Genomic DNA, 114,536 nt, shown 5'->3' on the forward strand with positions numbered 1-114,536 from the left:
CACGTTGGATACAATGTGCATGACATGCGAGTAGCGCTCAATTTCCATAAACGAATCGCATTTCACCGAACCGAACTCTGAGACGCGTCCGATATCATTACGTCCGAGGTCAACAAGCATCAGATGCTCGGCACGCTCTTTCTCATCCGCAAGCAGCTCAAGCTCGAGCGCCTTATCCTCTTCCACTGTTTTGCCGCGGGGCCGTGTGCCTGCGATCGGACGCGTCTCCACCCGGTCACCATCAACCTTAACCAGTGCTTCAGGCGACGTACCGACAATAACTTCCTCGCCCATTTTCAGATAGTACATATAAGGGGAAGGGTTCATCGTACGGAGTACCCTGTACACATGCAGCGGGTCGATATCCGTCTCGATGCTGAAGCGTTGGGACAATACCACTTGAAAAATATCTCCCGCCCGAATATACTTTTTCGCCTGCTCAATGTTCGAAATAAACTGCTCCTTCGTTACATTCGATTGAATATCACCCAGCTCATGATCGACTTGGATGGATGCTCCTGCTGTAACCGGTATCGACACCGGCTGCTGCAGTCTTACAATTGTTGCTTCGATCTTGGCAACCGCCGCTTCATAATATTTCGCAATATCAGCGTCCGTTGCACCTTCCTTGATATGAACGTTGCCGACAATTTGCAGCTGCTGCTTAAAATGATCGAATACGATAACTTGGTCGCAAAACATAAATTGCAAGTCGTTCATATTCAAATCATCTACTCTGTGGGCAGGAAGCTTCTCGTAATACTGCAGCAGATCATAACCAAAAAATCCGATTGCTCCACCTGTAAAGGGAGGCAGTTCCGGGTGTGAAGGACTGCGGAATGAACGCAAATGGGCTTTAAGAAGCTCAATCGGTTTATCGTTAAGAGTATGCTTCTGACCGTTATGCTCCATTACCATTTCACCATTTTTGCCGTAAAGCATCATAAAGGGATCCGTTCCGATGAATGAGTAACGTGCCCATTTTGCTCCACCCTCGACGCTTTCCAGCAGGAAGGCATGTTTCTCCTTCGCAAAGTGCTGAAACAATCGGATTGGCGTTTCCGTATCAGCCATCATATAACGAACGATCGGTATTAAATTGTATTGACCGGCAAGACGTGTGACCTGCTGCAGCTCATTTGACATTCCGAACAACCTCCCTGTGTACTAAACATTGAAACAAAGTAAAACAAAAAAAGCTCCTGCCTGAGCAGGAGCGTTGGTTTAGATGATGACGAAAGTGTGTAAGCGGAAAAAGATACATTTGCGGATACGGTGAAACAGCACTAGTACCATCCTATTCGCATGCGCAATAGACGGTAAAGCTCTTTCCATAATCCCGTAACGGCAACTGCCTTTACTCTGCTTCTCTCAACTAGTCTCGACTCATCTCTACTCAGCTCAAAACCTGCTCTGCTACTCTCACTTACGCTATTCAATATACAACACCGAACGGCTGCGCGTCAACATGGGATGAACCCTACGAAGTAAGTTTTGTGATGCAAAACGTTTGGGCTTAGGCCTTAGACAGATCCGGGCGGAGCGCCTGCGCGCCGCTTAAATAAACGTGACGGATTTCGGCTTGGCTTTTGTCCGTGTTTATTAAAACCATCAAACGGATGCATCGCTCCAAGCTGCCTTTCACCGGTACCTCAAGCGCGCACATAAGCGGGACAAGCTCCCAGCCTTGCATTTGACGGATCGCCCGCGCTGGAAAGGTCTCATCTAAATCGCTCGTAACGGTCACGAACACACTGCAAATGTCGTCAGGCACAATTTGATTGTCTGCTACAATCCCGTTTAACAACTCAACCGTAGCGTTTAAAATGGGCTGTTCCTCATTGACATCAACGGTAATCGCTCCGCGAATTCCTCTTACACTCATCGCTGCCCGCCCTCCTGTTTCAATTGCTCCACAATTTCCCGTACCCACGCTACCTGAACATCGGGTTTAATTTCGACTTTGCCGATAGCGGTTGGAACAACGAATACCATCGTGCCCTCTGTGAACTTCTTATCATGCATCATCGCTTCCATGACGGCATCGACATCAAAGTGCTCCGGTAACCTTACAGGCAGACCGCAGGCCGCGAGCACTCGCTTCGTTACTGTATATACCTCTTCAGGAGCGCCGTAGCGCAGACCAAGCTTTGCAGATCCGATCATTCCGATTGAAATGGCTTCGCCATGAAGCAGCTCATTATAGCCGGCAACCGCTTCTAATGCATGCCCGATCGTATGACCTAGGTTCAAAATGGCCCTCAAATCGTTCTCGCGCTCATCCTGCGACACAACGGCCGCTTTCACGCTGCAGCCCTTATACAAAGCGTAACCAAGCGCATCCGGATCAAGAGCGAGCAGCTTCTCCGCATGCTCTTCACACCAATCCACGAACGTCTCGTCCCAGATCAATCCGTGCTTAACGACCTCGGACAGTCCAGCCTTTACCTCTCTAGGAGGAAGCGTTTGAAGGAGATGTAAATCGTATAAGACCATTTCCGGCTGATGGAAAGCTCCGATAATATTTTTGGCCAACGGATGGTTAACTGCAACTTTTCCGCCGACGCTGCTGTCATGCGCGAGTATCGTTGTAGGAACTTGAACAAACTTAATGCCTCGCATGTAGGAGGCTGCTACATATCCGGCCAAATCGCCGACAACGCCGCCGCCAAGCGCTACAATCGTAGATTTGCGGTCAAGGCCTTCCTGGAGCGCCTTCGTAACGAGCGACTCAAGCATAGAAAGCGACTTTGAGCTTTCACCTGAAGGAACAACGGCACTAACCGTTTTGAAGCCCGCACCTGCGAGCTCCGATTCAAGCGCTTGTAAGTGCAGCCCGGCCACATGAGAGTCCGTAATAATCATCAAGGGAGATTTCGTGCTAATACCGTGCTTTAAAAAATAGGAAGAGGCCTCCTTCAAGAGACCCTCTCCGATATAAATAGGATAAGAGCGTTCGCCTAATTCGACAGTGAGCTCACGCATTCTTAGTACCTTCCTAGCTGATCAAGATAGTTATTTAGATTAGCGCGAATTTCTTCTATGGAGTCTCCCCCGAATTTCTCAAGAAATGCCTTCGCCACTTCCCAAGCGACTACATGCTCCATCACGACGCTCGCTGCAGGAACCGCACAGCTGTCGGAGCGTTCTACTTGAGCGGTGAACGGCTCCTTCGTATCGATATCGACGCTCCGGAGCGGCTTGTAAAGCGTTGGAATCGGCTTCATTACGCCGCGCACAACAATTTGCTCGCCATTTGTCATACCGCCCTCGAAGCCGCCGAGACGGTTCGTTGCACGGTGATACCCGCGCTCCGCATTGTACATAATTTCGTCATGTACCTGTGAGCCGCGAAGCTTAGCGGCCTCAAATCCGATTCCGATTTCACAGCCCTTGAACGCGTTAATGGACACGACCGCTTGCGCAATTCGTCCATCCAGCTTGCGATCCCACTGCACGTGGCTGCCAAGGCCAATCGGCACACCTTCGATAATGCATTCGACGATTCCGCCGATCGAGTCGCCTTCCGCTTTAATTTGGTCGATATAATCCGTCATCTTCTGCTCGGTTTCCTTGTCTACGACACGAACGGACGACTCCTCCGTCAGGCGGATCAATTCATCAACAGGAAGCTGGTTGGCAGGCGCTTCAATTTCACCGATACGGATAACTTGTCCCGCAACTTTAATGCCGAATTCAGCAAGCAATTGGCGCGCAACCGCTCCGACAGCCACACGTGCTGCCGTTTCGCGGGCGCTGGAACGCTCCAAAACGTTCCGCAAATCCTTCAGATCATATTTCAATCCGCCGTTAAGATCGGCGTGACCGGGACGCGGACGGTGAACCCGGCGCTTCTCTTCGTCGCCGCCTTCAATCGGCTCAATATTCATAACGGAGGTCCAATGCTTCCAGTCGTTATTTTCAACGACAAGCGCTACAGGAGCACCAGTCGTTTTACCATGGCGCACTCCTCCGACGATGTTAGCGGTGTCCTTCTCAATTTGCATACGACGGCCCCGGCCGTGACCTTTCTGGCGGCGATGCAGTTGAAAGTTCAATTCCTCGAAATCAATTGTTAAATTACTGGGTAGTCCTTCAATAATAGCTGTCAATTGGGGACCATGGGTTTCCCCCGCTGTCAAATACCTTAAACTCAACCAAAGCTCCTCCTTCAAAGCAAGCCTGTAAGCGCCCGCTAGGTTTTACTGCCCGAAACATCTTTGCTCATTATAGTACAGCGCTTCCTGTTTGACAAGAATTTGCACGGCCCGTCAAGACTTCTTAAAGGTCAAAAAAAGAGGCTGGTTGGTTTGTCTTCTGAAGAAGACAAACCAATCAGCCTCAACACCTTGCGCCTTTTTAACTGTTAACTGAGCGTTTCTTGCGCAGCGCAGTTCCATCGTTTATAAGCTGCGGGTCATTAACGAGTCTTAACATTTGCCCGCTATCGACCCCAATGATTTGCGCACATTCTTGAATCGAAATAAAACCGCGCCTATATGCGGCTATTACTTTACGCTTATCCATTTCACGCTTCATCCTCCAAGTCATCCGGTTATGACTAGTATAGGAGAAGATGGAAATCGGTATACATCCTGCTTACACAAGGCGGTAAAAGAAAGTATCAGCCGTTTCAAATCCGTATTGTGCCGGCGAGAATATTTGTTCGGTGCTGCCGACGAACAACAGCCCTCCCGGCTTCAATGCTTTTGCAAACTTGTGATACAACAGATGCTTTGCCTCTTCAGTAAAATAGATCATGACATTGCGGCACACAATTAAGTCGAACGAGCCATCAAATGGGTCATGCAGCAAATTCTGCTGCTTGAATTGAATAAATTGCTTAAGCTGCTCCGATATGAGAAAAGCCCCATCCGCTTGCTTAAAATATTTTTGCCGGCATATCGCGGGTACATCACGCAGCGAGCGCTCCAAATAGCTGCCTTCCATCGCCTTCTGCAGTACGTTTGAATCAAGATCCGACGCGAGCAGCGTTGACCGATGCAGCGCCCCCAGCTCCGACAATATCATAGCGAGCGTATATGGCTCCTCACCGGTAGAGCAAGCTGCACTCCACACCTTAAGACGGCCCGACGATTGCAGCATCTCAGGAAAAAAACGATTCTGCAGCACTTCCCACCGGGATGGGTTACGCCAAAACTCGGAAACGTTAATCGTCATGCGATCCAGAAACTCATTCAGCAAGCTGCGGTTCTGTTCAATAGCCTTCCAATATAGCTCAAAAGTCTGAAATCCGTGCTTCATTCGCAAGGTTGTAAGCCTGCGTTTCATTTGAGCTTCTTTGTATTGCGATAAATCGATGTCGGTCTTTTGCTTAATCCGAACTATAAATTGTGCAAAATCATGATCCTCAAGCATAGGTGCCTCCATCGTTAACGGGTGTAAGCGTTAAATCCACCGTTGAATTGTATGTTCATAGTTGACAAGCTCCGATGGAGAGAAAAATATGCCGATTTCTCTTTCCGCGTTGGCTGCTGAATCAGATCCATGAATTAAGTTAAAATTCGTATGTACGGCAAAATCGGAACGGATTGTACCCGGAAGCGCATCTAACGCATCCGTCTTGCCGATAAGAGCCCGAGACAATGCGATTACATTATCGCCTTGCCATACCATAGCGAACACAGGTCCGGAGGCAATGAACTCAAGCAGCGGTTCATAAAATACCTTACCCTTATGCTCCGCATAATGTGTTTCGGCAAGCTCGCGGCTCACGACCATAAATTTAGCTGCTGTCAGCTGCAATCCCTTTCGCTCAAACCTCGATACGATCTCTCCTATCAATCCACGCTGTACGCCATCCGGTTTAATCATCAGAAACGTTCTTTCCATCATCAATCATTCCTTTCATAATCGTATTATTAATAATTACGCTTCCCGACGAAATGCGCGATATCAAACAAGTTCTTTTTCGCTGTCACATTCGGTAATCCCTCTAATGCATGCAGAGCTTTTTTTATATACCGGTTCGCGAGCTCGTCAGCCATGTCTCCGCCATCGCTTTTGCGAATCATTTCAATCGCCCGCCCAGCATCCTTCTGTCCGCCATTCTCCCGGATCAATTCAATTTCATTCAGCAATGATGGCCTTATTTGCGGATCCTGAAGCGCCAGAAGAACCGGCAATGTAATATTGCCCTGCCGCATATCCGAGCCGGGCGGCTTGCCAATCTGCTTCTCCGTACCATAAAGATCCAGCAAATCATCGCGAATCTGAAAGGCCATGCCTACGTTATAGCCAAAGCGGTATAACCGGTTGGCCGTCGTACGATCAGTATTTGCTGCCACGGCGCCGAGCTGGCAGCTAATCGCAATCAAAAGTGCTGTTTTTCGCCGAATGCGAAGCAAATATTGGCGTACGGATTGCTTCGTGTTGAAGAAATCTCTAATTTGCTCCATCTCGCCAATACACATCTGAACAAGCGCATTAGATAAAATCTGATGGATTTGCGGATTCGGCAGCTGAGCCGCAATCGATAATGCCTTGCCATGGATATAATCACCGGTATACATGGCGATACGGTTATCCCACTTCGATTTTACAGTAAGCTGGCCGCGACGCGTATCGGCATCGTCAATGACGTCATCGTGTACCAGTGATGCCATATGTATAAGTTCAAGAGGAACGGCAATCCGCTTCATTACATCAAGCCGGTAGTCACCGAATTTACCCGCTAACAATACAAATACGGGTCTTATCCGTTTCCCGCCTGCTTTGAGCAAATGCAAAGAAGCCTCACTTAGAAGCACATGGTCATCAGACACGCTGCGCTCAAGCTCAAGCTCAATTTGATTTAGATCGCCTTTCATCTTTGCATACAAGTCTAGTAGTTTCATTCTTTCACCTATTGGGCAGATTGGTCTTCAAAAAATGTAAGCTCCACGTCATGTGAAAGCAGCCCCAGCTGCTTCGCATAACGGAAATATAACCTAAGTCCTTCTTGCAGCTTGCTCCCAAAATCATATTGAAGTGAATGAAAGTACCTATCCCAGTACTTCGAATCTCCACCAAGCTGCTTACAGGCGATAGTGATCAGTGGTTCGAGATGAGTTTTATTATACTGTTTGCTCGCAATAAGTGCCTCGTATACAGCTTGAATCGCTTCTGGCGCTGCATCAGCTACTTGCTTACGTGCTGCGACAACCGCATAAGTCATCCCTAGACCTGTCCACTCATTCCATAATCGCCCTAAATCTATGACATGCAGGCCATGATTTTTCCAAGAAGCTTGAATGGCGGGATCACCGATAATGAGCGCCGCATCTGTCGTTTCAAGCATGCTGTCTAGCACCGGTTCTGCTGAAACATACTCCGGTGTACACTCAAAACGCATCATCATAATCATCTTCAACAAATTAATGGAGGTAGCTGACGTCGTAGTGACGGCAATACGCTCAGGACGTTTTCGCTCAATCGGTTCCTTTAAAAATAATAATATAGAATTAACGTCTCCAACGGAGCCAACCGACAATTGCGGAAGCAATACATAATCATTCGCATTCTGCCCGTAAGAGAATGAAGAAATCGCTGACACATCTAGCTCACCGTTGTGCAGCATCCGGTTTAATACAGAAGGTACCCGCGATATGACCTCGTAGCTATTAATGCTGGCATGCTCTTCAAATTGATGAAAAAGCGGCCATGCATTGGCGTAATCAATTCTTCCGATGGTGATCGGGCGCTTAATGCCCATTCTTTTCATCTCCCCATCTTCTGTATAAATCATGATCAATTCCCATATTGTCCATCACTTTACCGACAAGGAAATCAACCATTTCGTCCATCGATTGCGGTTTATAATAAAATGCAGGCATAGCCGGGATCATCCGTACACCTAAGCGGGACAACGTCAGCATATTTTCCAAATGGATGGCATGAAGCGGCGTCTCCCTTGGTACAAGCAGCAGTTGACGGTTCTCCTTCAGCATCACATCTGCCGCTCTAGTCATCAAATCATCGGAAATGCCGTGCGCGATAGACGCAAGCGTCCCCATCGAGCACGGCATAATAACCATTCCTTGGACGCGGAACGAACCGCTTGCAATAGCTGCACCTATATCCGCATTCGGATGATAAGTAAGAGCGCCGCCCTGCAGCGCTTCGGCGAAGCGCTGCTCGAGGGCAGCCGTCCGGCGTGTCGTTTCCCAGCCAAGCTCCTCCTTCAATACGCGCCATCCTGCTTCCGTAACCACAAGATGAACTTGAAAGCTCTGTCGCAGCAGCTCCTCTATAAGGCGGATACCATATATGGAACCACTCGCACCAGTAATGCCTACGACCCAGCGATTTGACCATTTCGTTTCGTTAATGTCCTTCCGCTCTCCTACCATCGGTGAATTACCAGCAAGTCAACGATCGTAAATATAAACAAAACTACACTAAGCGTACCGTTCATTCCAAAAAATGCCGTTTGCACGCGTGACAAATCGTTCGGGCGGACGAGCCAGTGCTGGTAAAACAACAAAGCTACCGAGATGAGCGTACCCAGCAAGTACATCCAGCTTAATTCCGTCAGCCAAAACAGCGTTATAAAGCCAATTGCTGTAACGATGTGTAGCAAACGCGCGATCCACAGCGCTCCTGCAATTCCGAAGCGGGCCGGAATGGAATGTAAACCAGCTTTGCGGTCAAATTCGAAATCCTGCGTTGCGTATATAATATCAAAGCCGGCGATCCACAAGGCGACCGTAATGTACAATAACCATGCGGCAGCATCAAAGCCGCCAGTAACCGCTACCCAGCCGCCTAGGGGCGATAATGCAATCGTAAAGCCCAAAACAATATGGCAGAGCCAAGTAAAACGCTTCGTATAGGAGTAGAGCACAAGCAATACGACAGCGATCGGCATTAGCTTAAGCGCGATCGGCGCCAGATTAGCGCTAGCTACAAACAACAATACGAAGGATACGATAATAAAAAGCAACACTTCTGCCGACTTAAGCAAGCCAGCTGGAAGCGCTCGTTTCTCAGTGCGGGGATTACGAAGATCAATCGCTTTATCGATAAGGCGATTCAAACTCATTGCTGCGCTCCGAGCGCCGAACATGGCAAGCGTGATCCAACCAATCTCTTCCCATGAAGGGAGACGCTGCTCCAATACTACAGCGCCCAAAATCGCGCCCATAAATGCAAAAGGCAAAGCAAATATCGTATGCTCGAATTTAATCATTTCTAAGATGATGCCAATTTTGCGAATCATTGCTGTCCCTTCTCCTTTGTCCCCATATGCAGCGCCGCAACTCCGCCGGTAAGAGGATACGCAATCACTTGCTGTAAGCCAGCTTGTTCGAACAATCGAACAAGCTCTAATCGACCGGGAAACGTCTTAAGCGACTCGGGAAGCCACTTATATTCCTCAAAGCGTTTGGCGACTAGCTTGCCGATCAACGGTAATATACGCTCGAAATATAAATTATACATAGCTTTAAAAGGCTGCCAGGTTGGCTTCGAAACTTCCAGGCAAACCACTTTGCCGCCCGGTTTAACAACCCGTCTCATTTCCTGAAGCACCTGTAAGTAATCCGGAACGTTGCGAAGGCCAAAGCCGATCGTGACATAATCGAACGAATTGTCTTCAAACGGCAAGCTCATGGCGTTGCCTTGCACTAATGTAATTTGACCGTTTAAGCCAAGATTGCCTACTTTAACCGCACCCACATCAAGCATGTTTTGGCTAAAATCCAATCCGATCACTTTACCTGTTACGCTTGCGTTCGCTAGTGCTATGGTCCAATCACAAGTGCCGCAGCAAAGATCCAGTGCCGTCTCTCCAGGAGCAACGTTCATCTTCTTCATCGTAAACTTGCGCCATGCTTTGTGTCTGCGGAAGCTGATTAAATCGTTCATGAAATCGTATTTCGGCGCTATGCGTTCAAATACGCCATGCACATGGCTTTTGGAGTTCGTTTCCATCGTTCAAGTCACCTCGTCTTGTTGAGCGCAGGCGTGTATCCGGTCAGCTTATTTAACAGAGCATCGACAATTTGAGTCAATTCACCGAAAAGCTTGTCCGATTCCAGCTTGCCTGCGATAGCTTTCACCGCATCAGCTGAATGCTCCAGCTTAGCCGTTAGCAGATTGCGTACGTTATATTTTTCCACCAAGCCCGTAATGAAAGCAGGTTCATTTAAGCTCTGCGACAGCTGCTGACGCTCTTCATCAGTACCCTCTTGCATGACATGCCAGTAAGCCCAGCTCTTGTCGAACCGGAAGGGGCTTTCGCTGCGCTTAATCTCTTCAAGCACAACCTCACAACGGCTTACACAGCCGAGCACCTCCGACCAGACGCGTGACAAAGCCCCCTCCAATACGCCAGAGAACAGCTGGAACAATTCGCTACGCACTTGGACGGTAAAGCTCAAATATTCTTCCGCGGTCACTTTAAGCTGTCTCATCCGGACATAAAGATTCACCTTAAGCCGGTTAACCTCGCATACGGCGCCGCTTATTTTGGATACCATATCAATTTGACCGGCTTGTGAAAGCATTTGATAAAATCTTGCGCTAAAGTAATCGCCTGCAAGCACCTTGAGTTGTCTTGAACGCATCTCGCGCTCCGGCATCGGTTCCGAATCCGTATCGATTAAATCATGTGTATCCATGCCTAGCTGCACAAGAGATATGACAAGCGTATACAGCTCACTGTGCTTCGTTAATGATTGCTGGTGATTAAGAAAAGCATAAAGTAACCGAAGCCGGGAATCCGAAATTTCCGGCAGCTCCGTATGCCTTTGAATCATGTCATAGTCGACGTATTTTTGAGCTATTTCAGGTATACGGTAAGGTTTCATGGGGTAAGCCTCCGAACAGAGAAGCGCACATCGCCGCTCAATAATCTAAACTATTATAGCACAATTTATTTTAAAGAGCATACGATTCAAATGAGTGTTCAACATTTTGCAACAAACATCCTCTTACATTTGCGAAACCGAAGTAGGCTTTACAGTAAATCCCGATACCGGGCCAAACCTTTCCTCCCATGCAGACGTGAAGCTTACTCTTAACCTTTTTCGCCATACCTCGTCATGAACCGGATCAGCATGAGCAAGCGCGTCCATCTCAAAAATGAGCCAGCTGTCTGTTTTCCTTACGTCAACAGCTGCTAACAGCGCTGTGCCATCCGGGCGGTCCTCCACGATTCGTATAAGCACCCGCTTTACGTTTTCCAATTGCAAAAAAGATAAGCGGAGCAGCTTCTCCACATCCGCGAACCATGCGGACGGACGGCCTGCGCCAGTTTTCACTCTCATATCGACGGATAACACTGCGTTGCTCCACTCGGCTTTATCCAAGCGCTCATTGAGCTGGATGCCAACAAGCACGTCGACGAGGTTGCTGTTCGTAAGCCTGACGGCCGGGGTAGAGCGAAATACGGCTACTTCGCTCCGATTGGGCAGATTTTGTGAAGTCAGATGAGGCAGCCAAGTCAATAATAAAGTAACTGCAAGTACAGTCAAACAAGCTGTTAACAGCGGTTTACCTATATGCACCCGGGGCACCTCCAAGTACTAATCATCAAGCCTGAACCTATAAAAAGCAGGCAGCGAATAAATAACTCATACACTCATTGTACGAGCACTGATGGATGATTATTCGGAGAGCAGCAGGGAATAAAAAAAAGCAGGCTTCGCCTGCTTCAATCTTTGTGCTACTGGTCGGTTTCCATCGTTCCGTATTTCGTCATCACTACTGCTTTACCGCGAATTTTGATCGCTGAGGTATGATCAGTAAATTGACAGATTAAAATTTCGTTTTTGTCCAGCTTTTCCGTATGATGAAATTTCGTATCTTGTCCGCGTGTCAAACCGATGACTTGAACGCCCTGATCCTTTGCTTTTACAACAATATATTCGCCATGAGTAGGCTCCATCGTTATCCCTCCGCATCCGCTATTCCAAACTATCCATGTGAATTATAGTGGAAGTCGAACATTTGTGCAATCTATTGCTTAGCTCTTCGAAACAAAAGACGCTCGAACATGGTTCCGTTCGAGCGTCTCCTGCACCGATATACTTAATTGGATACGAGGTCCTTAAGTGATTTCCCTGGTTTAAAAGCAGGCATCTTGCTTGCTGCGATATCGATTTCTTCACCAGTTTGCGGGTTACGGCCTTTACGGGCTTGACGCTCGCGCACTTCGAAGTTACCAAATCCAACCAATTGCACTTTGTCTCCGCCTTGAAGGGCATCGGAAATGGCATCAAAAACGGCATCAACCGCTTTCGTTGCATCTTTCTTCGACAGATCAGTCAATTCAGCTACTTTAGCAATCAAATCTGTTTTGTTCATTGTTTCACCTCCTCAAAGTTTTGTGAAGCAAAACTAGCTTCGTAAGCATAAGCTTGAAGGCAAATGAAGTCTCATCTTATCCCTCTTATTAACCGAAAACTTCAAAAATATACCTTTGGACCGAACAAACCTATAGTAATACAGCCGATTGGCAATTTCAAGTGTTAACCTGTAAATCTCCGAAACAAAAAACCGCTCCCGATTTTGTTGGAAGCGGCTTATTTGTAAATCACTGCAACTTATCTACAAAATAATGGCAATCAGACCGCCGGAGCCTTCGTTAATAATGCGTCCCAGCGTCTCCTGGAGCTTGTAGCGGGCGTTGTCCGGCATCATGGCAATTTTGCCTTGAATACCTTCCCGAACGATGGAATGCAAGGAACGTCCGAATATATCAGACTCCCAAATTTTAATTGGGTCATTCTCAAAGTCTTGCATTAAGTATCGGACCAGCTCTTCGCTTTGCTTCTCCGTGCCGATAATCGGAGCAAATTCAGACTCTACATCGACGCGGATCATATGGATGGATGGTGCTGTCGCTTTCAGCCTAACTCCGAAGCGCGAACCTTGACGGATCAATTCCGGCTCGTCGAGCGCCATTTCCGCAAGCGTTGGTGCGGCGATACCGTAACCGGTCGTTTTGACCATTTCAAGCGCTTCTGCGAAGCGGTCATATTCCCGTTTGGCGTGTGAGAACTCCTGCATAAGCTGCAGCAAGTGATCTTTGCCTCGGATCTCTACACCGACAACCTCCATCAGGATGCGGTCATAAAGCTCATCAGGCGCGTACAAATCGATTTCGGCGACGCCCTGCCCCATATTCATGCCGCTTAGTCCAGCGCGGGCAATGAAATCGTACTCCATAAACTGAGTTACGACGCGGTCAACGTCCCGTAATCGGCGGATATCTTTCACCGTATCACGCACCGAGCTTTCATAGTTGCTTCGCAGCCAGTGATTGTCGTTCAGCACCATAACCCAGCTCGGCAAGTTCACATTCACTTCGTGGACAGGGAACTCGTAGAGTACTTCGCGCAGAACGGAAATGACTTCTTCCTCGCCCATCGTAGCCACACTGAGCGTCATTACCGGAATATCGTATTTCGCTTGCAGCTCATTGCGCAGTTGCAGCGCTTCTTCACTCTTCGGACGTGTTGAGTTAATAATAAGCACAAAAGGTTTACCGACTTCCTTCAGCTCATTAATGACGCGCTCTTCGGCTACGACATAGGAGCTGCGGGGTATTTCGGCGATCGAACCGTCCGTCGTGACGACAACACCTAAAGTCGAATGCTCTTGGATGACTTTACGCGTTCCGATCTCAGCCGCTTCTTGGAATGGAATCGGCTCATCGAACCAAGGTGTTGTAATCATGCGGGGACCGTTTTCGTCCTCATAGCCTTTTGCGCCTTCTACAGCGTATCCGACGCAGTCGACCAATCTCACGTTTACCTCAAGTCCATCGGTAACCTTGAGCTGAACCGCTTGATTAGGAACAAATTTAGGCTCTGTTGTCATAATCGTCTTTCCTGCGGCGCTTTGAGGGAGTTCGTCCACGGCTCTCACACGGTCTGATTCGTTAGCAATGTTCGGAAGTACGACCGTCTCCATAAACCGTTTTATAAACGTTGATTTGCCCGTCCGGACCGCTCCGACAACCCCGAGGTAAATATCCCCGCCGGTACGTTCGGCTATGTCCTTGAAAATGTCCACTTTCTCCACTGAATATCCCCTCCCAATTGATTTTCCGGTTCGCCGCCATCCACCGGTCAATAGGGCAGGCCAGCGACGCAACTCGTACATGCTTTTTGGACTAGTAACATCTTATGTTCCGAGTCTCCGATTATGACGATTCCTTCTACGAAATCTTTTTTTGCTTTCGTCAACCAACATCCTTCCAAGATTGAGTTATATGAGTAAAAGGACACAACTATGACGATTACAAGCAAAAAAATCCTCTCCCTGGACATTCTACAAGGAGAGGATTTTCAGTTTTGGTAACATAAATTTTGATAAAAAACCGAGGTTGTCCTAAGGTTGGACCGCTTGCGGCTCATTATCGACCCATCTGTACGTCGGCGCTTTAACGGGTACGAAATCCGACCCGTCAACGAGTAAGGTACGTATATCTAACTGGGCATCGAAATTAGTTTTGCCGCTTTTTTGTACAAACTGCATAATATCGATTCCGTAATCAGAGTAGACGACCCCGTTCTCATCCACTATGGCTTGAATGGTTTGCCCCGAAAATACGCTGCGAATCGCCGGCGCCGTCCGATTCAAGCTTTTGTAATCAATTTGATAAAAGCCGGGGTACATTTGCTCCCCCTTTGGAAGCTCGCCCTTATTTTGTATATAGGCAGTTACCCAGCTTTGTATATCATTAATTTTCTGAAAAGTAACGATATCCAGCAGTTTTATACGAGGCGACGTTTCTTCGTCAATAACTAGAAAATAATAATTTCCTCCGTTCTCAAATGCAGAAGATGGAATATCGCTTAAATAGCCTGTCCGCTGCAGCTTAGCAAAATCCACATAAAACTTTTCATAAACGGGCGTATCTGCGGTAGCATTTTTTATAGGCAGCATAGCTGTATCGTTTTTGTATTGATCGACGGCTGCCTGTACGTTTCGTACCGCTTCCTTTGGAGCTGCTTGATTTTGCTTAAGCTCATCCTTCGGATATAAGCAGCCTGACAATGTAAATAGCGCAAAAAACAACGCAAGCACAGCCCCCGCTATACGTGTACGACGGTGCAGCGCTTGTTTGTTAAATCGGTTCATCTGTATACCTCCCAAAAGGTTTGTGAAGCAAACCTGCTTCGAAAGCATATGCTTAGGTTTGTGAAGCAAACCTGCTTCGTAAGCCTATGCTTACCATAAATCGTCATCTTGCTCCGCCTGTCTGGCGAGCTGCCTTTCTACGGCAGCTCGAAGCGGATCTAAAGGCACTTCTACATCCACCTTACCCGCTACCCTTGCCTGACAGGCAAGCCTTATATGACATCCGTCTAACCCGGACAGCTTCCTGCGCTCATTGTCGGCTATCGGCTGAAGTTCGCTTTCAGGCCGCACGGTGACCTTGCACATGAAACAAGCCGCCTTCCCCCCGCAGCGCGTACGAATCGGTATGTTGGCGCGTCTAGCGGCGTCCAGCAGCGTAGTTCCCGGCTTTACCTTAACCGTTCGACCAGAAGGCCAGAACGTAACCTCACTGTTCATCGCAAGACACCTGCCTCTCGTTCATTAATCAATCGGTGAATTCTGCATTTCACAGCTTCGGTAAAAGCATTGCCTAATTCTATCGCCTGGAGTGCTCCCGCATGTATTTCGGGAGCTTCTGCGAACGCTTGAACGATAAGCTGGACACGGTCTGAACGTCCGCGAAGCATGTTAAAGCAAAGCTCGTGCGCAAGCGGAGTAACATAGACGCTCTGAGATTCACCGCCGAGTTTTATTCGATCACCGTACGGGATAAGAAGCTCGCGAACCGCGGTTTCGTAACGGCAGCCGGAAGCTTTCACTTGGAATCCGGCAACCAGCTCCACCTGCACGTTTTGAATATGAAAATGACATAGCCTAGAGCGATACATGCCGGTTACACTTACCGTTGGTTCGTCTACAGCGAATTCCTTAAGTGACTGAAAAATAGAATGCATGTATTCATCGTCGCAGTAAATATCTAAATCGCGAGGTGCGGCAGATAACGGAATTCCCCGGAGCATTAAGCCGGCGCTGCCGCCGACAATCCATTTTGATTGGCTGGATTCCGTGGCTTGTATAACAGTAGCCAGCGTTTTTTGGATGTGTTTCATTTCTGTCATCGCCGGCACTTCCTTTTTCTAAAAATACGGTTTATTCACTGCAGCTATATGCCCACTGCCTGCTTTTACAACGGCCTGGCAACCTAGACGGAAGCCTTCTTCGAACTCCTCCGGTTCCAGACGGTCCCATTCCTCGTCTGTAATGCCTTCAAGCTGGTCACCGCCCTCCGTTATTAAGCAACGGCATCTTGCGCAAGTACCGCGTGCACACGAGAAGCTCCAATCAACGTTATGCTTCAAAGCAAGATCCAGCAGCGATAACCCGGCCTCTGCTTCTACAACAGCCGTTTTCGTTTTACCCTTTAATTCGATCATCTTGAAATCATATCTCCCTTTCTGCATGCCGATTAGACTGGTGTATGTACCTCAAAACTAAATAATTGCAATTAATCCACAAATGAAGCCTATTATTAAAACCAAGAAGGCGATGAGCGATAAAATAAACTTCACGACGCCTTTCGTTTTTAAGCGTGCAAACGTAATTAATGCGGCTGCCACCGCCATCATGCCGATGCCGAATAGCGAGACCCACATTTTTGTCATTGCATCCATAGTAATACCATTCCCCTAATCTTTATCATAATGAGTTCCAACTCATTATAACATCGGACAAAAAAAAGGACAAAAGCCGACAGGGCACTGCACCGAATGCTGAAATTCGGTGCAATTCCTCGCTTTTGCCGCTATGCTCTATTTCTTCATCATCATTTTCATTAACGTCTCCATATTGGTCGTGCTCATACCGCTAGCTTTAACAGCCTTCACGATATCATTGACCGTCGAATCCGCAACCTTTACCTTAGCCATTTCCGATACTTGCTTTATCAGCTTGCGCAGCTCAGCTTCGTCCTGCATTGTTTCAGCAGTTACCCCGCTTGCGAGTTTTTTGACCGAATTTTCGGAAATGCCTTTGCCGGTTTTTTTGTTTATCGCATTAAGAACGTCTTTAGAAAAATCTTTCGACATATCAACACCTCCTGGATGCGCATAAAATATGCTCCATGCATCATATGAGGAGGGTACATGTTTGGTGTAGGCGCTATACTTAGCCGATTTCTTCGATTTCGTGCGTGCGCAGACGACCCATTAGATGCTCGACAGCCGTTCTTGGCGCTTTATTCGCAAACAACACTTCATAAAGCTGAAAGGTGATAGGCATTTCTACATCGTACTGCTTCGCGAGCTCAAAGGCCGCTCGCGTTGTCCGGACGCCTTCAACAACCATTCCCATGCGGCTTAACACCTCTTCAAGCGGCGTTCCGTCAGCTAGCATATAGCCAGCGCGCCAATTGCGGCTGTGCTTGCTCGTACAGGTAACGACGAGATCACCCACGCCGGCGAGGCCGGCAAACGTGAGCGGATTCGCCCCCATAGCGGTCCCCAGTCTTCCAATCTCAGCTAAACCGCGTGTCAATAAAGCCGCTTTCGCATTGTCTCCAAAGTTTAAACCGTCCGTCAAACCGGCGCCGAGTGCAATGATGTTTTTGATTGCGCCTGCAACCTCAACACCGACGACATCCGGATTGGTATAGACACGGAAATCCGTATTCATAAGAGCATCCTGAGCCTGCTCTGCCGCTTGCAGATTAGCTGAAGCAACGACAACCGTTGTCGGCTGCTTCCGAATGACCTCTTCAGCATGACTAGGACCCGATAATACGACAAGCTGCTCGAGCGGGCGTTCAAGCTCCTCGGAAAGCACGGTAGTCATCCGTTTTAAGGTATCCGTTTCAAACCCTTTTGTTGCATGTACGACAAGCGTATCTGGCGATAAGTAAGGCGCTGCTTGCTTTGCGACCTCCCGCATCGCGCCAGAAGGCGCAACGAACAATGCAAGCTCCGCCTCTTGCAGCGCTTGCTTCAAATCAGTAGTAGCCCGTATTGTATCCGGAAGCTTTACTCCGGGCAGGAACTTGCTGTTTTCGCGACTGCGATTAATGCCTTCCGCTTGCTCTTCGCTTCGCGTCCAAAGCAATACCTCATAACCATTATTCGCGAGCACTGAAGCAAGAGCCGTTCCCCAGCTTCCAGCTACCAATACTGCCGCCCGACGCATTGTGGATTGATTCGTGTTTGTCATACGGCACTCACTATCCTTTCTTTGCGCCAAGCTTGTTTTCCGTTCCTTGGAGCAGCTTTACAATATTCGTTCGATGCCGTACGAATGCAAATATACAAATCAGAAGGCTTGCGCACAACAAAGGCACCGAGAAATAAAAGATTGAAATAAATAATGGCGTCAAAGCAGCAAACAATAGCGAGCCTAGAGATACATATCTCGTGAACGCAATAGTAACGATAGCAACGATGCCGGCGCAAAGCGCAGGAACAAAAGCGAGCGTAGCAATAACGCCGACTGTTGTCGCAATACCTTTGCCTCCTTTGAATCGAAACCAAATGGGCCAATTATGTCCCACTATTGCAGCGAGTCCGCATAGGACCGGAATCCAATCATTTTGTCCTAAGCCGTGTCCAATCCATACTGCAGCGACACCCTTCGCAATATCGAGAAAAAACACGAGTAGGCCCGGCCCTTTGCCGAGCACTCTCAATGTATTCGTGGCACCTGCATTACCGCTGCCGTGCTGGCGTATATCAATTCCCTTCACATACTTCGCAATAACGATACTGAATGAAACTGAACCTAACAAATAGCTTAAAGCAACCGCGATTACTCCATATAACAAGCTACTTCTCCCCTAATCTTCTTCGGACTTCCGACGTGAGTATATTCGTATTGGCGTCCCTTCAAAATCAAACGCTGCACGAATTTTGTTTTCCAAATATCGTTCATACGAGAAATGCATAATTTCCGGATCATTCACAAACACAACGATCGTCGGCGGCTTTGTAGCCACTTGTGTAACATAGTTAATACGCAGACGTTTCCCTTTATCGGCAGGCGGCGGATTGATCGCAACCGCATCGGAAATAACGTCGTTCAGCAGATGTGTTTGAATACGCATAGCATGCTGTTCTGATACATGATTAACAACAGGCAGCAGCTTTTGTAAGCGCTGTTTCGTTAATGCGGATAAATAGACGATCGGCGCGTAGGACATGAACAAGAAATGATCGCGAATATTTTGGGAAAAATGCTGCATCGTTTTCTCGTCTTTCTCAACCACATCCCATTTGTTTACAACAAAGACTGATGCCTTTCCCGCTTCGTGTGCATAGCCTGCAATATGCTTGTCCTGTTCAATGATGCCCTCTTCTCCGTTAATGAGCACAAGAACGACATCTGCGCGCTCGATTGCTTTCATTGCCCGCATAACGCTGTACTTTTCAGTAGACTCGTACACTTTACCGCGCTTGCGCATACCGGCCGTATCAATCAGCACATATCGTTGACCGTCACGCTCGAACGGCGTATCAATCGCATCCCTAGTCGTACCAGCGACATTACTGACAATAACACGGTCCTCCCCGAGCAAAGCGTTTACGAGCGAAGATTTGCCGACATTCGGACGTCCGATTAAAGCAACGCGAATAACGTCTTCATCGTAACCATCATCCGTTAGCTCAGGCAATAGCACAGACGCAGCATCCAGCAGATCGCCAATGCCAAGACCATGTGCACCGGAAATGGCGATGGGTTCGCCGAAGCCAAGTCCATAAAACTCATATACCTCTTCCATACGTCCCAAATTATCTACTTTATTGACTGCCACAACGACAGGCTTGCGGGAACGGAACAACATCTGAGCGACTTCGTCATCCGCATGTGTCAATCCGGTTTTCGCATCGACCATAAAAATAATGACATCCGCTTCTTCAATTGCCAGTTCAGCCTGCATGCGGACAGATTTCATGATCTCATCTTCACCATCGATTTCAATACCGCCTGTATCAATAATGCTGAAAGGTTTTCCATTCCATTCTCCGGTGCCATAAATCCGGTCACGGGTAATACCCGGTTTATCCTCAACAATTGCTAGCCGGTCACCGATGATCCGATTAAAAATAGTGGATTTACCCACATTCGGTCGCCCGACGATAGCGATAACGGGTCTTGCCATAGTTAGTTTTCCACTCCTTCAAAAATACTCACGATAACCATCATAGCAAAAAAGTACGTACTTGGCTAACTTTTCATATTATCGGTGATTGACCAGTATAATAGTCCCATTCTTTAAATCATGTGCGCTTGCATCTAAAATTTTCTCAAGAAGGAATGAGGTTTGTTCCATCTTTTCCTCATTCTCAACGATAAAAATCGGCGCTCCTCCTCCTATCGAATCGGCCTTGGTCGAAACGACTGCGACGATCTTAGCCATGTCCACCCGCTCCTTTCTTATTCACGGACGCTTCCGTTGGCATACGGACAGCCGATTCTAAAATAGGCACCCGTAAAATAACTTCACGCCCTTTGCTTGCGTCGAGCTCCTGCGGCAGAAAAAATACGGCCAATCTTCCGTCTCTCATATCTAGTTTAGCCATTGGAATGAGCGCTGGCTCGCCATCGTCACGGTAAACGCCCAATATGGTTGCCAAATCGTACAAAATGGCTTGCCGTTGTCCGAGATTACTTATTGTAACTTTCCCGTTCGAGTTGTATGGAGTTAAAATAAACCCCATTCCCCGTTCAGCGATAATGTCCTGATTGCCTTTCAAGCCGACATTCATAATATATATATTTCCGACAAATAAATCAGGACCGTCAACACGAACGTCAGCTTGCTCCACACGGGCAATATGGGAAATTGATTTTCCTGACTTGAGCTTCTCAACAAGCAGCAGTGATAACCCTCCGGCAACAATACCGATCCATACATTCAATAGAATGGCGAATAAACTCGTTATTAATGCTGTCATTATAACCAAATAATTTCGGCCTTCAAAAACCATGGCTATTCCTTCAATATAGGTCGAGCCTCGTCCTACAAGCTCCAGGCTGTCTATTTTGGTCAACGTATCACGCTCCATTTTCCTAACGTCGCGAAACTGCTGCGCTGCTAACGTAAGGAAAGTAATAGCCGTATAGTCTTTATTAAATAGTGCCGGAACAGCAACAGCACCAAGAGCAGCAGCAATTACTCCTAAAGAAATATGAATGATGCGTCCGTGGGGATAGGTTGGATATTGTCTATAGTCCGTTCGCAGCATCAGTAACCGTGAAACGATACCGAGAACAATCCCTAGCAGCACACCGATCAAAACCTTATTTTGCACAAGAAACTGCTGCATTACGATGACCGTCCTCCTTTCATATGCCAAAGCACGACACTTAACTTTGATAAGCCCCTTCGAATCGCTTTTAGTATCAAACTAAATAACCGTGCGGTTGCAACTGCAATCCAAAAGCTGTCCCACCAGGACAATGAGCCTATGAAAACCGCATAAGTACCCGCCTGAAGCACCGTATTGAGCGTCTCGCCGAGTACGGCTCCCCAAATGATCATACTTAATTGATGTTTGGTCTGAGCTGTAAAGGCACCGCAAAGCAGCCCTGCAGTTATGGGCGCATCCCATAATGGATCGATCCAATAAAATACAGGGTCAAAGCTGTAGATTTTGCGGACACATCCCCAAATGACTGCAATCATTAATGCACATAATGCTAAATATCCTTTATAGCTCCAATCCTCCGAACCTTTAAATGTCAATAAACTTGCAAGCAGCAATAAGCAAACACTTACATGCAGTTTTATTTGTGTGTATTCAGGCAACGGTGTCCACCAAATGGAGAAGGGCATTATGGCGATAATCAAAATTCCTACAAGCACCATCGTTCGCCGGCTAATATCAGGAGCTAAATACGGCTTCCATCCCGTGGCGATTAGTATTAGCATCATGATCATGATTAATAAGGACATATATCCGGGATTCACGCAAATCACCTCTTGTACCCCCTATTATGCGCCAAAAAAAAGGAGCTATTCCTGCGATTAATCGCGGGAATAGCTCCACCCTGGTACAATTACTTTGAAAAGGAGACCGATTGGCTTCTTATTTCAGGTTTTTAAGCTTATCGCCGAAACGCTCTGCCAGTGAGTAGCTCATGCTTTCACTGCTCAAGCTTACGTTCGGGTTGTCGATTTTTTCAATCTTAGGAGCACGCGGTGCTCTCTCAGTTCTAGCGCTCGGAGCAGCTTGCTCAGGCGCTTCTTCTGTTTCTTTAATGCTCAGGCTGACACGCTTCTCGGCAGGGTTGAAGTCAAGTACTTTCGCTTGTACTTCTTGACCCTCTTGAAGCACCTCGTTAGGAGTTGCAATGTGACGGTGAGCGATTTGGGAAATATGAACTAGGCCTTCTACGCCTGGAGCGATTTCAACAAAAGCTCCGAAAGGAACGATACGTCGAACCGTACCTGTCACGATATCGCCAATTGAGAATTGACCGCCTGCAGTTTCCCAAGGACCTGGTTGCGCAGCTTTTAAGCTAAGGCTGATTTTGCCTGCTGCCGGGTCAACTTTAAGTACTTTTACGCGAACGGCTTGACCTTCAGAAACAACATCCTTAGGATGTGCAACATGCTGCCAGGAAAGCTCGGATACGTGGACAAGTCCATCGATGCCGCCGATATCAACGAATGCGCCAAATGGAGTCAAACGTTGTACCGTTCCATCCAGCTCTTGACCAGCTTGGAGCGAAGCCATCACTTGTTGTTTGCTTTGCTCGAACTCAGCATCCAGTACTTCCTTCTGGGAAAGAATGACTTTGTTGTTCTCGCGGTCAATTTCTTTAACCTTCACGCGAAGCGTGCGGCCTTTGTAATCGCTGAAATCTTCAACAAAATGACGCTCTACCATCGAAGCCGGAATGAATCCGCGTACGCCGACATCAGCTACGAGACCGCCTTTAACGACGTCAGCAACAGCAACTTCAAAAACTTCGCCGCTCTCATAACGTTGTTGCAACACATCCCATGCTTTTTCGCTGTCTACCTGGCGCTTCGAAAGGACTAGCTTTTCTTTCTCATCGTCAATGCTAACGACTTTAAGCTCTACTTCTTGACCGATTTGAACGGCATCCGTCGCGTTTTCAATCTGCAATGCGGAAAGCTCCCGAATCGGAATGACACCGTCATATTTATATCCAAGGCTTACATAAGCTTGGTTATCTTCGATTTTGACGATCGTACCTTTAACGGAATCGCCTTTTTTCAAAGACACGAAATTATCCAAAGCGTCTTGGCTTACTTCTTCCGCCGCGGATTGTTGCACATTAATTTCTTCTGACATTGAAATAACCTCCTCAATTCATACCCCAACTTTATTTAAATCCGCTAGCGCCTAAAGCGAAAGCAGCATTTAAAACATTAATTAACGATGGCTTGCAGCTAGCTCGCGAATGCGAGTCATAATGGCTTCTGTTACTTTTTCCAGCATATCTGGCGATGATTCTTCAATTAGTGCGGTAAGATCGATTGGCTTGCCATAACAAACGGTTATTTTGCTAAAAGGTCTATACTTGCCGATTATAGCAACAGGAACGATCGCTGCGCCGCTTCTCACTGCTATCATCGCAGCGCCCTTCTTAGCCGCTCCTGATTGATTGTTGCGCGAGCCCTCCGGGAAAATACCCAATACGTTGCCTTCCTTAAGCAGCGAAATAGCCGACTTTATGGCGTCCTTGCTCACTCCTCCGCGCTTGACCGGAAAAGCACCAAACGAAAGGATAAGCTGCCCAAATACGGGAACCTTGAACAATTCCTCTTTGGCCATAAAATGTACTTTCCGCCTCACCTTGACCCCTACTGTAGGCGGATCAAAATTGCTTAAATGATTTGAAGCAAGTATAACCGGACCAGTGGCAGGAATATTTTCCGTGCCTCTTGCCTCCAGTCGGAACAAAAGCGTGTAAATAACACGCAGAAGAAACCGGAAAATAAGATATAACATAGTTTACTTCGCCTCCGCCAATTTGGTTCGGCTTAATTTCACAATTGCGTCAATTACTTCATCAATTGTCATGCCGGTGCTGTCCATTACGACAGCATCAGAAGCGCATATCAGCGGCGATATTTCACGCTGCTCGTCCAGACGATCTCGTTCTGCAATCTCCGATTCCAATTGCTCGAGCGTAATTGTCTGGTTATCAGCCATTTCCCGGTGACGACGAAGCGCCCGTTCCTTAACGGATGCGGTTAGAAAAATTTTCAACTCCGCATTCGGCAGCACATGAGAACCGATATCCCGGCCATCCATTACAACGCCCTTGCGGGCGGCAAGATGTCTTTGCATAACTCCAAGTACTTCTCTAACCGTTTCATTAGCTGCAACATGAGATACTTGAAGCGTTACCTCGCGTGAACGAATAAGCGCTGTCACATTATCACCATTTACATATACGGACTGTCCATGCTCTCCCGGCTCAAGATCAATCTTTAAGGATCTTGCCAATTCAGCAAGCTTGACCGGTTCATCGGCCGAAATTCCTGCACGCTGAGCGCATAGTGTAACAGCACGATACATGGCTCCAGTATCTATGTACACATATCCAAGCTGTTCGGCAACTTTTCGCGCAACCGTGCTCTTGCCCGCGCCTGCCGGCCCGTCAATTGCAATGTTCATTCGGTCGCTGTCACCTTCGTGATGCATCACGTACGGTCAACCTCCTTTAATAGAGATGGCTGGCCGAATGCATACACAAATGCGACGCAAACCTCTCAAGAAAAAAGCAGGCTTTGCCTGCGAACGTGAAAATTATACCACAATATAAAATCAGATGCAAAAGCCGAGCGTCAATTCAAGCGGGTTCCTTCCCACCGATCTACGCCCGTCAGCCAATGCCGTACGACATTATTTTGCAGCGCCGCTTGCGAACAAACAAGCAGAATAAGCAGCGTAATAATGATTTTTCGCAGTACAGTACTGACTTCTTCTGTCAGTTGAAGCAGCTGCTTGCGGCTTCTTTTTTTGGTAAACGGCTTGCGTATCATATGGAGATCTCCCTTCCTCTTTCTGGGTAGTTTTCCATAGATATCACAACGTTATTCACCGATTGCGATATTCGAGCTGCTTTTCAAAACAATACCGTATAACTTTTTGCCGTTCCGCATCAATAATGCTGGCATATTTAATCATAGCCTGCTTACGTCCAGACTCCAGTTCTACGACCCGTACAATTTCCCCTTTAAAGAAAGCATGATCGATAGTCCCGTTTCGGAACGGGACAAGGAGCCAGCATTCTAAGGTCTGTTCTGCTGCGAGAGGCCAGTTCGCATCGCATACTAACGAAATTCCGCCCCCGCCAACATCATCGGTTTTGCAAACAAACCGAACTTGATTAGACATTTTGACTGCAATTTCAAGCTCGGCCGGCACCCGAAGGAAGCTGCGGCGCTGCACCTTTGTAATACGGTCCGGTTCAGGCTTAACAATTTTTATTAATTTAACCCCATCTTCTTTAAAACCTAGCACATGTGAATCAAAATAATTTTTTATTCCATCCTCTGACACAAAAAAAACAGAGAGCTCATCGCCTAGAAACAATCGTTTATAACGACCGGTCTTCTCGCTGATTGGTATCTCTATAAGTAAACCGTCCTCCTGCTCATCGGCAATTCTGGACTTGTATTCAATAGCTGCTTCCTCTTCATCTGAAGAAGCTATTTGATAATGCAGCATCTGGTTCACTTTCGGCAACAAATTGGCTCCCCTCCCATTTACTTGACATTATAACACGTCGATTTGAGGGGAGCCATATCGTTATTTGTCAGTTGCCGCCTTAGAATCATGCGGAGACATTTCTTCTATTGATTCTTCCAGTCCCGTTTCGGAATTTATATATACCCGGTAAAGCCCGCCGTTAATCTGACCGGTATATTCGTAACAAAGAACTTCCTCACCCATTTCATTGTCGATAAGCGCTAATTGCTCACTTTGCACTTTCAATTCCGGATTTAACGCTTTTCGCGCTTCAGCCTTCGAGATGATCGGACTAGGAAGCTTCCGTTTGTGATGCTCGTAAACATAATCATTCGCTTGTAAGCCGACAGGTTCACCATTGTCCAGTGCTACTTTAACCGTCAGCTTATCCGGGTAGATGAGCACCCCGCTCTGCACACTAACATACGTAAAGGTTCCTGTATTATTGAACAAATCGTAGCTTACAACCTTCATCCCTGTAAATCCGTGCTTATCCAAGAAGGAATCCGAGGCAGCCTTCGCCTTATCGAGGTCCACCTTCTTCTCCCCAATGTCCCGAGGATTCATAAAGTAAATAAGCTTTCCACCCTTTTGAGTGAAATCCATTTGAATCTTTTTGTCCTTTTTCCCGTCGTTTACAGTTGCAGAATAAGAAGCGTATTCCGTTCCTTTCCCGTTCTCCGCAACTTGAATGTCGGCTTCCGGCGCATTTGTAAATTTAGCTGCCAGTTTCTTAATATCTTCCGGAGTAACCATGTTTCCGCTAAGCATTTTCATTGTACGCTTTTGGTACATACTGCTAACCGATGGTCCCCAGTTGATTTCCGGATATTCGCTTACTTTTTTGTCCACTATTTTGAAGCCGTCAATAATGGTATTGTCATTATTAGATTGTTCGGAAGCAAGCGCAATCTCAACGTCCATCCAGCGTAAATTATTAGCAAGCACTTCTTTCTGCATGCCGATTAAATCCTTTGAGATTTCTTCCGATTTCGCATAAAGAGTTTTCATCGTATTGAATTCGTCTTTAGAAAGCGGCTGCTTCGTCAAGTCGCGTACTGCAGTTTTGTAAGCAAAGTTTGCGATACGAGACAAAAAGTCCTCCGCTTTATTGAAGGGCAGCAGCGTAAGCGGCAGCTGATTGATTTCATTTTGCGCCTGACTCGTTAAACGCCATACATTAACCAATCCTTTGCGGTGGTAGCTTTGAGACGTGGAGTTTACCGCGAGCGTATTGCCTAGTTGCTGATGCAGCTGCTCGACATGATAAGTTAAGTCGTGAAACGCACGCTGGTACTGATTCTCGGCCTTTATCAATATCGAGTTTTTCTCTTGATGCTCCTGGTATCCCCAGTAGATCGCACCGAGAAAAAGGAGGGACATTACGGGAAACAGTATTGAGCTAAGTCGACGGTACATAACACAAAAGCTCCTTTCTTGTGCAAAACCTGGTTTTAGTTTGGTTTGCCCAAGGGAGCTTTATGCATCCTATTATTTAATTCAAGTTACATTAGCCGAAATTAGCCGAAACCTTCAAAGCCCATTATGCTCTTCAATATCAAGATCGTTGCTGTTATTGCAAATACATTGCTTAAAGCCGGTATCAATGGCGCCTTTCTCTCTTCGTCCGCGCAGTACGAATTTCTCCCCGCATACGTTGCACCTAATGGTTACCTTAATTCTTGCTGCTTCCATAAGCCCCTCCTGACATCATTAGCATACACCGCATCGTAAGCGCATGCTTTCATTATTCAAATGCTATCGTCTCAGGCATTTTTATACATGACAGTATGGACGGAAGAGCTACAGTTTAATCTCATCCTCGCGAGGGAGGAATCGAAAAGGCGACCTCGAATTTGCCCGGTTCATTTTGCGTAGTCCCCATACCCATAATGCAATCATGAACGGCAAAATGAACCAAATCCAATTCGTCCGAACCGTGATCATGATCCAATCGTAAGTACCATGCAAGAGCATGGGCAGAGCTAACGACACACCAAGAAAATAACGGCATTTCGTCTTGGGCGCGAACTTAGCTTTACCTAAGTAGTAGCCCATCATGATGCCAAACAAGGCATGACCGGATACCGGCAGCAAAGCGCGCATGAGAAGAGTACCGAATGTCGCCGGCGAATAAATGGCGTACAACACGTTCTCGAGCGTAGCAAAGCCGAGCGATATCGAAGCCGCATATAAAATACCGTCATACGGCTCGTCAAATTCCATGTGATTATAGATCACGTGATACAGTACAAACCACTTCACAAACTCTTCGACGCCTGCAGATTCTACAAAAGCGAACATGATGGAATGGTCGCCCAGCCAAAGCTGAAGACCGCGTTGAATAACCATTATCGGCACAACAACAAGTATGCCAAGCACAAACATTCTAACTACCATGTGTATGGGTTCTGCATCATACCGGTCCCTTAAATATAAGTAGGTGAGCAGCGAAACGCCTGGCGCGACGGCCGCAGTCAATACGGAAAACAACAGCATTTCGTCCCTGCTTTCTTACACCCAGCCGCGAAAACGAACAGCCTCGGCCATTTTGCGAACGCCTGCCATATAGGCGGCAAGCCTCATATCGACTTTACGGGTGCGGTGTATTTCGTACACGTGCTCGAAGCCGCGTATCATCATATTCTTCAGCTTATCATCTATTTCCTGTTCATCCCAGTAATAGCCCTGGTTGTTCTGCACCCATTCGAAGTAGGATACAATAACTCCCCCTGCGCTGGCCAGCACATCCGGAATGAGCAAAATGCCTCTGTCCGTCAATAGCTTCGTTGCTTCCAAAGTAGTTGGGCCATTGGCGGCCTCGACTACAATGGCCGCTCGAATACGCGGTGCATTTTCTTCCGTAATCTGATTCTCGATAGCAGCAGGAACAAGAACATCGCAATCAAGCTCCAGCAGCTGGGCATTTGTTATCGTCTGGGAAAACAAATTCGTCACATTGCCGAAGGAATCCCTACGGTCAAGCAAATAATCAATATCGAGTCCTTCTTCATTATACAATGCTCCGTTCACATCGGAAATACCGATAACGCGCGCACCGGCCTCATGCATAAATTTGGCAAGATAGCTGCCTGCATTACCAAATCCTTGAATAACGATTCGCGCGTTTTTAAGCTCAATCCCTCTTAACCTTAACGCCTCGTATATCATAATAACAACACCGCGCGCGGTTGCCGTCTCCCTTCCTTTGGAGCCTCCGAGAACAAGCGGCTTGCCCGTTATAAAGCCAGGAGAATCGAACTCGCGAATCCGGCTGTATTCATCCATCATCCAAGCCATGATTTGCGAGTTAGTCATGACATCCGGAGCCGGTATATCTTTGGTCGGACCGACAATTTGACTAACCGCACGAACATAGCCGCGGCTCAGCCTCTCCAGCTCGCGGAACGACATCGTACGCGGATCGCATACAACCCCGCCCTTACCGCCTCCATAGGGAAGATCAGCAATTCCACATTTTAAGCTCATCCAAATCGAAAGAGCCTTCACCTCATTTTCCGAAACTCCCGGATGAAAACGCACTCCACCCTTTGTCGGCCCGACCGCATCGTTATGCTGAGATCGATAGCCGGTAAATACCTTTGTTGTTCCGTCATCCATTCGCACGGGAATCCGCACAGTGAGAAGCCTTATAGGCTCCTTCAGCAGGTCAATCATATCTTGATTGTAACCAAGCCTTTGCAGCGCCTGTTCAATTACGATTTGAGTAGAATGCAGAACATCATCCGTTTCTTTAATACTCATATCATTCACCGCCTTTGTCTATCTCTAATATGAGCGCCTTTCCTTCACTGTATTCGAATGGACAAACCCTGTTTATATGCAAGAAGAGCATCATGCAGCCAAAGCTTGCCTGCAGATGCTCTTTATTTGTTTCGCTAAGCGTAAACGGTGGACGCTTATTAAAATTTAAAATGATTGCATATTTCCCGGACTGCCGCTTCGGGCATAATAACTTTACCGTACTCTTCCAGCATGGCATAAGTAACCGAGGTTGCTTCTCCATATTCGGCAAGCAGCGCAATGACAGCGTTATGTCTCGATGAATCGATCAAGGCTGGCTCCAGCGCTAAAATGTACTTTCCATTATAGGAGTACAATCTTCCGTCTTCTGTTAATGCAGAGGATTGCAACTGCTTACAAACCGATATAACGTCTTCAAAATCCCGGAAGGAATACATCACTACATCGCTTTGTTCAAGAGTCACTTCCATCTCGTATATTTCGTCATCCGCATCGTCGTCTTCGGATGACCGTTCGACTTCATGACTGTTCATTTTGCCACGGGTGACAATCACCACCATACCTTGCGCGGGGAGGGCAAACACTTCGACCGCTAATGGGCCGCTGGCATCGAATCCAAGTTCACTATATGCTTGATCCATCATTTCACTGAATAGTTCGTGTACTTTTGGAATCTCGCGCCACATGTCTTCCTTCTGGATCCCCCGTTCCAGCAGGTCGTCGAACGTCAGGAAAATCCGTATCTTGTCCTGACTCAGTCGTTCGATTTTCATGATAGGATCCTCCTCTGCAGCATCTGTTGTAATAACGTATGAAATTTTTAGTAAGATGTGATCATTTTGATCAAATCGTGCTATGTAACTACTTTATCATGTCTGTCCGTTGAATGCACTAATATTGGGCGAAAAAAAGAATCGTTTGAACGCTTCGCAATATTGCGCAGCGCTCCTACGATTCTGCTTTATTTCTATTCGCCTTAATGGGCTAATGCTGACGATTCCGCCTTTATTTTCTCTGCTTCCCGCTTCAAGTCAGGGTCACTATTAACGATTGCCTCAATTTGTCCCCAAGCGGCTTCGGACTTTACGGCGGAACCGTCTATATGCTTTGGGGTCATGTCCGCCGCCTCCTGCTTCCAATTTTTATTCATCATCATGGATACTGATTTGCCAACAACATTCGAGGAAATATCGGATAACGCGCTTGCCGCCCAAGCAATTGCACCCGGCCGTTTTCGTGAAACATATACAGTAGCTGCCGCACCGATTAATCCTCCAACCAAAAAACCGCTTAATTTCATTATCGTCGACACCTCTTTCTTATTCGTTATTCAATGGATAGTTTGACCGCCTTTAAAGGCCGTCATTCCATATAAAATAAGGAAATCATTCTAGAGTCGTCACTTAGTAAATATGATACAATGAGGTCGGTTCAGCATGGTCTACAACTACGGTACGGAGGTTCCAAATATGAAACGAGCAGCAGAATTATTAGCCGTCCTTCTTCTCGGTGCACAAATTGCTGCCTGCAGTGCTCAGCCAAATGAAGCAGACATGGCCGCTTCAAATGAAGCTGCAGCTACACAATCACCTGCAGCGAGCCCTGCACCGTTGGAGACATCCGCTCAATCGAGCGGGAGAACTGTGCAGCCTTCACCATCAGCAGAGCCTGTTGCTGAAGAAACAGCAAGTCCTGCCGCCTTATATCGTATGAATGATGCCTACCGGTTCGTTCCTATTCTTGAAAGTACAACTAACAAAGTGGTATTACTCACTTTCGACGATGGTCCGAAGGATGAAGCCATCCTAACAAGCATGCTTGATACCCTCGATAAGCATAGCGCAAAAGCTATTTTTTTCGTTAACGGATATCGGGTGAAGCAAAACCCTAAGCTGTTGACACTAATCCATGAGCGGGGTCAAACGATCGGCAATCATTCCTGGGATCACATCAATCTAAAAAAAGAAACAAAAGCTGTTGTTGAACAGCAAATCGGAAGCTTGCAAACAGAAATTGAAACCTTAACCGGCCAAAAGCCGTTATTTTTCCGGCCTCCATTCGGTTCTGGCGGCGAAGCGGTAAAGGAAATAGCAAAAAACCACGGCATGTTATATATGACGTGGTCGAACGGTTCTCTGGATTGGGATCAATCAACTAAAGATAAGCCTGATGAAGTGATTCGCAATGTTATGGAGCAGCTTCATCCCGGTGCTAACATATTGATGCATGAGCTGAAATGGACTGCTGAATCGCTTGACGAACTATTGACAAAACTAGAGGACAAAGGCTACAGCTTTATTGATCCTGCTGCCATCGACGTTAATCGCTAAATTTCATTCCGTACCAGAACAAGCCTCCAACTAAGCATACAAACAAAAAGAATAACAAATTATAATACCACTTCGTCACTTTATGTACGCTTGAAGGGAATTTCTTGCGTCTTGGCGGTAGCGCTTCGAAATCATTGGAACTCGTTCCGATGCTGGACGGCTCTACCGTCTTTTCACGCTGTCTTGCTGCTCTCGAATTTCCAAACCTTTCTTTCCTGCTCATGACTCCCTCCTGAAGCGAATAATTAAGCCCATTATAAAATCAATTAAAAAATGTGCGATAATCGGCGCCCATATCGAGCCTGATTCCATATAAATCCAGCCTAATCCATAACTTATGGAGAAGACCAGGCCAGTAGGAATCCAATGCCGCAAATAACGAACGTGAATCGTCGCAAAAACGATACTTGTCCAATAGGGACCGATCGCATGCTGCACCGCCCCGCGAAAGAGAAGCTCCTCGCATACTGCAACTACAAACGAAATAACCGCAATATGCCAAATCGGACGACCTCGAAAAATACGGTCATTTACCCCCCCGTCATCAGCCGCTTCCTCCGGCACGAAGCGGGAAATAAGCAAATCGACAGCAATAACCGCACCAGCAAACCCGATGCCCCATAACAGAAAAGCAAGCTCCCTGGGAGGTGTAAATAATTGAATAAGATTTTGATGCTGAAATAAAACCCATATTAATCCGATAATAAAAGTAAGCGCTTGTGTTGCGTATAAATTGATAAGGAGCATGCGGTCATCAAGGTCGTCTACAGACACCTTGCGAACGCGTATTTTTCGTATATCAAACTTCTTCATAGCTTCCCGCCTGCCCTTGAACGTTCGTATTTTCTTTTTCGACCTTTTCACCTATACTGGTAGAACAAATCGACAACATATTTTATTTGCATAGAAGGAGATAGAGATGGAAAAACGATTAACGACAACCGCAATGTTATTTAGTGTTGGATTTGTATTCATGCTCGTATGCATGGTGGGCGCCTTTTTCTACGGCATCCAAATTGGCTCTGCCAAAACTGAAGCAAAATACATATCGGAAAACGAAGACGCCAATACGGCAGCCGCTTCTGTAAGCCCCTATCAACAGCAGGACTTAGTCTCTTTCTATCATACTGTATTTTTACCTTATCGTGAATTTCAAAACGAATGGTTCGCAGCTATGAACAAATTATCCCAAGGAAAAACAATAGAAGCAGCGTCGATGTTTAAAGATCTATCCAGTCTGGCTGATACCAAAGCAAAGGAAGCAAGCTCGGTTGATATGCAGAAATCACCTTTACTCGGACAAGCCCAGGTCAACTACATACGAAGCCTCAAGCTGTTTAAAGACGCGTCCGGCATGGCTGCCGCAAGTGCAAAAACTTTAACGTCTAATGAATTGATAAAGCATGTTGAACAAGAGAAAACCTATTTATCTGCAGCCCAGTTTGCCTTGACCGCACAGCAATCCTATTACTCAGCTATGCTGAAATGGTCAGCTACCGTGGATCCGGATATTCCATCCGAATATAAAGCGCCATCTATATTAGAGCTTACACAATGGCAAAAGCTTCCGATCACGATTAAAAATAAAGTGATGGCCGACCAATTGTTGACTCGCAAAAAGCTAACCTCTTACTATCCACAAGATTTGACGAGTCGCGTAGACGATTTTGCCCAGTCAGGTCAAGCTAAGAAAATGAAAATTCACACGTTATCAGCAGTTGTTGATCTGCTCATCAATACGGAAGCAGTTCGTTCCGGAGACTTTACGGAAAGCAAATCCAGACTATTCCAGCAGGTCCTTCTTCCTCAACTGCCGTTCTTCTATCCTGAAACGAATTAGCAGAGCCACGCCAAAAAGCTGCATCCTTAATCATATTGAAACCCTTTTAACGAGGCTATAGCTGCCATCCCGCCGGAAACGTTGCGGAGGTTGCTGTAGCCTTGTTCTTCTAAGTAGTTGCAAACAGCCACGCTGCGAACACCGTGCGCACAAACAATATAAATCGGACCTGTATCATCCAGCTCACTCATTCTGGACGGAACTGCATTCATCGGAATTAAGGCTGAACCCTCCAGATGATAGTAATCCCATTCGAATGGCTCCCTGACATCTATAATTTGTTTCGACTCAGCTTCACCGCTCTCCAACAATTCAAGCAATTTTTGAGGAGTCACATCTTGCCATTTTTTCATGAATAAAGACCTCCGATGTCGCATTTTGTTGCTAATGATGCTTGAATCATAACGAAAATTTCACATTTCAGCAAGTTTGAGCATTGCATTTGTCCTCTTGCTTGCTATAAAATAGAAAAGTCCGAATTTGATTAAATAGAAGAACTTTTACGATCGAAGATCAAACTCTCGTCCCGCTGCTGCACAACGGTGCCGGGCCTGAGGGTTTTTCTGTTCATATTCAGCGAAGCAGATATGCTTCGCCCCATTCTAGGAGGCATACTTCACATGTTTAAAGTGTTAGTTTCCGATCCAATCAGTGATTTGGGCATTCAGCAGCTTGTTGATGCGGCTGATGTCGCGGTTGACAAAAAACCGGGATTAAGCGAAGACGAATTGGTAGACATTATCGGCGAATACGATGCACTGCTCGTACGCAGCCAAACGCGTGTAACTGCAAAAATTATGGAAGCCGGTAAACAGCTCAAAGTAATTGGACGTGCTGGCGTTGGCGTCGACAACATCGATTTGGATGCAGCCACACAACGCGGTATCATCGTCATCAACGCACCAGACGGCAACACGATTACGACTGCCGAGCATACTTTTGCTATGATGATGGCTGTTGCCCGCCATATCCCGCAAGCGTACATGAAAACTGTAAACGGCACTTGGGACCGCAAATCGTTCCTGGGCGTTGAGCTTCGCAACAAGACGCTTGGCGTACTTGGTATGGGCCGTATCGGCAGCGAGGTTGCTAAACGCGCTAAAGCTTTCGGTATGGAAATTATGGGTTACGATCCGTTTATGACAGAAGAAAGAGCTGAGAAACTCGGCGTGAAGCTAGCGAGCGTAGATGATATTGTCCGCAACGCAGATTTCATGACCGTCCATACTCCTCTTACACCTGAAACCCGTCACATGATTGGCAAAGCTCAATTTGAAGTAATGAAGCCTGGCATGCGTATCGTAAACTGTGCACGCGGCGGTATCATCGACGAAATCGCTTTGGTCGATGCAGTGGACAATGGTATTGTAGCCGGCGCGGCATTCGACGTTTTTGAAGTCGAGCCTCCTGCTGACGATCACCCTTTCTTGACTCACCCGAAAATTATCGTAACTCCGCATCTAGGCGCATCTACTGTAGAAGCGCAAGAAAACGTAGCAATCGACGTATCGGAGCAAGTGCTTCATATTCTTCGCAATGAGCCGTTCATGAACGCGGTTAATATGCCGCCTATTCCGGCTAACCTTCAAAGCAAGCTTCAGCCATACTTCGCGCTTGGCGAGAAACTTGGCAGCTTCATCGCACAGTCGACTGAAGGCGCAGTGACTGAAATTGTAGTCGGCTATTCCGGTGAGCTTGCAGAGGTTGATACACAGCCATTAACGCGTTACATCGTACGCGGTATCCTTGCGCACCATCTTGGCGCAGAGCAGGTTAACGTCGTTAACTCGCTGCATCTTGCAAAAGTGCGCGACGTTAACATCGTCATTCAAAAATCGCATGCTTCGAAAGACTTCACGAATCTTGTGACCGTTTCGCTTCGTACGAAGAAGGAAGAGCGTATCGTTGCCGGTACATTGTTGACAGGCTATGGCCCCCGTATCGTACAAATCGACAAGTACCCTGTTGATGTAACGCCTGAAGGCAATCTCATTCTTATTTCGCACAACGACAAGCCTGGTATTATCGGACGTGTCGGAACGCTGCTTGGCAACAACGATGTCAACATCGCAACCATGCAAGTAGGCCGTCAGCTTGTCGGCGGTTCGGCAATCATGGTGCTTAGAGTGGATAAAGGAACGCCTAAGGACGTGCTTGTACAGCTTACCAACATGCCTGAGCTGAACACGGCAAAAGAGATTAAACTTTTCTAAATCAATTTTTTATTCAAAAATGAGCCAACCGGATTTCCGGTTGGCTCATTTTGTTTCACGAACAACAAGAATTATCTGCTGTATTCTACAAAAAAAGCGTTCCATCAGGAACGCTTTGACAACTATTGATGGGCTTCGACAGGTAAAAGCAATGTAAATGTTGTGCCAACACCAGCTGCGCTTTCCACGACGATCCGTCCATGATGAAGATCAATCAAATTTTTGACGATTGCGAGTCCAAGCCCTGTCCCGCTGGAAGAGCCGCGTTTTCGCGCTTTATCCGCCTTATAAAACCGTTCAAATATAAAAGGCACGTCCTCGGACGGGATCCCCTGCCCTTCATCTGCTACGCTAAACTGTACATACTCACTGCCATTGACATTTGCATGCTTGCCGGCTATCGTTATTGACTTTCCCGAATGGGTATGCCGCAATGCATTATCCAGCAAATTGGTGAACACCTGCTCGAGCCGATCCTCATCGGCTTCCTTCACAAGAAGCGGCTGACTTGGAAGCTCGGCAAGCAGCTTTACTTCTCTTTCTTTTGCATATACCTGGAACTTTCGATGAACCCGCTTCACGACATGCCTAAGATCAACCTCTTGAAAATTCATGTCAACATGGCCGGCTTCCATTCGGGCTATATCGAGGAAATCATTCACCAACCTGCCCATTCGCAGTGATTCATCGTAAATAACTTGAACAAGTTCTTTACGATCCTCTGGCGAGACGACGATATCGTCAAGTAACGCTTCGCTGTAACCTTGCAGCATGGAAAGCGGAGTTCTGATCTCATGGGATATGTTTGCAACGAAATCCCTCCGCAGCTTCTCGAGCTTATGCTCCTCCGTTACGTTACGGATAACGGCAACCGCGCCGCGAATAACACCATTGGACTGAAGCGGCGCCATGACGACCGACCAGACGCTGCTTAGCACATGAATCTTGTCCGTAGCATCGCGACCCTCTTCCATTACGCACTGAAATAACTCACGCAATGGCATAGGAACTTCTGAATGGGCAGCTCCGCTCTCAAACAGTTCCTCCCGCCAGTCAAGATCTATGCCAGACCATTTATTAATGAGAAGATAACCACTCGGATTGGTAAGAATCACTTTACCGTCTGCGTTAAACGTCATAACGGAATCGCCCATACTGCGTAAAATGCTCGCTAAATGATTTTTCTCGTGATTCAAATCGTGAATAAGCTTATCCAGCTGCTCTGTCATATGATTAAACGTATTGGCTAATTCACCAATCTCATCCGTCGAACGGGTATTCACGCGAGTGCTGTAATTACCCTGCGATATCGAATCAGCAGCATCTTTAAGCTGAAGCAGCGGCTGTTGAATCTTCTTTGATAAGAAAAAAGCAAAAAACGTCGACAATAAAAATCCGATAACCGCGGTAAGAACGAACAGAATCTTTACTTTATGCGCATCCTCGAATGATAGAATATCCACATATTGTAATAAAAACACACCGACTATAAGCAATACAACCGCAACGAGCAGAATAATCGTTCCCCATAGCTTACCGACCACGCTTCGCAGCAGCCTGCCGGCCAAACGCTGCCACAAGTTCATTACTTTGGCACCTCAAGCTTGTAGCCGACGCCCCATACCGTCGTAATCATTGCAGCGGCATCAGGCGATACTTTATTCAGCTTTTCCCTTAACCGCTTCACATGGGTATCCACCGTCCGCAGATCGCCGAAAAACTCATAGTTCCAGACATCCTTGAGCAGCTCTTCACGGGAGAAAACCTTATCCGGCGAAACGGCTAAATAATGCAGCAGCTCATACTCCTTCGGAGTTAAGCTTACCTCTTGCCCGCCTGCAGACACGCGATGCGCATCGTGCTCGATTACGAGATGCGGGAATACGATGTTATTGCTCGAATTGATTTCTTTTGTTAGGAACGCTGTCGCTGATGAGCGGCGTAATATCGCCTTAACACGATAAATGACTTCACGCGGGCTGAACGGCTTCACGACGTAATCATCGGCTCCGACCTCAAACCCTTGCACGCGGTTCATCTCCTCGCCTTTTGCGGTGAGCATAATAACTGGAGTAGCCTTTACTTGCCGGAGACGGGAGCACACCTCTACCCCGTCTATTCCTGGAAGCATGACATCAAGCAGGATAAGCGCATAATCGGTGCCGGATGCCAGCCTAAGAGCGGTTTCTCCGTCCTCAGCCTCATCGATCGTGTACCCTTCCTTCTCCAAATACATTTTGAGCAAGCGGCGGATTCTTTCTTCGTCATCGACAACCAAAATACGGCTTGAATAATCAGACATTCGGCATTACTCCTCTCAATTCAGAGTCTATACTCCAGAATATGAATGTAAACCAGCGATAACTAAATTAACCCCGATTAACGTAAACAATACGATTACAAAACCGATTACGGCAAGCCATGAAGAGCGAAGTCCTTGCCATCCGCGAGATAAGCGGAAGTGCAAATAGGCACTGTAATATAACCACGTGATTAGCGCCCAAACCTCTTTCGGATCCCAGCCCCAGAAACGTCCCCATGCAATATTTGCCCAAATCATTGCAAATATGAGCGCACCGAGTGTAAAGATTGGAAAACCGATTGCAATTGATCGGTAGCTGATCTCATCCAAATCCTCAGGATCGATTCCTTCCATAACAGGGTGAATGACCGCACCCAATGGCTTACGGAATACGAGTCGAAGCAATCCGTAAAGTAACGTCCCTGCAATAATGGACCAAACGACCGTATTCAGCTTCCTGCCTGAATTAACGCCGTTCATCCAATAAGGAGCTTCAAAAATAGGCTGATTCATTCCGAGGAATGTTTCGTATTTGACAACTTGACTATTATAAGGCTTAACAATTGGCGGAAGCGTATAGTCGACGGTCTCCGACGTAGTCGTCTCAATTCCGTTACTATCAATATTTGATTTTTCCTGAATGAATTGAGCTTCATACCCCATTCCGCGGAACGCGAAAACCGCAACGATAAAACCAACGATCAAAATAATCGAGTATAACGAAAACTCTACCCAGAACTGTGACCTTCGCGCTTCCTTCGATTTATTTTTATAATCGACAACACGCAGCAAATACATAAGACCGGCAGCAAAGCCTACTGCGAAGAACGCTTCTCCAAGAGCAGCTGTCGTAACATGCACCTTGAGCCAAACATTTTGCAGCGCCGGAATAAGCGGCTGCACTTCCTGCGGAAATACGGAGGCATAAGCAACAATAATTACGGTTAACGGCAAAGCGAACATGCCTAGGAGCGCTTTGCGGTAAATTGCAAAAACGATCGTGAAAGCAATCATGATCGCCATGCCTAGAAATGTCATGAACTCATACATGTTGCTTGTCGGAATTTGACCGCTTCCAGCCCAACGGGTGAAGAAAAAAGTCAGATGCGATGCCAGTCCAAGGCTGGACGTAATGAAGGCGATCCTTCCCCAGCGCTTCTCATGCTGCAAGGGATCCCGATTGCTCCACTTTTTACCCGCAATCGAAATCACATAAAACATGAAAGCAAAGCAATAAAGAAAAAATGCGACGATAAACGCATCGCTGCTAAAATCAACTAAACTCACGCGTTGTTCCCTCCGTTATCAAGCGACTTCGGATCTACGGTTATCCCTATTTTTTGAAGCGCACCAGCCACATCTGAGCGCATACCGTACCAATTTTTATTCGTATGTGCGCCGAGTGAAAGCTCGCCTTCATCCACACGGAGCCATATTCTGCGGTGCTGCCAATAAGAGCCCATCAGCAATCCGACCATAGAAAAAGTCGCTCCGATCCACACATAAGGCAAAGCCTTGTCCATCCGGACGTTTAAATAAGTAGACGCTTCGGAAAAATCCACATTTTCCATCCCGTCGACTCTGATTTCAATTTTATTTGCCAAAGCGCCATTAATTGTATCCTGCGAAAATTTCACTTTATCCTTCTGCATCGGGAAGTAAATATAAGGCTCGCCCTTAGCATCCAGTCCCGGACCTTTAACTGTGAAAATGAAAGCCGGCGCAATCGGATCACGCGACAACGTTGTAGGTTCACCGTTATCGCCGATATCGAATTCCATATAGTTGGCGTATAAGTCCAGCGTATACGGGCCCAGCTTATGCTGAAGCGCCGAATCCTTCATGGGCAAATCGAAAGGACCGTATACTTGTCCCGTTTGTTTATCAACGAGTACAGGATGAACCGCATTCAAACGCGGAGTCGTATCAAAGTCAAATTGATAAAGCTTAATTCCTTTGTATTTGAGCGGCTCGTTCACGACAATATTGTGCCGCTTCACTTCCCGGAGCACCGGCTTTTGCAATTGATCATTACAATTGCTAACGCATTCATAGAGTACCGCTTTTGTCTCAAACAGCTTGGCGCGGGATGTCCCCTTCAGTTTATCGGGTAATTCTTCATCCTTGTAATACTCAACGGTAAACTTTTCATTTTTGACATAATAATTCGTATCGGCAATTTGCACCGTATCGCCATCAGGAATCGTAATGTAGCTATCCATCTGCCAACTAGGTATGCTGCGTGCCAATATCGCCAGAAGAAACAGGATGAGACCGATATGATTAATATAAGGACCCCAGCGGCTAAACCGGTTTTTTTCTGCAAGAAGCGCTGATCCGTCCAGGTGGATACGATATCCTTTCCGTTTCAACTGTGCACCGTAATTCTCTACCCATTGCTCTGCATCGCCTTCAACCTTATGCCTAAACACTGTTTTTTGACGATGAATGAACTGCAAATGCTTGCGAACTTGCTGCTTGCTTAATGCTCGGTACAATGGCAATACCCGATCCAAACTGCAAATAACGAGCGACGTACCTATCATGACAAGCAAGCCGATGAACCACCATGATTCGTAGGTGTGCGTCAAACCGAGTAAATAATACAATTTGCCAGGCAGGCCGTATGTTTCCTCATAATATACCGATGGATCAAAGTTATTGATGAATGTATTTTCTTGCGGATAAATCGTACCGAGCATAGCCGTCAAAAACGTAATGACGATCAAATAGATCGCAATTTTAACCGATGAAAAAAAATTCCATATCCGATCAATAAAGTTCGGATTACTTTTTTGCGAACGGCGTGCAACCCCGTCATATCGCATTTCCAAAGGCAAGTCCGACTCATCATTGTACCCTAGAGGCTTACCGCAGCTTTCGCACAGCACGGTGCCGACCGAGTTTTGATGACCGCACTCACATTTTGTGTTTTCAACCAATAACACAGTAAAACCTCCTACAGCTGAAGCAGCCGTTCAATCCGTTCGTCAATTTCCGCTTCCGTCATACCGCCTACTTTAATTTCCATAATGGATCCATCCGGCTTGATGAAAAAAGTAGTAGGGTAAGATTTCAGCCCATAGCTGCGTTCGGTTTTGCGATTCACATCCCGTAAAATCGGATAATGCAAGTCAAAGCGACGAACAAAATTGTTCACGGTCAATGTATCTTCACTTAAATTAATGGCTAGGATAACTAAGCCTTCATCCTTCCACTTCTGATACTGTCGTTCAAACTCAGGCATTTCCTTCACGCACGGCGGACAGAAAGTTCCCCAAAAGTTGACGACGACCGCTTTGCCTTCATAATCAGATAATTGCTTCAGGTTGCCATCCAGATCTGCAAGCTTAAACTGGGGCGGCTCGCTTCCTTCCTTCAAAGGTCCTTTATCTGCAGCAAACAAGGTAGATCCAATTGCATACCCGCCAATAATTAGAACCGCAATCAATATTACGATTTGCACCATCTTGCGCGATTTTCCCAAATTTAACACCACCAAGTTCTGTCTAAACAGCCATGAATATTACCATTATAACGAAAAGTCGACGGCAATTACTGCCGCCGTCGATTACTTTTTATGAACTTTATGTGTCTTGCTTTGGGCTACTGCCAACAGATCTTTAATTTCTTGCGGCGTCAGATGACGGTACTTCCCTCTACCCAGATTCTCCAGTCCGATTTCACCGAAACGAATTCTTTTCAATCGAATGACTTTGTGGCCGATGGCTTCGAACATACGACGTACCTGACGGTTACGGCCCTCAAAAATCGTAATCGTAATCGTTGCTTCATTGTTCTCCGTATCCACATCATGATACTCCACCTCTGCAGGCGCGGTCATGCCGTCCTCCAGCTTTATGCCCTTTTGCAGCTGCTCCAGCGCGCTTCCATGCGGAACCCCTTTTACTGTCGCACGATAGGTTTTCGGAACATGGTGGCTTGGGTGCGTTAGCAAATTGGCGAACTCGCCGTCATTCGTTAAAATAAGCAGCCCTTCCGTATCGTAATCCAACCTGCCGACTGGATATACCCGCTCTTTGATTCCCGGTAAAAAGTCTGTTACTATTTTGCGGCCCTGCGGATCATTTGCGCTTGTTATAACGCCTTTTGATTTATTGAGCATGAGGTAGAGCTTCTTCTCGCTCCTGATCGGTTTTCCATTGACGGTAATGGTATCGACTGCAGGATCCGCCTTGACTCCCAGCGTCGTAACCTTCTCACCATTCACCTCAACCATGCCTGCTAAAATCATTTCTTCACATTTGCGACGGGATGCGATTCCCGCTGCTGCCAATATTTTCTGTAAACGTTCCAATTCTTTCACCTCAACCTCCATCATAACGATATGGAGAACAAATCACAAGCTTCCCTAACCGAATATGTATAAACAAATGAAAATGGCTGCAAAAAAACCGACCAAATCAGAAAATAGGCCAACCTTTAATGCATAACGTGTCCTGCGAATGCCGATTGCTCCAAAATAAACTGTAAGTACATAAAGTGTCGTATCGGTGCTTCCTTGAATCGTGGAAGCAATTCTCCCAATCATGGAATCAGGTCCAAATGTCTGGATGAGATCCGTTGTAAAGGCTAGCGATCCGGCACCGGTAAGCGGGCGCAATATGCCCAGAGGCAGCACCTCGCTTGGAATGCCAATCCAATCGAATATAGGGCGTACGGCTGACAGCATCAATTCCAGCGCGCCGGATGCCCGAAACATGCTTATGGCTACCATCATTCCGACTAAGTGAGGAATGATGTTGATGGCGGTGCCAAAGCCATCCTTGGCACCCTCAACAAAAGTTTCATAGACGGGCACTTTACGGCGAAGGGCCGCGTAAAGCGGGATAAATACGATAATAGCCGGAATCATCCAAGCAGATAAGCTTGAAAAAAAATTATACAACAGGCTCACCTCCAGCAGAAGCTGTATGAACCTTTACTTTAGGCTGCGTGGAGACAATCGGGTGTATTGGCGGCGGTGGTGATTTCCTCCGGTACCACCGATCGGCTAAAATGGCAGCTGAGGTTGCAACAAATGTAGCCGCTAGAGTCGTTCCAATAATTTCAGCCGGATTTGCCGAGCCATAATTCATTCTTATCGCTATAAGCGTTGTCGGTATAATGGTAATGCTGGATGTGTTAAGCGCAAGGAGCGTGCACATTGCAGGTGTTGCAGTAGTTGAATCCGGATTTAGCTTCTGAAGTTCCTGCATCGCCTTAATTCCCATCGGTGTCGCGGCATTGCCAAGCCCGAACAAATTCGCGCTCAAATTGCTCATAATATAACCGATCGCCGGATGATTACGCGGCACATCCGGAAACAGCTTTCTAACGATCGGTCCGAGCAAATGAGCCAATTTCTGAAGTAAACCCGCATCTTCTGCTATCCGCATCATCCCTAACCAAAACACCATGATGCTTATTAGCCCAAAGCTAACGGTGACGCCTGATTTCGCGCCATCAAAGGCTGCTTGCGTCACTGCATCCATTTTACCGTTAATCGCAGCTACAATAACACTCGCCACAATAAAAAATAACCATATCCAATTTACCATTTAGGCCGCCTCCCCCACGACTTTCAAGCTTGTCTTTCCAATAAGACTGCGTCTCCCGCACCGTCTTATTGGTAATGCCCGAATAAAGCGCCCAGCACTTTCAAAATCGATTGATGAAGAATTGCTCGTCCTTCAATTTGTGAAGCTTTCCTAAACTCCGCTAAAGATTGGATTGCTCTCTGTGAGGAAGCCGGCAGCTGCAGCCTGCTGCTTCCAACATCATATATAGGCACAGCGCCGATTTTACTTCCATTCAAGTGCCACTCGAGCAAGCCGCGTTCTCCTAATAAATAGCGAGTCGTACTGGTATTGTATAAAACAAGTCTCGACTGTACGGTCTCCTGCTTCTCCAGAGGGTATTTGAAGGTTTGACCAGCCGCATAGGGATAGCCTGCAATAGGCTGCCCTTTATTGGCCAATTGCTGCAGCGGATAATGCTCAAAGCCCCAATCAAGCATTTTGCGGTGATCTGCCCAATCATCGCCATCGTTTATCGTTACAGCAGCAAGCTGCTGACCTTGGCGCGTTGCCGAACTAACAAGACAACGAAGCGATTTCTTCGTATAACCGGTTTTGACGCCATCTGCCCCTTCATACATTGCGAGCATCTTATTTTTGTTCGTATAGCTGTAATCCCATTTTTCATGAGGGTTAGGTACCTTCTTGACACGTGTGCTCACAATTTCTGCGAATACATCGTTTTTTAATGCATAGGCTGTCAATTTAGCCAAATCATTTGCGGAAGAATAATGGCCATCTTCATCTAGTCCGTGCGGATTTTTAAATTGTGTATGCTTCAGGCCTAGAAAGGCTGCCTTCTCGTTCATCAGATGTACGAAGCCTTCTTCCGAACCCCCGACGTGCTCCGCAATAGCTGTGGCCGCATCATTGCCAGAACGAAGCATAAGTCCGTAAAGCATATTTGACAAGCTCATCTCCTCACCAAGCTGGAGATAAATGGATGACCCTTCCTTCCCAACGGCACGCTTACTCGTTTTAACCATATCGGTCAATTTTCCATGCTCAATCGCTACGATGGCAGTCATTATTTTGGTCAAGCTCGCTATTCTCATGGAGGTATCGCCATTACTACTGTACAATAATCTTCCTGATTCCACATCGATAAGCGCTGACGCTTTCGCATTTGTACTTATCGGGTTGGGCGCAGCGCTCACACCAGGTATCGAGCTTGTCCCAAGCATTAAGGTTAATAATAAACCTAGCGAAAAAATCCGCTGTAGCTTCTTGAAAAACATGCCATACTTGCCCCTCTCGCAGCGTTAGTTGTTCCAAGCATCAGGTTGCATATTCACAGTATATGCCTGAATGCATTCCTCTAGACGAAAAGCATCTCACTAAAAATGAAAAACTGCCCTCTCGGGCAGTTATGTCATAAGAGGTGATCGTTCACGTCAACATGTCCTGAAATGACTGTCTGGGAAGGATCTGTGTAAGAAGCCTTACTGCCCGGCTGCTTCATCATGGACTGTAATTTATCAAATACTTGCGGTGCAGTATCGATAACACGCTCAAGCAAATGGGTTTGAGTATCGAGCGGCACAATCTTCACGCCGTGAGTACCGACGACGAGAAACGCGATCGGCGTTATCGATACGCCGCCGCCGCTTCCGCCTCCAAATGGGAGTGATACGGAAGCATGATGCGCATCAGATTGTGCATTTTTATGCTCGGCATCTTCTAACCGAATATCACTGCCCCCAGCTACAAACCCGAAACCAACCTTGGAAATTGGCATAATAATGCTGCCATCCGGCGTTTGAACCGGATCACCGACGATCGTATTGACGTCAACCATTTCTTTAATATTTTCCATTGCGGTTTGCATTAAGCCTTGAATAGGATGTTCTGCCATGCTTTGACGCCTCCTTTCACTTTCTTTATGCGAACTAATAGCTGCAGCCCGGCAAGGATAGCATAACCGAAGCGGATTTGAGCTATGCATGACCATTCCGTTGTAAATGTAGGCTGCTGATACATGGGCTGAACATTCATATTTGGCTCGGCATTAATTTTGACCATTTGCGACAGCAAGCCAAGTATGGATGTTTGAACAGACCAGACAAGACCAGTAGCCATTGCCGTCCACATCGCGTCTCCAGTGCCTACTGAAGTAGACCAGTTCCACTCAACTAATCGAACCTTGGTCAGCGTTTGCCTGACCAATCCCTTCAAATCCCGTGTCATTTTCAAAATCAGTTTCAATTTACCTATTGAGCTAAGGACTCTATCCACATCGAGTTCATCATTGAACTGTTTCCAGGTATTAATGCCCGTGCTCTCATTTGATACTTGTTTCTTCATTTGAACGGTATTTCCGACAAGTCGGATAATTGGAACCTTATACCGGTATCGGATAATGCCGTAGAGGGCTTTCACTTTAATTTCTGCATCATCATCATTTCCTATTCTCCGCAACTGTCCTTTAATGACAACAGGAGAGGTTAGGATAACCGTCAAAATGAGCAAAAAAAAGAGACCGGCGGCCGTTATCCAACCGTAAGGGTAACCGAGCATCATGATGCTTCCTCCGTTTCCCTAATATGGGTTGAATATAGTATGACCCGGCGGTCAAATCTCATTCTTTAATTTCTTCAATTGTCATTTGTCTTCCGTCTAATCGTTCGAACAGCAGCTGTGTCTGTTCCTCTAATGCATCGTCCAGATCGACGTTACCAGGCTCAGGCAGCTCCCGAATCGACGGTAGACCAAAATAATCTAAAAATGATTTCGTCGTTCCATATAAAATCGGCCTGCCAATTGCTTCGGCACGGCCTACCTCTTCAATTAAATCTTTCGATACGAGCGATTGAATAGCTCTGTCGCTCTTAACGCCGCGAATTTCTTCAATTGCGATTCTAGTAATCGGTTGACGATAGGCAACAATAGACAACGTTTCAAGCGCAGCCTGTGACAGCTGGGAACGTGTAGGCGTATAAGCCATCCGCTCAAAATAAGGCGCATGATCCGGGTGCGTCGTAAGCCGGTAGGATGCTGCTACCTCCGCGATTTGAACGCCTCGCCCTTCTCGTTCCAAATCGCGCTGCAAATCATAGACTAAATCCGAGGCTAGATCTGCGTCTATTTCTAAAATATCGGCTAGCTGCCGCTTATTTAAGCCTTCGTCACCCGCCATGAACAGCAGGCCTTCAATAATTGTCTTCAATTTCGGATAATCCACTTTCCGAAGATTCTCCTCTCCAATGAATGACGATGTCGTCAAACAACTGATGCTGGAAGCAGTGAATATGCTTCATTTTCATAAGCTCCAGTATCGCCAGAAAAGTTACGACAACCTCATGCCTGTCCATATTTTCCCGTATCAGCCGCGAAAATCTCACCGTTTCAAACTGCTTCAGAATATCCATGATATCCCGAATACGGTCCTTGACCGAAATTTCATCACGTTGAACCGTCGCAACGACATTCCGTCTTGCTGCCCGGCGGAGCGCCTTTTGAAATGCGGCAATTAAATCGGATACGAGTAGCCCTTCTACCGGGTTAACCTTCTCTTCCTTCATGAAAGGAGTCATATCCTCCGGCTCTCGGGAATAGACGAGGCTGCGTTCGAATTCCTTCTCCCGCAGCTGCTCTGCGATTTGCTTAAATTTACGATATTCCACGAGCTTTTGGATAAGCTCATCGCGCGGATCCAGACCGTCATCCGGCCAATCCTCGTACTCATCCTCAAATACAGGAGGCTTTGGAAGCAGCTGCTTGCTCTTTATCGCCAGAAGGGTAGCCGCCATAACTAAAAATTCACTTGTAACCTCAAGCTCCAGCTCCTTCATCGCATGCAAGTATTCCATATATTGATCGGTAATTTCGCTTATAGATACTTCATGGATATCGATCTCGGCTTTGTCGATCAAGTGAAGCAATAGATCAAGCGGCCCTTCAAAAGAATTCAGCTTATAAAGCACCGACACTCAAATTTCCTCCCGCCTGGCTTCTCTGTGCTGCTTACGCCTTCAACTGCCTAGTCAAATTCGCCATCTCTATCGCGCTGGCAGCCGCTTCATAACCTTTATTTCCAGCTTTCGTGCCTGCACGTTCAATCGCTTGCTCAATCGAATCGACCGTCAGCACACCGAAAATAGTAGGAATGCCTGTTTTTAGAGCGATCGCCGCAACGCCCTTTGCTGCTTCGTTGCAAACATAATCAAAATGCGGCGTTGAACCGCGAATGACCGCACCCAGCGTTATAACCGCATCGTACTTACCGCTCTCCGCCATTTTTTGGGCAATCAGAGGTATTTCGAATGCTCCCGGCACCCATGCCACGTCAACGTCCTCTTCCTGAGCACCATGACGCTTAAATGCGTCAAGCGCGCCTCCAAGCAGCTTACTCGAAATAAACTCGTTAAAACGTCCTACTACTACTCCATATTTTAAACCTTCTGATATTAAATGTCCCTCAAAAATTCGTGCCATCTTGAAATCATCCTTCCAATTATTTAGATGTTATAGTCTTGATCTTCGAAACGCAGTAAATGCCCCAGCTTAGACTTTTTTGTACGTAAATAGCTGTTATTATCTTCATTAGCATCCATTTGAATCGGTACGCGCTCAACAACCTCTAACCCATAGCCCTCGAGACCTTTGATCTTACGCGGATTGTTCGTAAGTAAACGCATTTTGCGAATGCCAAGATCCTTCAAAATTTGCGCGCCTATTCCATAATCACGCAAATCGGCCGGAAAGCCCAGCTTTAAATTTGCGTCTACGGTATCAAAGCCCTGCTCCTGGAGCGCATAAGCCTTTAATTTGTTAATCAGCCCGATGCCTCTTCCTTCTTGGCGCATGTAGAGAAGTACGCCGCTGCCTTCCGCGTCGATCTGCTTTAATGCCGCTTCAAGCTGCGGTCCGCAATCGCAACGGTGCGAATGAAATACATCTCCGGTCAAGCATTCGGAGTGGACGCGTACTAGCATTGGACGCTCAGAATTAATTTCGCCCTTGACCAGCGCGACATGCTCCTTGTTGTCCACGATATTTGTGTAAGCGATCGCGCGGAAGGTACCAAAATCGGTTGGCAAATTGACGTCTACAGCTGGCTCAACCAGCTTTTCTTTCTCATTACGGTAATGAATGAGTTCTTGGATCGTAATCAGCTTTAGGTTGTGCTTTTGTTTGAAGACAATTAGATCCGGCAGCCTTGCCATCGTTCCATCTTCGTTAATGATTTCGCAAATAACGGCAGCTGGCTCTGAACCGCACATTCTGGCAAGGTCAATTGCCGCCTCCGTGTGACCGGCACGGCGAAGTACGCCTCCATCCTTTGCAATAAGCGGGAAGATATGACCCGGTCTGCGGAAATCCGAGGCTTTCGTCGTTGGATCGATCAATGCTTTGACCGTTTCGGAACGTTCGAAAGCAGATATGCCCGTAGTAGTTGCTACATAGTCAACGGATACCGTAAATGCCGTTCCATGGTAATCGGTATTGTGCGTAACCATTGGCGGCAAATCAAGCTCCTCAGCCCGCTCTTGCGTAATCGGAACACACACAAGTCCGCGAGCTTCTGAAATCATGAAATTAATGACCTCCGGCGTCGTTTTATCCGCTAGTGCTATCAGGTCACCCTCATTCTCGCGATCCTCGTCGTCCACGACAATAACCGGCTTCCCTAACATCAAATCATTTATTGCATCTTCAATCCGGTCAAATGGGATTTTATCTAGCTCCATATGGGTTTCCCTCCTTTGTGAGACAACCAAACCTTTGTAAGGCTTCTACCCAACCTTCAAAGGCTTATACCAAACCTTGAAAGGCCTCTACCTAAACCTTCAAAGGCTTCTATCCAAACCTTCAAAGGCTTTCGAACCCACCCAAACCCTCCCTTCCAAGGGAGGGCCCCAAGGACTGCGTCCTCTGGACACCTGCAATTGGAATAACGCGGGTGGTTAAGAGATGGTTATGTGATGCGTTTGCGGTTGATCGCTTTCGTCCCTGCGGGACACGCTTACTTTGGGTACGGTAAAAAAAATTATAAGAAGCCATTTTCCAATAGGAATGATGTTGTGAGCTTCGATTTGTTTGGTGCGGCTTCGGGTTGCTTGAAATGAAGCAGGTGATCGACGTATTTGCCGATGACGTCGCACTCGATATTGACAGTGTCGCCCGCATGCTTGTGCTGCAGGGCCGTTTGACTGAGCGTATGCGGAATGATCGAAACGGAAAAGGAATGAGCGGATGTGTCGACAACGGTAAGGCTTATTCCATCAATCGTGATAGACCCTTTTGGAATAACGTAACGAAGCATGCTTGGATCGTCCAGCTGAACCTTGAAGACGACGGCATTAGCATCTGTTTCGCGGGTGGATATTTGCCCAGTGCCGTCAATATGCCCTTGGACGATGTGGCCGCCGAAGCGTGACCCTGCCTGCATAGCTCGTTCTAAATTCACCCGTTCACCGGGACGAAGCTGGTGAAGGCTAGATTTGCGGTACGTTTCAGGCATAACGTCCGCCGCGAATGAGGAACGATCAAAAGCCGTCACCGTCAAGCAAACGCCGTTTACTGAAATGCTATCGCCAAGCATAACGCCTTCCGTTACATGCGTAGCCCCTATAACCAGGCGCATCGCTTCTCCCTGCTTCGTTATTCCTTTCATCTGTCCCACTTCTTCAACTAATCCGGTAAACATGAGCTTCCTCCTAAAAGGTTTTGCGAATGCAAAACCTACTTCGTAAGCATAAACCTAAGTTTGCGAATGCAAACTTACTTCGTATAGACGGGATATCCGGATACGCATATGTCGTCACCGGCCATCTCCACGTTCACTTGCTCGAGCTCGATGGCATCTGCCATTTTCTCGATGCCGTTGAATGTAAAAGTGCCGGGCGCCTCGACGCCACCGATAATTTTAGCAGCGTAATATAAAATAATTTTATCGATGAGACCTGCTTCCAGCATCGCACCGTTAAGCTGTCCGCCGCCTTCGAGCAGGATAGAGCCGATCTCGAACTCGCCAAGCTTCATCATCGCTTCGGTCAAGTCAACCTTAGCACCTGTACCGCATACGAAGACTTCAACCCCAGCTGCCTCCAGTGCTTGACGTTTGTCTTCAGCTGCCTGGCCCGACGTTAGAACAATTGTCCGAATCGATCGGTCCGTTACAACACGTGCGTTGAGCGGCAACCGCAACGAGGAGTCCACAATGATTCGAACCGGATCGATTGCCGGTACGGGGGCGCGTGTGTTCAATAATGGATCATCGGCAAGGACTGTACCGATCCCAACCATAATGGCCTCATGCTGATGGCGCAGCGTATGAACCTGTTCACGCGCCGCAGTCCCGGTAACCCAGCGGCTGTCGCCAGTGCGGGAAGCAATTTTGCCGTCAAGGGTACTTGCTGTTTTTAAAGTAACGAACGGTAATTTGGTCGTAATATATTTGTTGAACTTTTCGTTCATTTGCCGCGATTGCTGCTCAAGCACGCCTACAGTCACGTCAATTCCCTCTTCACGCAGCCTTGCTATTCCTCTTCCGGAAACCTGAGGGTTCGGATCGCCGCTTGCGACTACGACTCTAGCCGCTTTTGCAGCAATAATCCTTTCGCAGCAAGGCGGTGTTTTACCGAAATGGCTGCAAGGCTCTAACGTTACGTACACGGTCGCGCCTTCCGCTTCATCACCGGCCATCTGCAGCGCATGTACCTCGGCATGGCCGGTTCCGCGCTTCAGATGCGTTCCTATTCCGACGATTCTTCCTTCCTTCACGACCACGCAGCCGACGACAGGATTAATACCCGTCTGACCAGCAGCTTTTGCAGCTAACTCTAGCGCCAGCTTCATGTAATACTCATCATTTAAAATATCCAATAACAAAAACACCCCTATCGGCAAACTTACCGACAGGGGTGATGAAAGAAACGCAAGAGAACAACGACAAAACCGGATCAACATCGAGAGCATGAAATAACCGCTCCTTAAAAAACCGTAATAGCTACGGCACCGGTTTGTAAAGTACGCTAAAGAAACAAACCTATTACGCTTGTGAAATAAAACACAAACGAATAAGTATGAATATAATAGCTGTCGATGCATCTCCTTCTCCCATCCAGACTATACTGTCGGTCCCGGATTTACACCAGGTCCACCGTTCCAATTGATTTGTATTGGCTCATTGCCATAACTGATCAATTAGCCCGGGTCACGGACTGACGAGAAACGCAGGAAGTCCGGTTAACCGATCCTCCCTGCGCTCCCGATCACCGCCGGTTGGGAATTCCACCCTACCCCGAAGGAAAGCTGCACTTACATATTTATAGTAAGTATCTTACCATTAAACTTCGACAACTTCAACCTTTTCCATTTTGTCTCCGCCTTTGAATGCATCAACAAACTCCATACCCTTTGCCACTTTACCGAAAACGGTATGAGCGCCATCAAGATGCGGCTGTGGCGCGTAACCAATATAGAACTGGCTGCCGCCTGTGTTTCGACCAGCATGCGCCATAGCAAGTGAGCCGCGCTCATGCTTGTTCGGGTTAATTTCGCAGTTAATTGTGTAACCAGGACCGCCTGTACCAGTTCCTTTCGGGCATCCGCCTTGTGCGACGAATCCTGGGATGACACGGTGGAACGTTAGACCGTTATAGAAACCGTCATTAGCCAGCTTCTCGAAATTTGCTACTGTGTTCGGCGCGTCTTTATCAAATAAATCGATTACGACTTCTCCGCCGTTTGCTAGTGTAATTTTTGCTTGTTTTGCCATTGCTGCATCTACCTTTCTTTTTCCGAATAAGACTACGTTACCAATTTCGCCCTTATTTCGCAAGCGGTGATTTTTGAAGTCTTGCCGGAATGACGTCATTGCATACGATATTGTCAAGCGATTCACGTTTAACAGCCAGGTCAGCTTGACCGTCTTTTACGAAAACGACTGCCGGGCGGCGAATGCGGTTATAGTTGCTTGCCATTGCATAATTATAAGCACCTGTACAGAAAACTGCAAGAAGATCGCCGTTTTCAGCCTTAGGCAATTCGAGGTCCCAAATGAGCATGTCGCCGCTCTCGCAGCATTTGCCGGCTACAGATACCGTTTCTTCAATCGCATCATTAGCACGGTTAGCCAAAATCGCTTCATACTTGGATTGGTACAACGCTGGGCGGGGGTTGTCCGTCATACCGCCGTCAACAGCAATGTATTTGCGCACACCAGGAATATGTTTGCTTGTGCCGACCGTATACAAAGTCGTTCCTGCGTCTCCGACCATACTCCGGCCTGGCTCAACCCAAATTTCCGGAAGCGGAAACTCCGCATTCGTGAAATTCGTAATGATCGCTCCTGTAATTGCTGCTACGTACTCACTAATCGGCAGCGGAGTGTCACCTTCAACATAACGGATGCCAAAGCCGCCGCCGAGGTTGATTACTTTAAAAGTTAGTCCAAGCTCGTTACGGATGGCAACTGCAAAATCAGCTACCTTGTCCACTGCCATACGGAAGCCTTCCACCTCAAAAATTTGCGAACCGATGTGCGAGTGAACGCCTAATACGATAAGGTTTGGCAGCGCGAGCGCTTCTTGAATCGCCTGCTTCGCTGCACCGTTACCAAGGTCAAAGCCAAACTTCGAATCTTGTTGTCCAGTCGAAATGTAATCATGCGTATGGGCTTCAACACCTGGCGTGATGCGAAGCAAAATGTTTACTTTCTTGCCTTTGTCGCCAGCAAGCGCGTTCAATAGCTGTAATTCCATGAAGTTGTCGACAACGAAGCAGCCGATGCCTGCTTCAAGCGCCATATTAATTTCTTCAGGCGTTTTGTTGTTGCCATGGAAGTGGATGCGTTCAGCCGGGAAGCCGGCTTGCATAGCTGTGTAAAGCTCGCCATCAGATACAACGTCCAGCGATAGACCTTCTTGCTCAGCAATTGCGCACATAGCCATTACACTGAACGCTTTGCTTGCGTAAGCAACCTGGAATTTGAGTCCGGAAGCCTTGAAAGCTTCAATATACTCACTCGCACGTTGACGCACGAGAGCTTCATCCACAATATATAGCGGCGTGCCGTACTGATTTGCCAAATCAGCTACGTCGCAGCCGCCGATTTCCAAATGTCCGTTTGCATTAATTTTACTAGTTCCATGTAGGTACATCTATTTCCCCTCAGCTTTCTTCTATCTGCATACAGATAGAAAGGATAGAATTTGCATCAATAGCATCAGTATAACGCAATCTACCCGCCCAGCGAAATGGATAAATTCACATTTCATTTGCATTTTTTTGAACTTACTCCGTTTTGGGCAACTTATCGCGCTGCTGAGGACGTAAAATATTCGGCCGGTTTCGGTTACTAAGCACCGGCTTCCGAATGATAATGCCCCAAACCGCTTTTGCGTCAAAAGGAATGAGCGGCCACATATACGGACGATTAAATGAGCGCTCCATAATCAACATCAGCAAGATTGCAGTCGTAGCAATGACGAAACCAGGAACGCTAAACGCCGCTACCGAAACGATAAGGACAAGCCGCACGATTCGATTGGCAAGACCCAGCTCATAGCTCGGCGTCGTGAACATGCCTATTGCGGCAACCGCCATGTACAAAATAACTTCATTCACGAAAACACCGGTCTTTACTGCAATATCACCAATTAATATCGCTGCAACGAGTGACATTGCTGTTGCCAATGAGCTTGGCGTATGTACCGATGCCATCCGGAGCAAATCCACCCCGACCTCTGCTAGCAGGAACTGTACGACTAGCGGCAATTTACCTGGGTCGCTTGGTCCCAGAAACGCTAATGCTGGCGGCTTCAATTCGGGATGCATAACGAATAACAGCCAAAGCGGCAGCATAAACAGCGAGGCAAAAATACCAATAAATCTCACCCATCGCAAATAGGTGCCGATAAACGGCGTCTGGCGATTTTCCTCCGCGTGCTGGACTAAGTCGGTATACGTCGTCGGAACTGTCATTACGCTCGGTGAAGTGTCCACGAAAATGGCCACGCCTCCATCCAGCAATTGAACCGCAACGGTGTCTGGTCTTTCTGAATAACGTACCAGCGGAAACGGATTCCAGCCCCTTTTTACGGTAGCCTCTTCGAGCTGTTTATCGGCGAGCGGCAAACCATCCAGCTTTACCATCCCAATCTTTTCCTTGATGGATTTAAGCAGCTCTTTATCTACTAAGTCATTAATATAAGCGATACAAACGTCTGTTTTCGTCCGCTCGCCGATTTGCATCAGCTCATAACGGAGCTGGGGATCGCGCACCCGTCTGCGGACTAAGGAAATGTTGACCATCAATGTTTCGACAAAACCATCCCTTGCTCCACGAACCACCTTTTCCAGAGATGGCTCCTCCGGACCGCGGGCAGGGAAGTTTTTGGCATCGATCATAAGCACGCTTGGCTCTCCATCGATAAACAGCGCCGTACCGCCAGCGAGCACCCCTGTAAGCATCTTATTCCAATCATCGACTTTGCTCACTTGTGCGGCGGGCACGTACAAATCGAGAAAAGAATGAAGGGCGTGAGTCGACAAGTCCTCCGGATGCAAAAAGCTGAGCCGCTTCAGCACCTCGGTGAGCAAGGTGTCCTTCACGAGTCCGTTCATGCAAAGCATAGCTGTGCGCCGCTCGCCAAAGGTCATTTCCCTTACAACAACGTCAAAGCTTGTTTTGTAGCCAATTTCATGCTCTAAACGATTCAAGACAGCATCCAAATCTTTCGGGACCGCTTCTTCTTCCTGCTTACTGGAGGATTCAGATCTTCCCGTCTTTATCTTCAATTTTCTAGTGTTACTAAAATAGGATTCTCGCTTTACCGCTTCGCCCGACTCCTCGCGCTGCTGCTCCTCGGGCAGGCCTGAGTACGGATGCATAACATTTTTTCCCTCTTCATTCCCTTGCCCTGAATGTGAATCCCTCATATCCCATCACCTCATTCAAAGTGAACTACCATTGAAACACTAGCCAATCGAACAAAGAACCTAACGTTTTGCCAAGCACCATTGCCATGACAAGCGCAATCATGAAATCGGATAGATTCATCCGCTTTGCCAAAATCGGAAGCACGTTCATAACCTCCGTCAATGCGGCGGCAAGCATGCCGATAAACATGCCGTCGAACAAACCCGCTGCGCTCAAAAGGATACCCGGCGGCAAAGCGAATTTCCAATCCATAAAGTCAGTAAATGTCCAAAACAATGAGCCGCAAATAACGGCCGTCTCGAACCAAATCGACATGCGATAAGCGTTGGCAATTTGGGCTAACCGCGGGATGAGATCAAGCACGATGAGCAAAGCAACTAAGCCGCTGCCAACCGCCAACCCGCCTGCTAATCCAAGCATAGCAACAAATACATTTTCCAGCCCAGTAATCATGAGTCTCGCTCTTGCGTCTGGTCGTAATCCGACTTCTTGCGCATTTCGTCAGCAATCACGTACGCATTCACATTTTCTTGATACATATAAAGCTCCACCTCAAGCGGATTCGGCTCTTCATTGAATCGTTTGCGAAACATATGATTGAAGAACAGCACCATGCCAAGTCCGATCCCAAGCGAATACGGAATTTGAAACCATAGCGGATGATCGGTACGCTTACCCGTAATCAACTCGACAATCCGAATATGAACCTCCTTCATACTAACGTCAGTATGGAAATTCATGATAGCGAGTCCCGCTCCAAAAAACAGCAGAAGCCAAGCGAGGATGAGTACAGGTATGCGCGGCTTGACCGGCTTCTCCGACACCATGACCAGAACTTGCGGGTCGCCATATGCTTCAACCGTTAAATCCGGCTCTCTCTCCCTAATCGTCTTAACGATTTGCAGCAAATCGATAACGAAACGGTTCCCGTCGGATTTTTTGTGCTCATAAAGAATAAGCTGCTTCAGCTGCTTCTCGAGCAAATCATTGGCACCAAGCAAACGCGAAGCCTGACCTAAAGTGACGCGATGATTCGGCTTGATGTAAATTCGTTTTTTGAGACGCAGATAGAGGACCGAATGCTTTGATGTTTCCATCTGCCAGCTTCCCTTCTGCCTAAACTTTGGTGTTTGTTTCCCTTTTAGTATGAGAAAAGGTTGTTTCGGATACTCATGCAAGAAAAGGAAATAAACGGAAAAGACCAAACCGCCCTAAAGGGCGATCTGGTCTTTGATGGACTGCAATATTTTTTTCTCCAATCGTGAAACCTGCACCTGTGATATGCCCAGCCTGCTCGCTACCTCGGATTGCGTTTTGTCGCGGTAATAGCGCAAGTAAACGATCAGCCGTTCTCGTTCGCTAAGGCCCTCAATCGCTTCGACAAGCGCAAGCTTGTCAAACCAGCGTTCCTGCGATTCATCTGCAATTTGGTCCATTAGCGTTATCGGATCGCCGTCGTTCTCGAATACCGTTTCATGGATAGACGTAGGCGGCTTGTTCGCTTCTTGAGCAAAAACGACATCCTCCGGCGTAATGCCAAGCCGATCCGCTACCTCGGAAATGGTAGGCAGCCGCCCTAACGTTTTCGATAGCTCATCCTTCATTTTACGCACCTTATTGGCGGTTTCCTTAAGGGATCTGCTTACCTTCAACGTACCGTCATCACGTAAAAACCTTTGGATTTCCCCAATAATCATCGGTACCGCATAAGTCGAAAATTTCACATCATAGGACAAATCGAATTTGTCTACTGATTTGAGCAATCCGATACAACCGATTTGGAACAAATCCTCGGGTTCATAACCCCGATTTATGAACCGTTGAACGACTGACCAAACGAGCCGTATATTGCACTGAACGAGTGTATCCCTTGCTAGCGTGTCACCGGATTGGCTTAACGCAATGAGCCGCTTAACTTCCGCATCATCCAAGTATGGCTGGGCCGTTTGCTTCAAATCGATATCCATGAGGTTCAACCCCTATGCGCTAATTGTAAAGCGCTTTTTTCGATTCGATTCGTTTCAGCATAGCTACGCGGGTTCCGCCGCCAACCATACTTGAAACCTCGAAACGGTCCATAAAGTTTTCCATAATCGTGAAGCCCATTCCAGAGCGCTCTAGCTCAGGCTTTGAGGTATAGAGAGGCTGCCTTGCCAGCTCCAAGTCCTCGATGCCCCGACCGTTATCCGACACCGTAATCGAAACAGAATCACCCTCGATTCTCGCCTCGATCGAAACCTTGCAAGAAGGATCGCTTTCATAACCGTGAATAATCGCGTTCGTAACCGCTTCAGACACCGCCGTCTTCAAATCATTCAGCTCCTCCAATGTCGGATCGAGCTGAGACACAAATGCAGCGACCGCTATTCGTGCGAAAGCTTCGTTTTCCGAGCGGGCGCTGAAGGAAAGCGTCATTTCATTCGATCCATTCATGACACCACCTCCAAACTGGAAATTGCGGAACGTTCATTCTCGTGAATCGTCAAAATTTTGAACAGACCCGAAAGCTCAAACAAACGATGTACATTCGGATTGACGTCGCAGACGACCATTTTGCCGCCTTTGCTCTTCACCTGCTTGTACCTGCCCAGAATGACGCCAAGACCGGAGCTGTCCATAAACTGCAGTTCCTTCAAGCTGAGGATGACATGATCGCTGCTCCCCCGAAGAATGGCCTCCTCCATTTTAAAGCGGACTACATCAGCCGTATGATGATCCAGCTCACCTCGAAGACGTACGATCAGCACATTGCGGTAATGCTCCAATTCTGCTTGCAGACTCATTAAGCTGTTCATCTCCTCTAGGTTTTTTCAAAATATAAGAAAGGATAAATATCATATTTATACCTTGCTTATATTCCACCGTGAAACGTTTGCTGAACGGACTGATCGTGTTCAGACGTTTACACTTGCCGAGATAGAACTAGCAATTCTCCAAAATGGTGACCGTTTCCTGCAAGCCGACAAAACTAGAAGCATACCGCTATCAGCTGACAAAATACGAGCCGCCTCAGCCGGACTTATAACCTTACGTAAACAAGCCCGAGAACGAACGCTTGAGCAATCTCCACCAGCCGGCACGCTCAACCGATAACGGTGCATCGACATCAAACTCCTTCAGCACCTGATTGCCCTGATAAACAACGAGTTTGCCGATTGGCTGGCCGATCTGAATAGGAGCTTTCAAAGTTCCATTTATTTTAAGCTCATAACGAATATCCTTCGTTTGGCTGCCTTTTTTGAGAAGTACGCTATAAGAATGCTTCGCAACAAGCGGCAGTTCAGGCGCTACCCCTTTCTCGATCTTCAGCGTACCCATCGATTCGCCTTCTTTTATAATCGAGTGGTTCATGTACTGTGCAAACGTATAATCGAACATTTGTGATACTTCCGCATTTCTTGTCTTCGTGTCCGGTTCACCCATAACGACGGCTATGACCCGCATATTATCGCGCTTAGCCGTTGCCGATAAACAATATTTAGCCTCACTCGTATAGCCTGTTTTCAAACCGTCAGCTCCATTATAAAAACGAACCAGCTTGTTCGTATTTACGAGCCAGAACGGCTTCTCTGACGTTTTGCGCAAGTAATCTTGATATAATCCGGTATATTTTGTCACCTCGGAATGTTTGAGCAGCTCTTTAGACATAACGGCTATATCATGCGCTGATGTAAAATGATTCGCCACCGGCAAGCCGTTTGGATTGGCAAACTGCGTATCCATCATTCCGAGCTGGTGCGCACGCTCATTCATCTGCGCGACGAATTGCTGCTCCGTTCCTGCCAGCTTCTCAGCCATTGCGACGGAAGCATCGTTACCCGAAGCAAGCGCAATCCCTTTGATCATATCGTCGACGGTCATTTCTTCGCCCGGCTCGAGAAAAATTTGCGATCCGCCCATCGATGCCGCATACTCGCTCGTTTGTACCTTGTCCGACAATTTGATTTTCCCGTCATCAAGCGCCTCCATAATAAGAAGCAGCGTCATAATTTTAGTAATACTCGCTGGCGGCAGCTTATCATGGCTGTTCTTTTCGTAAATGACCGTACCGCTGTCCGCGTCCATCAGGATCGCTGAGCGAGCCGAAGGGGCTAAATTAGCTGCAGGCGTTTGATTCGGAGCAGGAGCAGGTGCCGGGGTTGGCTCGACAGCAGCGAACACAGCCGTAGGCAGTGATAGCGCGAATGCGAGAAAGAGTATACATAGCTTGAAAGAACGATTTTTCAACAGTTTTCCCTCCTAAAAGATTTGTTTTGTGAAGCAAAATACAATTGCGGCACAATTCGGTTATATTTTCCTTTTCAGTGTTGACTAGATAAATGAAAATTATTCCATCATTAGCAGATTGCTATAACAATAGAGTTTAATAAAAACATAAAGAGCCATCACAATTGTGACGGCTCTTTAAAATGTAGCAATTAGCTTTTCTTATTGGTACAGATGAACGATACAGGTCCCCTTAAATGTAACGGGTAATGCCTTCAGATGTTACGACAGAAAGCAATAAAGCGCGGGGCTCCGGTTTTTCTGCGTTTAATGCATACGCGCTGCGTACGCGATCAGCAACATTGCGGGTAGTCTCGCTAGATTCCCGGACGTGAAGCAGCGCAAGCGTGTCTCCTGCTTGGACCGAATCCCCTACCTTTTTACGAAGCGTTACGCCTACTGCATAATCAATAGAAGCCTCCTTCGTCGCTCTGCCCGCTCCCAGGAGCATAGCCGCCAGACCGAGCTGTTCTGCTTCAATGGCTTCTACAAACCCTGAACCTTCCGCTTTCACTTCAATCGTTATTGGAGCTTGCGGAAGCCTCGCTGGATCATCCGCTACGGAAGCGTCGCCGCCCTGCGCATCAACGAATGCTTTAAACTTTGCGAGAGCTTCTCCGTTATTAATTTGTCCGCGAAGCAGTTCTTTCGCCGCTTCTACGGAATCAGCCTTGCCGCCGAGGACGACCATGTGCGCACCTAACGTCAAACATAGCTCCGTCAAGTCTTCAGGGCCGTTACCTTTAAGCGTTTCAATGGATTCCTGAACCTCTAAGGCATTCCCGACCGCAAAGCCAAGCGGTTGATCCATATCGCTGATGACAGCAGCCGTGTTACGGCCGACGTCCGTACCGATATCGACCATCGCTTTAGCAAGCTGCTCCGATTGCTCCAGCGTCTTCATGAACGCGCCGCTGCCCGTTTTCACATCAAGCACGATTGCATCTGCGCCTGCTGCGATTTTCTTACTCATTACAGAGCTTGCGATGAGCGGAATTGACTCTACGGTTGCTGTCACGTCGCGCAAAGCGTACAGCTTCTTGTCCGCAGGCGCCAAGTTGCCGCTTTGACCGATGACCGCTAGTCCAATCTCATTTACTTGCGTCATAAACCTCTCACGCGATAGCTCGGTTCGAAAGCCTTCAATTGACTCAAGCTTGTCGATGGTTCCGCCGGTATGGCCTAAGCCGCGACCAGACATTTTCGCAACGGGAATACCTACTGAAGCGACTAAAGGAGCAATAATTAATGTGGTTTTGTCGCCTACTCCACCTGTACTATGCTTATCTACTTTGACCCCGCTGATTGGTCCAAGATCGACCTGGTCTCCTGAATTAGCCATTGCAAGAGTAAGCGCGGCTGTTTCCCTAGGTGTCATCCCTCGAAAAAACACAGCCATTGCCCACGCTGACATTTGGTAATCCGGAATGTCGCCGCGAGAATAACCGTCTATCAAATACGTTAATTCGGAGGCGGTCAGCTCGCCGCCATCTCTCTTCTTCTGAATAAGATCTACCGACCGCATGTTTCCCTCCTCTTTCGCTTCGCTGTTAATTAGCACGCGACAGCGCTCGATGCTCCTCCTGCACCTGAATGATGATTTTATCCAACGACTGACTTAATGAAATTACATCACGATGCAGAAGGTTTTGCTTCAATAGGGCAGTTTCTACCATCTTGTTACGCAACTGCTCCATCTGTAAGTGTAATTGCTTGTCCATTTATCGTCCACTCCATCTTTCTTTAATCATGGACATTATACGACGATATGGAAAAAAAACACTGTCACATTGAGTCGACTGGATTATTACAATTGTGTTACAAAAAACCTTACATGGCAGCAATTAAAGCGGTAACAAGTCCCAGAAATTGGGACTTTACACGTTCAGTCGTCTCCATCACTTCAGCATGCGACAACGGCTGGTCCAATATACCTGCGGCCATATTGCTAATGCACGAAATTCCGACAACCTCGATTCCCGAATGACGCGCGGCGATAACTTCAGCAACGGTTGACATTCCGACAGCATCAGCCCCAAGCACGCGAAGCATTCGAATTTCTGCAGGCGTCTCATATGATGGTCCGAGCAAACCGACATATACCCCTTCGCGAAGCGTAAATCCTTGGCTCAGGGCGATGTCGCGAGCAATCGTACGCAGACGCTTGCTATATGCTTCCGACATATCAGGGAAACGAACGCCTAGATCATCATCATTCGGACCGATCAACGGGTTTTTGCCAGTCAAATTAATATGATCGGAAATGAGCATCAAATTGCCTGCTTCGTAATCGGCATTAATGCCTCCAGCAGCATTTGTAACGAGCAAGGTCTTAACTCCCAGCGCCTTCATGACACGAACGGGGAAAGCAGTTAGCTCCGGTCCATAGCCTTCATACATGTGAAAACGTCCACGCATCAGTATAACGATTCTACCCGAAAGCGTGCCGATAAGGAGCTCGCCCGCATGGCCTTCAACCGTCGAGACCGGAAAGTGTGGAATGTCATGATACTGAATGGTGATTGCATTTTCCAAATAGTCTCCGAGCACGCCTAGACCTGAGCCCATAATGAGTCCAATTTCAGGCTTCTGGGATGTTTGCTCCTCAATATATTTTGCTGCTTCTTTTATGTGTGTAGCTGTGAGTCCTGCCGTCGTTATAGCACTCATGCGTATTCCTCCTAAAATGAAATGGTATTTCGAACGCTTCATCTGCCCGGAGCTTAATTCCAAGCTTAACCGATGATTAAATCTGACAAAAAGCTAGTACCGTTTGGCGGAGCCATTACACCGAAATTATGTGCGATAGTGGCGCCTAAATCCGAGAAGGTCGACCGCAAAGCCATTTCTCCGGTTTTTTTAAACGAAGGACTAAACATTAAAAGCGGTACATATTCGCGTGTGTGATCCGTTCCGGCATGTACCGGATCATTGCCGTGGTCTGCTGTGACGATGAGCAAATCCCGTTCGCTAAGCTGCTGCTCCAATTCTGGAACGGCACGATCAAATTCCTCTAAAGCTGCCGCATATCCTTCAGGATCACGGCGATGACCATACAATGAATCGAAATCAACTAAATTGGTGAACACGAGCCCTTTGAAAGGCTGCTTGAGCTGCTCAATCGTTTTTTCAATTCCATCCGTGTTGCTTTTTGTGGGATTCGAAGCCGTGATACCTTCTCCATCAAAAATATCGTTGATTTTACCAATCGCAATCGTATCAAAGCCTGCATCCTTTAGAGCGTTCAACACAGTAGGCTGCGGCGGTTTAACCGCATAATCATGACGGTTCGGCGTCCGTTTGAAAGCACCCGGCTTACCCGTATAGGGTCTGGCAATGACACGGCCGACCGTAAACCGCTCATCCATTGTTAGTTCTCTCGCAATTTCGCAAGCACGGTAGAGCTCCTCCAGCGGGATAATGTCCTCATGCGCTGCAATTTGAAACACGCTGTCAGCTGACGTATATACAATCCAAGCACCGCTCTCCATTTGCTCCTCTCCGAGCTCATCGAGAATTTCCGTTCCGCTTGCCGGCTTATTACCGATTACTTTGCGCCCTGTGCGCTCCTCGAACGGAATGATCAGTTCAGGCGGAAATCCTTCCGGATACGTTTGGAAAGGCACGGTCATTCTCAGACCCATCAGCTCCCAGTGACCGGTCATCGTATCCTTCCCGACTGATACTTCAGCCATTTTGCCATAATAAGCGGCTGCTGGTTCGCTTGATGTGCTCCAATTGCTGATTGGCGCTATACGGTCAAGCCCCCATCTTCTTAAATTCGGCAGCTGTATGTGAGGCACTTTCTCAACGATATGCCCAAGCGTATGCGAGCCAAGGTCACCGAATGCTTCTGCATCGGGCAGCTCGCCTATCCCAACACTGTCCAGAACGATAACTGCAATACGATCAAATTTCATATGTATGACTTCCTTCCCTGTAGGTGGTTGCTTGGGTGCGTGACCGCTACGCGCGTGGATGCGCTTTGCTGTAAGCATCCTTCATTCGCATTTTAGATGCCTGCGTATATTTGAGTGTCGTTGCGATGTCCGCATGACCCAGCAGCTCCTGAACTGCCCGGATACCCGCCCCGTTGTCGAGCAAATGAGCAGCAACCGAATGCCGGAGCGTGTGAGGCGTAATATCCTCCTGGATGCCGGCTTCCTTCGCATATTTCTTTATCGTCTTCCAAAAGCCCTGTCTTGTCAATCTTGTGCCTAAATGATTGAGAAACAATGCCGATTCAGATTCTCTTTGAGTCAATAATTCATCTCTTCCTGACTGCAAATAGTCCGCGACAGCTTCCGCAGCCAACCGGCCGAAGGGAACGATTCTCTCCTTTAGTCCGGCACCAATACATTGAACAAATCCCAGCTGCAAATTGATGTTTTCCATATTTAACGACACAAGCTCCGATACCCTTATACCTGTCGCATATAGAAGCTCCAGCATGGCCTTATCCCGTTTCCCGGTCGGACTGCTGCCGCTAGGCGTTTCGAGAAGCTTGCTTGTCGCAGCAACGCTTAATATACTTGGCAGCTTCTTCTCCTGCTTAGGCGACTCCATATAAATGGATGGATTTTGGATAATGATGCCTTCAATGGACAAATAGTGGAAAAAAGCGCGGAGCGAGACAATATGTCGCGATAACGTTGCTGCCTTCCTTCCCTGTTCCTTCAAATGCAGCAAATATCTTGAAATATGATGTCTCTGCACAGCGGCCAGTCCACTCAGCCCCTGCGCCTCAAGGTAGGAAATAAATTGAACCAAATCCCGTTCATAGGAAGCTAACGTATTCGCGGACAACCTGCGTTCCACCTGTAAGTAATGAAAATATTGATTCAAATGAGCTTTCATCGGACTTTCCCTTCACTTTCACACGATACTGATGAACTTATTCTACAAAAAGATTCAACATTCGACTGATAATATCCTGCTAGCCTCCGTGAATCTGTGCATCGTGCACAAATCATGTTTACTCGCCGTACCAATAAAACCATCGAAGCCGGTCAGCTGCATTTCCACTGTCCGGCGAATCTGGATCCGTTACAAAAACTTTTAATGCGTCGCCTTTGGGCTCCCGATAAGGATGCACGGGTGAAATCGCGTCGGCAAGCCAGCGGTACCCTCCCGTAACCGTGAAGAGCAATATCATAAAAACAACCAAAAATACGATGCGGCTCGTCCACTTTCGAATCGAAAAAACCATTCGCACCAACCTCCTTTATCATTACGATACCGGTGTCCATCCGTATCACCATATGAGGAGGCCGATGCGAATATACCTTTAAGGCTGCAAACGATCATACGGGATACTGTCCAGCCATTTTTCTAACGGCGTGTAAGGCAATCCGGTCGCAGCCGCAACCGGCTCATATGTTACCTTGCCCGCATGCGTATTCACACCTTTTTGTAGAGGGATGCTCTTGCGTACAGCTTCCATCCCGTGATTTGCTAAATCCAATGCGTAGGTCATCGTGACGTTCGTTAGTGCAAAGGTTGATGTGCGCGGTACGGCTCCCGGAATATTCGCAACCGCATAATGGACGACACCATGTTTAATATAAATAGGATCCTTATGGGTGGTCGGTCGGTCCACTGTTGCGATGGAGCCGCCCTGGTCGACCGCTACATCAACGATAACTGAGCCTTTCTTCATCGTTTGGACCATTTGCTCCGTTACCAAATGCGGAGCACGCGCCCCCGGTATAAGAACTGCGCCTATTAACAAATCCGCTTTGACGACTGCTTCTGCGATATGGTATTGACTTGACATAAGCGTCCGGATTCTACCGTCGAACACATCATCCAAATACCGCATCCGATCAGCGCTTCTTTCCAATATAACCACATTCGCACCCATTCCAAGCGCAATTTTCGCTGCGTTTGTACCGACGATCCCGCCGCCAATGATCACAACCTCTGCAGGCTGAACGCCTGGCACACCTCCAAGCAGCACACCTCTCCCGCCGTTAAAAGCTTCCAAAAATTGAGCGCCCACCTGAACGGACATCCGTCCCGCAACCTCACTCATAGGCGTTAATAGCGGTAAACTGCCATTTGCGAGTTGAATGGTTTCATAAGCGATTGCTGTTACTCCTTTATCAACTAAAGCTTTCGTTAAGTCAGGCGCTGCTGCCAGATGTAAATACGTAAACAACAAAATGCCTTCGCGGAAATAGCCAAATTCCTCTGCAAGCGGCTCCTTCACTTTCATGATCATATCCGCTCTTGCCCAGACCTCCGCAGCTGTGTTTACTATTTCAGCGCCTTCTCGTTCATAGTCGCTATCCTCGAAGCCGCTGCCATTACCCGCGTCTGCCTCTATGAGCACTTTATGTCCAGCTGCTGCCAGCATCGTTACTCCGGCAGGTGTCAAGGCGACGCGGTACTCGCTCTGCTTGATCTCTTTTGGAACTCCGACAATCATGACCATTCTCCTCCTAAAAGTGCTGTATAGTAAAGCTTTCGTCACAAGCGTAAACGGCTGTCGCCCTTAGAAAGGCGCAGCTTACGTTTCGCGATGAAATATAAGGTTGTTTATAAGTTGAGCTTATAAATTCTTATATTTTAAAACATGCGCTTTCTATGATGTATGAGCAGTCAGGACAGAATGATCGTCCTTAAGCGTACTTTTTTGCGGTGAAATAGAAGCCTTATATAAATAAACTTCGAATTTATACTTTGTTATATTTCAAAAAATATGTGCGCAGCTGGCAGTTACCCATACGCAATAACTGCCTCCCCCATACACTGAAATAGCTTTACACCTGATAAGGGAGGCTCAACAACCATTGTCAAAGCTCGAAACGATGTTCAGCAGCTGTGCCGCGTGCAGACCTTCCAGACATACCTTCCGCAAACTAATTACTCTTAAGTCCAAACGCTCCTACATGCGCTGTTTAAAACAATTAAAATCGTTAGACATCAATCCTTACAAAACGGTACCGAGCAGCCTTGTGATTGGATGCCATTTTGACAAACGCTCAGCATGGCGCTCTTTAGCGAAGCATCCTCTAATAAAGCTTGTAGAAAAAGATTACAAAATTCGCGCTCACGATCTAAAAGTGAATACGGCAAAAATAAGCCGTGGCCGTTCACAGCCATTGCTAACTCAGGCTTCGACCTCGGTTTCAGGATTAATCACTTGGAATATTAACCGGGTTAAAGCTCCGCAAGCATGGTCAACCACACGCGGCAAATCGATAAAGGTAGCTGTTATTGATTCGGGAATTGCCAAACATCCCCATCTAAGTATTGCTGGTGGCATTAATACGATTGATGGTGGATCTTACTATGACGATAATGGGCACGGCACCCACGTTGCAGGTATCGTATCCGCTATCGGCATAGCAGGGAATGTGACAGGAACAGCTCCGGAGGTCGATTTGTACGCGGTTAAAGCGCTCGATAAGAACGGCGATGGTTATGTATCGGATATTGTTGAAGGAATCGATTGGTGTATATCAAATCGGATGCACGTCATTAATATGAGCTTCGGTCTGCTCGGCACAGAGAGCAGCGGCACCTTGCACAATGCGGTACGGCGTGCGTATAGGCAAGGAATTGTCATTGTTGCATCCGCAGGCAACTCTGGAAAATCAAGCGGGAAAATAGACGAGCCTGCTTCTTTTTCGGAGACTATTGCAGTCGCCGCATCTACTCGTTCGAATAGAATCGCCAGCTTCAGCAGCAGAGGCAAAGGAATCGGATTGACCGCTCCTGGTCAAAATATATTATCAACCTGGCTGAATCAAAAGTATATTAAGCTATCCGGCACGAGTATGTCTGCTCCGCATGTTGCAGGCGGTGCGGCGTTGCTCCTTGCCGGCAAATCAGGCCTAAGTCCTTCAGCGGTGAAAATAAAACTTCGCAGACGAGCGAAAAAACTGAAAGGCTTTGGCATACGTTCCCAAGGAGCCGGTTTAATGCAGCTGGATAAGATTTTTAACGCATAAAAAGGCCAAAACGGCTTTGCCATCCAGTTATGCTGGGCAGCAAAGCCGTTTATAATTGATTTCCATTTGGTTTCGCGATGTCATTTTTTTCTTTGCAGCGACGGCAAACGCCTTGAAAATCAAGCCGATGGTCGATTACAAAGAACCCATATTCCTGCTCAAGCCGTTCTTCTAATGGCAAAAGCCAATCTTCTTTAATTTCATCCATTGAGCCACATTGTACACATATTAAGTGATGATGATGATGCTTGTTACTATCCGTACGCAAATCGTACCTTGCAACCCCATCGCCGAAATTCAACTTTTCGACAACGTGCATTTCGCTGAGCAATTCCAATGTCCGATAGACCGTTGCAAGTCCGATTTCCGGGGCTTTATCCTTTACTAGCATAAATACATCTTCAGCGCTTAGGTGGTCGTCTTCATTCTCAAGCAAAACTCGAACCGTTGCTTCACGCTGCGGGGTTAATTTGTAGCCCTGCGACTGCAACTGTTGTTTGATCTTCTCAATCCGGGCTTCCATGATTTCCCCCCTACTACATGTCTGCGCCTTTTTCAGGAAACGTTTCCTTTCATTATAGGTGCTAACCTGTAATAAAGTCAAACATTTTGGTGTCACATTGTGGCGTTTGCAGACGATAGAAGCGGTGATACCCAGCTGATAAGTACAGGTGAAACAAAGGCTTCAAGCAGCGCCGCCCCTGCGAACATCATGAGCATAAGCACAGCTGTCGACGTGAACGAACCCAGCTGGGGAGCGAGTGCTCCCTTCTGCTGCATCAGTCTGTTTTTAATGACAAACATGGAGAACGAAATGGCTGCTGCGCTCGTAATTACCATCGCGGGTACGGCGATAATATTTTGCGGCGCGATCGACACAAGCGAGAAAAGCACACCTTTCCAAGCGTATTGATTAATGAGCGTTCCTACCGAAAAGCCTACCAGCGCACCCTTCAAAAAATTGAGCGCAAGCACACCCGGAATGCCGACAACGGTAATACCGAGCAGCCATAATAGGAGCAGCCATTTGCTATGGAAAATAAACCGTTCCCAGAACGATTGTACCTCACCAAAGCCATTTCCATTATTCATGAGCTGGACATACTGATCCACATCTTGAGCTAGCTCCTGCTGCTGCTCGAGCGTCAGGGCATTCACCATCAGCGCACCGAATATGACGCCGACGACGAACAATACGGAAACAAATACATATAGTGAAAGTTGGTTTTTTATCATTTAAGTTCCTCCTAAATTGACACCCAAACCCTCAAGTGCTTTTCGAACCCACCCAAACCAACGTACACCCCGATCTTTAAGGGCATTCGAACCCACCTAAACTAACGTACACCCAAACCCTCAAGGGCTTTTCGAACCCACCCAAACCAACGTATACCCTGACCCTTAAGGGCTTTCGAACCCACCCAACCCCTCCCTTCCAAGGGAGGGCCCCAAGGGCTGCGCCCTCTGGACACCCGCAATTGGACTAACGAGGGAAATTCAGAGGTGTACTTTAGTTATATTGGTGGTAGATCGCTTTCGTCCCTTTGGGACACGCTTAGCATTTGGTGGGACTTTGCTGCCTGATTAGAGCATCCGACTAACGAGGGAGTTAGTGAGATGATTGTCAGTTTAGTTTTGTGATGGATCGCTTTCGTCCCTGCGTGACACGCTTAACGTTTGGTGGACTTTGCTGCCTGTTTAGAGCATCTGACTAACGTGGGAGTTAGTGAGATGCTTGTCAGTTTCGTTTGTGGTGGATCGCTTTCGTTCTTTGGGATACGCTTAACGTTTAGAACAGCTATGAGTAAAAAATATCAGTGAGTTTATTTGTTGGGGGTTGTCTATTTATTGTATGAGGGTTTGGGGAGAGGTATGACGGGGGTCGGTTAGAGCCGACCCGTTAGTGTGTAGAGCTTCCATGCGTAGACAGCGAGGATAGTTTTGGCATCACTGATGCGGCCTTCTGTAATGTAAGCTTCTGCTTGTTCGAGGGTGATGGCTTCTACTTTGAGATCTTCGTCTTCATCGGGATTTTGCACGCCGAGCTCGACTTGATCGGTGAAATAAACGTACAGCTTCTCATCGGCAAAGCCGGGTGAGGTGTAAAAAGCGCTTAGCAGTTTAAGTCCCTTTGCGCGGTAGCCTGTCTCTTCTTCCAGCTCGCGGGCAGCAGCGGTAAGCGGATCTTCGCCTGGATCAAGCTTGCCGGCCGGAATTTCGATTTGAAATTTTTCGAGCGGTTTTCTGAACTGTTCAACGACGAGCAGCTTTCCGTCCAATAACGCCATAACTGCCGCTGCCCCCGGATGCTTTACAATTTCTCTCGTAGCCGTTCTGCCATCTGCTAGAGTGACTGTGTCCACTTGCAAAGAAATCATTTTGCCTTCGAATATCGGGTCCGTCTTAATAGTTTCCTCGCGCCATAACGGAGCTGCTTGTTTCTCGTCCACCTTTTATCGACTCCTTTTATTTGAGTTAGTCTGTTCAGCATATCTTGTCCTACCCCTGCATATCTATCATTATATCAAATCGACAGGGGCGGATAAAATGAAACAATATGTAGTTTCAAATCAAATTCGATTGGTCGGCAAGGGCTGGGAAATTCGTCATCAGCTGCGCAAGCTTTCTGCATCGTCCGCATCAAAGAGCCTAGTGAGCGAATATACCAACGTCATTACTGGACGCCGTGCCCAATCAGGAAAAGCGAATTAATCGTTCGCGTCAGCAAAAACGTTAAGCTGTGAAATAAAAACGGAAAACCCTCCATCCTATTTCAGCAAGTGCTGAAGCTAATAGGATTGAAGGGCTTTCTGTCTTTTAATCCCCAGACAATTACCAGCTTCTTAAGCGATTCTTATTTGTCTGCTCATCCCGTTCTTGCTACTCCGCAGCTGCAGCTTGTTTAATAATCTCTACGACAAGCTCAGTCGTTTTAACTAAATCCTCAACCTTAATTTGTTCTTTCGTTGTATGAATGTGCTCATAGCCGACTGCTAAATTAACGGTTGGAACGCCTAAGCCGTTAAAAATATTCGCATCGCTGCCGCCTCCGGAATGAAACGTTCGCGGAGTACGTCCTATAGCTGTAATCGCCTTTTTGGCCAGTTGAACAACCGGGTCCTGGTCATCGTACTGGTAAGCAGGATAAATAATTTCACTCTCCAGCTCTCCGCGTGCTCCAAACTCCTCCGCAGCGCTTTCGACTGCTTTCCGCATGGCCTCAATTTGACTGTCCAACTTATGCTGCACAATACTGCGAGCCTCTGCATCCAGTCTTACGAAGTCGCAAACGATATTCGTAGCTCCTCCGCCTTCAAATCTGCCAATGTTAGCAGTCGTCTCTTCATCAATACGCCCCAGCGGCATTCGAGCGATCGCTTTACCAGCAACCTGAATCGCGCTTATCCCATCCTCAGGATTAACGCCCGCGTGCGCCGAACGGCCGTACATTTTAATCGTTACCTTTGCTTGCGTCGGCGCAGCGACCGCAATATCGCCAATCGCCCCATTTGAATCAAGCGCATAACCAAATTTAGCAATAAGCTTCGATGCATCAAGCGCGCGTGCACCTAAAAGACCTGACTCCTCGCCTACGGTTATTACAAACTGTATACGCCCATGGGGAATAGACTGCTCCTTTACGACGCGAATCGCTTCAAATATTGCCGCTATGCCTGCTTTGTCGTCAGCTCCAAGAATGGTGGTGCCGTCACTGCGGATATAGCCGTCCGTATCCAGCTGAGGTTTAATGCCCACTCCCGGCGTGACGGTATCCATATGGCAGGTAAAAAAAATAGTTGGAGCAGATTCGTCAGCTCCGTTCGCTTCCCAGAAAGCAAATAAATTTCCTGCTCCGTGTCCCGTTTTTGACGCCGCATCGTCTTCGCTGATTTGCAGCCCGAGTGCTTCAAACTTGTGCTTAAGCACCCTGCTTATTTCCTGCTCATGCTTCGTTTCGCTATCGACACGCACTAGTTCCATAAACTCGTCAACTAACCGGTCCTTTGCAATCATTTACGTTTCCTCCGTCCGTTATTTTCGTATACAATAGAGTAAAGACAGGCTAGTGCCAATCTATGATGTTCAAACATGAAAGGAGTTTTTCTGAATGCGCAGAGAGCAATTAATACGTATTGTTGCCATTATACTCGTATCCGCATTGCTATTATCCACCTTGGTCGCCGGACTGGGTTCGTTATTTTATTAATTCATATTTAAACTCTTTCACAAAATAAGGGAGCAATTGATTCGCCGCTTCCTCAACCGACAGCTCCCGTCCGGTCAAATCATTGAACGACGTGACGCCGTATTGCTCAATTCCGCAAGGGACGATGCCGCTAAATCCTTCAGCGGCAATTCCAGCCTTTATATTTAGAGCGAAGCCATGACTTGTAATAAAGCCCCGCCGATGCCGGGCTTTATTAAATTTCACCCCGATGGCGGCTATTTTCAGATCCCCCACCCACACTCCTGTATATTCCGGTTTTCTGCCCGCTTCTATTCCATACTCGGCAAGCCAATTGATAATGACCTGCTCCAGGCTGCGCAAATAAGCATGTAAATCTAGACCTTCAGCTTCCAAATAAAGCAGTGGATATCCGACCAGCTGACCCGGTCCGTGATAGGTAATATCGCCGCCCCGATCGATCTGGAACAGCGTAATCCCCCGCTCCTCTAGTTCTGCTTCATTAAGCAGCAGGTGCTCCGGGTTGCGGTCGGAACCGATTGTATAGGTCGGCGGATGCTGAAGAAGGAGCAGCGTCTCTTGACGCTCCTCCTGATCGATTTGTTTCACGTATGTTTTTTGCAGCTCCCACGCTTCAGCGTATTCGAGTTTTCCTATATAGCGGGCATCCAACCGTCTCAAGCTATTTGCGTTTTCCGCCTCAGCCATGTTGGTTCCTCCCATTTCTAATACAATTTGCTTTCCGTATTGAAGCTTTCTAAATTGTCCTTCACCCGCTGCAGGAAACGTCCGCAAATAACACCGTCCAAAATCCGATGATCCAGCGACAGGCAAAGGTTTGCCATTGAACGGACAGCCAACATGTCATTAATGACAACCGGACGCTTGACAATGGATTCAAAGGTTAAGATGGCAGCTTGCGGATAGTTAATGATCGGATAAGATAGAATGGATCCGAAAGAGCCGGTATTGTTCACCGTGAATGTACCGCCCTGCATATCAGAAAGCGTCAGCTTGCCTTCGCGTGTTTTTCGTGCAAGCTCATCAATTTCTTTTGCTAAGCCGGCTACATTTTTGTGATCGGCATTTTTGATAACCGGCGTTAGAACGGAATCCTCCGTCCCAACCGCAAGTGAAATATTGATATCCCGCTTCACAATAATTTTATCGACCGCCCACATTGAGTTCATGATCGGGAAGTCCTTAATGGCATTTACGACAGCCTTGAGCAAAAAGGCCAAATACGTCAAGTTAATTCCTTCGCGCTTCATGAATTCATCCTTCAGCTTATTGCGAAGCAGCACGAGATTCGTAACATCCACCTCAATCATCGTCCATGCATGCGGAATTTCGCTAACGCTTTGTCTCATATTGCGTGCAATCGTATTACGGATTGGCGTTACGTCAATAAAGCTATCCCCGCGGCCAATACCGGCAGATCCCTCAACCTCGATTTTCGGCAATCTCGGAGTTTCGGTCAAGTGCAGTCCTGAGGAACGAACCTGCGCAGCCGGATCTACGGTGCGAAGCGCTTCTGACGCTGTACTGCTACTTGTAGCATTGACCGATCTACCGGCTCCTGAAGCAACGTACGCAAGCACGTCCTTGCGGGTAATACGACCGCCAAGACCAGTACCAGGCACATCCGTTAATCGAATATTATGCTCAGCTGCCAGCTGTTGTACAGCAGGCGAGAACCGGTTACGCATAGGCGCATCCTCGGATTCCACTTGCATTTCAGCAGTCGGTGAAGCTGGAACCGAGCCTGTATAGTCCGGCTGTGAATCAGCCGACCGGCTTCCCGTATCAGCAGCCCCTTCGGTCTCAATTAAACAAATCGGCGTTCCGACCGGTACCGTCTCACCCTTACCGACCAAAATTTTGATAAACGTACCTGCCACTGTCGAAGGCAGCTCCGCATTAACTTTATCCGTAAGAATTTCACAGATAGGCTCGTATATATCAACCCGATCACCAGGCTGCTTCAGCCATTTATCTATGGTGGCCGATACAAGCGATTCCGCAAGCTGCGGTACGACGATTTCCGTCATTGTTTTCATGATTCTCATCTCCCAATCGGCCCAAGCGTAAACGGCTGACGCCATCCACTTGCGGCGCAGCATACGTTTCGCGGTGAAATATAAGCGATGTGTGTACGTCAAACTTTTACATACTTATATTTTAATAAAGCGCCAAATGCCGCATGGCCTCTTTCACTTTTTCTTTATTAAGCATAAAAAACTTCTCGCCCGGCGGATTAATCGGCATCGCTGGAACATCCGGTCCGCAAAGCCTCATAATTGGCGCATCAAGCTCAAACAAGAGCTCTTCCGAGATAATAGCCGATACCTCTGCACCGACTCCACCTGTTTTGTTATCCTCATGAATAATAAGAACTTTACCGGTTTTACGCACCGCTTCAAGAATCCCTTCTTTGTCGAGCGGTTGAAGCGTCCGCAGATCGAGAACATGCGCGCTTATCCCCTCCGCGGCAAGCTCAGCCGCTGCCTGCTCCACAAAGTGAAGCGGAAGACTGTAGCCGATAACAGTAATGTCTTCCCCCTCGCGAAGCACGTTCGCTTTACCAATCGGCACAATATAGTCGGAATCCGGCACATCGCCGGTAATAAGCTTGTAGCATTTCTTGTGCTCAAAATAAAGCACCGGATCAGGATCACGTACGGCCGCTTTAAGCAGCCCCTTTGCATCATAAGCCGTGTAAGGCGCGACAATTTTCAAGCCAGGCGTTCCGAAAAATACCGATTCCGTACATTGAGAATGGTACAAGCCGCCAAAAATACCGCCGCCGATAGGCGCGCGGATCACGAGCGGACATGTCCAGTCATTGTTAGAGCGGTAACGGATTTTGGCCGCTTCGCTTATAATTTGATTCGTTGCCGGAAACATGAAATCGGAATATTGCATTTCCGCAATCGGCTTCATACCATACATCGCAGCTCCGATCGCAACGCCGGCTATAGCGGACTCCGCAAGCGGTGTATCAAGCGCTCGAAGCTCGCCGAACTGCTCCATGAGCCCTTTCGTCGTCGTAAACACGCCGCCTTTAAGACCAACGTCCTCCCCGAGAACGAACACGTCCTCATCCCGCTCCATCTCTTCCTTCATTGCGAGCCGAATCGCGTCAATGTACTCGATTACTGCCATTAGTTATTCCTCCCTTGCTCAGCATCATCCGCATAAACATGCAGCAGCGTTGATTCAGGTGAAGGGAACGGCGCTTTATCGCCATATTCGGTTGCTTCGTCAAGCAGCTTACGAATTTTTGCCTGAAGCTCCATTTCGAGCTCTTCTGACCAAATGCCGCAATCCATTAAATATTGTTTAAATTTCGGAATGCCGTCTTTCGCACGGTTAAGATCGACCTCTTCCTTCGTACGGTAAGCGAGGTCGTTATCTGACGTCGAGTGCGGCGAGATACGGTACATTATCGCTTCAATCAACGTAGGACCAACACCTGCAATTGCGCGTTCACGCGCTTCCTTCACGACTCGGAATACTTCCAATGCATCGTTGCCGTCAACCTGTACGCCAGGGAAGCCGTATCCGAGTGCCCGGTCAGCGACCTTGCCTCCCAGCTGCTTATGGATGGGTACGGAAATGGCATATTGATTATTTTCACACATGAAAATAACAGGCAGCTTATGCACGCCTGCAAAGTTTAAGCCTTCATGGAAGTCACCCTGATTGCTGGAGCCTTCACCGAACGTCACGAAGCTGACAAGGGGTTTCTTTTTCATTTTCGCAGCGAGCGCGATGCCTACCGCATGTGGAACCTGCGTCGTTACCGGACTGGAGCCCGTTACGATACGCAGCTTCTTGGAGCCAAAGTGACCCGGCATTTGCCGGCCGCCGCTGTTCGGGTCCTCCGCTTTTGCAAATACGGAAAGCAGCAAATCACGCAGCGTCATACCTACCGAAAGGACGAAACCATAATCCCGGTAATACGGTAAAAAATAATCGTTTTCACGATCCAGCGCGAAAGCGGCCGCGACCTGTGCGACCTCTTGACCGACACCGGAAACGTGAAAGTTAATTTTACCGGCACGCTGCAGCAGCAGCATACGCTCATCGAACTTACGTGCTGTCACCATCGTTGCATACATATCAATTGCTTGCTCATCGCTAAGCCCTAATTCCAAATGATGAACATTTTGCCCAGTAGAAGCGAATTGGGTCATAAGGTGTTCCTCCTTTTACCTACTATTATAACCTGGTACTAAGACTTGATAATATACATTATAACCGCAATCGCCGCAAAAAGAAAACTGTCTTCCTTAGAACGAAATCGCTTTGCCGTCAACCGCCAGCATCGCTTCGCCAAGTGCCTCTGCAAGCGTCGGATGCGGATGAATCATTTGTCCGACCTCCCATGGCGTTGCATTTAGCACGCCTGCAAGAGCCGCCTCGGAAATAAGGTCCGTCGCGTGGGCGCCAATCATATGAACGCCGACGATATCATTTGTCTTCCGGTCAGCAATGACTTTGACGAAACCATCCTTCTCCCCTAATACAAGCGCTTTGCCGATCGCTTGGAAAGGAATTTTACCGGTCTTAATATCATGCCCCTTCGAACGGGCACCGTCCTCCGTTAATCCATAGGAAGCTATTTCCGGTCTGGAATATATACAACGGGGAATCAGATGATGCTCTACAGCAGCAGGCTTTGCTCCGCTAATGTGCTCCGCAGCGATTAATCCCTCATGAGCAGCAGCGTGCGCCAGCTGAACGCCTCCAACGACATCCCCTATCGCATAAATATGAGGCTCGCTCGTTTGTCCGAAGGTATTGACCTCAATTGTACCATTGCTTGTACGAATATCTGTATTTTCAAGACCGATGCCTTCCATGTTAGCTTGCCGTCCTACCGACAAAAGGAGCTTCTCAGCGGTCAGTATCACATCGCCGTCAGGCGTGCTCGCAGCAATCGAAACTTCCCCGTTTACTCCCTTAAATTGCTCTGTCATAAGCTGAACCCCAGTTAAAATACGGACACCGCGGATACGCAGCAATTTTGTCAGCTCAGCAGAAATTTCAGTATCTTCGCCTGGCAGCAATCGAGATCCCGCTTCTACCAACGTCACATGAACGCCAAAATCGTGCAAAAGCGAAGCCCATTCAACGCCAATGACGCCACCACCCACAATTATGATCGAGGCAGGCAGCTTCTCCATGACTAACGCTTCATCGCTCGTCAAGATGTATTCACCATCAGGTATCAGTCCTGGTAACGTGCGCGGTCTTGAGCCTGTCGCAATAATAAGGTTTGTCGATACGACCGATTCCATTTCACCGTCTGGAAGCTCAACAGCGAGCGAACCGCTTCGCGGGGAGAAAATGGAAGGGCCGATAACTCTGCCTTTTCCCTGAATGATTTGGATACCGTTCTTTTTCATTAAGCCTTGTAATCCCCGATAAAGCTGGTCCACTGTTTGCTCCTTACGAAGCTGCACTTTTCCAAAATCAAGCGAGATTGAGCCTTCCGATACCTGTATACCGTATGTACTTGCATCTAGCAGTGTCGAATATACCTCTGCACTGCGCAGCAGCGATTTGCTTGGAATACAGCCTTTATGTAAGCAGGTTCCGCCCAGCTTGTCCATTTCTATAATTGCTACGGACTTGCCAAGCTGAGCTGCTCGAATTGCGGCCGTATACCCCCCGGGTCCGCCTCCAAGCACAGCTACATCCACCTGAATAGCCATAATATTCATTCCCTCCATGATTACCATCAATATATGCTTATAGCTATTCAACACGATCTGTTATTGCCCATTCGCATTGTAACATGACATTCATTTCTATTGTACCTGTTTTTACTGACGTTTACATCGTCCATTTACGAAATAGACACTCTTTGCGTAAAAAGGTATGATAGAGCTAACTGTTTATTTTGACCGACAAGGAGACGCTACGTTTATGAAATTAGTTGCCGCCCGTTTTATCGCTATTTTAATGCTCGTTATACCAGGCTTGCTTGCATGCTTCGGATTTCTCAAAATGAAGGATTCTGTCTTTATTTATTTCTCTGAATTCGGAAATGATGCCGTAACACCGGATTTTCAGTGGCTGAAGTTTTTGCTCGGATTCATTATGTTTTTTGCAGGTGCTGGCTTTATCGGCGGCTGGACTTTTTTCCGTGATCGGAAGCGCAATTACGTAGCCCCTCGTTTCAAGCAAAAACTCCCTCGTCCGCCTAAGCCGCAAGGCTAAGAATTATTCTATTAGTCATTTATAATCAAGCATATAAAACCGCAGAACACTGGATGTCACCAATCCAAGAATCGGCGGTTTTTCTTATTCCCAGGAATATGATTTATTTTACTTTACTCCACGTACTCCAGCATTTTCATGTATGCTTTGGGAACCATGTACGATGCAGCAAGCTCCGTCTTATCGGACATAAGAAACATACGAACGAGAGAACTGCTCGTTTGCATGTAATGCGTATAGGGTGACAGATAAATGGTGTCTGCCAATGTCGTATTTCGAATATATTGCTCCAGCTGCAGTTCATACTCTAGATCCGTTGCATTTCTAATACCGCGAATAACGACGTTAATATTATTTTCATTCACATAATTTGCGACAATACCTTCATAGGGAACAATTATTATTTTTTCATCATTTGTAATGGAAAGGCTAACTAATTCCGTTCTTTGTTCGATCGTAAAGTGATGCTGTTTCGACCGATTATTAGCTACGATGATATGAACTTCGCTAAACAATTGAAATGCTCTTTCAATTACAGACACATGACCGAGCGTAATCGGGTCAAAGCTTCCTGCGTACACCGCTCTCATCGAATCGCTCCTGACCTTAATTTTACATTGCGATAATGAATTCATTTAATAATTACATATTTATCAATTACGTTTTATCATTCCATAATACAGTTGCATTATTATGAGATCAACAAGAGAAAATGAGGTGTGATGATGAAAATCGTATTTGATGTATTTGTAGACGGTAAAGTCAAAGAGACTATTCAACCGAGCAATCAACGTCTGAAAGAAATTCATTCCTTTATTAAAGCAGAATCATCCGGATTAATTAAGAAATATGGTCACAATGTTTATCTAAACAGAAGAGTTGTTTACAATTAAAGGCATCCTAAGGTAGCCTTTTTTTGTTTTATTGATCAGCAAATCTGCAAAATGATAAAAAACACCACTTCCTTACTGGTTTGAGAAAACCAATAAACAAGTGGTATTAGTTGTTTGCATCTTAAGGACTCATTAATCTTCTTTTCACGAGACTTTATGCTCGATCCGCAGCTTGTCAGCAACCATCGCAATAAATTCGCTATTGGTCGGCTTCGACTTGCTGATGTTGATCGTGTAGCCGAACAGATGGCTGATGCTGTCGATATTGCCTCGTGTCCATGCTACTTCAATCGCGTGACGGATCGCGCGTTCGACCCGGGAAGGAGTCGTTTTGAATTTTTCGGCGATTGCCGGATAAAGAGTTTTCGTAATTGCGCCTAGAATTTCGATGTTGTTGTACACCATCGTAATGGCTTCACGCAAATATTGGTATCCTTTAATATGGGCCGGTACTCCAATTTCATGGATGATGCTCGTAATGTTCGCATCCAGGTTCTTGCCCTTTGCAATTGGCACGACATTTGATTTGAGCCCGGACGAGGTAGAGGTAAAGTTACCAGTCGATGAATAGGTAGGATTACCAACGAGCTGACGGATACGGTTCGCTAATACGTCCATGTCAAACGGCTTCAAAATATAATAAGAAGCACCAAGCTGTACCGCTTTTTGCGTAATATTTTCTTGGCCAAACGCTGTCAGCATAATAATTTTAGGCATAGGGGTCAAGTTCATTTCCTTCAAACGCTCAAGAACGCCCAAACCATCTAAATGAGGCATAATAATATCAAGAATAAGTACATCCGGTACTTTTCTTGTTTCATCCAAATGTCTTAATACCTCTTCTCCGTTATAGGCGACTCCACTCACACTCATATCACTTTGTTCGGATATGTATTCCGATAACAGGTTAGTAAATTCTCTGTTGTCATCTGCCAATAATACTTCGATCTTATGCAAGGTATGGTCCTCCCTTAATTGATATTGATGGTATCGTTCACTTGTTGTCTAACTAAAGTTTTCGACACGAGGCAATGAATTCCTTCTGTCGAAAATTATTTTTCTTTATTTTTTTACGCCTTTTCGATATAATTAAAAATTTATTACAAGTAACGATATCATTCGTTCTTCTTCGACAAAATTCATTCTAATTAAAGTTAGCTGCTTATTTTAATGTGAAGTTCAAAAAAGAGAAAAACGTCTGCTTCAGCATCATCGGCCTTAGCAGACGTTTTTCAATAACAATACATGCCTTATGCTGCTGTCCCAATACGTCCATTAGTTGATTTAAGCAAGACGCCTGCGTCCTGTAACATCCATTCAATAAAGCATCCATACCCAGAAGAAGGATCATTTACAAATACATGAGTTACAGCGCCAACTAATTTACCATCTTGAATAATTGGACTACCCGACATTCCTTGTACGATACCGCCTGTTTTGCTCAACAACCGTTTATCCGTAATTTTAATGACCATTCCTTTTGTAGCTGGTCCCGATTGCTTTGAAACATGTACAATTTCAATGTTGAAACGTTCTACCTTCTGTCCATTTACTACAGTCAAAATTTGCGCTGGCCCTTCTTTGACATCTTCGGCAAACGCTACGGGCACTGATTTTTCACTGTAGCTATGCATAGGTACTTCATTCATTTTGCCGAAAATGCCAAACGGAGTATTTCGCTCAACATTGCCTAATATTTTGCTTTCTTTTACAAAATGAGCACGTTTTTCTCCCGGCTCGCCATTTTGGCTTTTGTTAATGGATGTTACACTTGATTGTAAAATTTGCCCTTCTCCAACCTCAATCGGTGTTTGTGTATCTAAATCGGTTATAACATGTCCTAACGCCCCGTAAACGCCTTGATCAGGAGCATAAAACGTTAAGGTGCCCACACCTGCAGCTGAATCGCGGATATATAAGCCTAATCTCCAAGCTTTATCCTCTGCATCAAATACTGGACTTAGCTTTGTCTCTGCCAATTGGCCATTACGCTTATACATTACTTCTAGGGGCTGCTTGTTATTGCCCGCTTTCTCACTAAGCTCCGCAACTTTGTGTACTTCGTTAATATTTGTACCATTAATCTTGACGATTAAATCACCTAATCGCAGTCCTGCTGCTTCTCCAGGGGATTTCTTCATTCCATCGTTGCCTGTTACCTGATGATGACCTACAACCAATATTCCGGCTGACTTGACCTTAACACCAATCGTTTGTCCCCCGGGTATAACACGCAAATCAGGAACAACATTGACTTTTACCGTCTTAAATGGAATTTTACCAAATAATTTCACTTTCATACTGGTCTGGCCACTATGACTTGATTGTAATGACAGCGGTTCATTCAAATTGACGGACAGTGAGTTGCTTGTAGATCCGTTAATCTGAAGCATATGAGGGTCGACGGTAACTTCAGCATGAACGGGCACTCCATATTGCAATCGTTTCTGTTGCCCCGAAAATAAACGAAGTTCATTCGGGATTGCGGCAAATTGTTGAAACGGGGTGGAGCTTCCGATCATGCAAATGAAGATAACGAGAACCAGGCCAAACCATCGCTTCCGTTGATTGGAGTTCAATGATTTCACGCTCCCTGTAATTCCATCGCATGACGTAAAAGGCTTTATCGCCAGTGGCGTACCTTTAAGGTACCCCGCCCCGAATGTTTTATGTCCGCAAAAACATTCCCTGAATGGCTTCCATTACGCTCCCTTCTGGCGATGCGCCAAATCAAGCATTTCTTGTGCGTGATGCCTTGTTTTTTCCGTCACTTCTACGCCGCCAAGCATGCGGGCAAGCTCTTCGATACGTACCGTACCGGTTAATTCGGCCACTGAAGTTGATGTCCGGGCATCGATAACCTGCTTGCGTATTTCGTAATGATGATCCGCCATACATGCCACCTGCGGCAAATGTGTAATGGAGAACACCTGGCACTTTGCTGCCAGCTTTGACATCTTCTCTGCTATAGCTTGTGCCGCGCGTCCGCTAACACCTGTGTCGACTTCATCAAATATAAGAACAGGAACCTGGTCGATTTCAGCAAAGATGCTCTTGAGCGCAAGCATAATTCGTGACATTTCACCGCCCGACGCGATTTTGTTTAATGGCTTCAATGGCTCTCCAGGATTCGTGGACAGCATAAAGACCGCTTCATCCATTCCATTGGAGTGCAATCGAATTTGCCGTTCCTCACCTGCATTTGCAAAGGAGTGATCAATCTGTACACGGAACTTTGCAGAAGGCATTTGCAGCTGCTCAAGTTCTTTCTCGATCGATTCCGACAACCGTGCAGCTGCATGTTCACGCAGCTGCGACAGTTCCTTCGCTAATTCCAATGCTTGATCATGCAGGCGCGTCTCCACTACACGAAGCTCTTCAAGCAGCTGGTCACGATTCTCAATCTTATCGCGATCGGCAGTTGTCCGTTCCAAATAAGCCAATATATCTGGTATTGTCTCACCATACTTGCGCTTCAATCCATTTATAAGATCGAGCCTATCATCCACCTGCGAAAGCAGTTCAGGATCAGATTCTATGCCATCGCGATAATCGCGTAATTGGAAAGCCGCATCTTCAGCTTGATAAAAAGCCGACTGCAGCTGCTCTAGTAAAGGACTTAAGTTAGCTGCGTCGTATGTTTGAATGTCAATAATTTTCGCAATCGCTTTGCTTACCGCATCTAAGCCTTTGCCTCCATACAACAGCGAATAGGCCTCTGAGACAGCATCCATTCTCTTACCTGCATACATTAGCTTGCGCCGTTGTTCGCTAAGTAATTCGTCTTCATGCAGCTTTAACTTCGCATTTGAGATTTCCTCGATTTGAAAACGGTACAAATCAAGCATTTGCACATTCTGTCTTGTTGAAATTTCAAGCTCACGCAAAGATGCTCTTGCCTGCTGAAGCTGGCTGAAAACAGCACGATAATTTTGTTTGCGCTCGATCAACAAATCGCCTGCAAACAAATCGAGCCACTCCAGATGCTGCTCCGTACGGAGTAATGATTGATGCTCATGCTGTCCGTGAATGTTAACGAGGCATTCTCCAATTTCACGGAGCATAGTCATCGTTACAAGCTGACCGTTGACGCGACTGCTGCTCTTGCCATGCGATGACAGCTCACGTCTTATCACAAGCATCTCATCGGAGGAGAACTGCACGCCAAGCTTTGTGAGCACTTTCCACACAGGATGACCGGTTGAAAGGTCAAACATCGCTTCCATTTCGGCTTTGTCACAACCGTACCTCACCATGTCTGCAGAGCCTCTACCGCCGACAACTAAGCTAAGTGCATCGATTAATATCGATTTCCCTGCTCCTGTTTCTCCTGTCAACACATGAAATCCATGATGAAAAGTAACGTTTACTTCTTCAATTACCGCTAAATTCCTTATAGATAACTCACGCAGCATGGCAAATACCCTCCTTAGTTCAATAGCTCCAGCAATCGTTCAACAATTTCTCCGCTTTGCTTCTTCGTTCTGCAGATCATTAATATCGTATCGTCACCGCAAATGGTTCCCATCACTTCTGCCCATTCCATATTATCAATTAACGCACATATCGTATTTGCCGTTCCCGGCAAACACTTCATTACGACTAAATTTTCAGTAAAATCTATATGTACAAAATGGTCGAGCAACGCTCTTTTTAGCTTGTGTATTGGATTTTGACGCTGGTGCTCCTGTGGAATCGAATATTTGTATTTACCTTCTCCGGCTGGTACCTTAATAAGCATCAATTCCTTCATATCGCGCGAAACGGTTGCTTGCGTCACTTGCATTCCTGAGGCACGCAGAGCTTCCACAAGCTCCTCTTGTGTCTCGATAGGATGGTTCGTAATGATTTCCTTAATTCTATATTGGCGAATCCCTTTCATAAAACACCCTCCATGACTATTAGTCTGCGATGTGAAACGTTATTTTGCGTATTACTTTCTCCTTAGCATCAACGAACAATACGCCAGCGCATTCAGGTAACAGCAATGAATAAACGAGTAACCGATCCCTGACTCCGCTTGCCGTCCAATCCATCGGCATCCGATCACGCGCTGTCTTAACGATGTATGTATGGTTATCCATTTCCGCAATATAATCAATATATAACCGGCTTCCCCTTCCGAGTGGTACGCCATCCAGCTCAATGGGAATCGGAATTAAATGTTTACCTGAGCTCACTTCATAGCCAGCCTGTTCGAGCAGCATAATATTCTCATCGTTTGCAGAGAGCTCTCCGCCTTTGCCTAACTTGAGGCGATTCACGCTAGAAGGCTCATGCAGCCAACGGTAAAATGCTCTAAACAACCAAAATAGCAGCAAACTTCCGGCTAGCAGCATAATAAACCAGTCTCCGTACTTTCCCATAAGCAGTCCCCCATTCGTAAATGGATTCATCACTTATTGTTCGATAAGAAGGTAGCATTTTCCTGTTCCGTCTAGTAGACGAACATTTGTTTGGCTTTCTTTAGTTTATCAAATAGAGAGTGCCGCTGTAAAGAAAAAAGATGCCCAAGCAGTAATGAAATACTGCTCGGCACCTTATTGGCATGCTGCTGCTATTTACTTTCCAGTCGTAAACGTTTGATTCGCTTGTTTAACCAGTTCATCCAATTGAGCGTCATCCGGTACAATTGTATTAGGCTCTGACGTCCATTTCCAGTAGGCTAAAAACTCGATGTTGCCTTCACCGCCGGTTATCGGGGAGAATGTTAGGTTCACAAGTGAATATCCCAATTGCGCGGCTGCATTCAGTACGGTCCGCAGTACATCCTTATGCACGGCTGAATCGCGGACGACACCTGATTTTCCGACTTTTTCCCTACCTGCTTCGAATTGAGGCTTAATGAGTGCGACAATGCCGGAATCGACTGTGAGTAAAGCCGATAAAGCAGGCAAAATGAGCTTCAATGAAATGAAAGAAACATCAATTGAAGCGAAGGTTGGCGGCGGTCCGCTTAGATCTGCCGGCTGCATATAACGAAAGTTAGTTCGTTCCATTACATGAACTCGCTCATCTTGTCTAAGCGTCCAGTCAAGCTGATTGTAGCCAACGTCGATTGCATAAACATACGAAGCGCCATTCTGGAGAGCGCAGTCCGTAAAGCCCCCCGTTGATGCGCCAATATCGAGCATGACACGATTTCTCAAATCGATATCGAACGTACGAATTGCTTTCTCGAGCTTCAATCCTCCGCGGCTCACGTATGGATGTAAGGCACCTTTCACCTTGATATCCGCCGTTCGTGCCACTTTCATGCCGCTCTTATCAACAGGCTCATCGTCTACCAGCACGAGACCCGCCATCAGCGCCGCTTTCGCCTTTTCTCTGCTTTCATAAAAACCGCGCTCCACCAACAGCACGTCTATTCGTTCTTTAGGTGTCGTAGTCATCTGTCTCCTTCAAACTTTACTGCTGGCCGGTTACGCGCTTTATGCGGCGTGGCAGCATGGTTTTGAACTCTGTGGCCACTCTCTCGGCAGTTAAGCCGATTTCTTGCCTTTGCTCTTTTATCGTACCGTGCTCGACGAATACATCCGGTACGCCTATTATTCGAACAGGAAGACCGTAAATGCCTTTTAGCGAATAAAATTCAAGCACAGAACTGCCGAAACCGCCTAGTTCAGAGCCTTCCTCCAGCACAATCATCTGCTTTCCTTCGGAGGCTAAAGATAATAACATCTGTTCATCCAGCGGCTTTATGAACCGGGCATTCACAATTTGGACGTTCAGACCTTCGCGTTTGAGAAGCTCAGCAGCCTCTTCGGCAACCTGAAGCATCGGTCCAATGGCCAAAATGACTCCGGAATCACCATCGCGAACCGTTTCCCACTCGCCGATCGGCAGTGATTGCGGATTTGCATCCATCTCAACGCCTAATCCTGCAATCCGCGGGTAACGTACGGCAATTGGTCCATCACAGTAGTCAACGGCTGTCTTAAGCATGCGTCTAAGCTCATTTTCATCCTTCGGCATCATAATAACCAAATTCGGGATATGTCTAAGAAATGATATATCATAAACACCATGATGCGTTTCACCATCAGGACCGACAAAGCCTGCACGGTCAATAGCAAATACAACGTTCAAGTTTTGACGGCAAATATCGTGTACAACCTGGTCATAAGCACGCTGCAGGAAGGTTGAGTAAACCGCGAATACCGGCTTTAATCCTTCAATGGCTAGTGCAGCCGACATCGTAGCCGCATGCTGCTCGGCAATCCCTACGTCAATCATTCGATTCGGATACTTTTCCGCAAATTTTAGCAAGCCTGATCCGCCCGGCATCGCAGGCGTAACTGCGACAATACGATTATCCTTATCAGCTAATTCAATTAACATGTCACCAAACACGTCTGTATAAACAGGAGGTCCAACCGCTTTTACCACTTGGCCGGATTCAATTTTGTAAGGCGTAATGCCATGCCATTTGAATGAATCCGCTTCAGCAGGCGAATACCCCTTCCCCTTCACGGTCAGCACGTGAACAAGCACGGGACCCGGCATAGCATCCGCTTGTCGCATAATATCAAGCACTTGCTCGATATCGTGACCATCCACCGGCCCTAAATACGTAAAACCAAACTGTTCGAATAAAATGCCGCTCACCAGCAAATATTTCAAGCTGTCCTTAAAACGCTCCGCTGTTTTAGCAAGCTTCCCGCCAATAGCCGGTATTTTGTTCAATAATTGCTGTAATTCGTCTTTCGCTTTGTGATAATGACGGTCGGTACGAATTTTCCCCAAATAGTGATGTAATGCGCCTACGTTTGGAGCGATCGACATTTCATTATCATTTAGAACGACAATTAAATCTTTCTTTTCATGCCCGATATGATTTAACGCTTCTAAAGCCATACCGCCCGTTAAAGCGCCATCACCAATGACTGCCACGACCCGGTTGCTTTCGCCCTTCAAATCACGAGCTAGTGCCATACCCATTGCAGCTGATAAAGATGTACTGCTATGCCCGGCTTCCCATACATCGTGTTCGCTCTCAGATCGCTTTACAAAACCGCACAACCCTTTGTATTTGCGCAGCGTATCGAACCGGTCCTTGCGGCCGGTTAAAATTTTATGAACATATGATTGATGTCCGACATCAAAAATAAATTTATCATCCGGACTGTTAAATAAATAATGCATGGCTAGGGTCAGTTCTACAACTCCTAAATTCGGAGCGAGATGACCACCCGTAACGGAGAGCTTCTCAATAAGAAACTGACGGATTTCACCGGCCAGCTGCACTAGCTGCGCAGTTGTCAAAGCTTTCAAATCTTGAGGTCCGTTTATCTGATCAAGCAGCACGTTACTTTCCTCGCTTTCGCGGACAGCTTATGACATCTGTCCCATGAACATCAACATTTTTCCTATTATAACATACTGATCTTTGTTTCCCAACCAATAAAGCTAAGCATCTTTGGTTTAATGATCGCGCTGAACGAGATAATCAGCAATCTCAAGCAATCGTTCCGGCGCCAAAAGCTCCGCTTCAAGCACGGCAGACTTTGCTGCTTGCGTGAGTCGTTCAACCTGAGCTTTGCTCTCTTCCAAGCCGATAAGAAAAGGATAAGTAACCTTGTTCTGCTGCACATCGCTGTTCGTTTTCTTACCCAGCTTCTTCTCGTCTCCGATTAAATCCAATATGTCATCTTGAATTTGAAAAGCCAAACCTATGTTTCGACCATATTGAGCCAGCAATTCAAGCTGTTTATTGGTTGCCCCGCCGATTCGGCCGCCTGCCGTCACCGAAAAAACAATTAAATCACTCGTTTTATGAAGATGAATATATTCAAGCTCACTAATTGAAGTAATACCTTGCTCGCCCAGCATATCAGCCACTTGACCGCCTACCATACCTGGAGCTCCTGCAAGCTTTGCAAGGTCTTCTACAATAGCAAGCGCTGCATCCGCACTGATACCGCCTTTGCGTACCGCTTGAGGAATCAAATGAAAGGCATGAGTAAGGAGCGCATCTCCAGCCAAAATAGCCATCGCTTCTCCAAACACTTTGTGATTAGTCGGCTTGCCTCTGCGGAAGTCGTCATTATCCATGGCTGGCAAGTCATCATGAATCAATGAATAGGTGTGAATAAATTCTACAGCGCAAGCCACCGGCAGAGCGGCTTCGCGCAATGCTGGCTTGCCGAATACGGCTTCAGCTGCTGAAAGCACAAGCGCTGGACGAAGCCGTTTGCCTCCTGCTTCAAGGGAGTATACCATCGCTTCCCGCAAACGGTCTGGAACATCCCATTCAGTTGGAATTGATTTCTTAAGCGAAGCTTCCGTCAGCTCCGCGCATTGGGTTAAGTATTCTTTAATTGCTACCCTCTCGTTCAAGCTTATTCCCCTTTATCCTCGTTTACGGGCGCAAACGTTTTTTTCTGGAAGCCCTGCTCCGTCTCAATTAACACTTCAATTTTACGTTCTACTTGCTCAAGCTTGCCGCCGCATAGCTGTGATAGCTTCATTCCCTCTTGAAACAATTCGATTGCTGTCTCTAAAGGAACATCGCCGTTCTCTAGCTTAGAAACGATTGTATCCAGTCGTTCCATCGCCTGCTCAAAGGTGAGCTCGCTATTATTCGTTGCTTCCATCGATTTGATCTCCTCTCATTGACCATACATGGCATTCCAGCTGACCGTCTGAAACCTTTACTTTCACAACGTCACCTAGCTGCACATCGTCCATCGATTTAATTAACCGTTGCTCGCTTTCGTCATATACCAAGCTATAGCCCCTTGACATAACTTTAAGTGGGCTTAATGCATCCAACTGACGGATACTTCCATGCAGTTTCAGCTTCTTTTCCTTAACGGCCGCCGTCATCGACTGCTCCAGCTGCCTGGCTGCACTTTGCCAACGCTTAGCCGCAAAAGCAACTCGTTCTCCCGGATGATGCCCGGCCAGCACCGTTTGAAGTCTTGCTAACCGGGAATGTCCGCGTTCGGCAATCCGCTTTGTCCGTTGCTCAAGCTGCTCCTTCAGCCGGTCCAGCCGCTGCGCCTGCTCCAGCAAGTATTTGCGCGGATGCATGAAAAAAGGCGAGCGCCGAATGCGCTGCAGATTCTCCTTATCCTCATGCACCCGGAAACGAATCGCTTGTATGAGCCTCTGCTGCTGACGTTTCAACTGCTGCTGCAGTTCAGCTATGTTCGGTACGGCAAGCTCTGCTGCCGCTGTAGGCGTGGCGGCACGTAAGTCTGCTACAAAATCAGCAATTGTAAAATCAGTCTCATGTCCTACCGCACTAATAACCGGAATGGAAGAAGCTGCAATGCTTCGTGCAACCAGTTCTTCGTTGAATGCCCATAGCTCTTCAAGCGAGCCTCCGCCGCGTCCAACAATTAATACGTCGGCCCCGCCAAAACGGTTCATAGCTTCTATTGCTTTCACAATAGCCGGTGCAGCTTGCGTTCCTTGGACTAGGACTGGATATATGTATACCGGAATCGATGGATAACGTCTTTGCAGTGTTATAATAATATCACGTACAGCTGCTCCTGTCGGAGAAGTAATGATTCCGACAGCACGCGGAAAACGGGGGATAGGACGTTTGCGCGATTCGGCGAACAACCCTTCAGCATCCAGCTTGCTCTTGAGCTGTTCATAAGCGAGATACAAGCTTCCGATCCCGTCCGGCTGCATGGCGGTAACGTAAAACTGATAATTGCCATCACGTTCATATACCGAAATATTGCCTCTAGCAATTACTTTCGTACCTTCACGAGGTATAAACGGAAGCCGTTGGTTATGCGACGCGAACATAATGCATTTCAAACGGCTGTCGCTATCTTTCAGCGTAAAATACATATGCCCGCTTGAATGGTGCGTAAAATTCGAGATTTCACCGCGAAGCCATACATCACCTAACAAAGAATCCGATTCCAGCTTCATTCGGATATAACGATTTAATTCTTTTATGGAATAAATACGTGGCTGATCCGCCATGCCAAACGTCACTCCTTGATTCCGTTTGCCCTTTTTGCCGCTGTAATCGTATTTTTCATAAGCATTGTAATGGTCATGGGACCAACGCCGCCAGGTACAGGTGTGATATATCCAGCTGATTCCAGACAATCTTCATAATCCACATCGCCTGCCAGCTTGCCGTCAGCTAACCGGTTGATACCCACATCGATAACAATTGCGCCTGGTTTAACAAATTTACTGTCAATTGCTTTTGCCTTACCGATTGCTACAACAAGAATATCGGCTTGCTTAGCGATCTCTTCCATATTCGCGGTGCGCGAGTGACAGATGGTAACGGTAGCATTTTCACGAAGCAGCAGCATGGCGACAGGCTTACCGACAATATTGCTTCTGCCGATAATGACTGCATGCTTACCCGAAATTTCGACTCCGCTCCGTTTGATAAGCTCAATCACTCCTGCAGGTGTGCAAGGCAGTAAGCTATCATCGCCAATCACTAAATTACCTACACTCTCCGGATGGAAGCCGTCCACATCTTTGTCGACGCGGATAGCATCAATTACGGCTTTCTCGTTTATATGTTTAGGAAGCGGCAATTGAACAAGAATGCCGTTAATCGTAGATTGATTGTTCAAACGGTCAATGACAGCGAGTAAATCTTCTTCGCTTGTCGCCGCCGGCAAGCGGTGTACTTCCGAATAAAAACCAAGCTGCTGGCATGCCTTCTCTTTCGAGCCGACATATACCTTTGAGGCTGGATCCTCGCCTACGAGTACTACTGCCAGACCAGGAACGACACCCTTATCTTTAAGGGCTGCAGTTTCCGTAATCATTTCCTCACGTATAAGGTCGGATATTTTTTTACCTTCAATGATTTGTGCGCACATAGCTCCAGTCTCCTTTTCAGTCGATGTTTAACGTTTCCTGTTGTTTTTAAGATTTTAATTCATTTAATCCGAGCAATAATTTACCGAGCACGCCGTTAACGAATTTACCTGATTCCTCCGTGCCGAAATGCTTTGCTAGCTCGATCGCCTCATTAATTGCCGCCTTCGGTGGAACATCATCCCGGAATACCATTTCATAGCATGCGAGACGCAGTACTTGTCGGTCGACACGAGACAAACGGTCAACCTGCCATCCCGTCAAAAATTGCTGCAGCATGCCGTCGATTGCTTGCTTCCGCTCCATAACGCCGTATACCAGCTCACGCACAAACTCGTCCGTGCTGCCAATCTCAGAAGGATCGGCACCAATTTCATTATCTTGACGAAGCTCTTCCATCAGCATATCGACCGCGTCTGAGGCCGAAACCTCATTCATTTCCATTTGATATAAACTTGAAATCGCAATTTCTCGTGCTAATCTTCGTTTCATGTGACCTCCACGGCAGCATTAATGCCGATTATATTGATTTATTCTAGTACTTCCCTAAAATCCATCTTTCCAAAAAAAAAACTATGATCTCCTCCCTGCCCCGAATAAGCGGCTAACCGGATTCCGGAGTACGGAGGAGACCACAGGATCATCTAAACGGTCGAAATCTTTCTAACAACGCATACCAAAGCCGCTGCCATGGAAAGATAGGTCCGTTATTTAATTCCTTCTGCTTGCCGATCCAATAACCGATTGAGACGAGCAGTCCTACAAAGAGCATGTCCCAAAAACCGACGAACAAATATAAGAAACCGAAAAAAAGCCCCGATGCAGCCCCTGCAACACGTTTCCCATAGATGGCCCAGAACTCTCTCCACATCAGCAAACTCACCTCTATTCCACGCGACTCTTAAACGTGCCCGTTTGAATGATGTTAGCCACATAGACGGCGACATTCATAACGGGTATTCCAGCAATATCCTCTACATGCTCTTTGACGGCGCGTTGAATCTCTTCTGTAAGCACTGGAATAGAACTTTCACCGTCGACAACCGCGCGAATAACAATATCAAGCCCTGCATCAGTAGCTCGGATGCGTGCGCGCAAATCTTTGACTCCGCGCTGGCGGGATGCTGCTTTAAGCGCCAAGTTTTCGATCGTTTCAAGTGAGATACGGATATCTCCAAAGTCGGTTCTTTGATCAATAGATGGAGCCGAAGCGGAGCCGCGCATCAGCGATACAATAAAAAAACGCAAACTCAATACAAATAGGATGACACCCGTTACCGCTAGCGTAATTTGAATGGAATCCAGCCGATATAAATCGGTTAAAAGATCGTTCATCACGTCCTTCGATATCCAGCCAAATCCTATGCTTAGCAGAAATACAGACAAGCATCCGATTACAATGCTATAAAGAAACAAAAGCAGCTTGTCCACGACTTTAACCAACGTAGCGCCTCCTCTTGTCAAGCCGAATGAAAACCCCCTTGTGCCGAGCGGCATGCCCATTCACGAGGGGGTTGTACGGAATTCAATTAACATTGCAAATTATTTTACTCGATGATGGAAATCTTCTTCTTCCGGTTTATCAGCCGTTTTGAAATGTACATCGTGAATATGTACGTTCACTTCAACAACGTGGAGCCCAGTCATCATCTCGATAGAGCGTTTCACATTTCGTTGAATTTCCGAAGCGATCTCCGGAATCTTATTGCCGTACTCAACGATTATGGAAACATCTACAGCAGCTTCGCGCTGACCTACTTCAACCTTAACACCTTTGGATAAGTTTTTACGGCCAAGAAGCTCTACTATGCCGCCGGCGAACCCGCCGCTCATTCCAGCAACGCCCTTCACTTCAATCGCAGCTAATCCAGCGATTACTTCAATGACTTCAGGTGCAATTTGAATGGTGCCAATGTCCGTTTTCTCATAATCCGCAGCAATCGTACTCATGGTGGTTGTACACCTCCTTAAAGTTGCGCGTACTCAGCATTTAAGCCAAGCAATAAACCGCATCTTGTTAATATACTATAACATTCGGCAAGAAATATGACAAACTATACTAGTTGTTCACATCTTTGTCGGTTGCTCATTCCGGAACGTTAATATCATGCTCCTCAAGAAACTTTATGTCGAAGTTTCCTTGAATGAACTTGGAGTGATTCAGAAGCTTTAAATGGAACGGAATCGTAGTCCGAATGCCTTCGATGGCAAACTCCGAAAGTGCTCGTTTCATCCGCGCGATCGCTTCCTCACGAGTGGAGCCCCATACGATCAGCTTCGCGATCATTGAATCATAATGCGGGGAAATCGTATAGCCGGGATACACCGCACTATCCACTCGAACTCCCGCGCCGCCCGGCGGCAAGTAAAAAGGAATCGTACCAGGCGACGGCATGAAATTACGTTCGGAATCTTCCGCATTAATGCGGCACTCAATGGACCAACCATTGATCTTCAAGTCGCTTTGAGCGAAAGAAAGCGGGTTTCCTTCAGCTACGGAAATCATTTCTTTAATTAAATCCACGTTTGTGATCATCTCGGTTACGGGATGTTCGACTTGAATACGCGTATTCATTTCCATGAAATAAAAGTTTCCGTCGGGTCCAAGCAAAAATTCTAATGTACCCGCACCCGAATAATTAACCGCGAGTGCTGCGCGCACAGCAGCTTGCCCCATACGTTCACGCAGCTCGGGAGATAATACTGCGCATGGCGCTTCCTCTACAAGCTTTTGCCGTCTACGCTGAACCGAGCAATCGCGCTCAAACAAATGTACGGCATTTCCGTGCTTATCAGCCATAATTTGAATTTCAACGTGCTTCATGCCGGTTAAATATTTTTCCAAGTAGACTCCTGCATTGCCGAACGCCTTCTGCGCTTCCTGCTGTGCCGTCGTAATTTGCTGAACAAGCGTCGACTCGTCTTCCGCGATCCGGATCCCCTTACCTCCGCCGCCTGCTGTTGCTTTAATAATTACGGGATATCCGATTTGGCGAGCAACGCTAACCGCTTCATCCATACTTTCGACAAGCCCGTCAGAGCCCGGAATAATCGGCACATCGGCCGATTTCATCGTAAGCTTGGCCACTGCTTTATCGCCCATTTTGTTAATGGCATCAGGTGATGGACCAATAAACGTGATGTTGCATGACTCGCAAATTTCCGCAAAGTCAGCGTTTTCAGCGAGAAATCCGTAACCGGGATGAATCGCGTCACATTCGGTTATCGTAGCTACGCTCATAATATTCGTTAAATTTAAATAGCTGTCCTTGGATGCTGTCGGTCCGATGCAATAAGCTTCATCGGCTAACCGGACATGCAGCGAGTCGCGATCCGCTTCGGAATAAACAGCGACTGTGCTAATACCAAGCTCGCGACATGCGCGAATAATTCTAACCGCAATTTCGCCGCGATTTGCAATTAATATTTTGTGAAATTTCACGTAGGAACCCCTTTCAAACAACAGTTTCCCTGTTCGGACGTTAAATCACCGGGTTATTCTGGTTTAACAAGAAATAACGGCTGGCCATACTCTACAAGCTGACCGTTGGAGACTAAAATTTCGACGATCTCACCGCGAACTTCTGCTTCCAGCTCGTTCATCAGCTTCATCGCTTCCAAAATGCAGACAACGCTCTTCTCATTGATACGGTCGCCGACTTTGACGAATGCCGATGCTTCAGGAGACGGCGAACTGTAGAACGTGCCTACCATCGGAGATACGATTTGATGCAGGTTTTCAGCAGGCGGAACCGATGGCGCCGCTTCTTGAGCAGCTTGAGGCTGTGCGAATGCTTGAGCAGCAGGCTGTACAGGCTGGCTAAACTGCGGTGCATGCGAATATGTATGCGTAATCGGAGCCGCTTGCACATTCACCACTTCTGTTTTGCCAGGCTTGCGGATGAGCAGGCGAGTCCCTTCGTTTTCGATTTCCAGCTCATGAACGGAAGTTTGATCAACCAATTTGATCAACTCTTTGATCTCGCTCAATTTGAACATGAATATTTTCACTCCTTAAATTTGCGATAGCTATTGCTTCCATGGCATCGAACAGCAATTGTATTCATGCCAATCTATCCAATTCTTTCACATAACGTTTAATATTATATCATAAACAAGCCTGAACACGAATCATTTTTTCCATAGCACTTAATGAACAGCCAAAAAAAGCCCCTGCCGTCTTCAGCTAAGCGCTGGTGACGACAGGGGCTTTTCAAGAAATTCAATTAAGGTACATAACGAACGGATACTTGATCTGCTCCCACATCCATGGTACTCATCACTAATTTGATAATGTCGGCCGCTTGTTTCTTCTCCAGCTTTTCACTTGAAACGACAACCTTGAAATGATCGCTCTCCTCGTCGATCACAGCGATTTCATACTCCTTCATGAGCTCCGACTCCAAGCTTGTAATTTTTGCATTTTTCTCTTCCAGCATATCGAGCTCGGTCATCGCCGCTACGGAGTCCTCTTGCTTGTTTTGCGTCTCGGCAATGACTGCCATAATACGGTTTTCCGCTTCGGTGTTTTTAAGCTCCCGCTTCGCAAGCAGTTCACTGAACAATCCGCCTGCAGCCAGACCTTGCTCTTCTACCATATCCAGCACTTCTTGATCTGCATCGCTGATGATTGAATCATCTGCTGTCTGCTGAACTTCGTTCAATACAACACCCTCCCCGCTCGTTGCTGCTTCAGTCGCATTCTGAGCCGCTTGCTCCGTTTGAGTACCGTCTGTCAGAACCTCAGGCGACTCCACGTCCTGCGTAAACAAATAATACGCCGATAATACCACCATTAAGCTAAGCATCGATACGAGCCATACCGTTTGTCTTTTCGTGTTCATGAGAACACCCTCCCCAACTCTTCAATTTAGTTTATTGTTTGCTTGGCACAACAGAAATTCGATTAACCGGCACGTTTACGCCCTTCTCCACCGCATTGATGATTAAACGTCTGACCGTCACATTTTCGGCACCTTTAGCAACTATGAGAATACCGCGAATGCGCGGGTTAATCGTTTTGGTAATAATGGGCTTCTGTTCTCCCGACACTTCAACCAATACGACCTGTCCGTCTTTCGTTATCGATGTGATGTGTCTCCGGCCTCCGTTGCGGTCGTTTTCATCTGTTACTTGCTGTGATTCCTGCTCATTGCGCTCAACGACTATTTCTTCTGTCGAATCGATCGTTACGAGCACATCGACCGTTCCGACTCCAACGATTTTCTCCAAAATTTCTTTCAATCGCGTCTCCATAGGATGCTCGATCGCTTCGAACGACGAGCCGGATGACGCCGATCTGCCCAACACGGGCTCTGATTGCGGCGGCGGATTCGGATCTTGGGCCGAAGGTTCGACTTCATTAAAAGTCAGAAAAGAATTCATAATCATTAGCGCTGCGCCAATCCCTCCAACGATAAGCAATAATCGCAGCGTCCGTACTCGCTTCGGGCCGCCGGGACCGCCGCCAACCGCTGATTCAATGCCATCAAGCCACTTGGCCACCGCGCCATACCTCCTCTCCATTCGCGCTTTTTTATTTTGAATTGCTTTGTTCTACCGGCTGTCGAACAACTATATGATTGGCGTCTACACCCCAACCTTGTATGATTAGTGTGCTGATTGCTGCAGCTGTAGCCGGTTCTGCCCCAATCCATTTCTCATCATCGCGCTCCTGCTTCTGTACGTTTTCTGAGTCAGTGCCAGATTCCGCCGGAATGGCCCCAGCTTCACCCTCGTCAATACGTTCAATCTCAATATCAACCGCAACAGGTGACACATCTTCTACTTGAGTGCCTTCACGAACCAATCCAGCTTGATTATCGGCTGATTTTAGCGTGACGGTTACTTCACTGATGTAAGGCGTCTGTCGCCCAGACACCGCCGCCCACTTCAGCACTGCGTCAACGCTGTCCACCGGTGCTTTCGTTCGCTCTGTAAGCTCGCTTTTGATTGAATCCTCGAGCGTCCGCTCCGTAAGCTTGGCCGCTTCCAGTTCACGCTTCTCGCTTAACCGCTCTGCATCCCGCCTAATCTGATCCAAGCCTGGCATCTGCACTTCCTTGGTCGTCGCCGACCTGCTCCACTCATCCATGCCTTCATCAAGCTTCGTACCAATATCGCTTTGAATGAGTTTCAGAATCGGCGACAAAATCGTTAGTAAAATAAATAATCCGACGACGAGCCTCGCATACCGCTGCATTGCTTTATTTGGCAGCAGCAGCTCGACAATCACCGCAAGCAATATAACCGCGATAATATCTCTCAGCCAGTCGCTTAACCAAGCAACCACAGCATTCGACTCCTTCCTCAGCGAACCATGAGCGCCGCATTTCCCGCCGTCAAAATAATCGTAACGGCCAGGAAAAACATAAGGCTGACAGCCGCTAGCGCAGCAAACACATAAATCATTGTTTTACCTATCGTCTGCAAGCAGTTCACGATTGGAGAATTTCCCAGCGGCTGCATGACAGCAGCAGATATGTTGTAGATGAGCGCTAACGTTAATATTTTGATGGCAGGAAACGCGCTTATGAACAGCAGGATGATGACGCCGGCTAGTCCGATTGCATTTTTGGCTAGAATCGATGCTGAAACGACAGTATCAGCCGCATCCGAGAACATTCTGCCGACGACTGGAACGAAGTTGCCTGTTACGAATTTTGCCGTTCGCAGCGTAACCCCGTCTGTTACCGCTCCCGTCGCTCCTTGAACGGAAACGGCGCTAAGAAATAAAGTGATCAGCACTCCCATTACCGCTACGCCGATCGTCCGAAGCAGATTCGCAAGCTGGGTAACCTTAAACTTATCTGTCAGTGCGCTTACAATATGCAGCACCGCCGAGAAGAATAGTAGCGGAAATACAACCGTATAGATGAGCGTCCCAACTGCGTGAATCATAAATATAATGAGCGGATGCAGCACGGATACGGTGACGACATTTCCCATCGAAGCAAGCAGCGTAAGCAGCAGAGGCACCATCGCAAGCATGAATTGAATCATGCTCTCAATTGCGCCCTTCGCATAGCCGATTGCAACATGGAAGCTGTTAACGGCTATTATGATAAGCACCATATAAGTAATCGAGTAGGCTACCTTACTTACTGCGTTACGTTCAAAAGCGTTCTGCAGCGTTTCCAGTACCATGCTGAAAACAGTCAGCATAACAATCGTTACAAGCAGCTTGCCGTTATACAGTACCTCGTGCCACATATACTTGAGCAAGCCCTTAAGCATATCTGTCAGCTTCAAGCCATCGCCGCCTGGAATTATCATTTCCATAAAGCTCGGTACACGCTGATCCGGAAAAAAACCTCCGTATTCGCTGCGAAGCTTGTTCCAATAGGACTCGACTGCTTCCGTTTCCAGTCCATCCAATTGCTGAGCCGCAAGCTCTTCGGATAATTGATCCGGCTTGATCTGATCATTTGGCTCAGAGGTCCCTGCTCCCGCATAACCGATAACCGGAACGAAAGTGAAGAGAAAGGAACCTATAAGGGCGCAGAGCAGCAGCTTGATCCCTTCTCGGGTGGAAGAGAGCTTTATCATTGGCCTCAGCCCCCGTCCGGCAGCAAGCCAATAACCGTCTCGACAATAACGCTAATAATCGGAACGGCCATGACGAGAATAAACACTTTGCCGGCAAATTCAATTTTTGAAGCAATACTCTCTTGACCAGCGTCCCTTACGATTTGTGCTCCGAACTCCGCAATGTACGCGATCCCGATTATTTTTAATACCGTCTTCAAGTAAATGGAAGGGATGCCCGATCGACTAGCCAAATCCTCAAGAGTGGAAATGACGATTTCGATTTTGCCGATTACATACAGAAAGATGAACAAGCCTGTAAATGCGGCGAGCAAAAAAGCGAACATCGGCTTCTGCTCCCGAACGACAAGTATAAGTACTGTAGCCATCAGGCCGAGGCCGACGATTTGAATCATTTCCATTTTGCTCACCTACTTGCTTGCACGTCCATCTGGAGACGTCTACTGGAACAAAAATATCGTTTTTATTTCCTGGAACAAATCATTGAGAAGCCGAACGACCATAAACATTACGACAACGAATCCGATTAGCGTAACCCAATGCGCCATATCTTCCTTTCCCATCTGCTTCAAAACCGTATGGATCATAGCGATCACAATTCCGATTCCGGCTATTTGGAAAATGGCGCTCACATCCATGTTCATCTGTGCGGCACCCCATTACACCATCAAAATGACGATCAGCACAGCGATCAAAATACCGAGACTTTTCCACATTTTCTCGTAACGCCCTTGATCGTCTCTCGCTGCGTCCTCCTCTGCTTTCAGCTGCAACAGTGCTAGACGTATATGCTTCATTTGATCTTCCTTATCGCTTATTCCAAGCGTTGATCCTAATCTGATCAACACCGACTGCTCATTGCTGCGCATAGAAGTTGTCCCCCAGTGCGATTTGATCGCCTGTTCCCAGCTGTCGCGGAAAGTCATGCTTTCCGTTTCCAAGATCCCGCTAGCCGCTTTGCGAAATAGTGCCGAAAGCGGTTCTGGCGTTGCCGCAGCTGTTCTTTCAAGCGCCTCCGGCAGCGGGGTGTGTCCATAGCCGATTTCCGTCTCCAGCCTCTGCAGCGCGTGTGCGAGCTGACGCAGCTGACGCGGACGTTCGGCAAATTTTGCCGCCTGCTGAAAGCCAATCATCGTACCCGCGAACAAGATAAGAACCGCTCCAAGCAGCTTAATCAAGGGTCATCAGCTCTAAACCGTCCTGAGGATACAGGTGCCGAATCGACTGGCTGACGGTGATGGGCAGCAGAAGCTTCACGAGCGGTTGCGGCCCGTCCAATTGTATTCGCTGATACGACGCGGTGCATAATCCCTTCTACTGTCCGCTTCAGCTCAACGATGTAAGTAAATGCACCTTCGTCCAGCAATCTTTGCAGCACGGGTCTTCCTCTAGCATCCTGCAAATCGTAAGCATGCGCTGTCGCGACTACGCTGATTCCTGCATGGCTTGCTTCACGGATGGCCTCCCCATCCTCCGGCCGTCCGATCTCATCGGCAATCAGCACCTCAGGAGACATAGACCTTAGCAGCATCATCATTCCTTCGGCTTTCGGACATGCGTCCATCACATCGGTTCTCGGTCCAACGTCGAATGTCGGTATCCCGCGTACACAAGCCGCAATTTCGGAACGTTCGTCTACGATTCCGACCTTTCTGCCTTGCCAGCCACTCGTTTCAAGAGCTGGCCATAAGCCGTAGCTAACGGATCTTGCGATGTCGCGTACAAGCGTCGTTTTCCCTTGCTGAGGAGGTGCTAATATGAGTGTGGAATGTAACGTCTTCCTCGTTCGATCGACCAGCTTTGGCAGCAAATGGGTGCTGGCGCCGATCACCTCTCTGGCTACCCTGATATTGAAAGCGCCAATATCGCGAATGCCTCGCACCACGCCGCTGTCCAGTATCGTCCTACCCGCTAATCCAATGCGGTGTCCGCCCGATACCGTAATAAATCCTCTACGCAGCTCCTCCTCCATTGCATATAAGGAGTAATTGGTAATACGTTCGAGAAGCTTACGGCATGTATCGGCGGATGGCTTGTATGCGCCATCCGCCGTATGCCGCAGCGAACCGTCAGCCATCATAAACCGCGATTGACCGCGAAACCCGATTTCAAGCGGACGTCCCTCTCTTATCCGGATTTCTTCCAGCTGCTCCTGCATTTGATCAGGAAGGCGCTCCAGCAACGTCTTTAGCTCCAAAGGCAGCAAGTGTACCACGCGTGCCAGCATGCAATCATCACTCCCGGATGTTTGTCCTTCGTAGTTCCTATTTGTATGCTTGCCAGGTGAAAATATGACTCCACAAGTCATCCGTTTACTAGATTTACAGTCTATTATTTTTTTAAAATACCGATCATCAAACAAATGACGCCGGCAGCTACCCAAATAAACTTGGACGGCGACAGCTTGTCTGACAGACCGACTAGTCCAACTGTTGTCGTGGCGATAAGAATGAGAGGACCTACTAACGCAAGTGAAGAATTAACGACTAGCGCTTTATCGATTTGGTTTAATCGAAGCATGAGAAGCGCAGCGCAAATTTCGATAGTGCCTGAAGCAAGACGCAGCGAAGCCATCGTCAAAACAATTTTATTGAGCATGGGCAAACGACCTCCCTTCATAAATGCAATTGTTTTTTATTTATATGCACGCTTGTCTGCCTTTCATGCCGGGCACCTGCCTACCCGCAGCCGCATATAGTAAACAATTGGTTAGCTCATTAAACCAATAATGACAGCGCGAGGAGCGAAAGATGATGAGAACCGCAACTGTTGAAGAGTGGCACCACCTTCTGCAAGACCCGAGCGGAAGGCGCACTGCAGGACGAATGAACCGTAATGGACAGACGATGGTCATTGATAAAGGGATAGGTCCGAATTTATTTTCGGATTTTATTCAGCTAGCTGGCCCTTATGCCGATATTGTGAAGCTCGCATTCGGTACCTCCGTCCTTTACGCTCCAGAATTGCTCAGGCATAAGCTGAAGCTTGCAACGGAGCAGGGACTCATAATCATGCCTGGAGGCACTTTGCTGGAGACAGCTATACAGCAGCAGAACGTAAGCTCATTTATGGATACGATTTGTTCGTTAGGATTTAATGGAATCGAGGTTTCGGACGGCACAATAGAATTGGACCGCAAACGCAGAACTGCTCTTATAAAAGAAGGCATTAAACGCGGTTTGTATGTCGTTACCGAATATGGAAAAAAAGCCGCCGGATCAACGATCGATCCAAACGAGCTTGCTTTCACTGCTGAATGCGACTGGGAGGCAGGCTCCATGCTCGTAACGGTGGAAGCACGCGAATCGGGGCTCGATGTCGGCCTGTTTGATGAAGAAGGGCAATGCCGTGAGGATACGCTGGAGCAAGTGCTGTCCAAAGTAAGCGACAGCAGCCGACTAATGTGGGAAGCCCCATTAAAACAGCAGCAAGTCTATTTATTGAAGCAGTTTGGCGCTAACGTTCATCTCGGCAATATCGCACCCTCAGACGTACTGGCACTAGAAGCAATGCGTCGGGGTTTGCGCTCAGACACGTTTGAGTTTGGCCATGTCTCTGAACCCAATTACTACATGATTTAAGTAAGAGTGATGGCACTTCAATAGAAGTCCATAGAATAGAAGGGCGGTAAAAAAACATGCAAGTCCAGGTTATATCAAGTGTGAATGAAGCCAGCTCCGCAAGGTTTCATCACAAAACGGCCATTATAATCGATGTGCTTAGAGCAACAAGCACCATCATTACCGCTATAGCAGCAGGTGCCTTGTGCGTCATTCCCGCGGAAACCGTGATGGAAGCGCGAGCGCTGCAACGCCCGGGCGACTTACTCGGCGGCGAACGCTTTTGCCGAAAAATCGCTGGCTTCGACCTGGGAAATTCGCCTGATGAGTACACAGAGCAAGTCGTCGCCGGACGGCGAGTTGTTCTGACCACAACGAACGGAACCCGGGCCATTCATAAAGCGATGCGCGCGGATCATGTGCTGACTGCATCCATCTTAAACGCAGAGGCTTGCGCTCGCACAGCTATTGAGCTGCGGCGGGATGTCGTTATTTTGTGCGCAGGAAGCCATGATGAATTTGCGATTGAGGATGGTTTGTGCGCCGGACTCGTACTTGATAAGCTGCATACTATAAGCGGCGTAGGCTTAGAAATGGATGATTTTGGTACGGCTATGCTTGCACTTTATCGACATCGCTCTACATTAATAAGAGAAACGATTACGAATGGAATGACTGGGAAGCGATTATTGAAGCTTGGGATGAAGCGTGATATCGAGGCTTGCTCTTCCGTTGATATCTATCAGGTTGTTCCGAGATTGAATGGCGATCTGTTAATGCGTGCCTAAATTAGACATAACCGAAGAGGGCTGTCCATATAATGTAGCAGTGCAGCATAAGATGCGCTGCTTTCATTCTGCCCTATGAGGAGTTCTTGCAATGGCTGGAGAAATCGTTCTAGTAGCATTAATTATCATTGGGTTAGTCGGCCGATCTCCTATCATAGCGACTGCCGCTTGTATTTTACTAGCCGTAAAGCTTGTTCATTTGGAACGGTTTCTTCCTTCTATTGAACGGCGAGGATTGGAGCTCGGCCTGCTGTTTCTAACCTTTAGCGTTCTAGTTCCGTTCGCTTCGGGACGTATCCACCCAAAAGATATAGCTGCCGTTTTAACTACTTGGCCGGGGTGGCTCGCCTTAATCGGCGGCGCGGCTGCAACTTACATTAACGGCAAAGGGCTGGATCTGCTGCGTATCGATCCGCAAATTATCGTCGGTCTCGTTCTAGGTTCCATCGTCGGCATTGTTTTTTTGCGCGGCGTACCGGTTGGACCTCTTATGGCAGCTGGAATTACAGCTTTATTGTACAAGCTGTTCAAGCTGATAGGCGGTTAGCTTGCCTCTTGTAACAAAAAGGCCCGTTCCGTTACCGGAACGAGCCTTTTTTATTAAAATATAAGAATAAATAAGTTGCAAACCCGGTTTTGCGGAAAATTAACGACGTTCCTGCGGGCCGCCAACAAATACTTGATCAGCCGTATCAAGACCATATGCCGTATGAAGAGCACGCACAACGTCGTTCAAAGGCTCAGCTGTAATTACACAGGAGCACTTAATTTCAGACGTGCTTACCATCTTAATGCTTACGCCGAGTGAAGAAATCGTCGCAAACATTTTCGCTGCAACGCCCGGGTTGCTCACCATGCCCGCTCCAACGATCGATACCTTCACTAAGTCCGCTTCGGATGTTGCTTCGCGGAAAGATACGGTGCTGCGAATACCTTCGATGACTCTAATTGCTTTGTCTTTATCATCTCCGGAAACGGTGAAGGAGAAGTCGGCTTTGCCGTCCTGAACACCGCTTTGCACGATAATGTCAACATCGATGCCGTTGTTTGCCAATGCGCCAAATACGTTCGCAAGAACACCAGGAACATCTTCAACGCCCATTATACTAATTCTAGCTACATTTTTGTCAAACGCGATGCCGCGAACGACCACGCCTTGCTCCATGACCGCTTCCTCCTTCACACTAGTACCTTCGTTTTGGGTAAAGCTTGAGCGTACAACTAGCTTAACGTTGTTATGCTTTGCATACTCCACCGCGCGCGGATGAAGCACCGCTGCGCCCAAATTAGCAAGCTCAAGCATTTCATCATAGGAAATTTCATTCAGCTTGCGAGCATTCTTCACAACGCGAGGATCTGTCGAATAAATGCCGTCCACGTCCGTGTAAATTTCACAAACATCAGCATTCATAGCCGCTGCCATAGCAACCGCAGTCGTGTCAGATCCACCCCGGCCGAGCGTCGTGATTTCCCCTTCTTCCGTCATCCCCTGAAAACCTGCAATTATGGCAACATTGCCCTGCTCCAGTGCTTTAAACACACGCTCAGGATGAATGTTGGTCATTTTCGCTTTACCGTGCACCGCTTCCGTCCGAATACCTGCCTGCCAGCCGGTAAAGGAAACCGCGCGGTGGCCGGACTGGTGAATCGTCATCGATAGCAAAGCAATCGATATTTGCTCACCAACCGTAAGCAGCATATCCATCTCCCGCGCCGGCGGGTTCGGATTAAGCTGCTTCGACTGATCGATTAAATCATCTGTCGTATCACCCATAGCAGAAACGACGACAACGATATCGTTGCCCTCTTGCTGCCTCTCAATTATTCGCTTCGCTACACGCTGCATCCGCTCCGGCGTTCCAACGGAGCTGCCGCCAAACTTCATCACTATCAACGACAAAGCTGATTCACTCCCAACCTTGACATATACATACAAGACAATATTATACCACAAAAGTCTGCCACATGGGTATATCCGCCTGCAAAAAAACCGTCCGAAACGATCGGACGGTCAGATCACTGCTATGCGCGCGAAATGTATTTACCTTCGCGGGTATCGATAAGCAAAACGTCGCCTTCGTTGATGAACAATGGCACTTGTACGTTAAGACCAGTTTCTACCTTAGCGTTTTTTGTTGCGCCTTGCGCTGTGTTGCCTTTTACGCCCGGCTCAGTCTCAATAACCTTCAGCTCAACGCTGTTTTGCATTTGAATGCCAAGAATTTCGCCTTGGTAGCTCGAAATGTTAACATTCATGTTTTCTTTCAAAAAGTTCAATTCCCATTCCAGCTGCTTCTTGTCCAGGTTGAACTGGTCAAACGTTTCGTTATCCATGAACGTGTATTCCGAACCGGAGTTGTACAAATATTGTACTTCACGGTTTTCGATGATAGCTCGTCCAATGCTTTCACCAGCACGAAACGTTTTCTCAACAACGTTGCCATTGCGCAGGTTTTTCAGCTTGGAGCGCACGAATGCTGCGCCTTTTCCCGGTTTTACGTGTTGAAAGTCAAGAACGGTGAAAATATCTGTGTCTACTTGTACGGTTAATCCTGTTTTAAAGTCGTTTACTGAAATCAATGCTGATTCCCTCCTGAATGAATAGTCCTCAGCCCAAAATGATCAAGTCTTTCGGGGATGAGGTTAATATTTTAATACCGGTTTCCGTAATGACGATATCGTCCTCAATACGTACCCCGCCGAAGCCGGGTAAATATATGCCGGGTTCTACCGTTACGGTCATGCCGGGGGTTAAAATCGTGTCGCTTAATTTAGACAATCTTGGCGCTTCATGAATTTCCATGCCAAGTCCATGTCCTGTACCGTGTCCGAAATGATCGCCATAGCCATATTTCGTAATAACATCGCGAGTTAACGCGTCCGCTTCCCGGCCGCTCATGCCCGGCTTAATATGCTCCAGTGCATGCAGCTGCGCTTCAAGCACGATATTGTAAATTTCACGATGCTTATCTGTCGGTGTTCCGACAACGACGGTTCGTGTCAAATCGGAGCAATAACCGTTGTAATAGGCACCAAAATCGAGCTTTACAAATTCATTTGTGCCGATCATACGATCGCTCGCTACACCATGCGGCAATGCCGACCGTTCACCTGAGGCTACGATTGTATCGAAGGAAGACGATGTGGCGCCATGGCTGCGCATATACACTTCCATTTCAAGCGCAATATCCGTCTCACGAACACCCGTATGGATAAGCTTCAAAATATGGTTGAACGTGCTGTCAGCAAGAGCTGCCGCTTCCTGCATAATTTGCAGTTCGGCTTCATCCTTAATGATGCGAAGACGTTCAACAAGCCCTGAAACAGGCTCAAGCGCAATGCCGGACAACGTTTTCGTCCAAGCTGTAAATTCGCCGTATACGACGTGGTCTTGTTCAAATGCCAGCTTCGTCAGCTTGTGCTGGTTTAAAAGCTCGCGAACATTTTCAAGCGGGCTGGGCCCATGCTCCACAATTTGAAAGCCGGCCGCTTGCTGCGGCGCCTGCGAGCGATAGCGGAAATCAGTCAACAAATAGCTTTCGGCTTGCGTGATAAGCACCATGCCTGAGGAGCCGGTAAAGCCGCTGATATAACGGCGGTTATGCTTGCTTCCAATTAATATAGCTTCCAAGCCTTGTTCCTCAAGCAGTTGACGAAGACGCTTTACTCTTGCGTTAGGCATAACCGTCTCACCCTTTCCCTATTCGCATTACGAATTTTGCAAATGGCGCACGAGCGCAGTAAGACCCAGCTCGTAGCTGTGAGAGCCAAAGCCGGCTATTTGACCGACCGAAATCGCAGCAACGACCGAAACATGGCGAAACGTTTCTCTTTTGTGAATGTTCGACATGTGTACCTCAACGACCGGCAAGCCTACCGTACTAAGCGCATCGCGCAGTGCATAGCTGTAGTGCGTCCAAGCGCCGGGATTAATAACAATGCCGTCGGCTTTGCCATATACACTATGTATTCGATCAATCATTTCGCCCTCATGATTCGTTTGGAAAAATTCAACCTCGGCGCCAAGCGCCTCCGCTTTATCCTTCAAGAGCGATTCAATGAATGCGAGCGTTTCTGTCCCATACACGCCTGGCTCGCGAATACCCAGCATATTCAGGTTCGGACCGTTTAAAACTACAATTTTGTGCATAAATGCACCTCCCAAGCAACCGAATCCGTTGTAGCGTCAAAGATCATTAGCCATTTTACCACAAATGCCCGCTGCTTGAGAAGTAGAAGTCGTCAGTGCATCTTGATTGGTTCCCGCGATGCTTCATCCGTAAACTCAAAGGCGATTGAATAACCGATAAAAACACCCCAAAGCAGAAATACGCATAACTCGGTATATAGTGTATTCCAGCCTGCTATCGTAATGCTCTTGGTCATACCGAATAGTGGTCCTATTCCAATAAATATAATAGCCCACCACACAAGACCGTAGCCAACGCCTGGCCATGGACCGCGAATTCGCCCCAGTACTATTTTATAAAGGACAGCCGCAGCTATAGAGACCAGAATAAAGCTGCATATACCGACAAGCACTCCCCATCCCGATTTCAGAAAGGCAGGCTGAAAAAACGGATAGACAGCAAATCCGGGACTCTCAATCGTAAATTTCATTTCATAAAACAACCAGCGGATCGTTCCCCAAATGAGTCCCGCAAAAAAACCGATTTTAATCGAGTAGATCCAGGGATTCGTATGGTGCTGTTTATAATCGTGGCCTTCGTGCTTTTGTACTGTCAAATTACATAACCTCCAATCTTATATCCATTCATATCCTGCTTAGTATGTGAAATAATACCGAACCGTAACCGTCCGTCTCCTTTCCGTTCAACATGCTGCGATGATGCTGGCGTTGGCAATTGGCCGATAGATCAAGTACAATAGATTTACAAAGTTATAGGCGCATTCGTCGCAACATCCATGACGATAACCCACTCAAGGAAGGTGACAAGCACTTGCCGCAAGACTCCAGAAGTATATATGGCGGACAAGCGGTTATTGAAGGCGTTATGTTTGCTGGCAAACACGTTAACGTAACGGCTGTCCGACGCAAAAATGATGAAATTGTTTTTTACGAGGTGCCCCGCACATCCAAGCTGTGGGTGCAGCGATTGAAGAAAATACCGCTTCTGCGCGGAGTGGTCGGGATCGTAGAATCAAGCGCTAAAGGCTCCCAGCATTTGAACTTCTCCATGGAGGCATATGCTGAGGATGAAGCCGGTGAGCAAAAGGAAGGCTCGAACGCAGAACAAGCCACAGGGGCGAAGGAAGAGAAGAAGTCAAGCGGCTGGAGCCTCAGTATGTTAGTAGGCGTTGCAGTTGCCGGCGTACTATCATTTATTTTCGGAAAGCTCATCTTTACCGCAGCCCCCGCAGCAATAGAAGAATTGCTGTTCGCTGGGGTATTTGATAACAAGGTCGGTCATAATTTATTAGAAGGACTTATCAAAATCATATTATTGCTTGCGTATTTGTATTTTATTTCGATGACTCCTATTATTAAGCGTCTATTCCAATATCACGGCGCCGAGCACAAGGTCATTAGCGCTTATGAAGCCGGTGAAGAGTTGACGGTAAAAAACGTACAAAAATACAGCAGGCTGCACTATCGCTGCGGTTCCAGCTTTATCGTATTTACAGTAATAGTCGGTGTTATCGTCTACTCGCTCCCGTTTTTCACATGGGACACGATCTGGGAGCGTATTTATATCCGTATCTTGCTGCTGCCGCTCGTGCTTGGCATTTCGTACGAGGTGCTCCGCTGGACAAATGCACTTCGTGAAACGCCAGTGCTTCGCTTTCTCGGGTTTCCGGGCTTGTGGCTTCAGCTTCTAACGACAAAAGAACCGCAAGACGATCAAGTTGCCGTTTCCATTGCTTCTTTCAGCCGGATGCGCGAGCTTGATCAGCAAATGAACCGATCTTAATGTGAACAAGGAAAGGCGGGCTTTAGAATGAGCAGAATGCCGCGTAGATGGAATGTTTGGTCAATCGCATTTTTGGCATTAATAGGTATCGGACTGGTTTATGGCGCAGTCCGAAGTCCTGGCGCATTTATCGTTCCGATCGTTGTGCTTGGCGGTATCTTCCTGCTATATAAGTTCCCGCCTTCATTCCTCAGCGGGTATGGCTCTAAATCGGGTCGTACGCAGGTCAAGCAAAGCCGCGCTGCCGCAGCCAAAACCAAAACAAATAAACCACGCTCTAAAACGGTGCCGTTCCGCGTTATTGAAGGCGGCAAGGACGATGACGATTTACCTAAATATCACTAATGACGCAAAGCATAGCAAGAAAACAAAAAAGGTCTGCGGGCATGATGCCCGCAGACCTTTTTGTTTTCTTGCGCTTTATGTACTACTCGCTGTCCATCTCAGCCCGAACCGCACGGAGCTCGTCCAGCCGTTGCGAATCCCGGCGGAAATACTCGACCAATGTTTCAATGCATGTTATAGAGTCCCAGCTTAAGTGATGCTCGATACCTTCAACATCTTGATAAATATTTTCATCCTGTACGCCAATCGTCGTCAGAAACGATTCTAACAGCTGATGGCGGTCGACAAGTCTTTTTCCCATTTTCTTGCCTTTATTCGTCAGGACTAACCCGCGATACTTTTCATAGATCAAATAATTATCTTTGTCGAGCTTCTGAATCATTTTCGTGACCGAAGAAGGATGAACCTCAAGTCCTTCTGCAATATCCGAAACACGCGCATATCCTTTTTCATCAATGAGCTTATAAATTCTTTCCAAGTAGTCTTCCATGCTCGGTGTCGGCATTGAAGAACCCCCTAACCATACTTCTTCACCTTGTTTCCTCGGCGTTACTCTATGTATCATACACTGTTCATTACGTTCACTGCAACCTGTTCTCCTAGCGCCATAGAAGCTTCAGCCTATGTTAAAAGGTTAACCATTCTGGCGTAATAAGATTAAGCCATATTGTAATTTTGGTCATTTGGTCGGTAAAGAGCAGCAATCCCATTAAAATCATGACCGCTCCCCCTATCTTCATGACAAGAGAGGAATACTTCAATATCCACCTTGCTGTGCCAAGGAAAAAGGCTAACACAAAAAACGGAATTGCAAAGCCAAGCGCGTAAGCAGTCGTTAATTGAAACCAGGTACCAGGCTCTGTTGCAGCCAGACCCAAAATGGCCGTTAATGCCGGTCCCATGCAAGGAGTCCATCCCGCGGAAAAGCCAATCCCGAAAACAAAAGAACTGATATAATTTGCTTTTTTCGGAATCAAATTCATCCGCCGCTCTTTCATAAGCAGCTGCGGTTGAAATAAACCAATGAGAAACAGACCCATCAAAATGATTAAAATGGCTGATAATTGCCGGATTAATTGCCTGTATTCGCTGAACACTTCGGCAAAAACATTCGTGCCGTAGCCCAAAGCGTAGTATACAGTACAGAAGCCTAAAATGAAAAACAGCGTATGCGACATCGTCCGCATACGTTTTTGTTTGGAGCTGTTATTCTCCTTCAAATCCGTTACCGAGATACCCGTTATGTACGATAAATAGGACGGATACAACGGCAAGCAGCACGGTGAAATAAATGATGCAAAGCCGGCGCCGAAAGCCAGCCAAATGTTAATGTCAGGCACTCCTGTTCACCCCAATTCAATTCAACTTCCGGTTCGTATACCCCGCTTAAGCACAAGAAGCAAGAGCAGAATCGCAATAAGCAAAAGTACAATGGTACCACCCGGCGCCAAGTTCCATATACCGGCAATTAGCAATCCTATGACTACAGCCAGTTCACCTACAATAACGACTGTAATTACGCTTTGACGGAAGCTGCGGGCAATGATGAGACTGCAAGCAGCCGGAATGGTAAGCAGCGCTGAGACAAGCAGAGCGCCGACTATTTTAATAGAGACACTAATAACGAGTGCGGTAAGCACGCTAATCATAACATTATAAAATTTGACGGGCAAGCCGCTCACCGCTGCCGCATCTTCATCAAACGTAATTAGGAACAATTCTTTTACCTGCGTCCGAATGGCAATTAACACCACAACAGTAACGCCTCCAATAACATACAAATCCGTATTGTTCAGCGTATAGATGCTGCCAAATAAATAGCTGTTCACATTTACGTTAAAGCCTTTGCCAATCGTAAAGAGCAGTGATGCCAGTGCAACCCCGCCGGACATAATAATGGCAATTGACAGCTCGGCATACGTTTTATAAGCCTTACGAAGCTTTTCGATTGCGAAGGATGCAGCAATCGCGAACATTAAGCCTACGGCGACCGGATATACCCCGATTAAGAAACCGAGCGCTACACCAGCAATCGATACGTGAGACAACGTGTCCCCGATCATAGCCAGCCTCCGCAGCACAAGAAATAAGCCCATCAGCGGTGCAGTCACGCCAATGAGCAACCCGCCAATAAGGGCCCGTTGAAAAAATTCACTAGTTACGATCTCCAATCAAAACAACCTCTTTCCCGCTTTCCATTTGCTCTCTCAGCCCCTTCAAGCTGTGAGCTAAGTTGTCCTCCACGCAGTTCTGCGTCTCGTGCGAATGCTTAATATGAAATTTCAGCTTTCCGTTCTCAGCTGCCGGCTGTTGTCCCAGATAAGAACGAATCATGTCCAAATCATGCGATACCATCAAAAACGTCATATTGTGATGCTGATGCATGTGTTTAATCATATGGAAGAAGCTTTCCTGTGTCTCTGTATCAATACCTACAGTCGGTTCATCCAAAATAAGCAGTGACGGGTTGTTTATGAGCGCCCTCGCCAGAAATACGCGCTGCTGCTGGCCGCCCGAGAGCTGTCCAATCCGCTTGCCGCTTAAATCCTCGATTCCCATCGCATGAAGCGCATCCTCGCATTTTATATAATCGGACTTGGTCACCTTCTTAAAGATTTTGCTCCGTCCAAGCAGCCCTGACAGCACGACTTCACGCACGGTAGCCGGAAATAACGGATTAAAAGAATTTTTCTGAGGAACATATCCGATACGCTCCCACTGCTTAAACCTGTCAATGTTTTCGCCGAATAATCGGATCGTACCGTGCGTCGGCTTCAGTAATCCAACGATCATTCGCAGCAGCGTTGTCTTACCGGCTCCATTCGTGCCGATTAAACCGATGAAGTCCCGTTCCTTCACCGCGAAGCTGAGATTCGAAATGACAGTCTGCTGTTGAAAAGAAAAGGAGACGTCTTCCATTGAAATAACCTCTTGATGGCAGTTAAAATCGGCATTTGCTATTTTGTACGGTTGCGCCATAATTTCTCTCCTCACAGCAATACGGAGCTGAATCAGCTCCGCAGGTTTGCCTTTTGTTCTATTGTAATGCTTGCAGTAGATTTTGCAAGTTTCGTTCCATCAACGAGAGATACGTTTCTCCCGCTTTCTCTTGTTCCGGCGTCAACCCTTCAAGCGGATTAAGCACCAATGTATCAACATCGGCTTCGTCGGCAAGCGTCTTCGCCAGCTGATCTGAAACGAGCTCCTCGAAGAAAATATATTTCACATTATTCTCTTTCACAAACTTTGTTATTTCGAGCAAATCTTGACCGCGAGGCTCGGCATCAGCGCTTAGTCCCATAATAGCAACCTGATTCAACCCGTAATCTCTTGCTAAATAGCCGAAAGCTTGATGCGAAACGACAATGTCTTTACTCGCCGTTTGTGCAAGCTTAGCGGTGTAATCCGCATCAAGCGCCTCCAGCTTTTGCTTAAGAGCATCATAATTTTTTTCATAATCGGCTTGGTTTGCCGCATCGACTTCGATTAAGCTGTTTTTCACATTTTCCGCCAGCTTGAGTGCAGATTTAGGACTAACCCAAGTATGAGGATCCAAACCGCCGTGGTCATGCTCTTTCTCATCCGCATGCTCATTCGCATGTTCATCCTCATGTTCGTCTGCGTGCTCTTCCTCTTCTTCAGTACCTTCAATTAGGGTAATGCCGTCGCTCATTTCCTTCGTTACTACCGTGCTGTCCTTGGACAAGCCTTTTAGAAAATCGTCAACCCAGCCTTCCAGGCCAGCACCATGATACAGAAACAACTGTGCATTCGAAGCCGTATCCAAATCGCGGCTCTTCGGTGTCCAATCATGCGGCTCTACGCCTGAAGCTACCAAATTAACAGCCTTCACATGCTCTCCGCCGATCTCGGATGCTAAATAGTATAAAGGATAAAAGCTCGTTACGACGCTCACTTGCTGTTTTTCCACAGCGTTATTAACGCTGCTATCATTCGCAGCATTGGTAGTATCAGCAGGATTATTAGCTATATTTGCATTACTTCCACATGCTGCCGCAAAAATTAACAAAGCTGTTAGAAGGACACTAAGCGCTGTAAAGCGGAGTGATTGTTTCGAATATTTCATTTCGTTATATCTCCATTTCTATTCTGGTCTTGTTCGTAATCGTTATTATTACGTTTTGTATTATACGATGCTGGCTATAGACTGTCAACCATATCGGGCCCAAAAAATTTTCATAGGAATGAAAGATAGATGAAACTTATATCCTGCAGCAAACCGTATCTAATCACATGTATTGACCAATTAAGGATGAAATATGACACCCGCCTCAGCTTCTCATCAGGAATATTTGCATAAAAAGGCCATTTAGATCGTAAGAAAATCGATCTAAATGGCCTTTTTGGGGGTGAGTTGCATTCGGTTTTATTGTCGACCTTCCTGATACACGTTTATTTTACCACTGCACCATTCGGCATTTCTTCAGGCACCGTAGCCAGTGTCAGCATATCGCCATGCGACGCAGCTAAAATCATTCCCTGCGACCATTCGCCGCGCAGCTTTACTGGCTTCAGATTCGTAACGCAAATCACCTTGCGGCCGACCATTTGCTCAGGCGTGTAAAACTTCGCAATACCGGAGACGACTTGACGCTGCTCGTATCCAAGATCCAGCTGCAGCTTAAGCAGCTTGTCGGCTTTGTGTACCGGTTCTGCTGCTATCACTTGCGCTACTCTAAGCTCAACCTTAGCAAAGTCATCAATCGCAATTTCTTCTTTGCCCTCTGCTTCGGGCTGAGAAGCTGCACTTTGCTGGGGAGAAGCTGTTCCGGCAGCTTCAGTCGTATCGGCCGGTTGCTCCGGCTGTATTCCGCCTCCCATTTCAGCTGCGATAAAAGCAGCTTCCTCCGCTGTATCGAGGCGCGGGAATAACGGCGAGTCTTTGCTTACCTTCGTACCGCCAGGCAGCTGACCAAATCGCTTCGTGCTCTCCCAAGTTGTCAGCTCGCCTTGCTTAATGCCAAGCTGCTTCCACATTTCGCGCGGCGCATGCGTCAAGAACGGCTGCAGAGTGATCGAAACGATCCGCAGTGATTCAGCAAGGTGATACATGACGGAGGCTAGCTCCCCGTTTTTCGCTTCATCCTTCGCGAGTGCCCATGGCTGCGTTTCATCAATATACTTGTTCGTCCGGCTAACGAGCTGCCACAATGAAGCGAGCGCTACCGAGAACTCCATATTCTCAAGCGCAGCTTCTACTTGGCTTATCGTTTCCCCTGCAAGCTTCTGCAGCGACTCGTCAAAAGCAGTTACCGTTCCCGTGAAAGACGGTATAGCACCTTCAAAATATTTATCGATCATCGCTATTGTACGGTTCAGCAAATTGCCGAGATCGTTTGCCAAG

Annotated in this window: 135 protein-coding genes and 1 riboswitch (2 of these 136 cut by a window edge); of the genes, 12 read left to right on the plus strand and 123 right to left on the minus strand. The window is 47.2% G+C overall.

The annotated features are described in order from the left end of the window. The 40 genes from trpE to DFP97_RS03780 form a co-directional block, all read right to left on the minus strand. Positions 1–1,146, minus strand: partial view of an anthranilate synthase component I gene (gene trpE / locus DFP97_RS03595; RefSeq protein WP_114378601.1) — the 5' portion only. Its footprint begins 426 nt before the window's first position; 1,146 of the gene's 1,572 nt are visible here — the first part of the coding sequence; it begins with the start codon at positions 1,144–1,146; its stop codon lies off the left edge, out of view. 370 nt (positions 1,147–1,516) lie between these two features. Then, entirely contained in the window at positions 1,517–1,885 is a 369-nt protein-coding gene (gene aroH, locus DFP97_RS03600) for a chorismate mutase (protein ID WP_114378602.1), read from the minus strand. Beyond that, positions 1,882–2,985, minus strand: coding sequence for a 3-dehydroquinate synthase (gene aroB / locus DFP97_RS03605; protein ID WP_114378603.1), 1,104 nt, complete (start codon positions 2,983–2,985; stop codon positions 1,882–1,884). Before aroB ends, aroH begins: the two co-directional genes overlap by 4 nt. Positions 2,986–2,987: 2 nt before the next feature. Next, on the minus strand, positions 2,988–4,157 hold the full coding sequence (gene aroC / locus DFP97_RS03610; RefSeq protein ID WP_114378604.1) for a chorismate synthase: 1,170 nt from the start codon (positions 4,155–4,157) through the stop codon (positions 2,988–2,990). 202 nt (positions 4,158–4,359) lie between these two features. Then, entirely contained in the window at positions 4,360–4,527 is a 168-nt protein-coding gene (locus tag DFP97_RS30605; protein WP_181873348.1) for a hypothetical protein, read from the minus strand. Between the two features lie 72 nt (positions 4,528–4,599). Then, the gene (locus DFP97_RS03615; RefSeq protein WP_114378605.1) at positions 4,600–5,379 is read right to left on the minus strand and encodes a CheR family methyltransferase; all 780 of its coding nucleotides are present in this window, start codon (positions 5,377–5,379) and stop codon (positions 4,600–4,602) included. 30 nt (positions 5,380–5,409) lie between these two features. Next, positions 5,410–5,853, minus strand: a complete 444-nt coding sequence (gene ndk / locus DFP97_RS03620; protein ID WP_114378606.1) for a nucleoside-diphosphate kinase — start codon at positions 5,851–5,853, stop codon at positions 5,410–5,412. A 29-nt stretch (positions 5,854–5,882) separates the two neighbouring features. Continuing rightward, positions 5,883–6,857 carry a polyprenyl synthetase family protein gene (locus tag DFP97_RS03625; RefSeq protein ID WP_114378607.1) on the minus strand — a complete coding sequence of 325 codons (975 nt, stop codon included), beginning with the start codon at positions 6,855–6,857 and terminating at the stop codon, positions 5,883–5,885. A gap of 8 nt (positions 6,858–6,865) precedes the next feature. Continuing rightward, positions 6,866–7,714 carry a menaquinone biosynthetic enzyme MqnA/MqnD family protein gene (locus DFP97_RS03630; RefSeq protein ID WP_114378608.1) on the minus strand — a complete coding sequence of 283 codons (849 nt, stop codon included), beginning with the start codon at positions 7,712–7,714 and terminating at the stop codon, positions 6,866–6,868. Next, entirely contained in the window at positions 7,704–8,351 is a 648-nt protein-coding gene (locus DFP97_RS03635; protein ID WP_114378609.1) for a UbiX family flavin prenyltransferase, read from the minus strand. The genes DFP97_RS03630 and DFP97_RS03635 overlap by 11 nt, the downstream gene beginning before the upstream one ends. Further along, on the minus strand, positions 8,345–9,220 hold the full coding sequence (locus tag DFP97_RS03640; protein ID WP_114378610.1) for a UbiA-like polyprenyltransferase: 876 nt from the start codon (positions 9,218–9,220) through the stop codon (positions 8,345–8,347). The genes DFP97_RS03635 and DFP97_RS03640 overlap by 7 nt, the downstream gene beginning before the upstream one ends. Then, the gene (locus DFP97_RS03645) at positions 9,217–9,933 is read right to left on the minus strand and encodes a demethylmenaquinone methyltransferase (protein WP_114378611.1); all 717 of its coding nucleotides are present in this window, start codon (positions 9,931–9,933) and stop codon (positions 9,217–9,219) included. The genes DFP97_RS03640 and DFP97_RS03645 overlap by 4 nt, the downstream gene beginning before the upstream one ends. A gap of 8 nt (positions 9,934–9,941) precedes the next feature. Further along, a complete protein-coding gene (locus DFP97_RS03650; RefSeq protein ID WP_114378612.1) occupies positions 9,942–10,811 on the minus strand; it encodes a heptaprenyl diphosphate synthase component 1 in 870 nt (289 codons plus the stop codon). A 123-nt stretch (positions 10,812–10,934) separates the two neighbouring features. Further along, positions 10,935–11,510 carry a hypothetical protein gene (locus DFP97_RS03655; protein ID WP_114378613.1) on the minus strand — a complete coding sequence of 192 codons (576 nt, stop codon included), beginning with the start codon at positions 11,508–11,510 and terminating at the stop codon, positions 10,935–10,937. 158 nt (positions 11,511–11,668) lie between these two features. Next, complete coding sequence (mtrB, locus tag DFP97_RS03660) at positions 11,669–11,890, minus strand: trp RNA-binding attenuation protein MtrB (protein WP_028610524.1); 222 nt, start codon at positions 11,888–11,890, stop codon at positions 11,669–11,671. 143 nt (positions 11,891–12,033) lie between these two features. Further along, a complete protein-coding gene (locus tag DFP97_RS03665) occupies positions 12,034–12,309 on the minus strand; it encodes an HU family DNA-binding protein (RefSeq protein WP_114378614.1) in 276 nt (91 codons plus the stop codon). 243 nt (positions 12,310–12,552) lie between these two features. Further along, positions 12,553–14,031 (minus strand): stage IV sporulation protein A, encoded by a 1,479-nt coding sequence (spoIVA, locus tag DFP97_RS03670; protein ID WP_114378615.1) that lies wholly within the window; start codon positions 14,029–14,031, stop codon positions 12,553–12,555. A gap of 309 nt (positions 14,032–14,340) precedes the next feature. Beyond that, entirely contained in the window at positions 14,341–15,093 is a 753-nt protein-coding gene (locus DFP97_RS03675) for a DUF3939 domain-containing protein (RefSeq protein ID WP_114378616.1), read from the minus strand. A 90-nt stretch (positions 15,094–15,183) separates the two neighbouring features. Then, complete coding sequence (locus DFP97_RS03680) at positions 15,184–15,531, minus strand: 2Fe-2S iron-sulfur cluster-binding protein (protein WP_114378617.1); 348 nt, start codon at positions 15,529–15,531, stop codon at positions 15,184–15,186. Beyond that, a complete protein-coding gene (locus tag DFP97_RS03685) occupies positions 15,528–16,133 on the minus strand; it encodes a nucleotidyltransferase domain-containing protein (RefSeq protein WP_114378618.1) in 606 nt (201 codons plus the stop codon). Before DFP97_RS03685 ends, DFP97_RS03680 begins: the two co-directional genes overlap by 4 nt. A gap of 18 nt (positions 16,134–16,151) precedes the next feature. After that, positions 16,152–16,448: a 2Fe-2S iron-sulfur cluster-binding protein gene (locus DFP97_RS03690; RefSeq protein WP_114378619.1), complete on the minus strand. Its 297-nt coding sequence runs from the start codon at positions 16,446–16,448 to the stop codon at positions 16,152–16,154. A 57-nt stretch (positions 16,449–16,505) separates the two neighbouring features. Then, positions 16,506–16,685 carry a DUF2768 family protein gene (locus DFP97_RS03695; RefSeq protein WP_114378620.1) on the minus strand — a complete coding sequence of 60 codons (180 nt, stop codon included), beginning with the start codon at positions 16,683–16,685 and terminating at the stop codon, positions 16,506–16,508. 138 nt (positions 16,686–16,823) lie between these two features. Next, a complete protein-coding gene (locus DFP97_RS03700) occupies positions 16,824–17,099 on the minus strand; it encodes a stage VI sporulation protein F (protein WP_114378621.1) in 276 nt (91 codons plus the stop codon). Between the two features lie 79 nt (positions 17,100–17,178). Further along, entirely contained in the window at positions 17,179–18,213 is a 1,035-nt protein-coding gene (locus tag DFP97_RS03705; protein WP_281270931.1) for an NAD(P)H-dependent glycerol-3-phosphate dehydrogenase, read from the minus strand. 10 nt (positions 18,214–18,223) lie between these two features. After that, positions 18,224–18,820 carry a glycerol-3-phosphate 1-O-acyltransferase PlsY gene (gene plsY / locus DFP97_RS03710; RefSeq protein WP_114378622.1) on the minus strand — a complete coding sequence of 199 codons (597 nt, stop codon included), beginning with the start codon at positions 18,818–18,820 and terminating at the stop codon, positions 18,224–18,226. Between the two features lie 12 nt (positions 18,821–18,832). Continuing rightward, on the minus strand, positions 18,833–20,155 hold the full coding sequence (gene der / locus DFP97_RS03715; RefSeq protein ID WP_114378623.1) for a ribosome biogenesis GTPase Der: 1,323 nt from the start codon (positions 20,153–20,155) through the stop codon (positions 18,833–18,835). A 78-nt stretch (positions 20,156–20,233) separates the two neighbouring features. Beyond that, entirely contained in the window at positions 20,234–20,413 is a 180-nt protein-coding gene (locus DFP97_RS03720; protein ID WP_114378624.1) for a capping complex subunit for YIEGIA, read from the minus strand. Continuing rightward, positions 20,406–21,323, minus strand: a complete 918-nt coding sequence (locus DFP97_RS03725; RefSeq protein WP_114378625.1) for a YIEGIA family protein — start codon at positions 21,321–21,323, stop codon at positions 20,406–20,408. Before DFP97_RS03725 ends, DFP97_RS03720 begins: the two co-directional genes overlap by 8 nt. Continuing rightward, positions 21,323–21,976: a YphA family membrane protein gene (locus tag DFP97_RS03730; protein ID WP_114378626.1), complete on the minus strand. Its 654-nt coding sequence runs from the start codon at positions 21,974–21,976 to the stop codon at positions 21,323–21,325. The genes DFP97_RS03725 and DFP97_RS03730 overlap by 1 nt, the downstream gene beginning before the upstream one ends. A gap of 109 nt (positions 21,977–22,085) precedes the next feature. Next, complete coding sequence (gene rpsA / locus DFP97_RS03735) at positions 22,086–23,321, minus strand: 30S ribosomal protein S1 (RefSeq protein WP_114378627.1); 1,236 nt, start codon at positions 23,319–23,321, stop codon at positions 22,086–22,088. An 81-nt stretch (positions 23,322–23,402) separates the two neighbouring features. After that, positions 23,403–23,981, minus strand: coding sequence for a lysophospholipid acyltransferase family protein (locus tag DFP97_RS03740; RefSeq protein ID WP_114378628.1), 579 nt, complete (start codon positions 23,979–23,981; stop codon positions 23,403–23,405). A 3-nt stretch (positions 23,982–23,984) separates the two neighbouring features. Beyond that, a complete protein-coding gene (cmk, locus tag DFP97_RS03745) occupies positions 23,985–24,680 on the minus strand; it encodes a (d)CMP kinase (protein WP_114378853.1) in 696 nt (231 codons plus the stop codon). Between the two features lie 143 nt (positions 24,681–24,823). Continuing rightward, complete coding sequence (locus DFP97_RS03750; protein WP_114378629.1) at positions 24,824–25,021, minus strand: hypothetical protein; 198 nt, start codon at positions 25,019–25,021, stop codon at positions 24,824–24,826. A 55-nt stretch (positions 25,022–25,076) separates the two neighbouring features. Beyond that, positions 25,077–25,730, minus strand: a complete 654-nt coding sequence (locus tag DFP97_RS03755; RefSeq protein ID WP_114378630.1) for a flagellar brake protein — start codon at positions 25,728–25,730, stop codon at positions 25,077–25,079. Positions 25,731–25,790: 60 nt separating this feature from the next. Continuing rightward, complete coding sequence (gene ypeB / locus DFP97_RS03760; RefSeq protein WP_114378631.1) at positions 25,791–27,149, minus strand: germination protein YpeB; 1,359 nt, start codon at positions 27,147–27,149, stop codon at positions 25,791–25,793. Between the two features lie 114 nt (positions 27,150–27,263). After that, positions 27,264–27,425 (minus strand): hypothetical protein, encoded by a 162-nt coding sequence (locus tag DFP97_RS30610; RefSeq protein ID WP_181873349.1) that lies wholly within the window; start codon positions 27,423–27,425, stop codon positions 27,264–27,266. Between the two features lie 108 nt (positions 27,426–27,533). Continuing rightward, positions 27,534–28,229 (minus strand): glutamic-type intramembrane protease PrsW, encoded by a 696-nt coding sequence (gene prsW / locus DFP97_RS03765; protein WP_114378632.1) that lies wholly within the window; start codon positions 28,227–28,229, stop codon positions 27,534–27,536. 15 nt (positions 28,230–28,244) lie between these two features. After that, positions 28,245–29,495: a Glu/Leu/Phe/Val family dehydrogenase gene (locus DFP97_RS03770; RefSeq protein WP_114378633.1), complete on the minus strand. Its 1,251-nt coding sequence runs from the start codon at positions 29,493–29,495 to the stop codon at positions 28,245–28,247. A 158-nt stretch (positions 29,496–29,653) separates the two neighbouring features. After that, on the minus strand, positions 29,654–30,268 hold the full coding sequence (locus DFP97_RS03775) for a genetic competence negative regulator (RefSeq protein ID WP_114378634.1): 615 nt from the start codon (positions 30,266–30,268) through the stop codon (positions 29,654–29,656). Between the two features lie 203 nt (positions 30,269–30,471). Then, positions 30,472–30,795, minus strand: coding sequence for a hypothetical protein (locus DFP97_RS03780; RefSeq protein ID WP_114378635.1), 324 nt, complete (start codon positions 30,793–30,795; stop codon positions 30,472–30,474). Between the two features lie 169 nt (positions 30,796–30,964). Between DFP97_RS03780 and DFP97_RS03785 the strand changes: the two genes are divergently transcribed. After that, on the plus strand, positions 30,965–31,825 hold the full coding sequence (locus DFP97_RS03785) for a polysaccharide deacetylase family protein (RefSeq protein WP_114378636.1): 861 nt from the start codon (positions 30,965–30,967) through the stop codon (positions 31,823–31,825). Here the strand turns inward: DFP97_RS03785 and DFP97_RS03790 are convergent. Then, on the minus strand, positions 31,815–32,048 hold the full coding sequence (locus DFP97_RS03790; protein ID WP_114378637.1) for a hypothetical protein: 234 nt from the start codon (positions 32,046–32,048) through the stop codon (positions 31,815–31,817). The two genes, DFP97_RS03785 and DFP97_RS03790, sit on opposite strands and share 11 nt — an antisense overlap. Then, positions 32,045–32,638 carry a CPBP family intramembrane glutamic endopeptidase gene (locus DFP97_RS03795; protein ID WP_114378638.1) on the minus strand — a complete coding sequence of 198 codons (594 nt, stop codon included), beginning with the start codon at positions 32,636–32,638 and terminating at the stop codon, positions 32,045–32,047. The genes DFP97_RS03790 and DFP97_RS03795 overlap by 4 nt, the downstream gene beginning before the upstream one ends. A 106-nt stretch (positions 32,639–32,744) precedes the next feature. On the opposite strand from DFP97_RS03795, the gene DFP97_RS03800 reads away from it, so the two are divergent. Continuing rightward, positions 32,745–33,665, plus strand: coding sequence for a hypothetical protein (locus DFP97_RS03800; RefSeq protein ID WP_114378639.1), 921 nt, complete (start codon positions 32,745–32,747; stop codon positions 33,663–33,665). 26 nt (positions 33,666–33,691) lie between these two features. Here the strand turns inward: DFP97_RS03800 and DFP97_RS03805 are convergent, their stop codons facing one another. Then, on the minus strand, positions 33,692–34,018 hold the full coding sequence (locus tag DFP97_RS03805; protein WP_114378640.1) for a rhodanese-like domain-containing protein: 327 nt from the start codon (positions 34,016–34,018) through the stop codon (positions 33,692–33,694). Between the two features lie 267 nt (positions 34,019–34,285). On the opposite strand from DFP97_RS03805, the gene serA reads away from it, so the two are divergent. Next, on the plus strand, positions 34,286–35,878 hold the full coding sequence (serA, locus tag DFP97_RS03810; protein WP_114378641.1) for a phosphoglycerate dehydrogenase: 1,593 nt from the start codon (positions 34,286–34,288) through the stop codon (positions 35,876–35,878). A 122-nt stretch (positions 35,879–36,000) separates the two neighbouring features. Here serA and DFP97_RS03815 read toward each other — a convergent pair whose 3' ends face one another. The 33 genes from DFP97_RS03815 to ald form a co-directional block, all read right to left on the minus strand. Beyond that, positions 36,001–37,464, minus strand: a complete 1,464-nt coding sequence (locus tag DFP97_RS03815) for a HAMP domain-containing sensor histidine kinase (protein WP_114378642.1) — start codon at positions 37,462–37,464, stop codon at positions 36,001–36,003. Beyond that, a complete protein-coding gene (locus DFP97_RS03820) occupies positions 37,464–38,180 on the minus strand; it encodes a response regulator transcription factor (protein ID WP_114378643.1) in 717 nt (238 codons plus the stop codon). The genes DFP97_RS03815 and DFP97_RS03820 overlap by 1 nt, the downstream gene beginning before the upstream one ends. 27 nt (positions 38,181–38,207) lie before the next feature. Then, on the minus strand, positions 38,208–39,467 hold the full coding sequence (gene ccsA / locus DFP97_RS03825; protein ID WP_114378644.1) for a cytochrome c biogenesis protein CcsA: 1,260 nt from the start codon (positions 39,465–39,467) through the stop codon (positions 38,208–38,210). Then, positions 39,464–41,122, minus strand: coding sequence for a cytochrome c biogenesis protein ResB (gene resB, locus DFP97_RS03830; protein WP_114378854.1), 1,659 nt, complete (start codon positions 41,120–41,122; stop codon positions 39,464–39,466). Before resB ends, ccsA begins: the two co-directional genes overlap by 4 nt. Positions 41,123–41,139: 17 nt before the next feature. Beyond that, the gene (resA, locus tag DFP97_RS03835; RefSeq protein WP_114378645.1) at positions 41,140–41,667 is read right to left on the minus strand and encodes a thiol-disulfide oxidoreductase ResA; all 528 of its coding nucleotides are present in this window, start codon (positions 41,665–41,667) and stop codon (positions 41,140–41,142) included. A gap of 84 nt (positions 41,668–41,751) precedes the next feature. After that, positions 41,752–42,498 (minus strand): pseudouridine synthase, encoded by a 747-nt coding sequence (locus DFP97_RS03840; RefSeq protein ID WP_114378855.1) that lies wholly within the window; start codon positions 42,496–42,498, stop codon positions 41,752–41,754. Positions 42,499–42,552: 54 nt separating this feature from the next. After that, positions 42,553–43,056, minus strand: coding sequence for a spore maturation protein (locus tag DFP97_RS03845; RefSeq protein ID WP_181873359.1), 504 nt, complete (start codon positions 43,054–43,056; stop codon positions 42,553–42,555). A gap of 25 nt (positions 43,057–43,081) precedes the next feature. Then, entirely contained in the window at positions 43,082–43,741 is a 660-nt protein-coding gene (locus tag DFP97_RS03850) for a nucleoside recognition domain-containing protein (RefSeq protein ID WP_114378647.1), read from the minus strand. A 65-nt stretch (positions 43,742–43,806) separates the two neighbouring features. Next, complete coding sequence (locus DFP97_RS03855; protein WP_114378648.1) at positions 43,807–44,997, minus strand: D-alanyl-D-alanine carboxypeptidase family protein; 1,191 nt, start codon at positions 44,995–44,997, stop codon at positions 43,807–43,809. 134 nt (positions 44,998–45,131) lie between these two features. Further along, positions 45,132–45,614, minus strand: a complete 483-nt coding sequence (gene ytfJ, locus DFP97_RS03860) for a GerW family sporulation protein (RefSeq protein WP_114378649.1) — start codon at positions 45,612–45,614, stop codon at positions 45,132–45,134. Then, positions 45,587–46,279 carry a DUF2953 domain-containing protein gene (locus DFP97_RS03865; RefSeq protein WP_114378650.1) on the minus strand — a complete coding sequence of 231 codons (693 nt, stop codon included), beginning with the start codon at positions 46,277–46,279 and terminating at the stop codon, positions 45,587–45,589. The genes ytfJ and DFP97_RS03865 overlap by 28 nt, the downstream gene beginning before the upstream one ends. A gap of 58 nt (positions 46,280–46,337) precedes the next feature. Next, positions 46,338–46,940: an SMC-Scp complex subunit ScpB gene (gene scpB / locus DFP97_RS03870; RefSeq protein ID WP_114378651.1), complete on the minus strand. Its 603-nt coding sequence runs from the start codon at positions 46,938–46,940 to the stop codon at positions 46,338–46,340. After that, entirely contained in the window at positions 46,909–47,688 is a 780-nt protein-coding gene (locus DFP97_RS03875; RefSeq protein ID WP_114378652.1) for a segregation and condensation protein A, read from the minus strand. The genes scpB and DFP97_RS03875 overlap by 32 nt, the downstream gene beginning before the upstream one ends. Before the next feature lie 34 nt (positions 47,689–47,722). After that, positions 47,723–48,193 carry a 6,7-dimethyl-8-ribityllumazine synthase gene (gene ribH / locus DFP97_RS03880; RefSeq protein WP_114378653.1) on the minus strand — a complete coding sequence of 157 codons (471 nt, stop codon included), beginning with the start codon at positions 48,191–48,193 and terminating at the stop codon, positions 47,723–47,725. Between the two features lie 23 nt (positions 48,194–48,216). Beyond that, complete coding sequence (locus tag DFP97_RS03885) at positions 48,217–49,449, minus strand: bifunctional 3,4-dihydroxy-2-butanone-4-phosphate synthase/GTP cyclohydrolase II (protein ID WP_114378654.1); 1,233 nt, start codon at positions 49,447–49,449, stop codon at positions 48,217–48,219. A 299-nt stretch (positions 49,450–49,748) separates the two neighbouring features. Continuing rightward, on the minus strand, positions 49,749–50,408 hold the full coding sequence (gene ribE, locus DFP97_RS03890) for a riboflavin synthase (protein WP_114378655.1): 660 nt from the start codon (positions 50,406–50,408) through the stop codon (positions 49,749–49,751). Positions 50,409–50,482: 74 nt separating this feature from the next. Further along, positions 50,483–51,586 carry a bifunctional diaminohydroxyphosphoribosylaminopyrimidine deaminase/5-amino-6-(5-phosphoribosylamino)uracil reductase RibD gene (gene ribD, locus DFP97_RS03895; RefSeq protein ID WP_114378656.1) on the minus strand — a complete coding sequence of 368 codons (1,104 nt, stop codon included), beginning with the start codon at positions 51,584–51,586 and terminating at the stop codon, positions 50,483–50,485. Positions 51,587–51,808: 222 nt separating this feature from the next. Further along, positions 51,809–52,016, minus strand: a riboswitch (FMN riboswitch). 33 nt (positions 52,017–52,049) lie between these two features. Beyond that, positions 52,050–52,481 carry a peptidylprolyl isomerase gene (locus DFP97_RS03900; RefSeq protein ID WP_114378657.1) on the minus strand — a complete coding sequence of 144 codons (432 nt, stop codon included), beginning with the start codon at positions 52,479–52,481 and terminating at the stop codon, positions 52,050–52,052. A 52-nt stretch (positions 52,482–52,533) separates the two neighbouring features. Beyond that, positions 52,534–53,865, minus strand: coding sequence for a diaminopimelate decarboxylase (gene lysA, locus DFP97_RS03905; RefSeq protein WP_114378658.1), 1,332 nt, complete (start codon positions 53,863–53,865; stop codon positions 52,534–52,536). Between the two features lie 133 nt (positions 53,866–53,998). Beyond that, positions 53,999–55,645 carry a spore germination protein gene (locus tag DFP97_RS03910; protein WP_181873350.1) on the minus strand — a complete coding sequence of 549 codons (1,647 nt, stop codon included), beginning with the start codon at positions 55,643–55,645 and terminating at the stop codon, positions 53,999–54,001. Positions 55,646–55,670: 25 nt separating this feature from the next. Then, positions 55,671–56,099 (minus strand): stage V sporulation protein AB, encoded by a 429-nt coding sequence (locus tag DFP97_RS03915; RefSeq protein WP_114378659.1) that lies wholly within the window; start codon positions 56,097–56,099, stop codon positions 55,671–55,673. After that, a complete protein-coding gene (locus DFP97_RS03920) occupies positions 56,096–56,743 on the minus strand; it encodes a stage V sporulation protein AA (RefSeq protein WP_114378660.1) in 648 nt (215 codons plus the stop codon). Before DFP97_RS03920 ends, DFP97_RS03915 begins: the two co-directional genes overlap by 4 nt. Before the next feature lie 114 nt (positions 56,744–56,857). After that, the gene (gene sigF, locus DFP97_RS03925; RefSeq protein WP_114378661.1) at positions 56,858–57,613 is read right to left on the minus strand and encodes an RNA polymerase sporulation sigma factor SigF; all 756 of its coding nucleotides are present in this window, start codon (positions 57,611–57,613) and stop codon (positions 56,858–56,860) included. A gap of 19 nt (positions 57,614–57,632) precedes the next feature. After that, positions 57,633–58,079 carry an anti-sigma F factor gene (spoIIAB, locus tag DFP97_RS03930; RefSeq protein WP_114378662.1) on the minus strand — a complete coding sequence of 149 codons (447 nt, stop codon included), beginning with the start codon at positions 58,077–58,079 and terminating at the stop codon, positions 57,633–57,635. Next, on the minus strand, positions 58,076–58,429 hold the full coding sequence (spoIIAA, locus tag DFP97_RS03935) for an anti-sigma F factor antagonist (protein ID WP_114378663.1): 354 nt from the start codon (positions 58,427–58,429) through the stop codon (positions 58,076–58,078). The genes spoIIAB and spoIIAA overlap by 4 nt, the downstream gene beginning before the upstream one ends. 244 nt (positions 58,430–58,673) lie before the next feature. Further along, positions 58,674–59,876 (minus strand): D-alanyl-D-alanine carboxypeptidase family protein, encoded by a 1,203-nt coding sequence (locus DFP97_RS03940; RefSeq protein ID WP_114378664.1) that lies wholly within the window; start codon positions 59,874–59,876, stop codon positions 58,674–58,676. Positions 59,877–60,105: 229 nt separating this feature from the next. Next, positions 60,106–61,437: a pyrimidine-nucleoside phosphorylase gene (locus DFP97_RS03945; protein WP_114378857.1), complete on the minus strand. Its 1,332-nt coding sequence runs from the start codon at positions 61,435–61,437 to the stop codon at positions 60,106–60,108. Positions 61,438–61,462: 25 nt separating this feature from the next. Further along, positions 61,463–61,633 (minus strand): aspartyl-phosphate phosphatase Spo0E family protein, encoded by a 171-nt coding sequence (locus DFP97_RS03950; RefSeq protein ID WP_114378665.1) that lies wholly within the window; start codon positions 61,631–61,633, stop codon positions 61,463–61,465. A gap of 109 nt (positions 61,634–61,742) precedes the next feature. Beyond that, the gene (locus DFP97_RS03955; RefSeq protein WP_114378666.1) at positions 61,743–62,582 is read right to left on the minus strand and encodes a purine-nucleoside phosphorylase; all 840 of its coding nucleotides are present in this window, start codon (positions 62,580–62,582) and stop codon (positions 61,743–61,745) included. A 65-nt stretch (positions 62,583–62,647) separates the two neighbouring features. Further along, entirely contained in the window at positions 62,648–63,832 is a 1,185-nt protein-coding gene (gene deoB, locus DFP97_RS03960) for a phosphopentomutase (RefSeq protein WP_114378667.1), read from the minus strand. Between the two features lie 46 nt (positions 63,833–63,878). Continuing rightward, entirely contained in the window at positions 63,879–64,769 is an 891-nt protein-coding gene (gene xerD / locus DFP97_RS03965) for a site-specific tyrosine recombinase XerD (protein ID WP_114378668.1), read from the minus strand. Positions 64,770–64,887: 118 nt separating this feature from the next. Beyond that, the gene (locus DFP97_RS03970; protein ID WP_114378669.1) at positions 64,888–65,121 is read right to left on the minus strand and encodes a DUF4227 family protein; all 234 of its coding nucleotides are present in this window, start codon (positions 65,119–65,121) and stop codon (positions 64,888–64,890) included. 78 nt (positions 65,122–65,199) lie between these two features. Further along, positions 65,200–66,342, minus strand: coding sequence for an alanine dehydrogenase (ald, locus tag DFP97_RS03975; RefSeq protein WP_114378670.1), 1,143 nt, complete (start codon positions 66,340–66,342; stop codon positions 65,200–65,202). A gap of 364 nt (positions 66,343–66,706) precedes the next feature. Here ald and DFP97_RS03980 point away from each other — a divergent pair, with 364 nt between their 5' ends. Further along, a complete protein-coding gene (locus DFP97_RS03980) occupies positions 66,707–67,870 on the plus strand; it encodes a S8 family peptidase (RefSeq protein WP_114378671.1) in 1,164 nt (387 codons plus the stop codon). 49 nt (positions 67,871–67,919) lie between these two features. Here DFP97_RS03980 and fur read toward each other — a convergent pair whose 3' ends face one another. The 3 genes from fur to DFP97_RS03995 form a co-directional block, all read right to left on the minus strand. Beyond that, entirely contained in the window at positions 67,920–68,393 is a 474-nt protein-coding gene (gene fur / locus DFP97_RS03985) for a ferric iron uptake transcriptional regulator (protein WP_114378672.1), read from the minus strand. Between the two features lie 92 nt (positions 68,394–68,485). Next, complete coding sequence (gene spoIIM / locus DFP97_RS03990; protein ID WP_114378673.1) at positions 68,486–69,106, minus strand: stage II sporulation protein M; 621 nt, start codon at positions 69,104–69,106, stop codon at positions 68,486–68,488. Between the two features lie 650 nt (positions 69,107–69,756). After that, positions 69,757–70,320: an NUDIX hydrolase gene (locus DFP97_RS03995; RefSeq protein WP_245975887.1), complete on the minus strand. Its 564-nt coding sequence runs from the start codon at positions 70,318–70,320 to the stop codon at positions 69,757–69,759. 97 nt (positions 70,321–70,417) lie between these two features. On the opposite strand from DFP97_RS03995, the gene mciZ reads away from it, so the two are divergent. Further along, the gene (mciZ, locus tag DFP97_RS04000) at positions 70,418–70,582 is read left to right on the plus strand and encodes a Z-ring formation inhibitor MciZ (RefSeq protein WP_114378674.1); all 165 of its coding nucleotides are present in this window, start codon (positions 70,418–70,420) and stop codon (positions 70,580–70,582) included. 168 nt (positions 70,583–70,750) lie between these two features. On the opposite strand, the gene DFP97_RS04005 is transcribed toward mciZ, so the two are convergent. Next, positions 70,751–71,884 carry a M20/M25/M40 family metallo-hydrolase gene (locus tag DFP97_RS04005; RefSeq protein ID WP_114378675.1) on the minus strand — a complete coding sequence of 378 codons (1,134 nt, stop codon included), beginning with the start codon at positions 71,882–71,884 and terminating at the stop codon, positions 70,751–70,753. Between the two features lie 94 nt (positions 71,885–71,978). On the opposite strand from DFP97_RS04005, the gene prli42 reads away from it, so the two are divergent. Next, positions 71,979–72,077 carry a stressosome-associated protein Prli42 gene (gene prli42, locus DFP97_RS30615; protein WP_181873351.1) on the plus strand — a complete coding sequence of 33 codons (99 nt, stop codon included), beginning with the start codon at positions 71,979–71,981 and terminating at the stop codon, positions 72,075–72,077. On the opposite strand, the gene lipB is transcribed toward prli42, so the two are convergent. From lipB to lpdA, 5 genes are all read right to left on the minus strand, one after another. Next, on the minus strand, positions 72,066–72,764 hold the full coding sequence (gene lipB, locus DFP97_RS04010; protein WP_245975889.1) for a lipoyl(octanoyl) transferase LipB: 699 nt from the start codon (positions 72,762–72,764) through the stop codon (positions 72,066–72,068). The genes prli42 and lipB overlap by 12 nt on opposite strands. Before the next feature lie 17 nt (positions 72,765–72,781). After that, on the minus strand, positions 72,782–74,125 hold the full coding sequence (locus DFP97_RS04015) for a dihydrolipoamide acetyltransferase family protein (RefSeq protein WP_425453494.1): 1,344 nt from the start codon (positions 74,123–74,125) through the stop codon (positions 72,782–72,784). A gap of 112 nt (positions 74,126–74,237) precedes the next feature. Then, positions 74,238–75,221 carry an alpha-ketoacid dehydrogenase subunit beta gene (locus DFP97_RS04020; protein WP_114378678.1) on the minus strand — a complete coding sequence of 328 codons (984 nt, stop codon included), beginning with the start codon at positions 75,219–75,221 and terminating at the stop codon, positions 74,238–74,240. Continuing rightward, the gene (locus DFP97_RS04025; RefSeq protein ID WP_114378679.1) at positions 75,221–76,255 is read right to left on the minus strand and encodes a thiamine pyrophosphate-dependent dehydrogenase E1 component subunit alpha; all 1,035 of its coding nucleotides are present in this window, start codon (positions 76,253–76,255) and stop codon (positions 75,221–75,223) included. Before DFP97_RS04025 ends, DFP97_RS04020 begins: the two co-directional genes overlap by 1 nt. A gap of 96 nt (positions 76,256–76,351) precedes the next feature. After that, the gene (gene lpdA / locus DFP97_RS04030; protein ID WP_114378680.1) at positions 76,352–77,779 is read right to left on the minus strand and encodes a dihydrolipoyl dehydrogenase; all 1,428 of its coding nucleotides are present in this window, start codon (positions 77,777–77,779) and stop codon (positions 76,352–76,354) included. Positions 77,780–77,993: 214 nt separating this feature from the next. On the opposite strand from lpdA, the gene DFP97_RS04035 reads away from it, so the two are divergent. Further along, positions 77,994–78,287: a DUF2627 domain-containing protein gene (locus DFP97_RS04035; RefSeq protein ID WP_114378681.1), complete on the plus strand. Its 294-nt coding sequence runs from the start codon at positions 77,994–77,996 to the stop codon at positions 78,285–78,287. Positions 78,288–78,400: 113 nt separating this feature from the next. Here the strand turns inward: DFP97_RS04035 and coaD are convergent, their stop codons facing one another. From coaD to DFP97_RS04175, 27 genes are all read right to left on the minus strand, one after another. Then, complete coding sequence (coaD, locus tag DFP97_RS04040; protein ID WP_114378682.1) at positions 78,401–78,877, minus strand: pantetheine-phosphate adenylyltransferase; 477 nt, start codon at positions 78,875–78,877, stop codon at positions 78,401–78,403. 447 nt (positions 78,878–79,324) lie between these two features. After that, entirely contained in the window at positions 79,325–80,137 is an 813-nt protein-coding gene (gene spo0A / locus DFP97_RS04050) for a sporulation transcription factor Spo0A (RefSeq protein WP_114378684.1), read from the minus strand. Between the two features lie 293 nt (positions 80,138–80,430). Further along, positions 80,431–81,759: a SpoIVB peptidase gene (gene spoIVB / locus DFP97_RS04055; protein ID WP_114378685.1), complete on the minus strand. Its 1,329-nt coding sequence runs from the start codon at positions 81,757–81,759 to the stop codon at positions 80,431–80,433. 123 nt (positions 81,760–81,882) lie between these two features. Then, a complete protein-coding gene (gene recN, locus DFP97_RS04060) occupies positions 81,883–83,595 on the minus strand; it encodes a DNA repair protein RecN (RefSeq protein ID WP_114378686.1) in 1,713 nt (570 codons plus the stop codon). Between the two features lie 14 nt (positions 83,596–83,609). Then, a complete protein-coding gene (gene ahrC, locus DFP97_RS04065) occupies positions 83,610–84,062 on the minus strand; it encodes a transcriptional regulator AhrC/ArgR (RefSeq protein WP_114378687.1) in 453 nt (150 codons plus the stop codon). Positions 84,063–84,081: 19 nt separating this feature from the next. Further along, the gene (locus DFP97_RS04070) at positions 84,082–84,546 is read right to left on the minus strand and encodes a hypothetical protein (protein WP_114378688.1); all 465 of its coding nucleotides are present in this window, start codon (positions 84,544–84,546) and stop codon (positions 84,082–84,084) included. Between the two features lie 195 nt (positions 84,547–84,741). After that, a complete protein-coding gene (locus DFP97_RS04075) occupies positions 84,742–85,572 on the minus strand; it encodes a TlyA family RNA methyltransferase (protein ID WP_114378689.1) in 831 nt (276 codons plus the stop codon). A 16-nt stretch (positions 85,573–85,588) separates the two neighbouring features. Further along, entirely contained in the window at positions 85,589–87,487 is a 1,899-nt protein-coding gene (dxs, locus tag DFP97_RS04080) for a 1-deoxy-D-xylulose-5-phosphate synthase (RefSeq protein ID WP_114378690.1), read from the minus strand. Positions 87,488–87,604: 117 nt separating this feature from the next. Next, positions 87,605–88,519 (minus strand): polyprenyl synthetase family protein, encoded by a 915-nt coding sequence (locus DFP97_RS04085; protein WP_114378691.1) that lies wholly within the window; start codon positions 88,517–88,519, stop codon positions 87,605–87,607. A 2-nt stretch (positions 88,520–88,521) separates the two neighbouring features. Next, positions 88,522–88,776, minus strand: coding sequence for an exodeoxyribonuclease VII small subunit (gene xseB, locus DFP97_RS04090; protein WP_114378692.1), 255 nt, complete (start codon positions 88,774–88,776; stop codon positions 88,522–88,524). After that, the gene (gene xseA / locus DFP97_RS04095; protein ID WP_114378693.1) at positions 88,760–90,130 is read right to left on the minus strand and encodes an exodeoxyribonuclease VII large subunit; all 1,371 of its coding nucleotides are present in this window, start codon (positions 90,128–90,130) and stop codon (positions 88,760–88,762) included. Before xseA ends, xseB begins: the two co-directional genes overlap by 17 nt. Before the next feature lie 8 nt (positions 90,131–90,138). Next, a complete protein-coding gene (gene folD, locus DFP97_RS04100; protein ID WP_114378694.1) occupies positions 90,139–90,999 on the minus strand; it encodes a bifunctional methylenetetrahydrofolate dehydrogenase/methenyltetrahydrofolate cyclohydrolase FolD in 861 nt (286 codons plus the stop codon). Between the two features lie 46 nt (positions 91,000–91,045). Further along, positions 91,046–91,489, minus strand: a complete 444-nt coding sequence (nusB, locus tag DFP97_RS04105) for a transcription antitermination factor NusB (RefSeq protein WP_114378695.1) — start codon at positions 91,487–91,489, stop codon at positions 91,046–91,048. Between the two features lie 148 nt (positions 91,490–91,637). Beyond that, on the minus strand, positions 91,638–91,868 hold the full coding sequence (locus DFP97_RS04110) for a DUF2273 domain-containing protein (RefSeq protein ID WP_114378696.1): 231 nt from the start codon (positions 91,866–91,868) through the stop codon (positions 91,638–91,640). A gap of 14 nt (positions 91,869–91,882) precedes the next feature. Next, positions 91,883–92,440: an alkaline shock response membrane anchor protein AmaP gene (amaP, locus tag DFP97_RS04115; RefSeq protein WP_114378697.1), complete on the minus strand. Its 558-nt coding sequence runs from the start codon at positions 92,438–92,440 to the stop codon at positions 91,883–91,885. 99 nt (positions 92,441–92,539) lie between these two features. Then, positions 92,540–92,947 (minus strand): Asp23/Gls24 family envelope stress response protein, encoded by a 408-nt coding sequence (locus tag DFP97_RS04120; RefSeq protein ID WP_114378698.1) that lies wholly within the window; start codon positions 92,945–92,947, stop codon positions 92,540–92,542. Positions 92,948–93,083: 136 nt separating this feature from the next. Next, positions 93,084–94,439 carry an acetyl-CoA carboxylase biotin carboxylase subunit gene (accC, locus tag DFP97_RS04125; protein ID WP_114378699.1) on the minus strand — a complete coding sequence of 452 codons (1,356 nt, stop codon included), beginning with the start codon at positions 94,437–94,439 and terminating at the stop codon, positions 93,084–93,086. A 53-nt stretch (positions 94,440–94,492) separates the two neighbouring features. After that, positions 94,493–94,996: an acetyl-CoA carboxylase biotin carboxyl carrier protein gene (gene accB / locus DFP97_RS04130; protein ID WP_114378700.1), complete on the minus strand. Its 504-nt coding sequence runs from the start codon at positions 94,994–94,996 to the stop codon at positions 94,493–94,495. A 227-nt stretch (positions 94,997–95,223) separates the two neighbouring features. Beyond that, positions 95,224–95,841 carry a SpoIIIAH-like family protein gene (locus DFP97_RS04135; RefSeq protein WP_114378701.1) on the minus strand — a complete coding sequence of 206 codons (618 nt, stop codon included), beginning with the start codon at positions 95,839–95,841 and terminating at the stop codon, positions 95,224–95,226. Positions 95,842–95,872: 31 nt separating this feature from the next. Next, a complete protein-coding gene (spoIIIAG, locus tag DFP97_RS04140) occupies positions 95,873–96,502 on the minus strand; it encodes a stage III sporulation protein AG (RefSeq protein ID WP_114378702.1) in 630 nt (209 codons plus the stop codon). Between the two features lie 31 nt (positions 96,503–96,533). Further along, positions 96,534–97,289 carry a stage III sporulation protein AF gene (gene spoIIIAF, locus DFP97_RS04145; RefSeq protein WP_181873352.1) on the minus strand — a complete coding sequence of 252 codons (756 nt, stop codon included), beginning with the start codon at positions 97,287–97,289 and terminating at the stop codon, positions 96,534–96,536. 17 nt (positions 97,290–97,306) lie between these two features. After that, positions 97,307–98,545: a stage III sporulation protein AE gene (gene spoIIIAE / locus DFP97_RS04150; RefSeq protein ID WP_114378704.1), complete on the minus strand. Its 1,239-nt coding sequence runs from the start codon at positions 98,543–98,545 to the stop codon at positions 97,307–97,309. 5 nt (positions 98,546–98,550) lie between these two features. After that, complete coding sequence (gene spoIIIAD / locus DFP97_RS04155; protein ID WP_114378705.1) at positions 98,551–98,946, minus strand: stage III sporulation protein AD; 396 nt, start codon at positions 98,944–98,946, stop codon at positions 98,551–98,553. Between the two features lie 39 nt (positions 98,947–98,985). Then, positions 98,986–99,189, minus strand: a complete 204-nt coding sequence (spoIIIAC, locus tag DFP97_RS04160; RefSeq protein WP_114378706.1) for a stage III sporulation protein AC — start codon at positions 99,187–99,189, stop codon at positions 98,986–98,988. 15 nt (positions 99,190–99,204) lie between these two features. After that, positions 99,205–99,723, minus strand: coding sequence for a stage III sporulation protein SpoIIIAB (gene spoIIIAB, locus DFP97_RS04165; RefSeq protein ID WP_114378707.1), 519 nt, complete (start codon positions 99,721–99,723; stop codon positions 99,205–99,207). Further along, the gene (spoIIIAA, locus tag DFP97_RS04170; protein ID WP_114378708.1) at positions 99,720–100,772 is read right to left on the minus strand and encodes a stage III sporulation protein AA; all 1,053 of its coding nucleotides are present in this window, start codon (positions 100,770–100,772) and stop codon (positions 99,720–99,722) included. Before spoIIIAA ends, spoIIIAB begins: the two co-directional genes overlap by 4 nt. A 104-nt stretch (positions 100,773–100,876) precedes the next feature. Then, positions 100,877–101,143 carry a YqhV family protein gene (locus DFP97_RS04175; RefSeq protein ID WP_181873353.1) on the minus strand — a complete coding sequence of 89 codons (267 nt, stop codon included), beginning with the start codon at positions 101,141–101,143 and terminating at the stop codon, positions 100,877–100,879. 155 nt (positions 101,144–101,298) lie between these two features. Between DFP97_RS04175 and comA the strand changes: the two genes are divergently transcribed. The 3 genes from comA to DFP97_RS04190 all read left to right on the plus strand — a co-directional run bounded on the left by comA (position 101,299) and on the right by DFP97_RS04190 (position 103,440). Further along, positions 101,299–102,126 (plus strand): phosphosulfolactate synthase, encoded by an 828-nt coding sequence (gene comA, locus DFP97_RS04180; protein ID WP_114378710.1) that lies wholly within the window; start codon positions 101,299–101,301, stop codon positions 102,124–102,126. 56 nt (positions 102,127–102,182) lie between these two features. After that, complete coding sequence (locus DFP97_RS04185) at positions 102,183–102,893, plus strand: 2-phosphosulfolactate phosphatase (protein WP_114378711.1); 711 nt, start codon at positions 102,183–102,185, stop codon at positions 102,891–102,893. Positions 102,894–102,984: 91 nt separating this feature from the next. Continuing rightward, a complete protein-coding gene (locus DFP97_RS04190; RefSeq protein WP_114378712.1) occupies positions 102,985–103,440 on the plus strand; it encodes a DUF441 domain-containing protein in 456 nt (151 codons plus the stop codon). 99 nt (positions 103,441–103,539) lie between these two features. Here DFP97_RS04190 and DFP97_RS04195 read toward each other — a convergent pair whose 3' ends face one another. From DFP97_RS04195 to DFP97_RS04215, 5 genes are all read right to left on the minus strand, one after another. Beyond that, on the minus strand, positions 103,540–104,793 hold the full coding sequence (locus DFP97_RS04195) for an aspartate kinase (RefSeq protein ID WP_114378713.1): 1,254 nt from the start codon (positions 104,791–104,793) through the stop codon (positions 103,540–103,542). Between the two features lie 122 nt (positions 104,794–104,915). Beyond that, positions 104,916–105,473, minus strand: coding sequence for an elongation factor P (gene efp / locus DFP97_RS04200; protein ID WP_114378714.1), 558 nt, complete (start codon positions 105,471–105,473; stop codon positions 104,916–104,918). A 28-nt stretch (positions 105,474–105,501) separates the two neighbouring features. After that, on the minus strand, positions 105,502–106,575 hold the full coding sequence (locus DFP97_RS04205) for a M24 family metallopeptidase (protein ID WP_114378715.1): 1,074 nt from the start codon (positions 106,573–106,575) through the stop codon (positions 105,502–105,504). 27 nt (positions 106,576–106,602) lie between these two features. Continuing rightward, complete coding sequence (gene aroQ, locus DFP97_RS04210; protein ID WP_114378716.1) at positions 106,603–107,043, minus strand: type II 3-dehydroquinate dehydratase; 441 nt, start codon at positions 107,041–107,043, stop codon at positions 106,603–106,605. A 92-nt stretch (positions 107,044–107,135) separates the two neighbouring features. Next, positions 107,136–107,639 (minus strand): YqhR family membrane protein, encoded by a 504-nt coding sequence (locus tag DFP97_RS04215; protein WP_114378717.1) that lies wholly within the window; start codon positions 107,637–107,639, stop codon positions 107,136–107,138. A gap of 215 nt (positions 107,640–107,854) precedes the next feature. Here DFP97_RS04215 and DFP97_RS04220 point away from each other — a divergent pair, with 215 nt between their 5' ends. Further along, on the plus strand, positions 107,855–108,826 hold the full coding sequence (locus DFP97_RS04220; protein WP_114378718.1) for a DUF1385 domain-containing protein: 972 nt from the start codon (positions 107,855–107,857) through the stop codon (positions 108,824–108,826). Between the two features lie 27 nt (positions 108,827–108,853). Further along, a complete protein-coding gene (locus DFP97_RS04225) occupies positions 108,854–109,171 on the plus strand; it encodes an MlaD/PqiB family protein (protein WP_114378719.1) in 318 nt (105 codons plus the stop codon). A gap of 82 nt (positions 109,172–109,253) precedes the next feature. Here the strand turns inward: DFP97_RS04225 and mntR are convergent, their stop codons facing one another. The 6 genes from mntR to metG form a co-directional block, all read right to left on the minus strand. Continuing rightward, a complete protein-coding gene (mntR, locus tag DFP97_RS04230) occupies positions 109,254–109,676 on the minus strand; it encodes a transcriptional regulator MntR (protein WP_114378720.1) in 423 nt (140 codons plus the stop codon). Between the two features lie 121 nt (positions 109,677–109,797). Next, entirely contained in the window at positions 109,798–110,511 is a 714-nt protein-coding gene (locus DFP97_RS04235; RefSeq protein WP_114378721.1) for a cytochrome c biogenesis CcdA family protein, read from the minus strand. A gap of 21 nt (positions 110,512–110,532) precedes the next feature. After that, positions 110,533–111,342, minus strand: a complete 810-nt coding sequence (locus DFP97_RS04240; protein ID WP_114378722.1) for a metal ABC transporter permease — start codon at positions 111,340–111,342, stop codon at positions 110,533–110,535. Continuing rightward, positions 111,326–112,150: a metal ABC transporter ATP-binding protein gene (locus DFP97_RS04245; RefSeq protein WP_114378723.1), complete on the minus strand. Its 825-nt coding sequence runs from the start codon at positions 112,148–112,150 to the stop codon at positions 111,326–111,328. Before DFP97_RS04245 ends, DFP97_RS04240 begins: the two co-directional genes overlap by 17 nt. A gap of 58 nt (positions 112,151–112,208) precedes the next feature. Then, positions 112,209–113,258, minus strand: coding sequence for a metal ABC transporter solute-binding protein, Zn/Mn family (locus DFP97_RS04250; RefSeq protein ID WP_114378724.1), 1,050 nt, complete (start codon positions 113,256–113,258; stop codon positions 112,209–112,211). Between the two features lie 326 nt (positions 113,259–113,584). Beyond that, positions 113,585–114,536, minus strand: the 3' end of a protein-coding gene (gene metG, locus DFP97_RS04255) for a methionine--tRNA ligase (protein WP_114378725.1). 1,052 nt of this gene lie beyond the right edge of the window; only the last 952 of its 2,004 coding nucleotides appear in the window; its start codon lies off the right edge, out of view — the gene reads right to left on this strand; the stop codon is at positions 113,585–113,587.

This window comes from Paenibacillus prosopidis (assembly GCF_003337375.1).
GTDB classification, from domain to species: Bacteria; Bacillota; Bacilli; order Paenibacillales; family Paenibacillaceae; genus Pristimantibacillus; species Pristimantibacillus prosopidis.

Coding starts and splice junctions, on each gene's coding strand:
- ypeB (WP_114378631.1), bottom strand. CDS start 27,149: ATGTACCGTCGACTTAGCTCAATACTGTTTCCCGTAATGTCCCTCCTT.
- DFP97_RS04190 (WP_114378712.1), top strand. CDS start 102,985: ATGGCTGGAGAAATCGTTCTAGTAGCATTAATTATCATTGGGTTAGTC.
- mtrB (WP_028610524.1), bottom strand. CDS start 11,890: ATGGAGCCTACTCATGGCGAATATATTGTTGTAAAAGCAAAGGATCAG.
- aroH (WP_114378602.1), bottom strand. CDS start 1,885: ATGAGTGTAAGAGGAATTCGCGGAGCGATTACCGTTGATGTCAATGAG.
- DFP97_RS04025 (WP_114378679.1), bottom strand. CDS start 76,255: ATGACCCAATTCGCTTCTACTGGGCAAAATGTTCATCATTTGGAATTA.
- DFP97_RS03725 (WP_114378625.1), bottom strand. CDS start 21,323: ATGCAGCAGTTTCTTGTGCAAAATAAGGTTTTGATCGGTGTGCTGCTA.
- DFP97_RS03920 (WP_114378660.1), bottom strand. CDS start 56,743: ATGGAAACATCAAAGCATTCGGTCCTCTATCTGCGTCTCAAAAAACGA.
- DFP97_RS04205 (WP_114378715.1), bottom strand. CDS start 106,575: ATGCCTAACGCAAGAGTAAAGCGTCTTCGTCAACTGCTTGAGGAACAA.
- DFP97_RS03820 (WP_114378643.1), bottom strand. CDS start 38,180: ATGTCTGATTATTCAAGCCGTATTTTGGTTGTCGATGACGAAGAAAGA.
- DFP97_RS03775 (WP_114378634.1), bottom strand. CDS start 30,268: ATGAAAATCGAACGACTGAGTCAGGACAAGATACGGATTTTCCTGACG.
- ytfJ (WP_114378649.1), bottom strand. CDS start 45,614: ATGGCAGAACATCCTATTCAAGGCTTAATGCAAACCGCAATGGAAAAT.
- DFP97_RS03770 (WP_114378633.1), bottom strand. CDS start 29,495: ATGAGTATTAAAGAAACGGATGATGTTCTGCATTCTACTCAAATCGTA.
- aroQ (WP_114378716.1), bottom strand. CDS start 107,043: ATGCACAAAATTGTAGTTTTAAACGGTCCGAACCTGAATATGCTGGGT.
- DFP97_RS04245 (WP_114378723.1), bottom strand. CDS start 112,150: ATGGCGCAACCGTACAAAATAGCAAATGCCGATTTTAACTGCCATCAA.
- DFP97_RS03645 (WP_114378611.1), bottom strand. CDS start 9,933: ATGGAAACGAACTCCAAAAGCCATGTGCATGGCGTATTTGAACGCATA.
- DFP97_RS03685 (WP_114378618.1), bottom strand. CDS start 16,133: ATGACAGAAATGAAACACATCCAAAAAACGCTGGCTACTGTTATACAA.
- DFP97_RS03635 (WP_114378609.1), bottom strand. CDS start 8,351: ATGGTAGGAGAGCGGAAGGACATTAACGAAACGAAATGGTCAAATCGC.
- lysA (WP_114378658.1), bottom strand. CDS start 53,865: ATGTACCTACATGGAACTAGTAAAATTAATGCAAACGGACATTTGGAA.
- DFP97_RS04005 (WP_114378675.1), bottom strand. CDS start 71,884: ATGATTGCAAAGGACCGGTTAGTTGACGAGTTTATGGAACTAGTGCGT.
- spoIIIAC (WP_114378706.1), bottom strand. CDS start 99,189: ATGAACATGGATGTGAGCGCCATTTTCCAAATAGCCGGAATCGGAATT.
- DFP97_RS03630 (WP_114378608.1), bottom strand. CDS start 7,714: ATGGGCATTAAGCGCCCGATCACCATCGGAAGAATTGATTACGCCAAT.
- DFP97_RS04075 (WP_114378689.1), bottom strand. CDS start 85,572: ATGACTACGACACCTAAAGAACGAATAGACGTGCTGTTGGTGGAGCGC.
- DFP97_RS04120 (WP_114378698.1), bottom strand. CDS start 92,947: ATGAGTACGATTGCTGCGGATTATGAGAAAACGGACATTGGCACCATT.
- DFP97_RS03970 (WP_114378669.1), bottom strand. CDS start 65,121: ATGGTTTTTTCGATTCGAAAGTGGACGAGCCGCATCGTATTTTTGGTT.
- DFP97_RS30610 (WP_181873349.1), bottom strand. CDS start 27,425: ATGGAAGCAGCAAGAATTAAGGTAACCATTAGGTGCAACGTATGCGGG.
- comA (WP_114378710.1), top strand. CDS start 101,299: ATGAGAACCGCAACTGTTGAAGAGTGGCACCACCTTCTGCAAGACCCG.
- spoIIM (WP_114378673.1), bottom strand. CDS start 69,106: ATGATAAAAAACCAACTTTCACTATATGTATTTGTTTCCGTATTGTTC.
- DFP97_RS04020 (WP_114378678.1), bottom strand. CDS start 75,221: ATGGCAGTAATCGAGTACATTGACGCGATTCGGCTCGCAATGAAGGAA.
- spoIIIAE (WP_114378704.1), bottom strand. CDS start 98,545: ATGATAAAGCTCTCTTCCACCCGAGAAGGGATCAAGCTGCTGCTCTGC.
- DFP97_RS04135 (WP_114378701.1), bottom strand. CDS start 95,841: ATGAACACGAAAAGACAAACGGTATGGCTCGTATCGATGCTTAGCTTA.
- fur (WP_114378672.1), bottom strand. CDS start 68,393: ATGGAAGCCCGGATTGAGAAGATCAAACAACAGTTGCAGTCGCAGGGC.
- ribE (WP_114378655.1), bottom strand. CDS start 50,408: ATGTTTACCGGATTAGTTGAAGAAGTGGGACAGATGAAAGGAATAACG.
- DFP97_RS03850 (WP_114378647.1), bottom strand. CDS start 43,741: ATGGTAAATTGGATATGGTTATTTTTTATTGTGGCGAGTGTTATTGTA.
- spoIIAA (WP_114378663.1), bottom strand. CDS start 58,429: ATGAGTCTGCAAGCAGAATTGGAGCATTACCGCAATGTGCTGATCGTA.
- xseB (WP_114378692.1), bottom strand. CDS start 88,776: ATGGAAGCAACGAATAATAGCGAGCTCACCTTTGAGCAGGCGATGGAA.
- ald (WP_114378670.1), bottom strand. CDS start 66,342: ATGATTGTCGGAGTTCCAAAAGAGATCAAGCAGAGCGAGTACCGCGTC.
- cmk (WP_114378853.1), bottom strand. CDS start 24,680: ATGCATCACGAAGGTGACAGCGACCGAATGAACATTGCAATTGACGGG.
- DFP97_RS03865 (WP_114378650.1), bottom strand. CDS start 46,279: ATGATGCTCGGTTACCCTTACGGTTGGATAACGGCCGCCGGTCTCTTT.
- DFP97_RS03690 (WP_114378619.1), bottom strand. CDS start 16,448: ATGATCGAATTAAAGGGTAAAACGAAAACGGCTGTTGTAGAAGCAGAG.
- spoIIAB (WP_114378662.1), bottom strand. CDS start 58,079: ATGAATGGATCGAATGAAATGACGCTTTCCTTCAGCGCCCGCTCGGAA.
- DFP97_RS03945 (WP_114378857.1), bottom strand. CDS start 61,437: ATGCGGTCGGTAGATCTTATTCAGAAGAAGAGAGATGGCGGCGAGCTG.
- prsW (WP_114378632.1), bottom strand. CDS start 28,229: ATGCTGTTGTTTTCCGTATTGACTGCGGCCGTCGCGCCAGGCGTTTCG.
- DFP97_RS03900 (WP_114378657.1), bottom strand. CDS start 52,481: ATGGCAAAACAAGCAAAAATTACACTAGCAAACGGCGGAGAAGTCGTA.
- DFP97_RS04015 (WP_425453494.1), bottom strand. CDS start 74,125: ATGAGAATCATGAAAACAATGACGGAAATCGTCGTACCGCAGCTTGCG.
- ndk (WP_114378606.1), bottom strand. CDS start 5,853: ATGGAAAGAACGTTTCTGATGATTAAACCGGATGGCGTACAGCGTGGA.
- DFP97_RS03740 (WP_114378628.1), bottom strand. CDS start 23,981: ATGTTATATCTTATTTTCCGGTTTCTTCTGCGTGTTATTTACACGCTT.
- DFP97_RS03950 (WP_114378665.1), bottom strand. CDS start 61,633: ATGGACAAGCAATTACACTTACAGATGGAGCAGTTGCGTAACAAGATG.
- DFP97_RS04175 (WP_181873353.1), bottom strand. CDS start 101,143: ATGCTCAATAAAATTGTTTTGACGATGGCTTCGCTGCGTCTTGCTTCA.
- spoIIIAA (WP_114378708.1), bottom strand. CDS start 100,772: ATGCTGGCACGCGTGGTACACTTGCTGCCTTTGGAGCTAAAGACGTTG.
- nusB (WP_114378695.1), bottom strand. CDS start 91,489: ATGAAACGAAGATTAGCACGAGAAATTGCGATTTCAAGTTTATATCAA.
- DFP97_RS03665 (WP_114378614.1), bottom strand. CDS start 12,309: ATGAACAAAACAGATTTGATTGCTAAAGTAGCTGAATTGACTGATCTG.
- DFP97_RS03785 (WP_114378636.1), top strand. CDS start 30,965: ATGAAACGAGCAGCAGAATTATTAGCCGTCCTTCTTCTCGGTGCACAA.
- DFP97_RS04250 (WP_114378724.1), bottom strand. CDS start 113,258: ATGAAATATTCGAAACAATCACTCCGCTTTACAGCGCTTAGTGTCCTT.
- DFP97_RS04035 (WP_114378681.1), top strand. CDS start 77,994: ATGAAATTAGTTGCCGCCCGTTTTATCGCTATTTTAATGCTCGTTATA.
- recN (WP_114378686.1), bottom strand. CDS start 83,595: ATGCTGCGTGAGTTATCTATAAGGAATTTAGCGGTAATTGAAGAAGTA.
- DFP97_RS03750 (WP_114378629.1), bottom strand. CDS start 25,021: ATGATACGCAAGCCGTTTACCAAAAAAAGAAGCCGCAAGCAGCTGCTT.
- lpdA (WP_114378680.1), bottom strand. CDS start 77,779: ATGGCTATTCAGGTGGATGTAGCTGTGCTTGGAGGCGGACCCGGGGGG.
- DFP97_RS03720 (WP_114378624.1), bottom strand. CDS start 20,413: ATGGCTAAGATCGTCGCAGTCGTTTCGACCAAGGCCGATTCGATAGGA.
- DFP97_RS04225 (WP_114378719.1), top strand. CDS start 108,854: ATGAGCAGAATGCCGCGTAGATGGAATGTTTGGTCAATCGCATTTTTG.
- DFP97_RS03705 (WP_281270931.1), bottom strand. CDS start 18,213: ATGACAAACACGAATCAATCCACAATGCGTCGGGCGGCAGTATTGGTA.
- DFP97_RS03910 (WP_181873350.1), bottom strand. CDS start 55,645: ATGAGGGATTCACATTCAGGGCAAGGGAATGAAGAGGGAAAAAATGTT.
- mciZ (WP_114378674.1), top strand. CDS start 70,418: ATGAAACAATATGTAGTTTCAAATCAAATTCGATTGGTCGGCAAGGGC.
- deoB (WP_114378667.1), bottom strand. CDS start 63,832: ATGAAATTTGATCGTATTGCAGTTATCGTTCTGGACAGTGTTGGGATA.
- accB (WP_114378700.1), bottom strand. CDS start 94,996: ATGTTCAAATTGAGCGAGATCAAAGAGTTGATCAAATTGGTTGATCAA.
- DFP97_RS03650 (WP_114378612.1), bottom strand. CDS start 10,811: ATGAAACCTTACCGTATACCTGAAATAGCTCAAAAATACGTCGACTAT.
- DFP97_RS03800 (WP_114378639.1), top strand. CDS start 32,745: ATGGAAAAACGATTAACGACAACCGCAATGTTATTTAGTGTTGGATTT.
- spoIIIAD (WP_114378705.1), bottom strand. CDS start 98,946: ATGGAAATGATTCAAATCGTCGGCCTCGGCCTGATGGCTACAGTACTT.
- mntR (WP_114378720.1), bottom strand. CDS start 109,676: ATGCCGACACCGAGCATGGAAGACTACTTGGAAAGAATTTATAAGCTC.
- DFP97_RS03780 (WP_114378635.1), bottom strand. CDS start 30,795: ATGAAATTAAGCGGTTTTTTGGTTGGAGGATTAATCGGTGCGGCAGCT.
- DFP97_RS03790 (WP_114378637.1), bottom strand. CDS start 32,048: ATGAGCAGGAAAGAAAGGTTTGGAAATTCGAGAGCAGCAAGACAGCGT.
- DFP97_RS03615 (WP_114378605.1), bottom strand. CDS start 5,379: ATGCTTGAGGATCATGATTTTGCACAATTTATAGTTCGGATTAAGCAA.
- DFP97_RS03855 (WP_114378648.1), bottom strand. CDS start 44,997: ATGTTTTTCAAGAAGCTACAGCGGATTTTTTCGCTAGGTTTATTATTA.
- der (WP_114378623.1), bottom strand. CDS start 20,155: ATGGCAAGACCCGTTATCGCTATCGTCGGGCGACCGAATGTGGGTAAA.
- aroB (WP_114378603.1), bottom strand. CDS start 2,985: ATGCGTGAGCTCACTGTCGAATTAGGCGAACGCTCTTATCCTATTTAT.
- lipB (WP_245975889.1), bottom strand. CDS start 72,764: ATGGCTGAGGCGGAAAACGCAAATAGCTTGAGACGGTTGGATGCCCGC.
- DFP97_RS03955 (WP_114378666.1), bottom strand. CDS start 62,582: ATGAGTGCTATAACGACGGCAGGACTCACAGCTACACACATAAAAGAA.
- DFP97_RS03795 (WP_114378638.1), bottom strand. CDS start 32,638: ATGAAGAAGTTTGATATACGAAAAATACGCGTTCGCAAGGTGTCTGTA.
- DFP97_RS04070 (WP_114378688.1), bottom strand. CDS start 84,546: ATGGGAAAGTACGGAGACTGGTTTATTATGCTGCTAGCCGGAAGTTTG.
- serA (WP_114378641.1), top strand. CDS start 34,286: ATGTTTAAAGTGTTAGTTTCCGATCCAATCAGTGATTTGGGCATTCAG.
- DFP97_RS03885 (WP_114378654.1), bottom strand. CDS start 49,449: ATGGAGCTAGATAAAATCCCATTTGACCGGATTGAAGATGCAATAAAT.
- ribH (WP_114378653.1), bottom strand. CDS start 48,193: ATGGCACGAATTTTTGAGGGACATTTAATATCAGAAGGTTTAAAATAT.
- folD (WP_114378694.1), bottom strand. CDS start 90,999: ATGTGCGCACAAATCATTGAAGGTAAAAAAATATCCGACCTTATACGT.
- DFP97_RS03640 (WP_114378610.1), bottom strand. CDS start 9,220: ATGATTCGCAAAATTGGCATCATCTTAGAAATGATTAAATTCGAGCAT.
- DFP97_RS03680 (WP_114378617.1), bottom strand. CDS start 15,531: ATGAACAGTGAGGTTACGTTCTGGCCTTCTGGTCGAACGGTTAAGGTA.
- DFP97_RS03700 (WP_114378621.1), bottom strand. CDS start 17,099: ATGTCGAAAGATTTTTCTAAAGACGTTCTTAATGCGATAAACAAAAAA.
- coaD (WP_114378682.1), bottom strand. CDS start 78,877: ATGAGAGCGGTGTACGCAGGAAGCTTTGACCCGATTACGCTCGGTCAT.
- DFP97_RS03845 (WP_181873359.1), bottom strand. CDS start 43,056: ATGATTCCGGCTATTATCGTATTTATCCCGCTTTACGCGGCCCTTCGC.
- sigF (WP_114378661.1), bottom strand. CDS start 57,613: ATGGATATCGATTTGAAGCAAACGGCCCAGCCATACTTGGATGATGCG.
- xerD (WP_114378668.1), bottom strand. CDS start 64,769: ATGAAAGCTCATTTGAATCAATATTTTCATTACTTACAGGTGGAACGC.
- DFP97_RS03675 (WP_114378616.1), bottom strand. CDS start 15,093: ATGAACCGATTTAACAAACAAGCGCTGCACCGTCGTACACGTATAGCG.
- DFP97_RS04110 (WP_114378696.1), bottom strand. CDS start 91,868: ATGTGGAGAGAGTTCTGGGCCATCTATGGGAAACGTGTTGCAGGGGCT.
- DFP97_RS03805 (WP_114378640.1), bottom strand. CDS start 34,018: ATGAAAAAATGGCAAGATGTGACTCCTCAAAAATTGCTTGAATTGTTG.
- DFP97_RS03625 (WP_114378607.1), bottom strand. CDS start 6,857: ATGAAACTACTAGACTTGTATGCAAAGATGAAAGGCGATCTAAATCAA.
- DFP97_RS04185 (WP_114378711.1), top strand. CDS start 102,183: ATGCAAGTCCAGGTTATATCAAGTGTGAATGAAGCCAGCTCCGCAAGG.
- DFP97_RS03915 (WP_114378659.1), bottom strand. CDS start 56,099: ATGATTACTGGGCTGGAAAATGTATTTGTTGCTATGCTTGGATTAGCA.
- ahrC (WP_114378687.1), bottom strand. CDS start 84,062: ATGAAAGGGATTCGCCAATATAGAATTAAGGAAATCATTACGAACCAT.
- DFP97_RS03695 (WP_114378620.1), bottom strand. CDS start 16,685: ATGGATGCAATGACAAAAATGTGGGTCTCGCTATTCGGCATCGGCATG.
- prli42 (WP_181873351.1), top strand. CDS start 71,979: ATGCGCAGAGAGCAATTAATACGTATTGTTGCCATTATACTCGTATCC.
- xseA (WP_114378693.1), bottom strand. CDS start 90,130: ATGGCGGATCAGCCACGTATTTATTCCATAAAAGAATTAAATCGTTAT.
- rpsA (WP_114378627.1), bottom strand. CDS start 23,321: ATGTCAGAAGAAATTAATGTGCAACAATCCGCGGCGGAAGAAGTAAGC.
- DFP97_RS30605 (WP_181873348.1), bottom strand. CDS start 4,527: ATGGATAAGCGTAAAGTAATAGCCGCATATAGGCGCGGTTTTATTTCG.
- DFP97_RS03815 (WP_114378642.1), bottom strand. CDS start 37,464: ATGAACTTGTGGCAGCGTTTGGCCGGCAGGCTGCTGCGAAGCGTGGTC.